We start from the raw sequence: 115,343 nt of genomic DNA, 5'->3' as shown, positions 1-115,343 counted from the left end.
CCCTCGGGAACGGTGAAATCGATCCCGTCGAGCGCGACGTTCTTGCCGTACCGAAGTACGAGGTCCTCTACTTCTATAGCGTTCGCCATTGCCCTATCCCCGTTTCTCTACTGGTCGGTGTAAGGACTCGAGAACACGTAGAGATTAACCGGTCTTGATCGGACCGGGCGTCCACAGACCCGAACGCTTGACCTCTTCGGCTGTGATCTGCGCCGCCTGCGCCGACTCGTCGTACGGGATGTACTGCTCGATCGACCCCCAGTCGCGGTCCCAATCGCCGGACAGATACGACGGGATGGTGCGGGCGGAGGCGACGATGTCGATCCACCCGAGCGGCCCACCACCGAAGTGGTCCTGCCACGCGTTGGTGATGACGGCACCGCTGCGGTCCGGCAGCACCCGGTACTGCGGGACTTCGGCAACCCCGACGCGGTGATCGAACGGACGCTGGCAGGGGAAGTTGAAGCCGACCTCCCAGTCCAGCAGAACCGGAGCGTCACGGCCGACGACCTCGTTCAACGTCTGGGTACGCGGAACTCGCGGCGGGGTGATCGCCAACCACTGGTCGGAATCTCGATCGGTGTCGGCAAGCACGAGCCGAATCGTGTTGGCACCGGCCGGAATCTGATTCATGGGCACGCGCAGGTTGCGCCACGACGGCGTCGGGCCGATGTCGATGGGTGTCACGCGTCCCTGCGCCCGGCCGTCGACTCCGTACTCGAGTTCGAGGCTCTGCCCGTAGGTGACGATGCCGTCGGAGTTCACCGAGCGGATGCGTCCGGCAGCGGCGATCGAGATCAGGTCGCCGGGATCGGCAGGCAGTGCGTACCACCCGGTCGTCAGCGTGGCGGGGGCATCGGACCCGAACGAACCGAGCACCGGCACAGTGGCCGGATCGAGGCCGAACGGCAGTGCGCTGCCGCCGGTTCCGGCACCGGTGGTCGACGTCGGCTGCTGCTGCTCTCCCGTGTCGACGGTGTTCGAGGTGCCCGACGCCGAGGATTCCTTGTCTGCGGTGAGGTCGCCCGCCACACCATCGGGGGTGAACCCGTCGTTCTCTGCGCCGAGTGCGGCGAACGCGTCCCCGCTGACCGGTTGCAGCACATCGGCATTGGGCTTCGTCTCGAGCAACACGTCGTTCGCAAGACCGCACGTGTCACCGGTCAGCGCCGAGAGATTCGATTTCGCGACCGAGTACGACGGCCATTGCGCCACAGCGCCCTTGGCCATCGACGCGACAGCCACCAGCACCATCAGAGCGGCCCCGACAGCGATCGGCGGCACCGACCACCATCGCGCCATCGGTTTGTCGGTGAGCACATAGGGCGCGCGGAGGTGGAACCAGACGGCGGCGAGCAACAGCAGCAGGGTCAGGCCGAGGAACATGGTCGAGATGCCGAGACCGGCAACGAGGATCGGCTTGTCCCAGAATGGAACTCCCCACGCGGAGACGTACCAGTAGCCGTTGGTTCCGGTGAACGCGACGGCCAGCAGAAACGAGACCGACGCGGCGAACAGGAGTCGGTTGCGCCGCGATCGCAGTACCGCCGCACCGGTCGCCACGGCTGCCAGTACCGCAACCGATGCGGCGAGTCCGGCGAAGACACCGAAGTGGTGGGTCCACTTGGTGGGGGTGATCATCATCAGGGCCATCGCCCCGACGGTGATGCCGACGATGCGCCGTGCCGGACCCGTTGCGGTGCCCGGGATCTTGCCGCCCTTGCGCAGCATGGCGACGACCACCGCGATCAGCGAGACGATCATCACGAACACTCCGAAGCGGCGCGCGAGCGAGCCGTCGATGTCCATGTTCATCAGCCACTGGTAGCGCAGGTACTCGTCGAACCAGGCCTGGCTCGGCCCGGCGGCATTGTGCACCCGCTGCATCTCGAGCATGCCGGCCACGGTCTGGTTGCCGAATGCGAACACCAGCACCACCGTGCCCGACGCGATCAGCGGGGCGAGCAGCGTCAGCGCGCCCAGTGCTGTATTGCGCGGTGTTCTACAGCCCAAGTCCCGTGCTCGTGCGACGACGATCTGCACCACCGGCCGAGCCCCGGCGATCAGCGGTGCGAAGCAGATGAATCCTGAGGGTCCGCACGTGACTGTCAACGCAGCGATCAGAATCGCCGCGGCTGCGGGCAGCAACCTGCGGGTCGCGATCGAGCGCTCCACCGAGCACCACGTCAGCAACACTCCGAGCGCCACGAACGGCTCCGGGCGCAGGCCGTTGTTGTACGGCAGCCAGAACGCGAGCATCACCAGGCCGCCGGTCCACAGCGCGGTCTTCGACGCGCGAGCGGCCGCCCCGAACCTCGGGATCACCTCGCGACTGATGACGAGCCACACCACGACGGCGCAGATCAGCGTCGGCAGGCGCATCCAGACACTGGCCGTCGAGACGTGCGAGAGGAGGGTGAACATGTCGTACAGCGGTGTGCCGAACGGTGTCTCGGGCACACCGAAGTACCGGAAGTAGTTGGCCATGTACCCGGCGTGATCGGCCGTGCGCGCCATTCCCAACTGGTAACCGTCGTCGGAGGTGTTCGCGCCGATCAGATGCCACACCAACAGCGTCCCGATCACCACCGCATCGGCAGCGCCGAACGTCCACCAGCGACGCGGGAGGAACCGTCGGGCACGTCGGCCGTCGGACAGGTCGAGGCGGTGCAGTGCCACCAGCGAGATGCCCGTGGCGAGTACACCGACGATCATCGCGAACCACTTCAGCGCGCTCGGGGTCGACGAGAATCGACTGTCGAGCTGCGCTGTCAGCGTGAGGCCGTCGACGGTGCCTCGAAGATCGCTGAAGACTCCGACCAGCTGCGGTCGGACATCGCCCTCGCGCGTGACGGTCTCCGCACCGCTCAGCCCGACGGTGGTCGCCGTGCCGTTCGAGGTGATCGTCAACGCGCAGTCGGACAGTTCCGAGATCGGCTTCTCGAAGAGGACGGAATCACGCAACGTCACCTTCAGTTGCGATGCCTCTGCGCCCGTCACCTCACCGCCCGTCACCTCGGCAACGAGACCGTAGCGATAGGCGTCGGGCGATCCCTTGGGCGAGGTGGACAGCAACAGCCCGCCGTCGGGCAATCGATTCGCGGCAGCACACGGAACCGTCGCATCGACACCGATCGGGGTGTAGCCGACGAGCGGAGCTTCGACACTGCCGATCGTGTCCGACTGCGGCCACGTCAGGGAAGACTGCTGCTGCTCGATCGGCAACAGCGGTATCGCGATCGTCAGCAGAATTCCCAGGACAGCGGAGACGATCGCGACGAGCCGAGCCATACAAATATCCCCCACAGATGTCCTGGTACAAGTCGCTGATCAAGGTACCAGTCGAGTCCGAGCGGGCCTGGCGACACGAATCCGGTTCGGACCACCGTCGCTGTGGCACACTCTGACGGTGATCAGCCCGATGGCGGTGCATGTCGAAGGCACCGGCGCCGGCCGCATCACCGCGCGAATAACGACCCCATCGGGCATCGAGACACGAGTGACGACGGAGTCGAATTATCCGCTGGACCATTCCGCCACCCCCTGGCTTCCGCCGCTCCTGACAGCCGGGATGCGCAAGGGTTGGGATATCGCTTTCGATGGCCCCGTGGATTCGACCGCACTTCGAGGTGCGTCCGGAGCTCAGAAGATCTTCCTCGACTGGTACCCGAAGCGTTTTCGAGAAGTATCGATTTCGGCCGAACCCGCCCGCGTCGTGACCGGCGCGACGGGAGTGGGTTGTTTTTTCAGCGGGGGCGTCGACAGCTTCTACTCGGCGATCACCGAATCGGACCGCATCACTCACCTGATCTTCGTGCACGGTTTCGATATCGATATCGACGACGAGAGCCTGGCGGCCAGAGCCCTGGCCGGAGCCCGCGAGTCGGCGGCGGAGTTGGGCACGCCGTTGATCGAGGTGAAGACCACGATGAGGTCGGCCTTCGGCAACCGACTGCCTCTGGACTGGGGATACGACTTTCACGGCTCCGCGTTGGCGCACGTCGGTTTGGCGTTGTCGCAACACCTGAGCACCGTCATCATCCCGTCCTCGAACTGCCTCGAGGAACTGGCTCCGTGGGGCTCTCATCCTGACCTCGACCCGTTGTGGTCGAGTGGCACAGTCGTGTTCGAGCACCATGAGCTCGAGCTGCACCGTCTGGGCAAGATTCGTCGTATCGGCGAGAACCGGACCGCGATGAACCATTTGCGGGTCTGTTGGGAGAACCTCGACGGGGCCTTCAATTGCGGCAGGTGTGCCAAATGCGTTCGCACCCAGATCGGGCTGGCGGCCGCAAGGGCACAGTGCGCGACTTTTCCCGAATTCATCGATGTGCGCGCTGTTCGTCGAATGAATATGAGGAGCCGCGATCGCGGCTACCTGAAAACTGCGCTCGCCGCGCTGCAGGAGTCCGGCATCACCGACGCAGATCTGCGGCGGGCCGTGAACACAGCGATTCGACGAAGTTATTGGACACCGGCAGTCTTCTACATGCGCGTTGCAGGTTCACGTGTCAGCCAGGTGATCCGTCTACGTCTGCGGCGTTGAATCGGTTGTGTCGACCAGCAGGTCAGTTCTCCACGTGCACGGCGTACCCGGCCGCGCCCAAGGCATCGAGCACCGAACCGCGGTGGTCGGGTCCGCGGGTCTCGACGGTCAACATCACATCGACCTCCTCGAGGCCGAGACGTCCGCCGGTACGAGAGTGGACCACGTCGACCACACTGGCCCCGGCGTCGCGCACCACCCCGAGTACCCCGGTGAGTCCGCCCGGCTTGTCCGAAATGGTCACGCGTACAGCGAGATAACGTCCGCCCGCTCGGAGACCGTGGGTGATGACGTGGGTGAGCAGCAGCGGGTCGATGTTCCCGCCGGAGAGGATGGCGCACACCGAGCCGGTCAATCCGAGTTCGTCCGCGGAATGCGTCATCAGCGCCGCCACCGCCGCTGCCCCCGCCGGTTCCACGATCAGCTTCGCGCGCTCGATGCACAGCACCAACGCCCGCGACAGCGCATCCTCGCTGACGGTCACCACGTCGTCGACCCATCCCTGCACGTGATCGAACGGCACCGATCCGGGCAGCCCGATAGCGATGCCGTCGGCCATCGTCGACATCGATGTCAACGCGATCGGATGCCCTGCCTTCAGCGACGCCGGCCACGCGGCAGCGCCCTCGGCCTGCACGCCGACGATCCTGATATCGGGCTTGGTCAGCTTGACCGCCGCGGCGACACCGGCCAACAGTCCACCGCCGCCGGTGGGAATCACGATGGTGCCGACGTCCGGCATCTGCTGCAGCAGTTCGGTACCCAACGTCGCCTGCCCCGCGACGATGTCGAGGTGGTCGAACGGGTGAATGAGAGTGGCACCGGTGCGTTCGGCGAATTCCCTGGCCGACTTCAGCGCCTCGTCCACCGTGTTGCCCACCAGATGAACCGTCGCGCCGTAGGCCTTGGTGGCGACGAGCTTGGGAAGCGACACTCCCACCGGCATGAAGACCGTCGAGTCGATCCCCACCTGCGACGCCGCCCACGCGACACCCTGAGCGTGATTGCCTGCGCTGGCCGCCACGACCCCGAGAGCCCGTTCCTCGGCGTCGAGCCGGGCGATGCGGTTGTACGCCCCGCGCGGCTTGAACGATCCGGTGCGCTGCAGGTTCTCGCACTTGAGCCGCACCTCGTGGCCGGTCAGGTCCGACAGGATTCGCGAGGCCACCACAGGGGTCCGGCGCATGACCGGCTCCAGCAGCTCCTCGGCCGACGCAATATCCGACGCGGTCACCCGCACAATTTCCGACACGGTCGCAGTATGCCAGGAACAATTACTCTCGTGACGTCATCCGCCGCCGGTCGTCACTACAGTTGTGGAGCGCGTGCCGCACCACAGCGAGCCGCGACCGGCGCAAAGGATTCTCGGTGATGACGCAGGCTGGATCCGACGAGGTCGACAGCGACCGCGAGATGCGTGGCAGCGTCGAGATCAAGGATCGGGCCATGTCACGCACCGCCATCGCGGCGGCACTGAAGGATCCTCGGGTCACGCGCACCACGGGCGGCTTCTCGCGACTGACCGGTCGAGAACTCCCCCGCGCGGACGTCACCCTCGGCGAGGACACGATTGCCGTCAACCTCTACATCGGTGTGACCTGGCCGTCGCAGATCACCGAGGTGACCGAGTCCGTACACGCCACCGTCGAGGCCGCGTTGGCGACGATGACGGGGCTGCACGTGCATCGGGTGAACGTCCTGGTATCGGACACCACACTGGACACCGGCTACTCGTCCACCTCGAATACCGAAGCATCGCAGGTCATCCCACCTCGTCCACCCACCGCCGGGCCTGCCGCGATGCCGGTGGCACTGATGTTCGGGTTCGCACTCCTCGGTGTGGCCTTCGTCGCCGGCAGGGAATTCCTGATCGCACGCGGCCACCTCGGCGGTAGCCCGTGGATCGCCGACGCTGTGTCCTGGACAGCCCGATTGCACTGGCAGAGTTGGATGATCGCCGCCGCAATCGGTGCAGCCGTCGTCGGACTGCTCCTCGTGTTCATCGGGGTCAAGCCGCGAACGAAGACGCATTCCGGCCTGGGTGAATCGGCGTCGACCGTCTGGGCCACGCCGACCGACATAGCTCGATTGTGCAGTGCTGCAGCGCAGTCCACGCGCGGAGTCGCGGACGCACACACCGTCGTCACGCGCAGGAAGATCGAGGTGCAAGTCGCGCGTGACGGGGCCGTCGATGCCGAGCACGTCGACGCAGCCGTGCGGGAGGCACTCGCTCCGACACTGTCGGTTGCTGCGGGCGGACGGCGACTGACGGTGACGCAGTCGGTGGCAGCTCCGACGAGGGTGTCGTGATGAAGACGTTCGTCGCCGGGGTCGATCGACTCCTCGCGATCGTGGCCGGGGTGGGGTTGATCGCGGGAGGTAGCTTCGCGCTTGCCTGGCACTACGACGTTCCGTGGGCACGAGAGATGCTGTCTCGCTTCGATCGTGCGCGAATCGCCGCCCTACCGGAACAGGGCTGGTGGGTGCCGACGATGGCCGTGGTTGTCTGTATCGCAGTTGTCATGGCACTGCTCCTGTTGATCGGCAACTTCTCTCCGCGCACGACCGGAACGGCAAGCGTCATCGAGGAGCCCCATTTCTCGGCGCACGTGGACCTGAGCGCCATCGCCTCGGGGGTCGCCGCGGAGTTGGCCGAGTTCCCCGGTGTTCGACGCGCCCGCGGTACGGCGATCGACGATCGAGGACTGCCCACCGTCGCTGTGTCGGTTTATGCTGCAGCAGATTTCGATGTGGTCGCATTCACCGCCCGGGCCGAATCACGTGCCGCATTCGTGGCCGAATCACTCGCCGGTACACACGTCGCCACCCGAATTCAATTGCACGTGGACAAACGGCGGTAGCAGTCCCCGGCGGTACGGTAGAGCCATGACGGCATCGACGCGCAGTAGGTTCGAAAGATGGTCCGGCGGCATGCCCCTCGCGGTGCCCGTTGCATTCGGAGCGGTACTGGTAGTTGCCGCCTTCGCCTCGAAACTCGGCGGCAGTTCGGTCTACTTCTACGCCCCACTGGTGTTCGTCGCGACCGGGGCGATGATCTGGCTCAAAGCGCGACAGAACCGCGATCGAAGCTCCCTCGTCCACGCAGCTGTGGGGTCGGCACTGCTGGTCGGATCCGGCACCGTTGTCGCGGTCTGCGGACTGGCAGGAGGCCTGCTGTGGGACTCACCCACGTTCTGGGCGTCCATAGCCGTGGCCGCTGCAATCGCGGCACCGATCAGCGCCGGCATCAGTCCGTTCTCGTCGCCCGAGAATTAGTGCCGCTGCCCCTCCCTGTTCGGATCAATGCGGCTTTGTTGCACTCAGAGTGACTGAAATCCACATTGATCCGAACAGGTTGATGTCCTTCGTACGTGCAGCCCTCGGCACTTACAACCGCGGGTCCACCGGCTCGGATTCCAGTGCCAGGACGGCGAACACCGCCTGGTGGATGCGATACAGCGGCTCACCGCGCACCGAACGATCCAGCGCTTCCATTCCCAGTGCGTATTCGCGTAGGGCCATCGACTGCTTGTGTCCCACGTTTCGGTTACGCAGTGCAGTCAGTCGATCCGGGTCGGTGTAGTCGGCACCGTAGATCAGCCGCAGGTACTCTCGGCCGCGAACCTTCATGCCGGGCTGCATCTTTCCGCACGGAGCATTCGCCGCAGGCTTGACGACCATGCCCTCGCCGCCCTGCGCCGTCAACTCCTCCCACCACTTCTCGCCTGCCGCAACCGAATCCGGCGTCGACAGATCGACCTCGATTCGACGGGTGGTGGCGAACACCTCGGGAGCTGCTGCCACCAGTCGATCGGCAACGTCGAGGTGCCACGTGTGCGGACGATCCGCATACGTTTCGACGCTGGACGCCAGCACCTGAAACGGCGCAATCCGAACCCCGTCGAGTCCGTCCGTAGGCCAGATGTACCGCCGATAGGCGGCGGTGAACTCGCCCAGGTTGCCCTGCCGAACGGTGTTCCGTTCCAGCAACTCCTGCACATCCAAACCGCGCGATCCGGCCGATGCCAGCACCGCCGCCTCGGCCCCGAGATTCGCCCGAGACACCGCAGCGACCGCGGCGTACTCGGTCTTGATCAGGCCCTCCGCTTTGGCAGACCACGGCATCAGTTCGCAGTCGAGAATCAGCCAGCTCGAGGCCAATTCGTCCCACACACCGGCCTTCTCGATCGCGTCGGACACCCCGGTGATCAGCTCGCCGGTGAGCGACTCGTCGAACACCGGACGCCCCGTCCGCGTGTACGCGGTGCCGAGCACTCCCTCCGGCGCATCGAACTTCTCCCGAGCGGTGTCTGCATCTCGACACACCACCACGACCACCCGCGAGCCCATGTGCTTCTCCTCGCAGATCACCGTCGACGCACCGAGCGCGCGATACGCGTCGAATGCCTCCCTCGGATACTCGAGATATCCCTCGCGCTGCGATGTTCCACTCGGAGCCATCGTCGGCGGCAGATAGTGCAGCCACTGCGGAGCGAGTGCGAACCGACTCATCACTTCCAGTGCTCCCGCGGCATTCTCCGGCCGAACCGATACCCGCCCACGCAGCGACGTCTCGACCCCCGTCGGGCCGATCACGTCGGACAGATCGAGCGACGCTGCATCCCGCGTGAACGCGCCCATCGGGCGGGCAGGCTCGTACCAGACCTTCTCGGCCGGCACCGACACCACCTCGCGCTCCGGATAGCGCAGCGCCGTCAACTTCCCGCCGAAGACGCATCCCGTGTCGAGGCACGCAGTGTTGTTCTCCCACTCCACTTCCGGCACCGGCGTGTGCCCGTAGAGCACCGTCGCCGAGCCCCGATAGTCCTGCGCCCACGGATACCGCACCGGCAGGCCGAATTCGTCGGTCTCGCCGGTGGTGTCTCCGTACAGAGCAAAGCTTCGAACCCTGCCCGACGCCCGGTTGTGGTACTTCTCGACAAGGCCGGCGTGCGCGACGACGAGCCTTCCGCCGTCGAGCACGAGGTGCGCGACGAGGCCGTCGCAGAATTCGAGCACGTCCCGTCGGAACTGTTCCGGCTCGGCGGCGAGCTGTTCGAGGGTCTCGGCGAGACCGTGCGAAGTAGTCACCTTCCGGCCCCGCAGTGCCTTGACGAGCTTGTTCTCGTGGTTGCCCGGGACTGCCAATGCCGCACCGGCACCGACCATTCCCATCACGAGCCGCAGGACTCCCACCGAGTCCGGTCCGCGATCGACGTAATCACCGACGAACACCGCGGTACGACCGGGCGGCGGCGTTGCGCCGACCGCTCTACCGGCCTCGTCCCGCTCCACCGTGTAATCCAATGCTGTGAGCAAGCTTTCGAGCTCGTCGAGACACCCGTGGATATCGCCGATGACGTCGAACGGTCCCGTGAGCTCGCGGCGATCACTGCGCAGCGGGGTACGAACGAACGTCGCCGACTCCACCGCCTCCACACCGTCGAGTACGTGGACCGAGCGAAAACCTTCCTTGGACAGCCCCCGCATCGAGCGTTGCAACTGGGACTGCTGGCGGCGCAGCACGTCTCGGCCGAACGTCCTGTCGGAGCGTTCGGCGTTGCGCTGTGCGCACACGGCTTCCGGCACATCGAGTACGACGGCGACCGGGAGTACATCGTGTTCACGAGCCAGCGCGATCAGTGCTTTACGCGCGGCCGGTTGGACGTTCGTCGCATCGACGACAGTGAGCAAGCCGGCCCGCAACCTGGTTGCGACGAGAAACTCCAGCAGCGCGAACGCGTCCTTGGTCGCACTTTGCAGATTGGGATCGTTGCTCACCATGCCACGGCAGGCATCACTCGAGACCGTCTCGTACGGACCGAAGTGCTGCGCGGCGAACGACGACTTGCCGGAGCCGCTGATGCCGACGAGTACGACGAGGGACAGATCCGGAATGTCGAAGGTACTCATGGCGACTGCTCCTCTCGGGTGAATACTGCGATCTGGGTCGGGGTGCCGTGCATGTCGTCGACAGGGCCGATGCGGTCGAAACGAACCGAGTAGGCGTGGCCGTCGGCCACCGATGACGCCCACTGCTCGAACTGCGCGCGGGTGAACTCGAATCGGTGGTCGACGTGACGGAAGGTTCCTGGTTCGAGGCCGGGATACAGCACGTTGTACTCGGAGTTGGGTGTGGTGACGAGAACCGTTCGCGGACGTGCCTCGCGAAACACCGAACGCACCAATGCCGGAAGCCGGTCGAGGTCGACGTGTTCGATGACCTCCATGAGCACCATCGCGTCGAATCCTTGCAACCGAACGTCGCGGTACGTGGCCGACGACTGGACCAGCTCGATCCGAGCGCGCTGCCGATCGGGCATGTCGTCCACACGCAGCCTGCGCTGAGCCTTGGCAAGTGCACGATCACTCACATCGGCGCCGACAATCCGCTCGAAGTCGTTGTCTGCGAACAGCTCTCGCAGCAGTCGACCCTCACCGCAACCGAGGTCGATCACCGACTTCGCGCCGACCCCTGTCAGTGCCGCCAGTACGGCACGCACCCGTTGCTCGGCCAACGTGGGATCTCTCGGAGTGGCACCCTCTTCGGGCGCATCCGGGACGAGTCGGTCGAGCGCCGAGGCTACGAGTTCGCGACGGTGCGCCAGGTAGCGCGACGCGATCAACGAAGACTCCGGGTGATCGCCCAGCCAATCCCCTGCTGCTCGAACGAGTTTGTCGGCCTCGTCCTCGCCCACCCAATAGTGCTTCCCGTCGTCGAGCACGGGGAGAAGGACATACAGGTGCCGCAGCGCGGCCGACAGCGTGAAGGTTCCGGTCAAGACCAGATCGATGTACTCGGAGTTGCCCCAGTCGGGTCGAGTCGGGTCCAACGCGATGGCCGTCGCGTCGACATTCCACCCCAACGGACCGAACATCCGGGACGCGAGATCAGCGGCACCACGCGATGGTGCCGCCGGCAAAGCAATGGTCAGATCGATTGCAGCGGAAACCAATTCAGGACTTCCGGTGCACACGCCGGCGAGCGTCTGCTTGAACAGTCGCGACAGAGCCACTGCCAGTCCGGACGCGGCACCGTCGTTCAGCAGGACTGCGACGGTGGTGCGCTGGGCCGAGACTTCCGGATACAGCACTGTGGTGGTGCCCATGGGCAGGTTCCAGCTCTGCACGCGATCGGGGTGCTTGTGCAACAAATACCCGATATCGGAGGCATCCGGGAAATCGGTTGTGGCATTTGCAGTCACGGTCAGTAGCACCGCTGCGACGTTACGGGACAGCCGCGCCCGATGCGTCCCATTTTTCGGGGCCCTCGGGCCGCGTCAATGGACCACTGCATACGTCTGACCGCTGCAAGGGTCCATTCACCCACTGTGGGGTGGCCACCTCGGGCCGCGTCAATGGACCATTGCATACGTCCGAGCGGTGCAATAATCCATTGACGATCAGGGGAAGGGCGCACGCAAAAGCGGCACCCACCCGAAGGTGAGTGCCGCTCGAGTCGTGCTGGGTGGACCTAGATCACTTGACGATCTTCGTGACGCGACCGGCTCCGACGGTACGACCGCCCTCACGGATTGCGAAACGGAGGCCGACATCCATGGCGACCGGCTGGATCAGCGTGACGGACATCTCGGTGTTGTCACCGGGCATGACCATCTCGGTGCCCTCGGGAAGGGTCACAACGCCCGTAACGTCCGTGGTACGGAAGTAGAACTGCGGGCGGTAGTTGTTGAAGAACGGCGTGTGGCGGCCGCCCTCGTCCTTGGACAGGATGTAAGCGTTGCCCTCGAACTCCGTGTGGGGAGTCGTGGTGCCCGGCTTGATGATGACCTGTCCACGCTCGACGTCTTCGCGCTTGATGCCACGAACGAGGAGGCCGACGTTGTCGCCTGCCTGACCCGAATCGAGCAGCTTGCGGAACATTTCGATTCCGGTGACGGTGGTCTTGGTCGAGCCGGGGCGGATGCCGACGATCTCGACCTCTTCGTTGACGTTGACCGAGCCGCGCTCGATACGTCCGGTGACCACGGTGCCACGGCCGGTGATGGTGAAGACGTCCTCGACGGGCATGAGGAACGGCTTGTCGGTCTCACGGACGGGATCCGGGACGGAATCGTCGACAGCCTGCATGAGCTCCAGGACAGACGCGCCCCACTTCTCGTCACCCTCGAGTGCCTTGAGAGCGGAGACCTTGATGACCGGTGCGTCCTCGTCGAACTCCTGCGAAGCGAGGAGCTCGCGGACCTCCATCTCGACGAGCTCGATGATCTCGTCGTCGTCGACCATGTCGGCCTTGTTCAGTGCGACCAGGATGTACGGCACGCCGACCTGGCGAGCGAGCAGCACGTGCTCGCGGGTCTGCGGCATCGGGCCGTCGGTTGCTGCCACGACCAGGATTGCGCCGTCCATCTGTGCCGCGCCGGTGATCATGTTCTTGATGTAGTCGGCGTGACCCGGTGCATCGACGTGCGCGTAGTGGCGCTTCTCGGTCTGGTACTCGACGTGGGAGATGTTGATCGTGATACCACGAGCCTTCTCCTCCGGAGCCTTGTCGATCTGATCGAAAGCCGATGCCTCGTTCAGGTCCGGGAACTTGTCGTGCAGAACCTTGGTGATTGCAGCCGTCAGCGTCGTCTTACCGTGGTCAACGTGACCGATGGTGCCGATGTTGACGTGCGGCTTCGTCCGATCGAACTTCGCCTTCGCCACTGTGTGTCCTCCTGGACTGATCTGTGCGTACCCCTGCGGGGCAAGCACGCGTATGTGTTGTTTCTTATTACAGGTCGAGCGTGGTCCAGCAAACGAAGAGAATTACTCTCCGTTCACCTTCGCGATGATTTCCTTCGCGACGTTCGCGGGAACTTCTGCGTACGAATCGAAGACCATGGAGTAGTTTGCGCGGCCCTGCGTCTTCGACCGAAGGTCTCCGATGTAGCCGAACATCTCCGACAGCGGAACCAGTGCCTTGACGATACGGGCACCGCTGCGTTCCTCCATGGCCTGAATCTGACCACGGCGGGAGTTCAGGTCGCCGATGACCTCACCCATGTAATCCTCGGGCGTGATGACCTCGACGGCCATGACGGGTTCGAGAATGACGGGGCTGGCCTTGCGGGCGGCTTCCTTGAACGCTTGTGAGCCGGCGACCTTGAAGGCCATTTCCGACGAGTCGACGTCGTGGTACGCACCGTCGAGCAGTGTGACCTTGACGTTGACCAGGGGGTATCCGGCGAGAACACCGTACTGCATGGCGTCCTGAGCACCTGCGTCGACCGAGGGGATGTACTCCCTGGGCACACGACCACCGGAGACCTTGTTCTCGAACTCGTAGGTCGCACCGTCTTCGCCCTCGAAAGGCTCGAGCTTGATGATGACCTTCGCGAACTGGCCGGAGCCACCGGTCTGCTTCTTGTGGGTGTAGTCGTGCTTCTCGACCGTCTTGCGGATGGTCTCGCGGTACGCGACCTGCGGCTTGCCGACGTTGGCCTCGACCTTGAACTCGCGACGCATACGGTCGACGAGGATGTCGAGGTGCAGCTCGCCCATGCCGCCGATGACGGTCTGGCCGGTGTCCTCGTCCAGCTTCACCGAGAAGGTGGGATCCTCTTCGGCGAGCTTCTGGATTGCTGTTCCCAGCTTCTCCTGGTCGGACTTGGTCTTCGGCTCGATCGAGACCTGGATGACCGGGTCCGGGAAGCTCATGGACTCGAGGATGATCTGGTTCTGCGGATCGCAGAGCGTGTCACCCGTCGTGGTGTCCTTGAGGCCGATGACGGCGTAGATGTGACCGGCAGATGCGGTCGCGATCGCGTTTTCCTTGTTGGAGTGCATCTGAAAGAGCTTGCCCAGACGCTCCTTCTTGCCCTTGGTCGAGTTGATGACCTGAGCGCCGGAGTCGACCTTGCCCGAGTACACCCGGACGTAGGTCAGCTTGCCGAAGAAGGGGTGAGTCGCGATCTTGAACGCGAGAGCTGCGAACGGCTCGTCTGCGGACGGCTTGCGAGTGATCTCCTTCTCCTCGTCGCCGACGGCGTGTCCGATGGTCTCGGCAACGTCGAGGGGAGACGGGAGGTAGTCGATGACCGCGTCGAGCATGGGCTGAACGCCCTTGTTCTTGAACGCGGATCCACACAGGATCGGGTACAGCTCGCTGTTGACCGTCATCTTGCGGATGGCAGCCTTGATCTCCTCGATCGTGAGCTCTTCGCCGCCGAAGTGCTTCTCCAGAAGCGCTTCGTCGGACTCGGCCACGGTCTCGAGCAGCATTTCGCGGTACTCGTCTGCGCGCTCCTTGAGATGTTCCGGGATCTCCTGGATCTCGTACTTCTCACCGAGCTTGGTCTCGCCACTCCACACGAGAGCCTTCATCTGCACGAGGTCGATGACGCCCTCGAAGTCGTTCTCAGCGCCGATGGGCAGCTGGATGACCAGCGGCTTGGCACCGAGACGATCGATGATGGTCTGCACGGTGTAGTAGAAGTCCGCGCCGAGCTTGTCCATCTTGTTGACGAAGCAGATACGCGGCACGTCGTACTTGTCGGCCTGACGCCACACCTGCTCGGACTGCGGCTCGACACCTTCTTTGCCGTCGAACACTGCGACAGCACCGTCGAGGACGCGGAGCGAACGCTCCACCTCGACGGTGAAGTCGACGTGACCGGGGGTGTCGATGATGTTGATCTGGTTGTCGTTCCAGAAGCACGTCGTGGCAGCAGAGGTGATCGTGATGCCACGCTCCTGCTCCTGCTCCATCCAGTCCATGGTGGCTGCGCCATCGTGAACTTCACCGATCTTGTACGAGATACCGGTGTAGAAGAGGATGCGTTCGGTAGTGGTGGTCTTGCCGGCATCGATGTGGGCCATGATGCCGATGTTGCGGACCTTGAGTAGGTCGGTCAGCACGTCCTGTGCCACGAGTTAACCCGCCTTGGTGTTGGAAGAGGTATTGCCTGAGCTGATCAACGCTCCGGCGGTATCGGATAGTTCCGAATACCGCCCGAGCGAGGAGATCACCAGCGGTAGTGAGCGAACGCCTTGTTGGCTTCGGCCATCTTGTGAGTGTCCTCACGACGCTTCACAGCGGCACCGAGGCCGTTGCTGGCGTCGAGCAACTCGTTGGCCAGACGCTCGACCATGGTCTTCTCGCGACGAGCGCGCGAGAACGTGACCAGCCAGCGCAGTGCCAGCGTGGTGGAGCGGCCGGGACGAACCTCGACGGGCACCTGGTAGGTGGCACCACCGACGCGACGGCTGCGAACCTCGAGGGCCGGCTTGACGTTGTCGAGTGCACGCTTGAGCGTGACGACGGGGTCGGTGCCGGTCTTCTCGCGAGCCTGCTCGAGCGCCTGGTAGACGATGCGCTCTGCGGTCGACTTCTTGCCGTCGAGGAGAATCTTGTTGACGAGCTGCGTGACCAACGGCGATCCGTAGACCGGGTCGTTGATCAGCGGCCGCTTGGGTGCTGGGCCCTTGCGTGGCATATCAGCTCTTCTCCTTCTTGGCTCCGTAGCGGCTGCGAGCCTGCTTGCGGTTCTTGACACCCTGGGTGTCGAGCGAGCCGCGGATGATCTTGTAACGCACACCCGGGAGGTCCTTCACACGACCGCCGCGAACGAGCACCATCGAGTGCTCCTGCAGGTTGTGACCCTCACCGGGGATGTATGCAGTGACCTCGACCGAGGAGGTCAGACGAACACGCGCGACCTTACGGAGAGCGGAGTTCGGCTTCTTGGGGGTGGTGGTGTACACGCGAGTGCACACGCCACGGCGCTGTGGACTGCCCTTGAGGGCAGCGGTCTTCAGTTTCGCGACCTTGTCGGTGCGTCCCTTACGGACCAGCTGGTTGATCGTTGGCATAAACCGGCTTTCTTCGTGTCGATGAACAGGGATCTAGCAGTTGGAGCAAGAGAACACTGCTCCTCACCCGGTACCGCTGCTGCTCCGGTACTACTTCTGCGGGTCTCTTGCACCCCGCGGTCGGGTGTGTCGCATACCCCCACACGTCCAGCCGGTTGCGCGCTCTTCGAGCGAACGTGCGCACGGCTGTACCTCGCATAGGCACACAAACGGTCCGGCCAGGCCGGACACGACCCATAACGATACCCGGCGGCGTCACCTCGGGTCAAAACACCCCTCGTGTGGATACGCGGGCTATCGACTGAGGTTCAGCGTGAGATCGGCGAGCTTCGCCGCGGCCTGGCATGGATCGGGATGAGCGGCGTCCGGCTGGTACTGCACCCACCACCCGAAGATGCCGTCCCGATCCGCACCGGCCGAGACTCCACACGACGCGGAGTCATCGGGACGCTGAGCCTGGATTGCCTTGCGGCCCTGCACTGTTGTGTCGGTGACGGTGTACATCATCTTCTCGTCGGCGGCCCGCTCGGCCGCCAGAGTGCCGGACTCGAACCAGTTGAACGTGACCTTCACCGTGCCCGCCGAGCCGACGAGATCCCACCGGCAGATGGCCCCGAAGAAGCCACGTTCGATGGCGTCGGCGCCGGTGGTCTCGGCGATCTGGTCATCGGAGACCGCATCGCACTCGGTCAACAACTCGGTGAATTCTTGGCCACCGGATCCACCGAAGCTCGCCGGTCGCGCGGTTCCCTCGACGGTCTGGGCGCATCCGGCGACGAGCAACAGGGTCGACGCCGCCGCGATCACTCGTCTGCGCGTCATTGCTTGCGCTCCACAGCCAGCGTCGCGAGCTCGTTTCCGACATCGCACGGCGGGCGCGCCGCAGGTTCGAATGAGTACGTGATCGACCAGTGGAAGAAGTCGTCGCCGAACTGCACGCCGATCTCGCACAGCGCACCCATCTCGGCCTCGAAGCCGGGGTTGCCGTCGATCTCGATGTCTTTCGCCGGACGGCCGATCAGCTCGGAACCGGCGCGTTCGCGTCCGATGGGGCTGCCGCGGTACCAGGAGAAGCTGACGCCGGGCCCGCCGAACCCCGTGGTCTCCCACTGGCAACCGACGGAATTACGGGTGATCTGCGCGAACGGGCCTGCACCGAACGCGGACTGCACCTCGGCGTCGGTGATCGATCCGCATTCGCCGAAGAAGGGGCCGGGCTCGTATGCCGCGGTGGTCGGGGCAGTGTCCTCCGGTGCCGCAGCGTCCTCCTCCGCACCGCCGCAGCCGGCGATGAGTACAGCTGTTGCCGACACGACCATCGCGAATCGTCTCGTCATCTGCAGGGGCTCACGTCTACGGGGGCTCACATCTACGGGGCCGAGAATCCGCCGACGCCGGGAATGGCGAACAGAATGCCGTAGGCGACGACGTGTGCGGTGAACAGGACCGGGCCGCTGCCGGTATCGGCGACGACCGGCCCCGAGGGCTCGAACACGCCGTTCCCCTGCTGGCAGATCGGTGCGTTCACCGACCCGGTGCGTCCGTTGGCGATGTTGACGAAGTCGACCTGCAGGCTGGCGAAGTTCTGATAGGACGTGCAGATCCGCGGCTCGGCGGCGCGGCCCCAGATGTGGGTCAGTCCCGGCGTCTCGGTGCTGGCGACCTCGATCGTCCCGATCCACTGATCCGGCACGACGAGTCCGCCGACGGTGACCCCGAGGTTGGGGATCTGCAGAACGGGGACGGGAACCGGTCCGGGCGGGGGTGCAGGCGCGTTCTCGGTGGGTGCAGGGGGAGCATCGGCAGGCGGTTGGGCCTGTGCGACCGGCGCGAGGGCCATGGTGCCCACAGCCGCGAATGCCGCTGCGAGTAGACCGAATCGAGTCCGACGAGCCATACCTGTGTGTCTCCTGATCCTTTGGAAGCGAGTCGCCACACGTTACCGCGAAGCGGCGAGCTTCCGGCCCTGGACGTAGACGCCGACGATGGCGGGCTCGCGCATCGCCATCAGCAGAGCGAACAGGGTCTGGTCGCGGGCGAGCTCGGGATCGTCGGCGCGAACGCCGTGGTCGACTGCCGCCGCGAGCTGCGGCCATGCGGACGGATCGACCACGACGAAGTCGGCTTCCTTGCCCGCGTCGAAGTTGCCGATTCGGTTCTCCATGTCCAGCGCGCGGGCCCCGGCGAGTGTTCCGGTGAACAGCAATTCGGCGGGATGCAGGGACAGTCCGGCATCACAGGCCTCGGAGATGTGCACCTTGAACGCATCGGCCAGGACCTGCGGCAGCAGCCACTCGTCACCGCCGCCGAAGTCCGACCCGATGGCGATGTTCACCCCCGCGGCAACGGTTCGCAGCCACGGCATGGTGCCCGAGCCGAGGAACTGCTGCGAGGTGGGACAGTGCGCGATGGACGTGCCGGTCTCTGCCATTCGCGCGAGTTCGGCGTCCTGACAGTGCACCGCGTGGGCCAGGATGGTGCGCCGACCCAGGAAGCTCTTTCCACCGACCTGCGAGCCCGGCAGAAACTTGCCGTCGTAGGTGTCGAGGTACGTGTGCACCCCGTAGGCGTTCTTGGTGGCGTCGATCTCGCCGGTTCCCGGCCGGTTGTTCTCGTTCAGGTGTGTGTGGAAGTAGACACCTCGCGCGCGGACGGAATCGTAGAGCTCGCCGAGGTTCTTCAGCGTCTCGGTCGTCACCGAGAGCGAAAACCGCGGTACGACGGCCACGTGCAACAACGCCGTGTCGACATCGCCGGTGTCGGCTGCGTGCCACCTCTCGATCTCCTCGGACACCAGCCGGATGGCCTCGTCCTCACCGGTGATCAGGGCCCGCGCCGACGCCGGCCCGGTGGTCTGGACTCCACGTCCACTGACGATGCGCAGCCCGTGCTCGAGCGTCTCGGAGAACAGCGAGTCCTGCGCATGCGGGAACGCCGATCCGAACACCATCGCCTGCGTAGTTCCGGCCCGGATTCGCGCAGCACAGAAATCTCTGGCCGCAGCGGCAGCGAACTCGGGATCGGCGAACCGGGACTCGGACGGAAAGATGCAGGTGTTCAGCCACTCGAGGAGTTGCCCGCCGCCGTAGGAATCTCCGGCGTAGGTCTGCGGAAAGTGAATGTGCGTGTCGACGAACCCAGGCAACAGAAACCCGGGTCGATGATCCGCAATCGGCACCTGCGCGAATCGACTTGGGAGAGAGTCGAACTCGCCGCAGAACTCGACCTTCCCCTCGTCCGACACCACGAGCACACCGTCGGGAATCGACACCAACGAGGCCGACGCGTCCGTCACGGTGGGCGAGCCTGCGACGTGAAAAATATGGCCGCGGTGCACGCGTGCGGTATCGGAAGTCACCCGCCAGACTCAAGCACAGGTTGCGCTGCGGCGCAGACCGTGTGGGTCTAACGCGCTCCCGCCGGAGCGGCGGACAGCCGCGCGTTCAACGACGCATCCAATACCTCTGCCCACGAGCGCACCACCTCGGCACGTCGTCGTGCGTCGTCGGTGAGGACATCGGCCAGGCCAAGACCGCGAGCGAGGTCGAGTGTTGCCTGGACGAGCCGGTGCGTGACGGGATCGTTGTCGTCGACACCGAGGTTCTCGACGGCCATCTGGTGGGCTCGACGACCGAATCGTTCTTCGAGAGGGACGATCCGATCGCGCAACTCGGGGTCGGCCGACGCCGCAGTCCAGACCTGAAGTGCCGCTTTGAACATCGGTCCGGTGTAGTACTCGACGAGCCGCTCCACCACCAGTTTCGTCCGGCCGGGGCCCGCCGGAATCTCCTGTGCCTCGCGGCGAGCGCTGTCCATCCGAGTGTCGAACATGTACTCGAGCGCTCCGGTGATCAGGTCCTCACGCGTCGGGAAATGATGCTGGGTCGCGCCGCGGGAGACGCCGGCACGTTCGGCGACCACGCCGACCGTCGTGGCAACCCAGCCCTGCTCCGCGAGTGAATCGATCGTCGCCTCGAGCAGTCGCTGACGCGTCACCCTGCTGCGGTCCTGCTTGGGTTCGCGCGCCATCACCATCGCCATACTCCCTACTACCGACCTACTTCTCGACGACCCAGGACGGGGGCCTCTTCTCCAGAAAGGACATCATCCCCTCTCGGGCCTCGTCGGACGTAAACAACCTGGCCGATTGCTCGGCGACGGCCGTCCCGCGCTCGTCCATCTCGCGCCGGATCGCGGCCGTGGTGAGGCGCTTCGACTCGGCCAGGCCCTGCGGCGAACACTTCCGAAACATGATCATGTAGTCGGCCACCGCGGCCGCGGGAACGGCGTCGGCCACAGTGACCAGACCGATCGCCTCGGCCGTGGCACCGTCGAACGTCTCCCCGGTCAGGAAGTAGCGACTCGCCGCGCGGGAGGTCAGCCGCGGCAGCACGGCCACCGAGATGACCGATGCGGCCAGGCCCAGCCGAACCTCAGTCAACGCGAACGAACTCTCGGGTCCGGCGATCGCGACATCGCAGGCCGCGACGAGCCCCATCCCGCCTGCCCGCACATGTCCGTCGATGTGCACGACGACGGGTTTCGGGGTGTCGATGATCAACCGCATCAAGTCGAGCATCTGCCGGGTGCGCAGTTCCGGTGATGCGCCTGCTTCTCGCAGGTCGGCTCCGGCACAGAACGTGGTGCCGGTGTGGCCGAGCACGATCGTTCTGACGTCATCGTCGAGCGCCGCAGCGATGAGGCCCGCTGTCAGCTCCTCGACCAACACCGAGGACAGCGCGTTCCGGTTCTGCGGCGAATCCAACGTCAAATATGCTGTGCCGTTGCCCGACTCGGCCAGAACGGCCATCAGTAGCTTCTCGGCAGTCCGAGTGAGTGCTGGCTCACGAAGTTCAGGATCATCTCTCGACTCACCGGCGCGACGCGGGCGATGCGGGCGGCCCCGAGCATCGCAGCCAAGCCGTACTCACTGCTCAGGCCTGCACCACCGTGGGTCTGGATCGCCTGATCCAGCGCCTTGATACTGGCCTCGGCCGCAGCGTATTTCGCCATGTTCGCCGCCTCGGCAGCGCCGAAGTCGTCGCCGGAGTCGTAGAGCACCGCGGCCTTCTGCATCATCAGCTTGGCGAGTTCGAGTTCGATCTTGCACTGCGCCAAGGGATGCGCGAGACCCTGATGCGCTCCGATCGGCGTCTTCCAGACGGTGCGCTCGTTGGCGTACTTCACCGCTGCGTCGATGGCGTAGCGACCCATCCCGACTGCCATTGCGGCACCGAGAATGCGCTCGGGGTTCAGTCCCGCGAACAGCTGCATCAGGGCGGCGTCGGCCTCACCGACGAGCGCCTCGGCGGGGAGCCTGACGTCGTCGAGGAACAGCACGAACTGGTGATCGGGCTCGACGATGTCCATCTGCATCTGCGTCTTCTGCAGACCCGGAGCGTCCGTGGGCACGATGAACAGGGCAGGCTTGAGCTTGCCGGTCTTGGAATCCTCGGTGCGCGCAACGATCAACACGGCGTCGGCCTGGTCGACACCGGAGATGTAGATCTTGTTGCCCTTCAAGATCCATTCGTCACCGTCACGACGCGCCGTGGTGGTGATCTGGTGAGAGTTCGATCCGGCGTCGGGTTCGGTGATGCCGAAGACCATGATCTTGGACCCGTCGGCGAGAGCGGTGAGCCACTCCTGCTTCTGATCGGCCGTACCGTACTTGCCGATGATGGTGCCGCAGATGGCCGGGCTGACGACGACGAGCAGCAGACCGGCACCGTGCGCGGCCAACTCCTCCTGCACGAGCGCGAGTTCGTAGATGCCTGCGCCACCGCCGCCGTACTCCTCGGGCAGGTTGACGCCGAGGAAGCCGAGCTTGCCCGCCTCGTTCCACAGTTCGGTCAGCGGCTCACCCTTGCGCGCCTTCGGCAGCACGTAGTCGATGTAGTTGTAGCGCTTGCCCAGTGACGAGACTGCGTTGCGCAGTCCCTTCTGCTCTTCGGTCTCGATGAAACTCATGATTGCTCCGCTCCTTCTGATACCACGGCCAGAACTGCACCGACTTCGACTTGCTGACCTTCCACTACGTTCAATTCGGTGAGCACACCATCGGCAGGCGCGGTCACCGTGTGCTCCATCTTCATCGCCTCGAGCCACAGGATCGGCTGACCGGCGGTGACGGTATCGCCCTGCGCAGCAGCGATTCTGATGACACTGCCCGGCATCGGTGCGAGCAACGAACCAGCCGCGACCTCCTCGGTGGGGTCGGTGAACCGCGGGGCCTTGATCAACCTGACCGGCCCGAACGCGGAATCGACGAAGACGTCCGACCCGTAGCTGCTCACCTCGAAGATGCGACGGATTCCGTTGTCGTCGAGAGTCACCCGCGTCGGGGTGTGCTCTATCAGTTCGACGCCACCGAGTTCGACACCCTCCACCGAGGAGGTGAGTCCGCTGCGTCCGATCGAATATTCGACGGTGATGTCGTTGTATGTCTTGCGTTGCGGTTGCGACCGGAGATTGCGCCAGCCACCGGGCAATCCCCGGTTCACCCGCGCCTGCGCGGTGTTGTTCGCTGCGTCGGCCAAAGCAGCTGCGAGAGCCGACAGTTTCTGGGCGCGGCCGTGTGCGATCGGCTGAGCCAGGACATCGAGCCCGTGCGTGTCGAAGAACGCCGTGTCGGTATCCCCGGCCAGGAACGCCGGATGCCGCAGGGTGTTGACCAGTAGATCGCGGTTGGTCTTCAGTCCGTGAACGGTGGCCTTGTGCAACGCTTTCGCCAGCAGACTCGCGGCCTGATCCCGCGTCGGCGCGAACGAGATGACCTTCGCGAGCATCGGGTCGTAGTGAGTTCCCACCACACTGCCGGTCTCGACGCCTGAATCGACCCTGATTCCAGCCTTCGCGAGAACCTCGAACTGCGCACCGGGGATCTCGAATCGGTGCACGGCACCGCTCTGTGGCTGCCAGTCCTGGGCCGGATCCTCTGCGTAGAGGCGAACTTCGATGGAGTGTCCACGCGTCTTCGGCTGCTCGGCGGGCAACCGCTCCCCCGCGGCGACCCTGATCTGCAATGCCACCAGGTCGAGTCCCGTCGTGCACTCGGTGACCGGGTGCTCCACCTGCAGACGAGTGTTCATCTCGAGGAAGAAGAAGTTGCCCTTCTCGTCGGCGAGGAATTCGACGGTGCCCGCACCCTCGTAGCCGATGGCCTCGGTGGCCAGTGTCGCCGCATGGAAGAGCTTCTCGCGCATGCCGTCGATACGTTCGACGAGCGGGGACGGCGCCTCCTCGACGACCTTCTGATGCCTGCGTTGGATCGAGCACTCGCGCTCGCCCACCGTCCACACCGTACCGAATCTGTCTGCCATGACCTGCACTTCGATGTGTCGACCGGTCTCGATGTACCGCTCGACGAACACCGTTCCGTCGCCGAACGCCGAGAGCGCTTCGCGCCCAGCTGCTTCGAGCTCCGAATCCAGGTTCTCGAGGTTACGGACGATGCGCATGCCGCGCCCGCCGCCGCCCGCGGAGGCCTTGATCAGCACCGGAAGCTCGTTCTCGGTGACCGACTCGGGATCGAGCTGGGTCAGCACCGGCACCCCGGCGCCGGCCATCATCTTCTTGGACTCGACCTTCGAGCCCATCAGTTCGATGGCCTTGACGGGCGGCCCGATCCAGGTCAGGCCGGCGTTCTGCACCTGCTGAGCGAAATCGGCGTTCTCGGAGAGGAATCCGTATCCCGGATGCACGGCGTCGGCTCCGGCGGCCGCAGCTGCGGCGATGACGAGCTCGCCGCGCAGGTACGTCTCGGCCGAACTGTTGCCGGGTAGCCGCACTGCCTGGTCGGCCTCACGCACGTGCGGGGAGTTCGCGTCGGCGTCGGAGAACACCGCGACCGTGTCGATGCCTTCGGAGCGGCAGGTGGTGAAGACGCGTCGGGCGATTTCGCCGCGGTTGGCTACGAGAATGCTGCTGACAGGAGCGGAGCCTGCGTAGTGACCAGATAACACAGTCATGGCGTCACATCCGGAAGACACCGAAGTTGGCGGTGCCTTCGATCGGGGCGGTGGCGATGGCCGACAGGCACATTCCCACCACCGTGCGGGTATCACGGGGGTCGATGACGCCGTCGTCGTACAGGCGTCCAGAGAGGAACATCGGCATCGACTCGGCCTCGATCTGGCCTTCGATCATCGCGCGCATTCCGGCATCGGCTTCGGCATCGAAGGCTTGTCCGCGAGCTTCGGCGGCGGCGCGTCCGACGATGGAGATGACACCGGCGAGCTGCGCGCCGCCCATGACGGCGGATTTGCTGGACGGCCAGGCGAAGAGGAATCGCGGATCGAATGCGCGTCCGCACATGCCGTAGTGACCGGCTCCGTAGGACGCTCCGAGCAGAATGGAGATGTGCGGCACCGTGGAGTTGGACACGGCGTTGATCATCATCGAACCGTGCTTGATCATCCCGCCCTCCTCGTATTCCTTGCCGACCATGTAGCCGGTGGTGTTGTGCAGGAACAGAAGTGGGGTGTTCGACCGATTGGCGAGCTGGATGAATTGCGTCGCCTTCTGCGATTCCTCGCTGAAGAGCACACCGCGGGCGTTGGCCAGAATGCCGATCGGATATCCGTGCAGCTCGGCCCATCCGGTGACGAGCGATCCGCCGTACATGGGCTTGAACTCGTCGAAATCGGACCCGTCGACGATGCGGGCGATGACCTCGCGTGGGTCGAACGGGATCTTCAGATCGGTGGGGACGATGCCGAGCAGATCCTCGGGGTCGGCCAGTGGCTCGATGACCTCGACGCGAGGCTCGGGGCCCTTCTTCTTCCAGTTGAGCCGGGAGACGATACTGCGTCCGATCCGGATGGCGTCCTGCTCGTCGACGGCGAAGTAGTCTGCGAGACCGGACTTTCGGGCGTGCATCTCGGCCCCGCCGAGGGACTCGTCGTCGGAGTCCTCGCCGGTGGCCATCTTGACCAGTGGTGGGCCGGCGAGGAAGACCTTGGAACGTTCCTTGACCATGACGACGTGATCGGACATGCCGGGGATGTACGCGCCACCGGCGGTGGAGTTACCGAACACCAGGGCGATCGTGGGGATGCCCGCCGCCGAGAGCTGCGTCAGATCACGGAACATGCGACCGCCGGGGATGAACACCTCCTTCTGGGTCGGTAGATCGGCTCCACCGGATTCGACCAGGGAGATGACCGGAAGCCGGTTCTGCGTGGCGATGTCGTTGCCGCGGAACCCTTTCTTCAGCGTCCACGGGTTACTGGCTCCGCCGCGAACCGTGGGATCGTTGGCCACGATGAGGCATTCGACGCCGCACACGACGCCGATACCCATGACGGTGCTGGCCCCGACGGGAAAGTCGCTGCCCCAGGCCGCGAGTGGGCACAGTTCCAGAAATGCCGAGTCCTCGTCGATCAGCAACTCGATGCGTTCACGGGCGAGAAGCTTGCCACGCTTCTTGTGTCGCTCGACGTATTTCTGACCGCCACCGAGCAGAGCCTTCGAGTGCTCGGCGTCGATCTCGCCGAGTTTGGTGTTCATCGCCTTGACGCTTCCGGTGTACTGCTCCGAGGTGGTGTCGAGGGTGGACTTCAGCACGCTCATGCCTGGTACCCCAATCGTTTCGCTGCCAGTCCGGTGAGGATTTCGGTGGTGCCGCCGCCGATGCCGAGGATGCGCATATCGCGGTACTGCCTCTCGACCTCGCTCTCGCGCATGTAGCCGAGCCCGCCGAAGAGTTGCACCGCCTGATTGGCGACCCACTCTCCGGATTCGACGGCGGTGTTCTTCGCGAAGCAGACCTCGGCGATGAAGTCGTGCTTCTCCTGCATGGATCTCTCGACGAGGGATCGCGTGTAGACCCTCGCGATGTCGATCTTGCGAGCCATTTCGGTGACGGTGTTCTGTACGGATTGCCGTGCGATGAGCGGCTTTCCGAAGGTCTCGCGATCGCGGACCCACTGCAGAGTGAGATCGAGGCACCGCTGCGCGCTGGCGTAGGCCTGAGCGGCGAGGGCAATGCGCTCGGTGAGAAATGCCTGCGCGATCTGCGCGAAGCCGCTGTTCTCGGCACCGACGAGGTTGGCGACGGGGACGCGGGCGTCGACGAACGACAGCTCCGCGGTGTCCGATGCGCGCCAACCCATCTTGTCGAGCTTGCTCGTCACCTCGAACCCGGGTGTGCCCTTCTCGATGACGAGCAGGGAAACACCGCCTGCGCCTTCGCCTCCGGTGCGGACCGCAGTGACGACGAAGTCTGCTCGGCACCCCGAGGTGATGTACGTCTTGGATCCGTTGACGACGTAGTGGTCGCCGTCCCTGACCGCCTTCGTCCTGAGGTGGCCGACGTCGGAACCGCCACCCGGCTCGGTGATCGCCAGCGAGCCGATCTTCTCCCCCGCCAACGTGGGCTCGACCCACTTCTCGATCTGCTGCCGATCTCCGGCCGCAATCAAGTGCGGCAACGCAATTCCGCAGGTGAACAGAGATGCGAACAAGCCACCCGACGCGCCGGCCTGATGCATCTCCTCGCAGATCACGACCGCGTCGGCAAGATCACCGCCGCTGCCACCGACCTCCTCGGGAAAGCCGGCTCCGAGCAAACCGAGAGCCGCCGCCTTCTTGTGCAGATCACGAGGAATCTCGCCGTCGGCTTCCCACTGATTCATGTGCGGTGCAATGTCGTGTTCGACGAAGCTGCGTACGGTCTTTCGAAGCTGCTGACGCTCCGGCGTCGTCCATGTACTCATACGAGTTCTCCCTTGTACGCGAGTGTTTCCGGGATGTCGATGTGCCGCGACCGCAGCCACTCACCGAGCCCCTTGGCCTGTGGATCGAATCTGGCCTGCGAAGCAACGCCCTGGCCGAGGATGCCCTCGATGACGAAGTTCACGGCCCGCAGATTGGGCAGAACGTGCCGGGTGACGGTGAGGCGGCCGGCCTCGGGCAGCATCTGCTTGAGAGTCTCGACCGTCAATGCGTGTACCAGCCAGGCGAATTCGTCGTCGGTGCGGACCCAGACCCCCACGTTGGCGTTGCCGCCCTTGTCGCCGCTTCGGGCCGCGGTGATGGTTCCGAGTGGAAGCCTGATGGTCGCTTCGGCTGCTCTCGGTGCCGGCAGCGCTGGTTCTTCCACGGGCTCCAGTACCTGAGTCTGCTGCGACGGAGCTACGGCAGTTTCGGTCCCGTCGGCCAGGTGCGCGACGTGCGGTACCTCGGCTGCGTCGACGAATCCTGCCGTGAACACTCCGTACGGCGCACCGTTTCCGGGTGGCGCGGTCACCGAGAATCCGGGATAGCTGGCCAGTGCCAGTTCGATTGCTACCGCCGAGAACGTGCGTCCGACGACGTCGGGGTTCGCGTCGCGGACAACGCACCGCAGCAGAGCACTGGCCGTCTCCTCGGTCGCGGCGTCGGGCTTGTCGGTGCGTACCAGGGTCCAGTCCAGTTCGGTCGGCCGCGCAGTGAGCCAGGACTCGAATTGTCTCTGCGCCAGTTCGGCTTTGGCCTCGATGTCGAGCCCGGTGAGCACCATCGTGAATTCGTTGCGGAACCCGCCGAGCGAGTTGAGCGAGACCTTGTAGGTGGGCGGCGGAGCTTCGCCGGTCACGCCGGTGATGGACACCCGATCACTGGACTCCTGCGACAGGATCGCCGAGTCGATCCTCGCGGTGACGTCCGGGTTCGCGTAACGCCCGCCGGTGATTTCGTACAGCAGCTGAGCGGTCACGGTGCCGACGCTCACGGCACCGCCGGTGCCCTCGTGCTTGGTGATGACGGACGAACCGTCGGACTCGATCTCGGCGATGGGGAATCCGGGACGAGACATGTCTGCGATTTCGGTGAAGAAAGAGTAGTTGCCACCCGTCGCCTGCGTTCCGCATTCGATGACATGTCCGGCGATCACAGCCCCGGCCAACGCGTCGTAATCGGTTGGAGTCCAACCGAAATGGGCCGCTGCAGGCCCGACGATGACACTGGCGTCGGTGACGCGACCGGTGACCACGACGTCTGCCCCGGAGTTCAGGCAGTCCACGATGCCCCATGCGCCGAGGTAGGCATTTGCGGTCAGCGGGTTACCCAGGCCGAGTTCGGCCGCTCGGCCGAGGAGGTCGTCGCCGTCGACGTAGGCGATCTTCGCGCCGGAGTCCAGCTTCTCCAATGCCTCGGCCAGGCCTCGGGGATTGAGTCCGCCTGCGTTGGCGACGATCTTGACACCCTTGTCCAGTGCCAACCCCAGGCAATCCTCGGCCTGCCGCAGAAAGGTCTTGGCGTAGCCACGGGTCGCGTCCTTCATACGATCACGGCCGAGAATGAGCATCGTCAGCTCGGCCAGGTAATCGCCCGTGACGTAATCGAGTTCGCCGCCCTCGAGCATCTCGCGCATCGCAGACAGCCGGTCTCCGTAGAAGCCGGAGCAATTGCCGATTCGTACGGTCATGCTTGCTCTCGTCCTGACTGTGTCCGTCCGACCCCGGGAGGGCCTGCGAAGGCTTGGGCGATGGTGAGCCAGTGCGCGGCGTCGGTTCCCTCGGCATGGATACCGAGGTCGTCGCGGTGAGCGCGCTGGGTGACGAGAAGGCAGAAGTCGAGCGCCGGACCACTCACACGTTGGGCGGCGTTCTCGTGGCCCCAGGTCCAGAGCTCCCCCGACGGCGCGGTGAGCTCGACGCGAAACGGTTCGGTGGGCGGAGCCTGCTGGTTGACCGCGTAGGCGAAATCCCTTGTGCGGACGCCGATGTGCGCGACACCGCGGATTCGGTCGGTGGGAACGCGGGTGACGCCCACGGCGTCGGCGACATCCTGACCGTGGGCCCAGGTCTCCATAAGACGCGCTGTGGCCATGGACGCCGCACTCATCGGGGGTCCGAACCAGTCGATCTTGGTCCCCGACGGCACCTGCATCAGCGCGTCAGTCATGGCGGTGCGTCGGGTTCGCCATTCACTCAGGAGGTTCGGGTTGCGAGATTCTTCCTCGGCGGCCTCGTCGACGAAGCCGGTGGGGTTCTCCCATGCCTTCTTCAGAGTGAGAGCGAACTCCTCCTTGGCCTCGATATCGCCGGATGCGCCGGACGTGGTCCGCTCCGCGACGTGATCGGTCCAGGAAAGATGCGCGATCTGGTGTGCGACGTTCCAGCCCGCGGCCGGTGTCGGTGCCGCCCATCGCTCCGGGGTCAACTCGGCCACGAGTGCATCGAGGTCGTTGCCCTCGGCGCGGAGGTCGTCGACGAGAAGGTCGAGGTCTGCCATGAGCCCAGCTTCACAGGAGGTCCTGAAAAAAGCAAGCACGCTTGCTTGTTAATTCGTAACCTTGTGTTCGCTTGCCGTCTCTACGGTGACGAGCGTGAGAATGTCGAGACTCGTGGCCGTCACCGTTACCCTCGCCGTCATGGCCGCCGGATGCTCTTCCACGGACTCCGCCACGGATGCACCGTCGAGCATCCGGGTGGCGACGTTCAATGCCAGCCTCAATCGGCCCGCGGCCGGGCAGCTGGTGACCGATCTTTCCGGCGAGAACGCGCAGGCGCGCGCGGTCGCCGATGTGATCGCCGCGAACTCACCGGATGTGTTGCTGGTCAACGAATTCGACTATTCGGGCCAGGATGCGGTGGCTCTGTTCAACGACAATTACCTCGATGGGCAGTATCCGTACTCCTTCACTGCGCCGGTGAATACGGGTGTCGATTCTGGACTCGACCTGGACCGAGACGGCGAACTCGGCGGACCGGGCGATGCCTGGGGGTTCGGTCAGTTCCCAGGTCAGTACGGGATGGTCGTGTACTCGAAGTTTCCGATCGCGACCGATTCGGTACGCACGTTCCAGAATTTTCTGTGGAAGGACATGCCGGATTCGCTGTTGCCACGCGACTACTACGGTGACGTGTCCGACCAGCTTCGACTGTCCAGCAAATCGCATTGGGACGTGCCGATCGATGTGAACGGCAAGACGCTGCACGTGCTTGCGTCGCACCCCACTCCCCCGTCCTTCGACGGACCCGAGGACCGCAACGGCAAGCGCAACCACGACGAGATCAGGCTCAGTGCCGACTACATCTCGGGTGCGGACTACCTCTACGACGACAACGGTGTGCGCGGCGGACTCGAGGACGGAGCGTCGTTCGTCATGCTGGGCGATCAGAACAGCGATCCGGTCGACGGAGATTCGGTTGCCGGTGCCATCGCGCAGGTCCTGGACCTTCCGCGGGTTCAGGATCCTGCACCCAAGTCGACCGAACATGGCACGGACACAGCAGATTTCACTGACCCGACGCCGGGCGATCTGCGCGTGGACTACGTGTTGCCCTCGGACGATCTGACCGTGCTCGATTCGCAGGTCTACTGGCCGAATCAGCCCGAGCATCCCTCGGACCACCGACTGGTGTGGGCCGACCTCGAAATATGATGTGTGCGTGACCGATCTACCGATTGTCGAATTCGCGTACCCCGGCCCCCTGAGGGACGCCCTGGTCGCGGCCGTTCTTTCCGGCGAGAAGACCAGCACAGCAAGCCTGTTGGCGCAGTATGCCGACGAGGAGCTGCCGAAGGTCGGCGAACGCGGCGTGGTGGTGGATTCGGCGGGTGTCGTGGTCGGAGTCATCGAGACCACGGGTGTCGATATCGTTGCGCTACGTGACGTTTCACTGCAACACGCGCTCGACGAGGGTGAGGGCTACGCCGACGTCGCGCAGTGGCGGGCCGGGCACGAAAAATTCTGGCATTCGACCGAGGTCCGCCAGGAACTGGGCGATCCACACTCCACCGTGAACGACGACACCCAGGTGGTGCTGGAGCGGTTCATACTCGTGTGAACTCACTGCCAGCTGACCGACTCGGGATGGATGCGGGACGGATGCCATGCGCGTTGGCATTGGCGTCGGGAATCCGTAGGGCGCTCACCGCAAGGGCGGGGTAGTTCTCGTTTCATGTCCACCATCGCGTGCCCTGACGCGGCGTCAGGGTCAATACATCGTGTCGGTGGGTAGGTGTATAGGCGCTTGCACGTCGATTCCGTTTCGCCGCAATACTATTGGTGTTGACGGACGCCCCCTGCCCCGGTACCATCGAACACACGTTCTACTCTTGTTGGACCATCTGCCGGGGGGGCGATGACACAGTGACCACATCGATGCGCAGTCGGTTCGCGGCCTATCTCGGGCCACAATCGAAGCCGTACATCGACAGCGCAGTGCTGGGCGAGATCCGCGACGTCGCGATTCTGGAGAATCAGGCGTGCGCTCGCAAGGTCGCTCTGGCCGCCACCATCTGGGACACGTGCATTCATCAGAACGTGCTCGTCGGTGATGTCATTCATGACGCGGGCAACTATGCGGCTTCCGAAATTGCGCACGTTCTGGGTTGCTCGAAGACCGTTGCGAACACATATGCCGAGGTCGGAATGGACCTTCGGCTTCGGCTTCCTGCCATCGCGGCCGCGTTCGAGGCCGGCGAACTCGATCTGCCTCGCGTCCGCGCGATATACCGCTGCACCCACAATCTGACGCAGGACGCGGCGACGGCCGTCCAAGGGGAGGTTCTGCACGCTGCCCGACGTCTGTCACCGGGTCCGCTGGCGACGGAAATCTGGTCGATCATGTACCGCATCGCGCCCGAGCAGGCTGCCGCTCTACGCAGGGACTTGGAACGGCACACCAACGTCACATACACCGACAAAGATGTGCTGTCGACGCTGAAGGCCGATCTCACCGCAGCCGACGCCGCAGCTGCCTGGCAACTCATCAACGAGATGGCCGCCACCGTCTGTCGACGAGATTCGCGTAGCCGAGGACAGAAACGCGCAGCCGCGTATGTTGCTCTGCTGCATCAGGAGTCGTCGATGTCATGCATGTGCGAACCCGATGACGACAATCCGTGCACGGCCGATACCGCACGCCCAGATCGGCGTGCGCCGCTGACGGTGATCACGGTCGACCTCGCTACGCTCGCCGGTCTGCTGTCCAATCCTGCTCACGTGTCCGGGCACGGCACCATCGATGCCGAGTACGCCCGGGAACTTGCCGACAACGCGCATTGGCAGATCCTCCTCACCGAAGCCCGCAATCTGGCGGAGAAGTTCGGTTACGGCGAAGACCTGGAATCACTCATCGACCTCGACCTCAACACCGAGAACGACCTCGCGCCAGAGAATGGCGCAGACACCGATGACAAGGGTGCCGAAAGCAGGGCCGACAGCGGCAGCAGTAGGACGAACCACCGCGGATCGAGAGGTGACCAGAAGAAGTCCAGAGGATCGAAGGTACGTAAGACGAGAAACAGCAGGTCCGAGGGCAGTAGCTCCGAGGGCAGCAGGTCGCATGTGGTGTTTCATCCTCTGGGGCGCGGTCGCTGTCGCGTCGGCGGTTCTGTACCTCGGCCCCCGACGTCCGCACAACCACCGCGAAGCACCTGTGTCGCCACGCCGTATCGCGGTGCCTACACCTTCGTGGCCGAACTCGAAGCGGCCATCACCGTAGATCCCGCTCTCGGGCTCGCGCTCCATCCGGACGGGCACGGCGGTCTCGTGCAGCCGCCACCCGGAGCGCTCGCCTATCGGCCCACTACTGCACTTGCAGAACGTATTCGATATCGCGATCGCACCTGCCGACATCCGGGCTGCGACGTCCCGGCCCAGCAGTGCGAGATCGACCACATCGTCCCGTACTTCCATCACAACCCGTCGACGGGAGGCTGGACCATCGACACCAACCTGCACTGCCTGTGCCGCTACCACCACAGCCTCAAGACCATGGGCCTGTGGACTCCTGTCATGCTTGCCGATGGTGTCGAGTTCTGGATCTCGAACGCCGGCACCACCGCAGTCACCGTTCCCGGCACGACGCAACTCGCGGACTTCAGCCACCTGCCGAAGATCCACCCGAAACCGAGAGGGACAGAGCTTCAGCGCGATTCGTCGACTCCGAGGCCGGCGGAACCACAACCGACCCCGATACCCGCCTCGGCACCCGAGGACGAGCCACCGCCCTTCTGACCCGACCGGGGAGCGCACACAGATGTTCCACCGCAGTCGAAGTGTCTGCGGCGGAACAACTGTGCCTGTTCGATCCGCGGGCGTCAGCCTGCGTAGGTACTCAGGTCGTACACGGTCGCGCCGCCGACCGTGGTGGCCGTGAAGTTCGCCTCGACCCATTCCTGGATCTGTGAGGACGTGCTCGTGGAATCGCCGCCCATGCCCCCACCACCCATACCGCCACCCGACACGTAATACGCCACTTCGTGGTTGGAGACGTATTGGATGAACTCGTCGAGCGAAGGCGCAGGATCACCGCTCCAACCGCCGATTGCCATCACCGCCGTATCGGAGGCCAACTCGTACCCCGCGGCCGACTGCGAACCGTTCACCGCAGCAGACCACCGAGTGGTCGTGGACTCGAGCAGAGTAGTCAACTCCTCGTTGGACTGATCCCCGCCACCGCCACCGCCGGCGGTGGAATCACCGGCCGCGTCACCGGCCGCGGCAGCAGTGCCGAAGCCGGCCGGAACACTGGCCGCGTCGGTAGCCGAGCCAGCAGCAGCCGTGCCATCTGCCGCCGTACCGTCTGCCGCTGCCCCGTCTGCCGCTGCCCCGTCCGGTGCTGCGCCACTGGGCATATCACCGCTGGGCATATCACCGCTGGGCATTCCACCGCCTCGCGTGCCGCCACCGCCGCCGCCACCCATTCCGCCGTCGGCGACCGCACCGGTCGGGCCTGCGGTGGGGATGGATCCACTGTGCGCGTTGGTCGTCGTGGCAATGGCATACGACGCACCGCCGCCCAGTCCTGCGACCGCTCCGAGGATCAGCGCAACCGCTGCGAGCTTCTTGTATCGCCCGGCCAGCAAGATCAGCACCGCAGCAACGACGGTTCCAACCAACAGGATCCATTTCAACGCCGGCAGCCAGTCCGCGTTACGGTGCAACAGCACCCAACTCCAGGTCCCGGCCGCGATCATCATCGACGCCATACCGGCTCTGCCCCAGATGGAATCGCGTCTAAGCCACAACGCGTAGCCGCCGGTACCGATCATGCCTGCGATAGCCGGAGCCAGCGCTACGGTGTAGTACGGGTGGATGGTTCCGGACATGTAGCTGAAGATCAGCGCCGTCACCAGGAACCAGCCACCCCACAGAATCAACGACGCACGCAGCAGATCGGTGCGCGGCGCTCGGCCACGTGCAATCAACCCGAAGACCAACGCCACCAGCGCAGCCGGGATGAGCCACGAGATCTGAATTCCCATCTCGCTGCCGAACAATCGATCCAGACCGGTAGACCCACCGAAGCTCGATCCCGCTGCGCCGGAGTTCATCCCACCGCCGCCGCCACCGCCGCCACCAACGCCGCCACCGCTGTTGCCGAATATGCGACCCAGTCCGTTGTAACCCAACACCAGATCCATCACGGTGTTGTCGGTGGAGCCGCCGATGTACGGTCGAGCGCTCTCGGGCCACAACTGAACCGTCACCACCCACCAACCGGCTGCCGCGACCAACGCCGCGAAGGCCCCGATCAGGTGCAGCAGCCTGAACCGTAACTGCGCTTGTCCCGCAACGAGATACGTCAAACCGAACGCCGGCAGCACCAGCAGTCCCTGCAGCATCTTCGTCAGGAACGCGAACCCGAGCGCCACACCGGCCAATGCCAGCCACATCGCGGCCCGTCGTCCGGCTGATGTCTGCAGAGACCGCACGACGAAGTAACCGCCGAGCGTCATGAGGAGAACCAGCAGCGCGTCGGGGTTGTCGAAGTCGAACATCAAAGCGGCCGCCGGAACCGACGCAAGCGTGAAGCCCGCCAACAGGCCGGCGGTGGGATTCGCGACTCGTTTGACCGCGGCGTACACCGTGGCCACCGAGGCGACGCCCATCAACGCCTGCGGAAGAAGCAGACTGAAGCTGGAGAACCCGAAGAGGCGGGCCGAAAGCCCCATCACCCACAGCGAGGCCGGCGGCTTGTCCACGGTGATGAAGTTCTCGGAGTCGAGCGAACCGAAGAACCATGCCGTCCAGTCCTTTGAACCGGCCTGCACCGCAGCTGCGTAGAAGGTGTTCGCGTAACCACTTGCCGTCAGATTCCACAGATACAGCGTCGCTGTGGCCGCGAGAAGAACCAGCAGCCCGAGCAGGCGGCGGCGGCGATACCACCACCGGTCCTGCCAGGACGCCTGGCGCGCGTGCGACGGAGGCATCGCAGCCGGTCGGTCGAGTTGGGCAGTCATCGCAGATCCTGTTCGTAGAAGTTGTCGACTACGAGAATGTGCGATGGACCGTCGGCCGGGCTGGGAGCAGCCTGCGAAGTTGCTGTGAGCGCCGGTGCGTCACGCCCGCCGAATCGGAGCGAAAGTCTGCGCTGCGTCCCGAGTGAAGTCGATCAGGATCTCGTTGCACAGCACAGGCTTCTCGACCAGTAGCCCATGGGACGTGCCCGGCACGATCGACAGTTCGGCCAGCATCTCGGGCGTCAGCGCAGCGCAACCAGCAGGGCCACCACACAGCCGTTACTACACAGCCGTCGCTGCACCCCGCCAGCTTCGTGGGTCCGCCGATCACCTGCTGTACGAACGCAGTGGTGTCGGTGGCCATGTCCGCGAACGTCAGTTCTGTGGACAACCCGGGCCACTCGACATCGGGCGTGCCACGTCCGCACCGGACCGAGCTGTACCCAGTTCCCAGAACTCAGGCATCAGCATTCACAGGATCAAAGCAGACCCGTACCCGCCTCGTTCGCCTTCTCTTCGTCTCGTTCCTGCTGCGCAGCGGCCAGACCCGACATCGTCCGCAGCGGCACCTCCTTCAGGAAGAGCACCAGCACGAATCCGAGGACCATCAGGATCGACACGGCCAGGAACACGTAGTCCATGGCGTCGGAGAACCCGATGCGGAACGGCTCGGCGAGAGCTGGTCCGAGCTTCTGGATGAACGAGCTGTCCTGTAGTGCACTGCCTGCGACGGAGGCGTCACCCGAGGCGATTGCCTGGGCGAAACCGGATTCGAGCGGATCAGAACTGGTTGCGGCGCTTTGTACTGCCTGCTGGAACGCCGGGGTCGAACTCGCGGCAACCAACGCGTCACCCGTCTTCGGGGTCAGTTGGGTGAACAGCATCGACAGGAAGACGGCAACACCCACCGTCGCACCGATCTGGCGGAAGAACGTTGCGGCAGAGGTGGATACACCCATGTCCTTGGGCGGCATCGCATTCTGGATCGCCAGGGTCAGCGGCTGCATCATCGAACCGAGCCCGAGGCCGAACACACCCATGACGACCATCGTCTGCCACAGCGGTGTATCGGCGTGCACGTAGTGGAAGACGAACATCGCGATGGCCATCAATGCTGTACCGACGATCGGAAATATCTTGTAACGCCCCGTCTTCGAGATCATGCGACCCGAGACGATCGACGCGACCATCAGGGCCCCGACGAGGGGCAGAGTCTGGTAGCCGGCCAGCGTCGGCGAGGATCCCTTGACCACCTGCAGATACTGCGGCAGCAGCGAGATGCCGCCGAACATCGCCGCACCGGCGATGACGCTGACAGCAATACACAACGAGAACAGCGGGTTTCGGAAGAATCGCATCGGGATCAGGGCGTCGTCGCCCATCTTGATCTCGGCGAGTACGAACGCGATGACACCGACGATGCCGATTCCGAAGCACATCAGGGCTCGCGGCGAGCTCCATCCCCACACGCGACCCTGCTCAGCGATGATGAGCAGCGGCACCAGGCCGACGCTGAGAAGCACTGCGCCCCACCAGTCGACGCGTGCCTCGCGGCGGTACACCGGCAGATTCAGCACTCGCCACACCACCACGAGCGCGATGATGCCGAGCGGGACGTTGATGTAGAAGACCCAACGCCAGCCGGTGATTCCGAGGATCGACGACTGCCCGGCGAGCAGTCCACCGACGACCGGCCCGAGCACGCTGGACGTGCCGAACACGGCCAGGAAGTAGCCCTGGTACTTGGCACGTTCGCGCGGCGGCACGATATCGCCGATGATGGCCAGCGCCATCGACATCAGACCGCCCGCACCCAGACCTTGGATGGCGCGGAAAGCGGCGAGCTCGTACATCGACGTCGCGATGCCGCACAGCATCGATCCGACGACGAAGATCGAGATGGCCGTCATGAAGAACGGCTTGCGCCCGTACAGGTCGGACAGCTTGCCGTACAACGGCGTCGAGACCGTCGAGGTGATGAGGTACGCCGTCGTCACCCAGGCCAGAACCGAGAACCCGTTGAGGTCGTCGGCGATGGTCCGGACGGACGTCGAGACGATGGTCTGGTCGAGGGCCGCGAGGAACATGCCCATCATCAGGCCCGACAGGATCGTCATGATCTCGCGATGCGAATACTCGCCGGTCGCGGGCTTCACTTCAGGCTCGGTTACCATCTTTTGGATTCACCTTTACATAGCATTTACTTGTGTCCTACAACGATATTCGGGACACCAGCATGCGCGCAGAACGCCGTCTGTGCAACGAAATATCGCAGGTGGTTTATTTGCGGCGAATCCGGTCCCGCACCTCACGCATCGTGTGCGGGTGAATACCCTCGGCAGCGAGCACCCTCCGAGTCTTGCGCCGCGTCAACAGAACCCCGGTGATCGCGACGACCCACACCGGGAACTGAGCGAGCAACGCCACCCGGAAACCGTCGAACGTGTACCCGCCCATCGCGTCGAGAATCCATCCGATCGCTGCGATCACCAACAGCGAAGCCAGAAAGCCGCCGATGTTCACCATCCCCTGCGCCGTCCCCAGATTGGCGCTCGGATTGAACGTGCGGGCGTAATCGAACCCGATCACCGAACCCGGGCCACCCACCGAGATCACCACGACGAGGAGCACCAGCAACCACAGCGGCGCAGGCCCGGGCAGCGCCAACACGATCGCCCACATCGTCGCGTTGCTGACCATGATTGCCAGGACCAGCCACGACCGTCGCATCGGGTAGCGCCCGGTGAGAAGACCCACCACGATGCCCGACGCCACCGCGGCCAGCACCGAGACCGTCAGCAACGCTCCGGCCGTCGACGCCGACAGGCCCTGCGCAGACGTCAGATACGGCACACCCCAGAGCAAGGCGAACACCGTGATCGAGAACTGGGTGCCCATGTGCGAGAAGAAGCCGAGCCGGGTGCCGGGTCGTCGCCACACCTCCGCGATGGAGGCGAGGGTCTGTCGCAGCGTGGTCCGCTCGAACACGGGGGCAGCTCCGTCGTCGGGGCGATCCCTGACGAGCGCGAGAACCAGTACGAGTGCAAGGAGCCCGAGCGCCGCTGCGCTGCCGAACGCGAACGTCCAACCGGGTCCGTTCAACAGAATCAGGAACGGGACCGCCGAGAGCACCTGGCCGAGCTGGCCGAGCAGACCGGTCAGCTGCGAGACGATCGGTACTCGCCGCGGCGTGAACCAGCGCGGCACCAACCGCAGCACCGAGATGAAGGTGAGTGCATCACCCACACCGACGAACGCCCGCGCAGCTACCGCGATGGGGAGCGATTCCGTGAGCGCCAGCGTGATCTGAGCCGTTGCCATGATCAGTGCGCCCGCGGCGATCATCTTCCGCGAACCGATGCGATCCAGCAGCACCCCGGCGGGGATCTGCATCCCCGCGTAGACGACGACCTGCAGCACCACGAACGACGACAGCAGCGACGGAGACACCGAGAACCGATCGGCCGCACTCAGGCCGGCGACGCCGAAGGACGTCCGATGCAGCACGCCGATGATGTAAGCGAAGACACCGATGCCCCACACCACCCAGACTGTCTTGCCAGTACTCACCGGACGATTGTGTCAACCACGCTGTGAAATGATCGACTCAGTCCTTCTTCGAGGCGCAGAAGTTCGTAGAGCAAGAGAGTGAGTGACGCGATGGCCAAGCAGGTGTTGGTGCTCAACGGTCCGAATCTGAACATGCTCGGAACCAGGCAGCCCGAGGTGTACGGCCACGCCACCCTCGCCGACGTCGTCACCCTGTGCGAGAAGACCGCCGCCGAGCACGGACTCACCGTCAAGGCCGAGCAGTCCAACCACGAGGGACAGATCATCGACTGGATTCACCAGGCCCGCGGGGTGGCGTCGGGCATCGTCATCAACCCGGGCGGGTTGACGCATACGTCCGTGGCGCTGCGCGACGCACTCGTCATCCCGGAGGTGCCGATCATCGAGGTGCACATTTCCAACGTGCACGCCCGCGAGGAGTTTCGGCACCACTCCTTCGTCTCCCCCATCGCGAGCGGCGTCATCGCCGGACTCGGGATCGACGGATACCGATTCGCCATCCAGCGCCTCGCTGCCCTCATCTGACACAGCTCTCGTCTGACACTGCTCTTATCTGACACAGCTCTCAACTCACACAGCTCTCATCCGACGCTCAGGATCGACTGCCTAAACTGGTCGCCGTGAACACGAGCAAGAACGTCTCCAAAGACATCAAGGCCATGCAGAACGGCGACAAGAATCGCCGGACTCTCGTTCAGGTCGTCGTCGCAGTCGTTCTGATCGCGCTCGTGGCGGCGATTGCCCTCTTCATCGTCAACAAGGATTCGACGTCGGGCGATGCATCTCCCGCCGCAGGCTCCGGCGCATCGACCGGGGCCCAGCTCACCCCCACGTCATTGACGGACGACGGTGCCATCCGCTTCGGCAACCCCGACGCCACCACCGTCATCAGCGTCGTCGAGGACTTCCAGTGCCCGGCGTGCAAGAACTTCGAGTCCATCAGCGGATCGACGTTGCAGCAGCTGGCCGACGCAGGCAATGTCGCCGTCGACTACCGCCCCATCTCCATTCTGGACCGGTTCTCGAACGGGACCATGTACTCGACCCGCGCGGCCGGTGCCTCGATCTGCGTCGCCGAGAACGATCGCGACAACTGGATGAACTGGCACACCGCCATGTTCGAGCAGCAGCCGGCCGAGGGCGGTACCGGACTGACCGACGACGAGCTCGTCGCCATCGCCGCCTCCGCAGGTGCCGACTCCCCCGCCATCGCGTCGTGCATCACCGACGGCAGCTACACCGATTGGGTCACCACCCAGACACAGTCGGTCCTCGGCGAAGGCATCAACGGAACACCGAACGTGCGCGTCAACGGCACCGACATCGCCAACCCGACGCCCGAGAACATCCTCGCCGCCGCCTCAGCCGGTAACTGAGCAGCCGGTAGCTGACCATGCGGACCCGAGCAGGCGCTGGCGCCTTCACCGTTCTCAGCGCTCTCGGGTTGCTGGCTGCGCTGACGCTGACGATCGAGAGATTCAAACTGCTCGAGGACGCGTCCTACGTCCCGTCGTGCAGCCTGAATCCGGTGCTGTCGTGCGGGTCGGTGATGGTGACGAAACAGGCTGCGCTGTTCGGCTTTCCGAACCCCATCCTCGGCATCGTCGCGTTCTCCATCGCTCTCGTCGCCGGGGTGCTCTGGCTCGGCCGCGTGGAACTACCGCACTGGTTCTGGCTCGGACTGAGCGCGGGCCTGCTGCTCGGCGAAGTCTTCGTGCACTGGCTGATCTTCGAGAGCCTGTACGAGATCAATGCCCTGTGCCCCTACTGCATGGTGGTGTGGGCAGTGACGATGCCGTTGTTCGTACTGGCTCTGAGCCGATTGGTCGACTGTGGCACGAACAACGGCGGCACCGTCGGCCGTCTCTTCCTCGAATGGCGCTGGACGCTGCTCGCGGTGTGGTACGCAATCGTCGTCGCGCTCATCGGAATCCGTTTCTCGGACTACTGGGCATCCTTGTTCTGAAAATACTGCTCTGACAACCCTGGCACTCCTTTTGCGAATCTCATGAGTCGGACGTCTGCACCGTGCATGATGGGTGCAGCACCCGAGTGAGCCTGATCACAGCTACTGGCTCGGGGAAGATCGTTCGAGTAGCAGGAGTCGATACATGGCAGGCGATCCATTCGCAGTCATCGTTGCCGTCATCGTGTCCGCCGCCGGTGTTGTCGCCGGAACCGACGCCCCGGCTCCGATTCCCGATCAGGCGGTGCAGGATCAGGCGGCAGAAATTGCCGCCACCGCCGAGGATCAGGCGAAGACAATGAGCGATCAGTGGACCGAACTCCTGGGCACTCTGCCCGAACCGGCGGCCGACATCGCCGACCGCACCCTCTCCGACGCCGCCGAAGGCTTGCACACCGCCGCCGAACCGATGCTCCCCGATCTGCCGACGGTGGAAGACATCGACGCAGTCGACACAGAGGCAGCCGACACAGAGGCAGCCGACGCAGGGGCAGCCGGGGTTTCTGTTGTACCGACCGACCCGGCGGCTGCTGCGGCCGCCCTGCCCGCCGCACTGTCGACCATGTCCACTGCCGGTTCCCCCTCTGCGCCACTGCCGTTCAGTGTGTTCTCGTCGAATGCGGTGTCCACCACTGCGGCCGCACTCGGTGCCGGTGCCGTTCAATTCGCCGGCCGTACGTACACCGCTGCCGATATCGCCACCCAGACCGCGTTCATGGCGTCGGCCGAGGCCATTCGGCGCGCGTTGTTCCCCGGTCAACCCGCCACGTTCACCGGCATCAATGTGGGCCCGATCGGTTTGGGCGCGGTAGGAGCCATCACCGCATTCGTGCCGTGGTTGCAGAAGGCAGGCAACATCTGCGGCGGCGTCAAGGCGACGACCATCGCAGCACTGTATGCCGCCGAGAACGGCTTTCGGCACGGCCCCACAGCTCCGGTCTCGAGCACCGGCGCGCAAGGGCCGGGGCAGTTCATGCCCGGCACATGGGCGACGTACGGCAAGGACTACGACGGCAACGGCGTCACCGACGTCAACAGCATCGGTGATTCGGTGATGGCGTCGGGCACACTGCTGTGCGATATCTACGGACAGGTCGACGGTTGGAAGCGGGAAGGCAAGGTGTCCGGTGACACCCTGGATCTGACCCTGGCCGGATACAACGCAGGCGCGGGAGCGGTACTGCGATCGGGCGGAATGCCTGCGGGCACATTCGATTACGAGACGCAGACCAAGCCGTACGTGTCTCGGATCCGAGCTACCGAAGCGCAGTTCGCCGCCATCCTCACCCCGTTCGCCGGACTCGACCTCACCGGAATCGGCGGCCGATCGGTGCAGTTGGCGATGGACTACCTGGGACTGCCGTACGTATGGGGCGGCGGAAACATCAACGGACCGTCCGGCGGCGGATTCGACTGCTCGGGCCTGACGTCGTACGCCCTCTTCAAGGCCTCGGGTGGAAAGGTGACCCTGCCCCGAACCTCGGAAACTCAGTGGAACGTGGGCACCGAGATCCCGATGGAGCTCGCGCAACCAGGCGATCTGCTGTTCGGAAACTTCGGACCGGCCGGGCCGGGTCACGTGTCGATCTACATGGGCAACGGGCAGATGGTGCATGCACCCCAACGCGGCGACGTCGTTCGAGTAGCACCGGTGTTCGACGGTATGCGCGCCCGTCACATCGTCTAGCGGTGCACATTCGGCGTGTCCGCGTACAGTGCGGTCGTGACCAATGCACGCGTGGAACCGGCCGGCTTCGACGACGAACTGGCACCGGAGCCGCCGCCGGGTGAGGGCTTCGAGAACAACTGGCCGGTGCGGACGGGCGACATCGATCCGAACAACCGACTGCGGTTCGACGGCGTTGCCCGCTACCTGCAGGACATCGGTACCGACAACCTCGACGCCACGCCGCTGGGCAAGACCGATCCGATGTGGATCGTGCGGCGCACCGTCATCGACGTCTTCGAGCCGATCCACTTTCCGGACCGAGTGCACATGCGGCGTTGGTGTTCGTCGATGTCGACGCGGTGGTCGAACATGCGCGTGGCACTGACGACCCCGAAGGGTGGTCGCATCGAAACCGAGGGCTTCTGGATCAACATCAGCAAGGACACCGGAATGCCGACCCGCATCAGCGACGGCGCACTGGAAATGCTGGCCCGAACCACCGATCAACACCGGTTGCGATGGAAGGCATGGCTGACCGAGCCGGTGCCGGCCGAATCGCACGCGGACGTGCAGTTCCCTTTGCGCGCAACCGATATCGACCCCTTCAACCACCTCAACAATGCGGCCTACTGGCATGCGATCGAGGAGTTGTTGGTCGACGTACCCGCGCTGGCCGCGTCGCCGCACCGCGCCGTGATCGAGTACCTGAGCCCGGTGCTGGCAGGCGAACGCGTGGCTCTGCGCCACCGCTACGACGGCGGGGCGTTGACCGTCTGGTTCGTCGTCACCGGAGCATCGGGCGAGCCGACGGTCCGCACCGTGGCCAAGGTTGCACCCAAGGCTTGACGGTCGAGCTTCCCGCGTGGTGTGCGGGGCAGAGAATCCACGACGGCGATCACCACCGGCAGGCTCGGACCCGGCAGCACGGTGCGTAGGTGGCGGCGGATCCGCGCCACCGATATCGGATCGGTCTGCGCAACAACAACTCCGGCCGCGGGCTCCTCACCGGTTCGATCGTGGGGCAACCCGACCACCCCGGCCTCGAGCACACCGGGAACTGCGAGCAGGGCCGCCTCGATCGGAGTCAGCTCCACGGTGAGACCGGCCCGGACGATCGTCTCGCTGCCGCGGCCGTACAAGGTCAGTCGCCCCTCTTCGACACTGCCGCGATCGCCGACCGTCATCCACCCGTCGCCGTCCGGCCCTCCGGTCAGAAATTCGCTCTCGCCCGCGCGGCCGAGATAGCCGTCGAACAGCATGTCGCTGCGGACGTGGAGCAGCTCGTCCCTGATCTCGACCTCGACCCCGTCGAACAGCTGTCCACTGACCTCTGTGCCATTGCATTCGCTTCGGTCGTAGGAGACGAAACTGAGCTCGGACGCCCCGTAGAAGTGCGTCAGCACTGCATTCGGCAGTACCGCTGCCAGCGCGGACCTACCCGACTCCGCCCACCGCGCCGCAGACGAGAGCACCTCACGGACACTCACCGATCGCACTCCCGAGCGAACGATGTCCCAGGCAATGGTCGGGACCGAATACAGATGGGTCGCAGCATCTTCGAGAGCTGCGGTCGGCTCCCGCAGGTCGACCGTCGCCCCGCGGGTGAGCCCATGCACTGCGCCGTAGAGAAAGTGCGTGTGATCGAGAGTGCCGGGTGCGGACACCCGATCGCCGGGACCGAGATCGAACAGTGCATCGGAGCGGTCGAGCGTCGCTGCCCACGACGCTTGATTGCGCACGAACAACTTGGGCGGGCCGGTGGTTCCGGAGGTGACGCCCACGAGCAACTCGGAGTTCGGTGTGGGTGTGTGGATGGCGGCGAGCGGGTCGGCAGCCATGTCCTCGGGTGCGAACACGTCGACTGCGCCCCAACCATGCAACCTCGCATGCTGACGCGGATGCGCGGCAATCAGCGAGGGCTTGCACACCGCCATGACATCGGCGAATTCCTGGGCCAACAAATGTCGATGCAGCAGAACGACACTCACCCCGGCATGCATCGCCGCGACGACGACCACCAATGACCCGATATCCGACGTCGGCAGTACCGCGATGCGACGCTTCCCTGCCACTGCGGTCGCCGCGCATGTCACCCGATCCCAGAATTCCCGGTAGGTGATCTCCCCGGTCGCGTCGACGACGGCTGCCTCGGGACGGTCGGAATGCCGCGCTATGCGGGCGGCAAGAAGCTCACTCGTCATCATCCACACCGTCATCGTCAACACCGTCGTCATCCACACCGCGCGCGACGAGGGCATCACCCATCGCGTCGGCGGTCCGGAGAGCACGCACCAGGACCGGCGTTGCCAGTGCCGTCATCGACCACTGCAGTCCGCGTGCTTTACGGGCCTGCGACACCTCCTGCACGATGGACGCGAGCAGCGGGATGCATCGAATGGCCAAGGCCAAGAGCAATCCGATGCGATCCGGGTCGACGCCCAAGCGTCGGATGGGACCGAGTGCCCGAGTGACGGTATCGAGCATGTCGGTCACCCGGGTGGTGAGGGTGACGAGAGCCGCCAGAGCAACGGAGATCACCAGCACCCCACACACCACAACGGCGCGCTGCCAGGTAGTGATGATCACCTGGAATACGCCGATGATCAGCAGCATCCACAGCACCGGACGTAGTTGCGCCAGTGCAACTTTCGCCGGAATGCGGGCCACCGCGAACAATGCCGCGACCAGCAGCGCCACCACACCCACTTCGAGCGGAGTGCGCGCGAAGATCACCGTCGCCAGGATCGCGAAGATGAGCGCCAGCAGCTTCGTTCCCGGACTCATCCGGTGCAGCAGCGAGGTGCCGGGCCGGTAGAGACCGATCATCCGATCAGCTCCCGATAGGCCGGGACGGCGGCAGCGGGGGTGCCGTCGAACGCGATGCGGCCGTCGTCGATGACGATGACGCGCTCGAAGCTGTCCAGCAGTGCCAGTTGGTGGGTCACGACGATGACTTGCTGGTCCATGGAATCCAGAGCCTGCGCGACGACGCGTCCGTTGCGCAGATCGAGCAGCGTCGTCGGTTCGTCCGCAACGACCACCTCCGGTCGTCGGATGAGGACGGCACCGATCGCCAGCAGTTGTTTCTGTCCACCCGAGAGCAGGTGCGCCGGATGGTCGCGGTGCTGATCGAGACGGAAGCGGACGAGAATCTCCTCGACCCGCTCGGCCACCTCGGTCTTGCTCAAACCGGACCTGCGGAGCGAGAACGCGAGATCCTCTGCGACAGTAGGCATCACGATCTGCGAATCGGGATCGGTGAACACGAAGCCGACCTTCTTGCGAACCTGCGCGCCCTTCTTCGCGGCGTCGACGCCGTCGACCGTGACGCGGCCGGTATCGGGCTTGATCAGACCGTTGATCATCCGCGCGAGCGTCGACTTGCCCGAACCGTTGGAGCCGATGATGCCGATTCGTCGCTCGTCGAACTCGAGGTCGATACTGTGCAGCACCTGACGTTCCCCGAACGAGTGCGAAATGTTCTCGAACTTGACTGTGCTCATGTAATCCCGCTCATGTTGCTCGCTCCACCAGCATCGCTACTCCTTGCCCGCCGCCGATGGCGCAGGCCGCGAGGCCCAGTGCCGGGCCCCCGGGTTGCAGCATTCGAGAGGCCAACCGTACCAGGAGAATTGCGCCCGATGCTCCCCACGGGTGCCCCATCGCGATAGCTCCACCCTCCGGACAGATGCGGTCTTCGTCGAGACCCAATTCATCCGAGACCGCGAGCACGACCGACGCGAACGCCTCGGTGATTTCGACGGTGTCGATGTCGGCGAGGCTCACCCCGGTGCGGGCGAGCAGCTTCTCGATCGCCGGCACCGGACCAAGCCCGGGAAGAGCCGGGTCGGACCCTGCGACCGCACTGCCGAGGATGCGCAACGCCGGCATCCCGGCTGCCCGCTCGGCCGTGGTAACGGCCAGAACCGCTGCGCCGTCGGATATTCCGCACGAGTTGCCCGCGGTGACGGTGCCGTCGGAGGTGAAGGTGGGTCGCAGTCTGCCGAGTCGCTGGGCGGTCATGTTGGGCCGGATGCGCTCATCGGTTGCGACATCGTTCACAGTGACGATCTCGGCCGAGAAATCGTAGGCCGCCGCGCGCGCGAACGACCGTGCAGCGTAGGCATCTTGGCGTTCGCGCCCGATACCGCAGATTCGCGCGAGGTCGTCCGCTGCCACACCCATGTCCGGGTCCTCGAAGCCGTGCGGAGCGAACGGCGCTCGGGTGTAGCGGACGGGCTCTTCGCCGTCGACCGGCGGCCAGAATCGCCACGGGCTGGTGCTGGCAGACTCGACGCCGCCGGCCAGTATCAGCGTCTCGTCACCGCTGCGGATGCGCGACGCGGCCTGCGCCACGGCGTCGAGCCCGGATCCGCACTGCCGATCGACGGTGACTCCGGGAACGCCGACACCGAGGCCCGCGAGCAGCGACGAGACCCGCGCGACGTCACCGCCGGGACCGAGACAGTTGCCGAGGATCACGTCGTCGATCGGGATGTCCAGTGAGCTGAGTTCTGCTGCAACAGCTTTCAGCACCGGTGCGGCAAGATTCGGGGCGGTGACATCGGCAAAGCCATGCCCGGCGATACCGATTGCCGTGCGTTTCGCGGCGACAATGACGGGGGTGATCACAGGAGCGACGTTCACTGCAGGGCCCTCCGCGCGATCTTGCCGTTGGAGGTACGGGGCAACTGCTGAACCACGGTCCATCGTCGCGGCAGCGCTTCCTTCGTCATGACCGCGCGAGCGTCGGCTCGGATGATGTCGAGGTCGCGGCTCCCGTCGAGTTCGATGACGGCAGAGACTGTTTCGCCGAGGATCGTGTGCGGGGTTCCGATCACCGCTGCTGCTCGGACGCCGTCGAGTGCGGTCAGGATGTTCTCCACGTCCTCGGCGATCACGGTGGTTCCGCCCACGTTGATCGCTGCATCCCCGCGGCCGTGGACGAGGAGTTCGGCGCCGTTCAGTTCGGCCAGATCACCGATGCCGAACCAACCGCGCGCACCGAGTGCAGCGTACGGCGACCGAACGAACAGGTACCCGCCCTCGGTGCGTGCGTCGACGTCCCGGAGCAGTCTCAGTGACGAGTGTTCGCCCACGACCTTCGCCGCCACCAGCGACAGCTCTGCCGAGCCGTAGTATTCGACCAGCCTGATCTCCTGCGCCGAGATCGTCTGCGCGGCAGCGTCATCGAGACCGGCTCCGGCAGCGACGGCAACCCGCACATGAGGCATCCGGCCGACGACATCACGGAGTACCGCAGGCACCGCGTGGACAGCAGTGGCCTGCGCAGGATCGTCGGTGACGCATGCCCCCAGCCACAGTGCGTGCACCGCCGCGAACAGGTTCATCGTGGCGTGCAGCGGTCCGGTGATCAGCACGGTGTCGGTCGGTCGGATACCGGAGATGTCGGTGAACTCGGGGAAGCTGTCGACCCACGACGCGGCGGTGCGAGCGAGCGGTTTCGGGCGGCCGGTGGAGCCCGAGGTCGCCACCAGTAGGAACGCGTCGGGATCGGTGTGCATAGGACGCTCGGGACGGGCAGCCGGGTCCTCCACTCGGACCGCGCTGCCCTGGCGCGCTGCGGCGAACACGCACATCAAGGCCTCGGGCAGATCGAGCGCTGATGCGTCGTGCACCGGGAGGTGAGGCCACTGCTCGACGGCTGCGTCGAGTTCGGCGTAGGTGAGTGTGCGACCCGCCCGGGCGATGGCGATGGCGGTGTCGTTGGCGGTGCTGTTGTCGCGACCTCGACCTCCCAGCGTGAGAGTCACGCCTTGATCAGGCCCGGGTACGCGCGGTGGACACTCTTGGCGACGACGGTGGCGACGACGACCTTCGCGATGTCGCCGGGCAGGTACAGCCCGTTGGAGGTAATCGCGGCCAAAACTCCGACGTCGGTACGCAGGACCAGTCCGACGGTGCCGAAAACATAGATGACGAGGATGCCGCCGATCGCATTGATCAGCAGGCCGAGCGCAATCGAGTACTTCGGCAGGATGCGCGCAGTGAGTAGGCCGATCAGGAACGCTGCTGCGATCCAGCCGATCAGGTAGCCGACGGTGGGGCCTGCCATGGCCTGAAGACCGGTACGCCCGCCCGCCAGCAGCGGCAGACCGATCATCGTCAGCGCGAGAAACACCAGGACCGCGGCCGTGCCTTTGCGGGCACCGAGGATCGCGCCGCACAGGATGATGCCGAGGGTCTGCAGGGTGATGGGGACGCCCGAGAACCCGACCGTGATCGATCCCGGCAGGCCGAGCGCGGCGATGAGTGCTGCGAACACTGCAATCTGCGCCATGTCGCGGGCGGAGACGTTCATTCGCCCGACCTTACGGCTCGGCTGGCGAGTACTGCTGTCGACATCTGACACGGGTGACTCCTCGAGGAGTGGGGCGGCGAACTGCCCCAGAGACTTGAACGGCGTTCAAGGTAGCAGGCCAGCGGCCTGTGCCACACCGGCACGGGTGTTTGTTCAGAAGGGCGGAGGGTCGTATCGGGTGCGGTCGTATCGAACGCGTGCATGGACGACGCGACCGTGTTCGAGGTAGGCCCGCCGCTTCTCCGCCAACTTCTTTCGGTCGATATCCGTTGTCGCAGAGCGACAGTAGTCGATCGTCGGCGGTGCACACCCGCCGTATTCGAGCTCCCAGCGGGTGGGTTCGAGCAGGCTCGCTCCCGGCCTGGACGAGCCCCTTCGGCGTCGGCGGGATGCGCGGGGAGTCGCGATCGACAACTCCGGCACCGCGACTCTGCGCAGACCGAGGGAGTTCGACCACAGAATCGCGCCGCCAGCGAGCATCACCGCCGACCACGCCTTCGAGGTCTTCGCCTGATGATGGAACACGCACACCGGCTGAAGATTGGTCACGATCGTCCAGCCGCCCCGCTCGGGATCGTCGTGATCGAACGGAACCAGATGATCGATCTGACACCGGGCCGACGGCACGTCGCAATTCGGGAACGTACACGTGCGATACGCAGCCCGAACGAACGCGGCGACGCGGGCACCGGGCCGATACGTCACCGCCGACTGCGACGGAGCGGACTCGCCGCCATGACCGTCGGGAAAGATGCCGCGAGCACGCTCGGGCCGTTCGGCAATCCATGCAAGCCACCGTGCGACGAGCCCGTCGCGGACAGACTCCTCCCCCAGCACCGAAACTGCGGGTGGGCGGCAGTGGGCATCTGCGAGGCGCACGGACGGAAGCTCGGCGGCTCCGCGCACCCGACCCATGCCGACAACCCGACGCAACAGCGACAACGAGACCGTCGAGAACGGTACGACCGAACTCGACAGCAAACCCGACCCATCGCCACCGAGGGAGGCGGCACGGCCGGGGTCGGGATCACCGGTCGACTGCCCGCCGCCGGCGTGCGAACGACCGTCGGGGCGTTTCTTGGCCGTGCCGTCGATGCCGCCCGTGGTGCCAGCGCTGCCGCCGCCGTTGGGAGGACCACCATCGTCCGGACCACCGCCATCCGGGCCGTCGCCGTTCGATCCGTCGTCGCCCGAGTTTCTCTGTTCGGGCTTCAGCATCTCGACCAGCTCGGTCAGTAGGGCCTGCCACTTCGCGTCCGTGGCGACGATGCGCGCCACTTCGGGGTCGATGGGCGTGCCGTCGGCCAGGGTCGCGGGCTCCGAGGACAGTCCCAGCAGCGTCTCGACCGCCACCACGATCTGGAGGAGATGCCCGCGCCGAGGAGGAATATCGTCGGCAGCGCCGGCCACCGGGCAGTCGTCGCCGCGATCGCACTGACACGCCAGTGAATGCTCGCCGTGCAGCAACGCCATCAGACCCGCTGCCCGCAGCGTGCCCGTCGATCGTGGGTCACCCTTGCAGACCGTCCCGACGATCTCGACGATGAGCGCATCCACCTCTGCCGCTTCGAGATCGGTGATCTTCGCGATGAGCGACGCGATCCCGCCCGGACCGGTGCGGTGGATCCGCACGCCGACCTCCTCGGACTTCGCGGTCTCGCGGGCAGCTGCGGCACCGACCGGATCGGCCTTCATCCACAGCCGCCAGATCCGGTTCCGCAACGCCTGCGGACGCATTCGGCCGCCCGCGGCACAGACCTCGTACTCGATCTCCGCGATCGCCTCGTCACCGGCGCGATGCAATACCGAGGTGATCGTGACCACCGTCGACCAGTCGAAGCTGCCGGTCACAAAACGCAAGGCAGTCAACGGCATTCGATGCAGACGCTCCGCGACATCGTGCACCACGGACGCATCACGACGCGTTCCGGTCATCGTCACGGCCAGATCGCACAGGGCACCGCGGACGGTCTCACCCGGCTCCCCACCGGAGGCTTCGGCTGCCTCGAGGCGCATCTCGAGCACATCGCAGTACGCGAGCACAGTCGCCGCCCGAGCAAGGTTCTCGTTGACACGGTTCAGCGCGATGACGTCGAGAAACCCCGCAATGCAGTCATCGACCGGCGGCGTCTGCGCCACTCCCCACCCACCGGTATCGAACATGTATTCGATAGTACGAGACGGGTCCGACAAAAAATCCCGACGAACAATTCGAGCCGTATCGGTATAAATACAACAATGGCCGGCTACATGATCCGCGACATCCGCCCGGGCGACGAGGAACAGCTCGGTACAGCGCACGTGGCGATCTGGAAGGCGACGTACGCGGGAATGATGAACAGCGCCAAGCTCGATGCGATACGCCCTCGCGACCGCATCGAACGATGGGAGCAGATCATCGCCCGCCGCGACGAGGAATCGGGCCGCGGTGTGCGGACCCGGTGCGCCGTCGACACCAGAGATTCACGCATCGTCGGGTTCGCCACCGGCGGCCCACCACGCGACGACAATCCGCCGGCGTCGACCGAACTGTGGTCACTGAACGTTGTGCCCGAGCACCACGGCACCGGCGTCGCAACAGAACTCATGACCACCGTGATCGACAAGGAGGCATCCACATACCTGTGGGTGGCAGCGGCCAACGATCGTGCGGTTGCGTTCTACCGCAAGCATCGATTCGAGCTGGACGGCAACGAGAAGTTCGACCCGATCTGGGAGTGCCTCGAAGCCCGAATGGTCAGGGCTTGACGGGCGGTTCTCGTCTGGACTCGTCGGGATCGAGTTTCTCGGGGTTCAGGACCACCTCGGCCACCATCGGACTCGTCTCGACGGTCGCATCGCCGTACCGAACCGCCACCGTGTTCGGCAGAAACGCCTCCAGCGCACGCGGAGTGAGCCACCACAGCAGCGCCGAGAACAGGATCAGAATGTTGACCCACTGCAGAACGGTCGCCGCATTATCTGACGGGATGACGCGATCCAACACCTGGATATTCATCACCAGTGCGTGGATGGCGATCAACACCCACAGCCGCCGGTAGCGGTAGAACACCCAGACCGCCGCGGCACCCCAGCACAGCGCCCACAGAAATCCGCCTCCGCCGAAGTACATGTAGAGAAGGCCTCGCATCGTGGCCGACAACGCCATGATCGCCCAGATGGGGAGCCGGCCCACGAGCAGCAACACCGGTAGCGCCACCAGAATCGGCTCCTCGCGTAGACCCACGGCGAGAGCAGAAACCACTGCGAGCCAATCGGATTCGACCGAGGCCGGAACCGAGAAGCTGAAGCGGACGACGTCCATGCGAGACAACACGAGTAGCGAAGCAGACGCGGCACCGATCGCGGCGCACCAGGTGAGTGCGGCCTCGCGCGCGGTGCCTCTGCGGGTCGGCCACACGGCAGGCAGCCTCCGACGTCGAGCGAAGTACACGGTGGCGATTGCCACGGCACCCACCGCCACCTGCGCCGCGCCGAAAGCGAGATCAGCCAACTGATCCCCCATCGAGAGAGTCGGTGCCGGGGCGTCGGGCTCGCGGAAGCGCCACAGCGCACCCATCAGGCCGACCGAGTAGACGACAACCCACCCGGCCACCAGACCTACCACCATCACGGCGGTACCGGCAGCGGTCAGACCACGCCGAGGCGAGCGAGTAGTGAGCCCCGCGTCGACACCGGTCGTCACCAGGTCACCACCATTCCGCTCGATACAGATCGCCGAACAGCTTGTTTATCACGCCTGGGCCGAGAATTCAGTACCGTCCCGGCGATACGGAACCGGCGGTGCCACTCACGGCCGAGTGTCACGCTCGGATGCATCGCTCGAATTCGTCGTACCGACGATGTCGTCCCGCAGTTCCGCGAGCAGCCCCTTCTTCGGAGTGCCGCGACGCGAGTCCCATACGTCCACCATCGCGAGCACCACCAGAACACAGCCGATCGGGCCGCCCTGGAACCACAACACCTCCAGGTCCCAGAAGAACAACGCCAATACAGCGCCGACGACAATCATGAAGATACTGCGCGCATCTCGTGCTTTCATCGCTTCCCTTTCATCGATTCGGACCACAATCAGGTCAGACCAGGTTCAGTTCGATTGCCGCATCCGCGGCCAGTAGTGCGCCCACCACGAGCAACACCGTTGCCGACACGCCCCCACTCCAGCGATCCACGCGCCGGAGCAGAGTTGGCGTGATCGACGAAACACGTTCCTGTGCAAAAACTCTGGCGACGAGCAGAACGAGAGCGGGTGAGAGCGTCACGAGCACGTACGCCGCGAGCAGCAGCGACGAGACCCCCCATCCCAGTCCGGCATCACCTACCTCGTCGATCGCTGCCGAGTAGGGCAGCATCGTCGCCACCTCCACCGCGCCCACAGCGACAGCGAGCAGGAGCACCCCGCGAACGCCGCCCGCGGGGCGCGTCCACCACGCACTGCTCGGGACTCGCCGCCGACGGTCGCAGACCAGGCCCATGACCAGAACCGCAAGACCCACCGCCAACCGAATCCACGCGTCGCCAGGAATCGCCACGCTCAGGCCATCGGCGGCCGCCCACACGACGATGCCAACCCCGAGGTAGAGCAGTCCCAGCACGCCCAGATGCAGCAGCACGACACGCGCCCGGAACGACGGCCGCAGCATCATCCACAGCGGAACCGCAAGAGTCCCGACGCCGATGCTGTCCACCAGCGCGAGCCCGGTCAGCTGAATTAGCACAGCTGTACCGTAACAGGATTTCAGCACAGTTGTGTGAAAAAGATTTTCGCGTGCTAGAACAGACCGATGCCGAAGATCGTCGACCACGACGCACGCCGGGCGGAGATCGTCGCCGCCGTGTGGCGCGTCATCGAACGAGCAGGAATGGACGGGGCGACGGTACGCAGCGTCGCCGCCGAAGCCGGCGTCTCCCCTGGATCACTGCGGTACTACTTCTCCGACCAAGGAGAACTTGTCCTCTTCGCGGCCGAGGCCATGACGCAACGCGTCGTACATCGGTTGGAGGCGCATCCGAGCGGCGGTGACGGCCTCGCTCGCGCGATCCGCGTCCTCGAGGAGTTGCTGCCCCTCGACGAAGACCGCCGCGCAGAGGCGTCGGTGTGGCTGGAAGCGATCGTGCGAGCCAGATTCGACGAGCGACTCGCCGCTCTCAAGACGGCCGGATGGTTCGGTAGCCGGTACCTGTGCCGGCTCGCGTGGGCGCACCTGCACGATCTCGATCGACCGAACTCTCCCGCATTCACATTCGACAGCGGTGCGGACGAACATGCAGCGGCCGAACTCCATACCTACATCGACGGGCTGACGCTGCAGGCAGTGACGTATCCCGAGCAACTCGCGGCCGACGAGGTGCGTCGGTTGTTGCGCACTTACCTGGAGCCGCGGTCCTGAGCCGAGTCGACGGGGAATCTTCGGCCGTAGTACCACCCGATCACCGCTACGACAGAACCGGCGACGGCGATGGCCCCCAACACCGATCCGAATCCTGACGCATCCACGACGAGTCCGACGACCAGGGGTGCCACGAGAAATCCGATCCGGGAGACCAGCGACACGATCGAGATGGCCGCTGCCGACGACACACCGGGAAGCCGCCCGGCCAGGCTGAAGACGATGGGAAACAGTGGGCTCGCGCCCAGGCCAGCAACCGCGAACGCTCCGATGACCAGGATCGGTAGATCCGCGGCCAGAACCGACAGGCCCAGGATGACGAGGAAGGCCACCGCCACCAGTGACGCGCCTCCGGTCAGCACCGTCGACGGCCCGAACCGATCGACGATCCGGTCTCCGACCAACCGGCCGATCAACATCGCGGCCGAGAACGCAACGAACGCCATACCGGCCGCACCCGGGCCCGCACCCTCCTCGGTCGTCATGTAGACAGCGCTCCACGACTGCGGAAAGTCCTCCATGAGCCCGGCGAGCAGAACCACGGCACCGAGCAGGGCGAACGCAGCCGTGGGTCGCCCGAAAGCAGGCCCCACTGCTCGGTCTTCGTGATCCTCGCGCGCCACCGATGTCGGACCCACCAGACCTCGTCCGACGGCAGCGAGAGCGAGCATCAGCACCGCCGCGACGACGCCGAAGTGCGCTGCCACCGGCATCCGGATACCGGCCGCGGCCGCGCCGGTCACTCCCCCGACCACGGCACCGACGCTCCAGGCGGCATGGAAGCTGCTGAGCAGGGACTTGCCCGCGCGTTCCTCGACGAGCACGCCCTGCGCGTTCATGGAGATGTCCATCACCGCGTCTGCCCCGCCGAGCAGCACCAGCGCCGCCAACAGCGTCCACCACGACACGGCCACGGCGGGCAGCACGAAGGCCGCACACAACGCCAGCCCCGAGGCGAGGATCGCCCACCGACTGCCGAAGCGTCGAACCAACGCAGCCGCGACGGGCGCGGCCACCAGCCCGCCGAGGCCGATCCCGGTCAACGCCATGCCGAGGGTCGCGACGTCGATCGACAGCGAGTCCTGGATCTCCGGAATGCGCGGAGCCCAGTTCGCGAACACCGCTCCGTTGACGAAGAAGACGACCAGAACGGACAGCCGGGCACTAGTCATATCGCTGCGAGCCTATCGTTCGCGGGCCGGCCGGATCCGTTACTCGAGGTAACGTCGATGGGATGCATGTGTCCGACCGCCTCACCGACCACGTTCCCCAGCGCTGGCTCGAGCCCCTCGTCAAGCACGCCGAGGCCCTCAAGTTCCTTATCGTCGGAGCGATCACCTTCGTCGTCACCGTCGTGCTGTTCTTCGGCCTGAAGTGGACGATCCTGCAGGACAAGCCCGTGACGGCGAACGTTCTGGCCGTGCTGATCGCGACGATCGTGTCGTACATCCTCAACCGAGAATGGTCGTTCACTGCGCGCGGCGGACGACGTCGTCACCACGAGGCAGCACTCTTCTTCGCCGTTGCCGGAACCGGCCTGGCAATCAACCAGCTACCGCTGTGGGTGTCGAGTTATATGCTGGATCTGCGGTCGCCGAACGTGTCCTTCCTCACCGAGAACATCGCCGACTTCGTCAGCGGTTCCATCATCGGCACGTTGCTGGCAACTGCATTCCGATGGTGGGCAATGCGCAAGTTCGTCTTCCCGGAACCGGTCGACGTTCTCCCCGATCCCGTCGCCCTGACCGTTTACGGTGGACGGCATGGCGACCACTAGGACCCTCGTGCTGATGCGGCACGGCAAATCCGGCTACCCCGACGGAGTACCGGATCACGAACGACCCCTGGCCGCACGTGGCCAGCGCGAGGCTGCACTCGCCGGAGCCTGGATCACCGAGCACGTCGGGAATGTCGACGCAGTGCTGTGTTCGACGGCTCTGCGTACCCGCGAAACTCTGGCCGCCACCGGTCTGGACGGTGCCCCCACCCGCTTCGAGCGAGACATCTACGGCGGATCGGCCGACGAGATCATCGACGAGATCCGGCTCGCAGACACGTACTTCGACGACGTGGACGTGTCCACGTTGCTGGTCGTCGGACACGAACCGGGAATCCCGTGGACCGCACTCGAACTGGCCGCCGATGACGACACCGACCTGGCCCGCGAAGTGCGACACCGCTTCCCCACCTCGGCAATCGCAGTACTGACCACCGAGGCGTCCTGGGCGGCACTGGCCGCAGGCTCGGCAACCATCACCGAGTTCTGCATCCCCCGCGCCGAGGGGTAGTCAGTGATCGCTAGTCAGCGGTTCCTGAGGGAGAGGTAGCCGGCCCCGCCTGCTGCGATCAGCAGAATCAACGCGGCGGGGAACCCGAGCAGCCACCACACCACTACCAGCACCACCAAGGCGGGCGCGGCGGCGATCAGGGCAATGCCGGGATTCTCGCGAACCGTCTCCAACGCGGACTGTGCGTGCACTCTGTCGATCTTCTTGCCTGCCATCGTCGACTCCCGGGTTTCGTATGTCCTGTATACGTGATTCCACAGTAGCGCGACCGGCTACGACTTTCGGTGGAGCGCAGCGTCGTACCTTCGGCCGAACCACCAGGTACGACGCCTCCGCGGGGGTACCGCGGAGGCGTCCAGTGCGGTGAGATCGAGTCCATGAACAATCCGATTCTGCTCACGATCGCAATCTGCGAGGTCGGCTTCTGGGTACTCGTGATCGGTGGTCTGTGCCTGCGCTATCTGGCACGCATGCGACGCGCCAGCACGATCACGCTCGCCCTGCTCCCGGTCCTCGACATCGTTTTGATCGCAGCCGTGGCGCTCGATCTGCACCGGGGCGGAGACGTCGAATTCGCGCATCGCCTCGCCGGCATCTACCTCGGCTGGACCGTCGTGTTCGCGCACTCGACGGTGGCCTGGCTCGACGTGCGCTTCGCACACCGATTCGCCGGTGGACCCGCACCGGTCAAGCCCCCGAAGACCGGTCCGCAGGCCTACCGCAACGAGATCCGGGGATTCGTGAAGTGGCTGGTCGCCGCCGCTATCGCACTCGTGATCACCTACGCATTGGCCTACACCGTGGCAGACTCGGAGCAGGCAGCAGCACTGAAGACCGTGATCCAGCCGCTCGGCGTCATCACGTTCTTCTGGTTCGTCACCGGACCGCTGTGGGTAGTGGGCAAGAAGAACTCGAGCTCGAAAGATGCAGCAGGAGAACGGAGTCGACTCTGATGCTGGGTGGTCCCCGAGTGCTGAGCCTTCGACGACTGCTGCGCACATGTCGCCCGTCCTGGCGGCCGCGCAATCCCGTGGTGCTGCCGATCGAGATGCTCTTGGCCACGCTGGTCTACGCCGGGTTCCAACTCTCGACCGGGATGGTCGGTGACACCGGAGACGAACTCGTCGACAGCCCCGAGCTGATCGCGGTGAGTGTCGTTGCCCTGCTGGCGATGACCGCGGTGACGTGCGTTCGCCGATCCTTTCCGGTCACGGCGTACCTGGCGGTGGTGGCGATCAGCGTCGCGTTGATCCTTGTCCTGCCGGACCGGACTCTCGGGTTCACCCCGCTGTACTGGTTTGCCATCGCCACCTTGGCAATTCGGGTGACAGGGCCACGCCTGTTCGCCCCCATCGCCGTCGGGCTGATCCTCGAAATCGCGGTCAGCGTCGACACCCGTCTGTCCTACCCGGATGCCGCGGCCGGCCCCGGTGGCACGATCGGCGTGGTCGCCGAGCAAATAGTGAACCTCGCCATCAACTACACGGTGCTCATCGCACTGGGCAAGTACATCGCACGCGGACGGGCGCAGGAACTCGAGAGCCAGGCCGCCCTCGGCCGAGCCGAAATCGAACACCGGCAACGGCTGGACACGGCCCTGGACAACGAACGAAAAGCCATGGCACGCGAACTGCACGACGTCGCGGCTCACCACCTGACCGGCATGCTGATCCAAGCCAAGGCGTCGAAGACGCTCATCACGAGCAACCCCGAGCACGCACGCGAACTACTCACCGGCGCAATCGAACACGGCCAGCGCACCCTCGACAGCCTGCGCCAGATCGTCGGTATCCTCCGTCCCGGCGCAGACATGACCTACAGCCTCAACACCGGCTTCGACACAGACACTGCGCCGCAACCGATGATCTCCGATATCGCCGAGCTGATCGAACAGTCACGAATCTCGTTCGCATCCATCGACGTCGACGTCTCCGGCGATGGCGACAGGATTGGTGGCACCGACAGCGCGGTGCAGTTGACGTGCTATCGCGTCGTTCAGGAATCTCTGTCCAATGCCCGACGCCACGCGCCGAATTGCGCAGTACGCGTGCAGGTGGTCGATCGATCCTCGGCCATCGAGGTGACCGTCACCAACACGATCACCTCGGGCAGCTCCGAACTGCACGAGTCCGCGGGTCAGGGATTCGGCATTCCGGGAATGCGGGAGCGAGCCGCACTACTCGGCGGCACCCTCGATGCCGGATTGTCCGATGACCGAACGACGTGGACCGTGCGCGCTCGACTGCCCATCGGCGGAATGATCTCGCAGCCCGTCGAGCTGTTCGCATGATGGAGTCACACGCATGATCACCGTACTCATCGCGGACGATCAACCGGTGGTTCGGCAGGGATTCGAACTGTTCTTGGCCGGCCATCCCGACATCCGGGTCGTCGGGCACGCGAGCTCGGGAAGGCATGCCGTGCAGCAGGTGTCGGCATTGCGACCGGACGTCGTACTGATGGACATCAGGATGCCGAACGGCGACGGCCTGACCGCCACGCGCGAGATACTGGCGCAGTTCGACAGCGTTCGCGTCATCGTCGTCACCACCTTCGACCTCGACGAGTACGTGTTCGCAGCTCTCGACAGTGGAGCGTCCGGCTTCCTGCTCAAGGACACCGATCCCGACGAACTAGCCGACGCGGTGGTCACCGTCGCCGGCGGCGGCGCGGCGCTCTCCCCTCGATTGACCCCACGCCTGATGACCGAGTTCGCCCGCCGTGGTGCGGCGACCCGACCCACTTCCGTTGCACCGCAACACGACCTGAGTCTGCGCGAAATGGACGTGGTACAACTGTTGACGCAGGGCCTGGGCAACAACGAGATCGCCCGCTCACTGCAGCTCGAACAGAGCACGGTCAAAACTCACGTCAGCAACATCTGCCGCAAGCTCGACGTCAACACCCGAGTTCACGTGGTGATCTGGGCCTACCGCAACGGTATTGCGACCTAGGCCGCTCTACGCTCGTCTTCGTCCGAGGTCTCGCTGGTGACCTCGGCCCGCCGTGTGGTTGTGGCGGCGGAGTGGTCGGTGTACTGAAAGTGCGGTCGCTTGTCGCCGATGTACGAGGTCATCCACGACACCACCGCAACGTATCGGTTCCGGAAGCCGACCAGGTACATCAGATGCACCGCGAGCCACATGAGCCACGCGATCGGACCCGACATGTCGACCTTGCCGAACAGCCGCGCCACAGCGCTGAATCGGCCGACGATCGACATGCTGCCCTTGTCGGTGTACTCGAACGGCGTTCCCGCGTCGACCTTTCCGATGATCGTCTTCGCAACGTGCCTGCCCTGCTGCATCGCCACCGGCGACTGACCGGGGAGCTTGTTCAACGACGTCACGTCGCCGATTGCGTAGATGTCCTTCGCCGAGCCGACCGTCAGGTCATTGTGTACGAGAAGCCTTCCGGCACGGTCGGTCTCGCACCCGGTGCGCTCGGCGATCGTGGCCGCCAGATCACTGGCCTGCACTCCCGCCGACCAGATGACCGTCTTGGCGGCAAAGGTCCGTGAGGTCTCGGTGTCCACGTCCTGCACCGTCACGACGTCGTCGGCGATATCGGTGACCATGGCCCCGGTGACGACGTCGACGCCCGACTTCTCGAGCTTCGTTCGGGCGTACGCGCTGAGCTTGCCACCGAACGCGGGCAGCACTTCCTTGACTCCGTCGACGAGGGTCACCGTGACGTCGTCGGGTTCGATGTCCGGGAACGACCCGGCGAAGTAACGGTGCGCGAGGTCCCTGATCTGACCTGCCAGCTCCACACCCGTCGCGCCTGCACCGACGACGACGAAGCTCAACAACTCCTTGCGAGCGGCCGGATCGGTCGTCATGTGCGCGGTCTCGTAGCAGCTCAGAATCTGCTCACGGAGCGCGATCGCGTCGTCGACGGTCTTGAGCGCGAACGTGCGGTCCTTGAATTCGTCGCGACCGAAATACGCCTGCGTGGCACCCGTGGCGACGACGAGCCGACCGAAGCCGATGGTGTGACTCTGCCCGGCACCGATGTAGGTCACCCGATGAGCCTCGGGATCGACGTCGACGACGCGTCCCAGACGGACGTCGGCGGAGTCGTACTGCGCGAGGATGCGCCTGATCGGAGGGGCGATCTCGCCCGTCGAGAGCATTCCGGTGGCGGCCTGGTAGAGCAGCGGCTGAAAGAGGTGTTCGGTGGTGCTGGAGATCAGCGAGAACGTCACACCGGCCTTGCCCAGAGACTTGGCGGCAGCCAATGCTCCGAATCCCGATCCCACGATGACGACGTCGTACGTTTGCACAGCACTTTCCTTTTCGGCTCGAGTCTTTCCCTCTACGAAGAACTACCTCCATGAAACTCCGACCGCGATGCGCTATCAACGCGGAAGTTGAAATAGCATCTATGAGTAGAACTCATGGTTCAATGGCGGCATGGAACTGCGGCAGCTGAAGTACTTCCTCGCGGTCGGGGAGGAACTGAACTTCTCTCGCGCTGCCGAACGCTGCTACGTCTCGCAATCGGCGATCAGCCTGCAGATCTCCAAGCTGGAACGAGAAATCGGTGAGCCCCTGTTCGAGCGGACCTCCCGTACCGTCCGATTGACCGTTGTCGGAGCACAATTGGTCTCCATCGCCCGGCACATGGTGGAGCTCGAGCAGGCCGCCCTGGCACTGACGACCCGAAGGCGAAATCAGCTGCGCCTGACCGGAAACATGACGTTCGCAGCAAACGCCATCTCCGCCATCGTCGCGGTCCGCGAGCGTCATCCCGACGCGGAGATCGACTTCGTCCTGAAACGATTCGCAGAACAGATCGAAGCGGTGACGTCCGGCGACTGCCAGGTGGCGCTGATCCGCGGCAGCGTCGAACGCTCCGGTCTGCACGTGACCGAGCTGTGGACCGAGGACCTCGTCGTCGTCCTCCCCGAGGGCCATCCTCTGGCGAGTGAGAACAACCCGAGCCTGAGCCAGCTCGCCGGCTACCCCCTGCTACTCCCCAAACGGAGCGAGCAAATCCTGCTGCACCGGGTGATCGAACGCGAGATGAAACGCAGCGGCCTGCCGCTGAGCTTCGGCCCACCCGTGGCGTCCGATCACACCGCCAGCGCCGAACTCCTCAAGAACCCACAATGCTGGTCCATCCTGTACGCCAGCACCGCCGACAGCACCCCCAAAACCGGCCTGGTCTTCCGCACCGAGGCCGACCGCAGGCTGCGGCTACCGGTATCGGCCGTGGTCGACGCGACCGTGCCCGCCACCGACATTCAGCGCGACCTCGTGGCGGCCCTGGCGGCGACAGCACCGGTTCAACCCGCCACTCCTGCGAGCTGAGCGAACGCGGCATCGGCCCCGAACAATTCGGCGCGATCGTACGTCGACGTCGAGGCCATGATCTCGTTCGCGCCGGTGCGCTCGGCCACCTCCTCCAGCCGCGGACGGACCTGCCCGGCCGTGCCCAGGATGCTCGACGCCAACGACGCCTCGATTCGGTTCCGCGTCTGCGGCGTCCACTGCGATTCATCGATCGCCGACACAGGTTCCAGAGCCGGGAACTCACCCTCGCGCCTGGACCTGGCCATCGCCCACGCCTCCGGGACGGCGAGCCTGCGGGCATCGGCGGCATCCGCTGCGATGGTCACGTCGAGCGAGATGATCACATACGGTTCGGGATTCGAGGGTGTGGGCCGAAAGTGCTTGCGATAGAGCGCCAATGGATCGTCACGCTGCAATACCGGTCCACCGACGACGACCGGGAGCCCGGCGCGAGCGGCAACCTCGAGACCCGCTCCGGTCGCGAGGACGAACACCGGCGGAGACGGAACAGCCGGCCGGGCGGTCACCGGGCCCGAACCGTCGAGATACGAACGTAATTCGGCGATGTCGGCCTCGAACGTGTCGGCGTGCTCACTGCGCAATGCTGCCCGGACCGGATCGGTGAACCCGAGGGAGCGGCCGACACCCAGATCGATCCGGCCGGGAAAGAGGGACTCCAACATCAGGAACTGCTCAGCCACGATCAGCGGCTGATGGTTGGGCAGCATCACCCCGCCGGATCCGACGCGAATGCGCGAGGTGCGCGACGCCACTGCCGCGGCGAGAACCGCCGGCGCGCCCGACGCGATGCCGGGAACGCCGTGGTGCTCGGCCACCCAGAACCGATGCAACCCGATCTTCTCGGCATGCACTGCTCGTTCGACGGTATGCCGCAGCGCAGACCCGTCGTCGAAACTGGTTCGCGTGCGGGATCTGTCGAGCAGTGAAAGGAACACGAGTATTCCAACCGACGAGGCGTCGGGCATATTTCTCGAACTGTTCGTTCGACGCGGACCGAAGATGTCCGCAATGGCCGTCAGTATTGCGTCATGAACCTCACCATGAAGATCGAACTCGTCACCCTGGCCGTCACCGATGTGGACCGCGCCAAGAACTTCTACGTCTCGATCGGCTTCAACGCCGATCATGACGCTCGCCCCTGGGACGGCATTCGCTACGTCCAGCTCACTCCCCCGGGCTCGGCGTGCTCCATCGCGATCGGCGAGGGCATCACCGACGCCGAGCCGGGCAAGGGAGCCGGGATTCTGATGGTCGTGGACAACGTCCAGGAGGCCTACGAGCACCTCACGTCGGCGGGTTTGACCATCGATCCGCCCAAGGACGAGGGCTGGGGCACGTTCGTGTACTTCGCCGACCCCGACGGCAACACGTGGTCGGTGCAGCAATTGCCCGCGCAGTCCTGATCAATGCAACCCTGATCGGTGCAGTCCTGATCGATGCAGCCAGAGCCTATTGCCGGAGCTGCAGCCGAGCCAGGATGCCGCGGTGGTCGGAGCCGGGAATCGTCACGGCCTCGACCGATCGGACCGCCAGGTCCGCCACCAGAACATGGTCGATGGCGATGACGGGTGGGTACCAGGTATGCGCCGGATACGTCCTGAGCATCCCGGCGCCGGTCGCCACCGCCGCATCGACGAACCGGCCGCCATGCAGGTCCCGATACCGCCGATGATCCTGCGTCGCGTTGAAGTCGCCCGCCACCACCACAGGACCGTCGTCGACGGGGATCTTGGCCAGTAGTTGACGCAACAGTCCGAGCTCGCGAACCCACTCCGACGGCTCCCGTGGCCACGGCGGCACGGGATGAACCGCAAACACCAGCGGCCGCCCTGGCATCTCCACCCGTGCAGAGAGCATCTCGGTGACGAAACCGTCGTGCCTGCGCTCGTCGACGAGCGGAAAGCGACTGTAGATACCGGACCCGTCACCGCCGGGAGCTGCACTGACGTAGGCATGCGGCAGCAGCTCGGCCAGTCTGCCGCGAAGCCCCGCGTCGGCCTCCGGCGTCAGTTCCACCAGGGTGAGGACGTCGGGCCGATGCTGCTCGACCAGCGCTACCACTGCGTCGAGATCGGCCTGTCCCAGCCAGATGTTGGCGTGCAAGACCGTCAGAGTCGGTCCGGTCGATTCAGATGTAGAGGTCTTGCTGCCGCGGTGCCTGTGCAAGGGAATCTGCGTTGCGGCGGCGCCCATCAATACAGCCGCGCCAGCCACGAGCCCCCGCCAACCGAACGCCACGGCCGCGAGAGCAGTGCCGGGCACCGCGGCGAGCATGAGGACATGTGCCAAAGCACCGGCAACGAGCATCGGTTGCGATCGGGCGTCGAGATGATGCGCCGCGACGCCGAGAGCGGCCGCGACGAGCAGCAAGACAGCCACCGGAGCCCACACCATAAGCGAAGTCTGACAGGCAAACCTGAGGCCCAGCTGGGAAGCATCCCCAATTCCGACCGAACTGTTCGCTTTCTCGCCGCAAACACGACAGAATCGACAACGCTGTCCGTGAGTCAAGTAGGGGGACTTTCCGTGAACCGAAGGCAACTGCTGCGGTTGGCCGCTGCCGGAATGCTCGGCGCTGCCGCCGCTCCGGTCCTGAACTCGGCTGGAATGCCGGGCTCCGCCACAGCAGGCGCGCTGCCGATCGGTGCCGAACGAATCCGATCACTGGTCCCCGAACTGTTCGCCGATCCTCCGCGCCCACCGGACCACTCGCCCGTCCTCGTCATCGGCTCCGGATTCGGTGCCAGCGCCGCCGCCCTTCGCATGGCGCAGGCCGGCACCCAGGTCACCGTCCTCGAACGCGGACTGCGCTGGCCACGTGACCCGTGGCGCGAGATCTTCACCGCCGACATGACCGCCGACGGACGCGGACTCTGGCAACAGAGCTCGTTCACCAACATCACCGGAATGCCCGTCGGACCGGTCGACATGTTCGGCGGCGTACTCGACACCACCCGCTACGAGAACCTCTCGGTCTGGCGCGGCGCGGCCGTCGGCGGCGGCTCGATCGTCTACACCGGCGTCACCATCGCCCCCGACAAGAAGTTCTTCGACCTCTCCTTCGGCGGACGACTGAACTACGACGAGATGGCCGCCACCTGGTACCCCAAGGCCCGCTCGATGCTCCGGCCGTCGGCGATGCCCGAGGACGTCTACAACAGCCCGAACTTCGCACACTCGCGCACCTGGGACGACCACGCCCGGCGGGCAGGCTTCACTCCCCAGGCAGTGGACGGCAACTGGAACTGGAACGTCGTCCGCGACGAAATCGGCGGCCGCTCGCGGCCATCCGCGACCGTCGGCGCGAGCACCTTCGGCAACTCCAACGGTGCCAAGCACGACCTGACGCAGAACTACATCCCGCAGGCCGAGGCCACCGGCCGCGCGACGGTGTGTCACAGCCACCGCGTCGCGGCGATCGGCACCGAATCCGGCGGCCGCTACCGCGTCGAGATTCAACGCCTCGACCCGTTCGGCAACGTCGTCGAGACACGCACGGTCACCTGCGACACGCTCGTCCTCGGAGCCGGGTCCATCGGCACCACCGAGCTACTGATGCGCGCCCGCACCACCGGAGCGCTGTCGAACCTCAACGAATTCGTCGGCACCGGCTGGGGCACCAACGGCGACGCGTCGATGACCCGCTCCCTCGGGCCGATGTCCGCCGGACCGCAGGGTGCGCCTTGCGCGTCGCGCATCGTCGACGACTCAGGACTGCCACTGACCGTCGAGAACTGGTACGTACCTGGCGTTCCCGTCAATCTCGGCTTCCTCGGCTCACTCGGCATGACCATCGATCCACTGCGCGGGAACTTCGGATTCGATTCAGCCACAGACACATTGACGCTGAACTGGCCGAAGGGTGGCAGCCGAGACACCGTCGAGGCCCTACGCGCAGTGCAGAATCGGATGGCCCAGGCCGGCGGCACCATCGTCGCGGCCGAGCCGTTCACCCGCGACGTCGACGACACCTTCACCGCCCACCCCCTCGGCGGCGCGGTACTGGGCGACGTCACCGACGGCTACGGCCGCGTGAAGGGCCACCCCGGGCTCTACGTCGTCGACGGTGCGCTGATTCCGGGCAGCACCGGAGCCGCCAACCCGTCGCTGACCATCACCGCACTGGCCGAACGCAACGTCGCGCAGATCATCGCCGACGGGCGCTAGCCCAGCTGAATCTCGGGACGGCCTTCGGGGACGGTGACGGTCGCTGCGGTTCGCGCCGAGGCCCCCCGCGTCGAGACCCGATCCAGAACCCTGACCTCCGAACGCCATTCGGTGTTCGTCAGCGTGCTACGGAGATAGCCGCGCCGAGCGTTGCCGTACTTGACGTGCGGTGAGGCTTCGGCGATCGCCGCACCGGCGGTGTCGACATCGGCACCGTCCTTGCCCGACGCGATCGAGGTGGTCGCGATCTCCACACCTTGGATCGGCGACGCCTGATCCTGGTAATCGCGGCGTAGTTCGGAGACGATCGTGCGATGAATGTCGCCGACGATCGACGCGACGTTCTTCGTGCCACGATCGCTGGCCCCGTCCAGAATTCGGTGCCGAGACGCCTCGTACCCGCTCCACGGATCCATCCCGACCTTGCGATCGCTGCCGAGCCCACGTGCCAAGTCCGAGATGACCGTCTGGTGCGCCAAGAAGTTCCACGTCGACGGTGATGCGAAACCGTCGAGTATCCACTTCTCCTGCGCCGCACCGGTGATCGTGCGCGACGGATCTGCCGTCTCGGCGTCCTGCGCATGCTCGCCGTCCCCGTGCGCCTGATCGCTGCGGTACTGGCGCGTGTCCAGCACCGAGAAGTCCACCAGATCGCCGAACGAGAACCGGCGATAGACCGTCATGTCCGGTCCGACGGGCTTCAGATTCGCACGAACCGGAGTGTTCTCCCACCACGCCTTGAACGCATCAGCTCTGCGCAACAGGAACTCTCGCGGATCGTCGTCATCCTGGCTGATCTGCGACGCCCAGTTGTTGTCCACCTCGTGATCGTCGAACGTCGAGACGAAGGGTGCCGACGAATGCGCGGCAGCGAGGTTCTCGTCCGCCTTGTACATCGCATATCGGTCTCGATAGTCGCTGAGCACCATGGTTTCTCGAGCCGCCGACTCTGTGCGCGGCTCGCCCTGCCTGGCACCTTCGTCCTTGATCGCGTACTCGTAGATGTAATCGCCCAGAAAGAACACCACATCGAGATTCGACGCCGCCAAGTCCTGGTACGCACCGAAGAACCCGTCCTCCCATTTCTGGCACGACGCCCACGCGAAATCGAGCCTGCTCAGCGGCCGCCCCACTGCCGGTGCAGTCTTGGTGCGGCCCACCGGACTGGCATGCGGTCCGACGAGGAACCGATAGAAGTATTCGCGAGCGGGCTCCAGACCTCGGACGTCGACGTGAATGGACCAGCCGTCGAACTCGGTGGCGAGCTCGACCCCCTCGCGGGTGATGTTCGCGAATCGCTCGTCCGCCGCGATCTGCCACCGCACCGGCACGACGCCAGGAGTCATTCCGCCCAGTGGCGCAAAGGGATCGGTGGCGAGTCTGGTCCACAACACCACCGAGTCGGGCAGTGGGTCGCCGGACGCCACGCCCAGGCGGAACGGGTAGTCGGGAGTCACCACGGACTGTGCGTGCGCCGTGGTGCCCGCTAGTTCCGGAGTGAACGCCAGCGCCCCCACCAGCGCACTCCACGTCAGGAACTGTCGACGCGTGGCCCCCGCCCGCATGGAGATGTCCTGCCCGAACCGTATCTCGTTACCCCGTCTCACCATCCTTCGAGGCTTTCGCGCCCGGGCGAACTGTGCCCGTCATCGATCGAACGGGGACATGAACACGAAGTTTTCATTCGATTGAGGACCGACATCGTCCGCGATCCCGGCCACACTCGAGCGCATGACGAACATCGACCGCACAGGCTCGCAGATCGACCACCTCAACATCGGCGTCGCCGATCTCACCGCCAGCGCCGAGTTCTACGGTGCTGCACTGAAACCGCTGGGGATCAGCGAAATCATGCGGGTACCGCACACCCCCGAGGCGAACCAGCTCGCAATGATCGCGTTCGGTTGGGCGCAGGTGAAGCCGTTCTTCTGGATAGTCGACGCCCCGGGTTCGGCCATCGGACCGCACACCCATCTCGCCTTCAGCGCCCCGGATCGCGCCACCGTCGATGCCTTCCACGCGGCAGCACTCCTGGCAGGAGCGATCGAGCTCCGGCCGCCGGGACTGCAGCCGGAATACCACGCCACGTACTACGGATCATTCGTTCGCGACCTCAACGGCATCGACCTCGAGGCCGTCTGCCATCACGAATGATTCGACGAACGCGACCTCACTCGGTCAGCTACTGCCGAACATCGGAGGCAGGGTGGGAATCGGCGGGACAGGATACGCAGCAACATTCATCACGACGGTGCCGTCGCAGTAGCCGCCGTAGATCGTGGTCGTCCACACGCCCTTCAAGCTGCCGTCGGGTTGCGGGGTGTAGTAGGCAACCGAGTGCGCATCGTTGTATTCCTTGGGATTTCCTGCGCCCTTCCAGCAGTCCCACACCCAGTCATAGGTGTGCACCCAACTCGTTCCGTCCCAGATGTAGTCGATCGGGCGGTTCTGGAGAGACTCGTTTGCCGGTGGTGGCCCGGCGACGACGGAGGCAACGCAGTCTCCGTCGGTGCAGTCGGTGGCGAAGGTGTAGACGTTGGAGAAATCCGGTTCCGGCTGCGACGCCGCTGCGCTCGTGCCGGTCTTGCTCGCCGCGAATCGCATCAGCGAATAGTCGCCGGACCACGACGGGTCATCACCGGGTGCCGCACCGACCGGGAGGGCGCCCGCGAAAATCCACGCCATGACCATCGCAAGCACGAGCACAGTCTTTCGCATGGGGCAACGATAACGGGCGAAGCGTCCCACCGACCCCCAGACGACGATATTCTCAGACCGGTTGGGTTTGTTTCAGATCAGCCGTGCCCCCGGGGCGAACCAGCTCGCCATGATCACCCGTTGTCACGCGAGGTGAAGGTTGTCATTGCGGCCGGGGCAGTGTCCCGTTGGTCCGCACGTGGTCGCGCAGGCGTGTGAGGATCGACTCCAGAATGGGGATCTCCTCGGGTACGAGCCCGTCGAAAAACAATCGACGCACTACATCGACATGACCCGCCGCGGCCCCGTCCAGAGCCGCCTTGCCTGCACCGGTGAGAACGGCATCCGTGGCGCGCCCGTCGGTGGACGAGACCGCGCGATCGGTGAGCCCCCGTGCGCACATCCGAGCGAGGTGATGTGAGGCCCTGCTGCGCTCCCAGCCGATCTCGGCTGCCAGGTCGGTCACCCGGCGACGGCCGTCGGGACTGTCCGCCAGCGCAACGAGCACCGAGTAGTCGGCCAGGGAGAGACCGTGGTCCTCGGTCAGCTGCCGGTTCATCTCGAACGTCATCTGCAGTGACAAACCCATGTAGGCGCGCCAGGCCGACTCCTGAGCTGGCGTCAGCCACGGGCTGCCTTCGAGGTAATTAGGTGACATGTCACGTACTTTCTGAGATGCTGAAGACCGGGGCGTTGCCGCACTGGACCCCGACCACCAACCTTAGGGGCCCACCATGGACAGCACTTCTCACGCCGAGTTGGTACGTCGCAACGTAGTCGAGGTGTTCAACACCGCCGACGCCGACCGACGACGCGAGCTGATCGAAGCCATGTACCACCCGGACGCGGTGTTCTACGACGCCGAGAACACCGCGACCGGACGCGACGCCGTCATCGATGCGATCACCGCACTGCTCGCGGACTCCGCCGGCCTGTCTTTCTCCGTCACCGTCGAACCCGCCGTGCTGGGTGACGTCGCCCGTATCTCCTGGGCACTCTCGCCGCCCGATGCCCCAGCCGTCGTCACCGGCCAGGACTTCGCCGTCGTCAAGGACGGCACGATCACCGAGTTCTGCGACGGTGAACATGGCCACGCCGATGTTCACGATGGTGCTTGACGTTTGGTTGGTCATACCGGTAACGACTCGAGGCGCATCGAAAACTCACCGCGCACCTCGGATACGACAAAGCCCCGCACCGACCGAAGTCGATGCGGGGCTTTGACTGCAGGCTCTGTCGTCGTGAGTGGAAATTCGTAGTGGACTACGAAGTTCCGCGCACGTGCGACGGAGTCGCTCTAGCGGTATTCGTTGGAGAAACCGTAGTCGTCGAGCGGCACTGCAGCGCCGGTTCCCTGGCCGAAGCCGTCCGGGCTGTAGTACTGATCGTCGTACGACGGCACCGCGTATGCCGCGGCACGTGCCTCTTCGGTCGGCTGCACCGTGATGTTCCGGTACCGGTTGATGCCGGTACCAGCCGGGATGAGCTTACCGATGATGACGTTCTCCTTGAGACCTATGAGCTTGTCGCTACGGCAGTTGATCGCCGCATCGGTGAGCACACGAGTGGTCTCCTGGAAGGACGCTGCCGACAGCCACGAGTCGGTGGCCAGCGACGCCTTGGTGATACCCATCAGGACCGGACGTCCGGCTGCGGGCTCGCCACCCTCGGAGACGACGCGACGGTTGCTCGACTCGAATTCGCTGCGCTCGGTGAGTGAACCGGGCAGGAATTCGGTGGAGCCGCTGTCGATGATCGTCACGCGACGGAGCATCTGGCGCACGATGGTCTCGATGTGCTTGTCGTGAATCGACACACCCTGCGACCGGTACACCTCCTGGACCTCGTTGACGAGGTGGATCTGCACCTGACGGGGACCCATCACACGCAGAACCTCGTGCGGATCGGCAGCACCTTCCATGAGCTGCTGGCCGACCTCGACGTGGTCACCGTCCGCCAAGAGGCGCTCGGTGCCGTCATCGTGCTTGAAGACACGCAGACGCTGACGCTTGGAGAGCTTGTCGTAGACAACCTCTTCGCCGCCGTCGTCCGGGACGATGGTGATCTTGTAGAAACGATCGCCGTCCTCGAGCTGAATGCGTCCCGACACGTCCGCGATCGGAGCCTTGCCCTTCGGCACACGTGCCTCGAACAGCTCCTGCACGCGAGGCAGACCACCGGTGATGTCATCTCCGGCGACACCACCCTGGTGGAAGGTACGCATGGTCAGCTGGGTTCCGGGCTCACCGATGGACTGTGCGGCAACGATACCGACGGCCTCACCGATGTCGACCAGCTTGCCGGTGGCCATCGAGCGGCCGTAGCAGGTGGCGCAGACGCCGGTTCCCGTGGTGCAGGTGAGCACCGAGCGAACCTTGACCGACGTGATGCCCGCAGCGAGCAGCGCGTCGATGGCCGGGTCACCGAGATCGTGTCCGCGAGCGACGATGACCGTGCCGTTCTCGTCGACAGCGTCGTTCGCCAAGGTGCGGGCGTACGTGCTGGTCTCGACGTGAGCGTCGCGGATCATCTTGCCGTCGGCCGTCTTCTCGGCGATCGTCGTGACGATGCCGCGCTCGGTGCCACAGTCGGTTTCCCGAACGATGACATCCTGCGAGACGTCGACCAGACGACGCGTCAGGTAGCCCGAGTCGGCGGTACGAAGCGCCGTGTCGGCCAGACCCTTACGAGCACCGTGCGTGTTGATGAAGTACTCGAGGACCGTCAGGCCTTCCTTGAAGGAAGACTTGATCGGACGCGGGATGAACTCACCCTTCGGGTTCGTCACCAAGCCCTTCATGCCGGCGAGCGAGCGAACCTGAGTCATGTTTCCGGCTGCGCCGGACTTCACGATCATCGGGATCGGGTTGTCGTCGGGGAAGTGCGCCTCCATGGCCTTACCGACCTGCTCGGTCGCGTCCTGCCAGATCTTGACCAGTGCGGAGTTGCGCTCGACCTTGTCGAGTGCGCCACGCTGGTACTTCTTCTCGATCTGATCGGCCTGAGCCTCGAAGGTCTCCATGATCTGCGGCTTCTCCGGCGGCACGAGCACGTCGGAGATCGAGATGGTGACACCCGAACGCGTGGCCCAGTAGAAGCCGGCGTCCTTGAGCTTGTCGACGGTCTGCGCGACGACGATCATCGGGTAACGCTCGGCGAGATCGTTGATGATGGTCGACTGACGCTTCTTCGGCATCTGCTCGTTGACGAACGGGTAGTCCGCCGGGAGCAGCTCGTTGAAGATGACGCGTCCCAGAGTGGTCTGCGCGGTCCACGCATCGCCACGAGTCCAGCCGTTGGGGAACAGCTCGTTCTCGATGTCGCGCGGGGGACGCTGGATCGTCAGACGAACACGGATCTGCGACTGCACCGTGAGCGATCCACGGTCGACGGCCATCTGTGCCTCGGCCGGGGAGGAGTACGCCCCGAACTCGGCGTGATCGGTCTTGGCGTCGGCACGCTCGCCGACAGCACCGGCGTCGAGACGCGTCAGGTGGTACAGACCCGTCACCATGTCCAGACGCGGCATGGCGAGCGGACGACCCGATGCCGGCGAGAGGATGTTGTTCGAGGACAGCATCAGCACGCGTGCCTCGGCCTGAGCCTCGGCGGACAGCGGGAGGTGGACAGCCATCTGGTCACCGTCGAAGTCGGCGTTGAACGCCTCACACACGAGCGGGTGCAGCTGGATGGCCTTGCCCTCGACGAGCTGCGGCTCGAACGCCTGGATGCCCAACCGGTGCAGGGTGGGTGCACGGTTCAGCAGCACGGGGTGCTCGGCGATGACCTCTTCGAGAACGTCCCACACCTGCGGACGCTGACGCTCGACCATGCGCTTGGCCGACTTGATGTTCTGCGCGTGGTTCAGATCCACCAGACGCTTCATCACGAACGGCTTGAACAGCTCGAGAGCCATCAGCTTCGGCAGACCACACTGGTGCAGCTTGAGCTGCGGTCCGACGACGATGACCGAACGGCCCGAGTAGTCGACGCGCTTGCCGAGGAGGTTCTGACGGAAACGACCCTGCTTGCCCTTGAGCAAGTCGGACAGCGACTTGAGCGGACGGTTACCCGGTCCGGTGACCGGACGTCCACGACGGCCGTTGTCGAACAGGGCGTCGACCGACTCCTGCAGCATCCGCTTCTCGTTGTTGACGATGATCTCGGGAGCACCGAGATCGATCAGACGCTTGAGGCGGTTGTTGCGGTTGATGACGCGGCGGTACAGGTCGTTGAGGTCGGACGTCGCGAAACGTCCACCGTCGAGCTGCACCATCGGACGAAGCTCCGGCGGGATGACCGGCACAGCGTCGAGAACCATGCCCATCGGTGAGTTACGGCCGTTCTGGAAGGCAGCGACGACCTTCAGACGCTTGAGCGCGCGCAGCTTCTTCTGACCCTTGCCACTGCGGATGGTCTCGCGAAGAGACTCCGCCTCGGCGTCGATGTCGAAGGTCTGCATGAGCTTCTGGATCGACTCGGCACCCATGGCACCGGTGAAGTACTCGCCGTACCGGTCGATGAGCTCGCGGTAGATGAGCTCGTCGACGATGAGCTGCTTGGGAGCAAGCTTGGTGAACGTGGTCCAGATCTCTTCGAGACGATCGAGCTCACGCTGCGCGCGGTCACGGAGCTGACGCATCTCGCGCTCGCCGCCGTCCTTGACCTTGCGGCGCACGTCGGACTTGGCACCCTCGGCTTCGAGTTCGGCGATATCGGCTTCGAGCTTCTGGGCCCGAGCCTCCAGATCGGCATCGCGCTGATCTGCGACGGCCTTCTTCTCGACCTCCATCTCGGCCTCGAGCGTCGACTGCTCGTTGTGACGGAGCTCGTCGTCGACCGTGGTGATGACGTAGGCAGCGAAGTAGATGATCTTCTCGAGATCCTTCGGAGCCAGGTCGAGCAGGTAGCCCAGACGCGACGGCACACCCTTGAAGTACCAGATGTGCGTGACGGGAGCCGCCAGTTCGATGTGGCCCATGCGCTCACGACGCACCTTGGCGCGAGTGACCTCGACGCCACAACGCTCACAGATGATGCCCTTGAAGCGGACGCGCTTGTACTTGCCGCAGTAGCACTCCCAGTCCCGAGTGGGGCCGAAGATCTTCTCGCAGAAGAGGCCGTCCTTCTCGGGCTTGAGCGTGCGGTAGTTGATGGTCTCCGGCTTCTTGACCTCGCCGTAGGACCACTGACGGATGTCGTCCGCAGTGGCAAGGCCAATGCGAAGTTCATCGAAGAAGTTGACGTCGAGCACGTAACTTCCTTTCCCCGTTATGGGTGTTGTGATACCGAATCAAAAACAAGAAATATCGCCCGGTGGGCCTGCATCGCTGCAGGCCCACCGGACCACAGAACTACTGTGCGAGGTCGTCGACCGTGGCAGCTTCGTTGCGGGAGAGGTTGATTCCCAGGTTGGCTGCGGCACGCTCGAGGTCTTCGTCGTCACCGTCGGCCATCGTGATGGCAGCGCCGTCCGAGGACAGCACCTCCACGTTGAGGCACAGCGACTGGAGCTCCTTGAGGAGCACCTTGAAGGACTCGGGGATACCGGGCTCAGGGATGTTCTCGCCCTTGACGATCGCTTCGTACACCTTCACGCGGCCGACAACGTCGTCCGACTTGATGGTGAGAAGCTCCTGCAGCGTGTATGCGGCACCGTATGCCTGCATGGCCCAGCACTCCATCTCACCGAAGCGCTGACCACCGAACTGCGCCTTACCACCGAGGGGCTGCTGCGTGATCATCGAGTACGGCCCGGTCGAACGAGCGTGGATCTTGTCGTCGACCAAGTGGTGCAGCTTGATGATGTACATGTAGCCCACCGACACCGGGTACGGGAACGGCTCGCCGGAGCGGCCGTCGAACAACGTGGCCTTTCCGTCGGATCCGACCATCTGCTCGCCGTCGCGGTTGGGAATCGTGCTCTCCAGCAGGCCGGCGAGCTGATTCTCCTTGGCACCGTCGAACACCGGGGTGGCGATGTTGCTGTCGGCCGGAGCCGCCAACATCTCCTCGGGCAGACGCTCGGCCCAATCGGGCTTCGTGCCGTCCGCGGCGATCTGGACGTTCCAACCGGTCTTGCCGATCCAACCCAGGTGGGTTTCGAGGACCTGACCGATGTTCATACGACGCGGAACACCGTGGGTGTTGAGGATGATGTCGATCGGGGTGCCGTCGGGCAGGAACGGCATGTCCTCCTGCGGGAGGATCTTGCCGATGACGCCCTTGTTGCCGTGACGGCCGGCGAGCTTGTCGCCGTCCTGGATCTTGCGCTTCTGAGCCACGTAGACGCGGACCAGCTCGTTGACGCCGGGAGGCAGATCGTCGTCGTCGTCGCGCGAGAAGACGCGGATGCCGATGACCTTTCCGTTCTCGCCGTGCGGAACCTTGAGCGAGGTGTCGCGAACTTCGCGAGCCTTCTCACCGAAGATGGCGCGCAGCAGGCGCTCTTCGGGGGTCAGCTCGGTCTCGCCCTTCGGCGTGACCTTTCCGACCAGCACGTCGCCGTCACGAACCTCGGCACCGATACGGATGATGCCGCGCTCGTCGAGGTCCGCGAGGACCTCGTCGGAGACGTTCGGGATGTCGCGAGTGATCTCTTCGGCACCGAGCTTGGTGTCGCGAGCATCGATCTCGTGCTCCTCGATGTGAATCGAGGTGAGAACGTCCTCTTCCACGAGGCGCTGCGACAGGATGATCGCGTCCTCGTAGTTGTGGCCCTCCCACGGCATGATCGCCAGCAGCAGGTTCTTGCCGAGTGCCATCTCACCGTTCTCGGTGCAGGGGCCGTCGGCGAGGACCTGGCCGGTCTCGACGCGCTGTCCCTCGTCCACGATCGGACGCTGGTTGGCGCAGGTGCCCTGGTTGGAGCGCGCGAACTTGCGCATCCGGTAGGTCTTACGGGTTCCGTCGTCGGCCATGACCGTGACGTAGTCCGCGGAGACCTCTTCGACGACACCGGTCTTCTCGGTGATGACGACGTCACCGGCGTCGACAGCTGCACGCAGCTCCATGCCGGTTCCGACGATCGGCGACTCGCTGCGAACCAGCGGGACGGCCTGACGCTGCATGTTCGCGCCCATCAGGGCACGGTTGGCATCGTCGTGCTCGAGGAACGGAATCATCGCGGTTGCGACGGAGACCATCTGGCGCGGCGAGACATCCATGTAGTCGATGTCGTCGGACGAGACGAACTCGACCTCGCCACCCTTACGACGGACGAGAATCTTGTCCTCGATGAAGCGACCCGAATCGTCGACCGGAGAGTTCGCCTGCGCGAGCGTGTGGCGATCCTCCTCGTCGGCGGTCAGGTAATCGACATCGTCGGTGACCTTGCCGTCGACGACCTTGCGGTACGGGGTCTCGATGAACCCGAACGGGTTGACGCGTGCGTACACCGAGAGCGATCCGATCAGGCCGATGTTCGGGCCTTCCGGGGTCTCGATGGGGCACATGCGGCCGTAGTGCGACGGGTGAACGTCGCGGACCTCGAGGCCGGCGCGCTCACGAGAGAGACCGCCGGGTCCCAGTGCCGACAGGCGACGCTTGTGCGTCAGACCCGACAGCGGGTTGTTCTGGTCCATGAACTGCGAGAGCTGGGACGTTCCGAAGAACTCCTTTATCGCAGCGACGACGGGACGGATGTTGATCAGGGTCTGCGGCGTGATCGCCTCGACGTCCTGAGTCGTCATACGTTCGCGCACGACGCGCTCCATGCGGGACAGGCCCACGCGGATCTGGTTCTGGATGAGCTCGCCGACGGTACGCAGACGACGGTTGCCGAAGTGGTCGATGTCGTCGACCTCGACCGGAACCTCGACGCCGTCGGGTGCGGTCATCGAGGTCTCACCTGCGTGCAGACGCACCAGGTACTCGATGGTCGCGACGATGTCTTCCTCGGTGAGGGTCGACGCCACGATGGGCTGACCCATGTTGAGGCCGAGCTTCTTGTTGATCTTGTAGCGACCCACGCGAGCGAGGTCGTAGCGCTTGTCCTTGAAGAACAGGTTCTCCAGCAGGGTCTGCGCCGACTCCTTGGTCGGCGGCTCGCCCGGACGCAGCTTGCGGTAGATGTCGAGGAGTGCCTCGTCGGTACCGGCGGTGTTGTCCTTCTCCAGCGTGGCCATGAGGATCTCGGAGAAGCCGAAGCGCTCCGTGATCTGCTCGGTGGACCAACCGAGAGCCTTGAGCAGCACCGTGACGGGCTGGCGACGCTTGCGGTCGATACGGACACCGACGGTGTCGCGCTTGTCCACGTCGAACTCGAGCCATGCGCCGCGACCGGGGATCACCTTGACGCTGTGCAGGTCCTTCTCGGTGGTCTTGTCGATCGAATGATCGAAGTAGACGCCCGGAGAACGCACCAGCTGCGACACCACGACACGCTCGGTGCCGTTGATGATGAAGGTGCCCTTGTCGGTCATCATCGGGAAATCACCCATGAAGACCGTCTGGCTCTTGATCTCGCCGGTGTTGTTGTTGATGAACTCGGCCGTGACGAACAACGGAGCCGCGTACGTCATGTCCTTGTCCTTGCACTCATCGGTCGAGGCCTTGACCTCGTCGAATCGTGGATCGGAGAAGGAGAGAGACATCGAGCCCGAGAAGTCCTCGATCGGAGAGAGCTCGGTCAGGATGTCCTCGAGTCCACCGGCGACACTGCTGTCTCCGCGGGCGGCGGCACGGTCACGCCAACTCTGCGCACCTACCAGCCATTCGAACGAATCCGTCTGTACATCGAGGAGACCGGGTACCTCCAACGGCTCGCGAATGTTCGCGAACGAAACCCTCCTCGGGGCTCCCGGTGTTCCGACAACTGCCTTGGTCTGGCTAGAGACTGCCAAGATGCGTCCTTCCAGCACCTCACGCGGGTCGCTCGTGCAGTGCGACCGCCGCTGTATCTGTTTGCTATATGTGGGGCGAATTTCGGCTGGTGCAACCAGACCGAATCCCCATCACAGCGGCCCGAAAACGTGCTTTCGGGTAACAGCGATCGAGAGGTGGACAGGAGGCAGCCAGCGCAACGTCCAAAGGTACCCCAAATGTGCGCACAGCGCAACGGGGGCATCAAAAGTAGCACCCGGGGTCCATTCGTGCGCTGACTCGGCGAAAGCGTGTCGCCTGCCGAACGCCCGATGCCGCTGGGGGTGCTCCTGACGACAAGAGTGAACCGTGCCGCCCCCTTCGTCAAGAGGTTCGGCCCGATCCGTTTTCGGTGAGACGGGTTTTTCGATGGACCCGTCCGGTCGGGGACGGGGGCACCGACGCCCCCGCCCCCTGCCGTCTACCGGTTGCTCTCGCGCCACCGCGTGGCCTCGGCGAGCGCGAACCCGTGAACATCCGCCAACTCGCCCAACCGCTCGACGCTGTCGCCGTCGAGGGTGGTGCCGATGCTGCGCAGTCCGAACTCACCCGACAATGCGATCAGCATCGTCTCGGCCATGCAGGCATACGTCAGCCCCGGAGCCAACCCGTAGGTCAACCCGAAATCCGAACCCGACGGCACCCGCACGATGCCGCCGTCGAACACCGTCACGTCGGGCCGCTCACTGCGCACGTCCCGGCCGATGTTCGGCGGCTGCGCCACATCGCAGACGATGGCGCCCTCCATCAGATCCGTCGGATCGATCAGCGCATGCGGTGCCGACGTCGCAGCGATGACGATCAACGAATCATGCACCGCAGCAACAGGATCGGTGAAGAACTCGACGTGCCGCGACCTGATGAGATCGTCCAGATCGCCGTCGACCGCGTGCGCGGCATCGGCCAGATCTCCCGAACCGGCACCGGCCCGAGCGCTCGACACCATCTCCTGCGCGGCCGCCCACAGCTTGGGCGCGATGACCGAACTCTCCCCCTGCCTACCGACCAGCACGATGCTGCCGACCTCGCCGGCCAACTGCTTGCCGATGGTTCGCCCGATCGCCCCGGCGGCACCGAGAATCGTCACCCGAGCCCGCGCGACATCGATACCGCGTTCACGGCACACGCGTCGAACAGCCCGCAGACTCGCCGCAGCGGTGAACGTGTTGCCGGTGGTGATCGGTCGCGTCGTCGCGCCGAGGCCCAACCCGTTCCCGGTGATCACCGACGAATAGCCGCCCAACCCGACAACAGTCGCACCGCGCGAGATCGCCAGCTCGACGGCCCCGCCCACCACTGCAAGCGCACGCTCGGTCGGCAGATGCAGCAACTGCTCGGAGGTGTACGGCAGCCCGATCAGATCGCCGTGCGCCGTCGCCTCCCCACCTCCGGCGACCCGGCCACTGCCGATGACGAACGACGCCGGTTCGAGCTCGGACGTCGACGCCGCGAACCGCTCGAGCAGATCCTGCCGCTCGCCGTGATCGAACACCTCGAGTGCCGGATCGAACGCCGCGAAGAACCCGAGATCGAGAGGATGCGCGATGAACGCGAAGCGTCGATCCGTCGGCCGCACAGCAATATCGGGCGTCCGACCCGGGCGCAACGCCGCGAGTGCCGGCGGAGTGGCGACGGTGGGACGGCCCAGCAGATGCCCGAACAATCCGTCCATGTCCCCCACCGCCGCATAGCCCAATGCCCGATCCATTGCTGCGACCAGACGCGAGCACTGCACCGCCGAGACCGTCAGCGGTGGTTCGATCCGAATCACCCTGTTACCGAACAGAGTCGGAGCCACTCGGATCCCCTCGACGTTGAGCAGATACGAGCAGATCAGCACGGCCAGATTGTGTTGATCGGCAATCGATCCCAGCAACGACTGGCGCCCGACGAAGTTCACGTCCGCGGTGAGTTCCATGCCCAGCAACAGTCCGCGACCGCGCACCTCGGTGACCACCGACGGATACTTCTCGGCCAGCGCGCTCAGATCGTTCTTCAACTGCCTCCCGACAACGGCCACATTCTCCACCACCGCGCAGTCGTCCCGAGTCAACTCGTCGAGAACCGCGATACCCACCCGTGCAGCCAACGCGTTCCCCGCGAAGGTCGACGTGTGGCGCAGCGCGAAACTCTCGTTCACCAGCCTCGGCGCACACAACACCGCACCCACCGGCACGATGCCGCCACCGAGCGCCTTGGCGACGGTCAGAATGTCCGGCACCACACCCTCGTGCTCCGACGCGAACATCCTGCCGGTCCGGCCGAGCCCGGTCTGCACCTCGTCGAGAGCCATCAGCACGCCGTGCCGATCACAGATCTCCCGCACGCGGCGCAGGTAACCGTCGGGCGGACACACCACTCCGCCCTCACCCTGAATCGGCTCCACCAGAAACACTGCGTAGTGCCCGGGTGCCGCCGCCAGGGCCGCGTCGAGCGCCTCCGAATCACCGAACTCGATGTGGTCGAATCCCTCGACGGGAGCACCGAAACCGCTCTGATACTTGATGTTTCCCGTCGCAGACAGAGCGCCGAGAGTCTTGCCGTGAAAACTGTTCCCGGTCGTCAGTACACCCAGCCGGCCGGTGTGCGCTCGCGCGATCTTGAGCGCCACCTCGGTCGCCTCGGTACCACTGTTGACGAACGTCGTTCGCGTCAATCCGTCGGGTGCGATGCGCCCCAACCGATCTGCCAGTTCACCAGCCGCGCTCAGCACCGAAGGCTGCACGAAAATCGCCTCCCCGCTGCAGCGAACGTCGTTGACCGCCTGCCAGATCGGCGTCGGACCGTGCCCGAACGGAAGGGCACCGTACGCCCCCGCGAAGTCGAGATAGCGACGACCCGAGGCGTCGAACAGGACTGTCCCGTCGCCCCGGACGTACTCGCGATCCAGATTCAGCGCAGACAACAGCCGATACAGTTCAGGATTGACGTGCTCGGCAAAGCCCGATCGACCGGACCTGGATTCCAGCACGGAAAAATCGATAGTTGTGTCAGTCATGACCAGCATGCTCCGTTTTCATCGGATCCACCCCTGGCTGTCGAGCTGAAAATGGTTGTCCCGAACAACCAGGGCCCGTCCCAAGCCAGGACGCAATCGCGATGGTAACTCGGTGGCAAGCCGGTCACAGATGTCCGAAAAGCAGACGAAAAAGCCCCGTCCGAGCAGGGCTTCTGCGTCGAACGGGGCCGGATCGAGTGCTGGTCGGGCTACTACTGATCGTCGATGGCCGACAGCTTCCAGGCGCCGTCGACCTTCTCCATGTTCACCGTCAACGGGCCCTCGGCACTGCCCGAGGCGACACCGTTCTGGGTGGCACTGATGTTCACATTGGCGATCAGTTCCGCCATGCCGTCCTCCAGCCGCGAGACTCCGATATCGGTGACCATGGCTTCGGTCCCCGTATCCGTCTGCACCACAGCAGATTTGGTGGTGTCGGCGGTGGAGTTGAACTCGTCGAGCATCGACTGATTGAGCACCGCACGGGCGGCATCGAAATCGGCATCGATCGTGGCGGCCTTGTACGTGTACAGCGTCTGCAGCGCATCGGTCGCGGCCGAGGTGACTTCCTGAGTCGCCGCGGAATCCACCCAGGCCGCATTGTCGATCGTGGCGAAGGGCTTGAACGCGGCAACGGCAGCGAACGCGCCGAGCACGACGGCGATGACCGCAACGATGATCACATGCTTGTAGCCGATCCCCGACGCCGACGCGGCGGACGAGTCGGTCGACGCGGAGTCGGCAGCAGGCTTCGCCGCAGCGGGTTCCTCGACAGCGGTCTTGTCGAGCACAGGCTTGTCGAGCGCAGGCTTCGCGGTTGCGGGCTTCTCCGCAGCAGGCTTGTCGGCAACAGGCTTGTCCGCCACAGGCTCGGTGGGCGGCGTCGTGGTGATCGTCGGCGTCTCGGTCGCAGCGGACCCCTCGGCACCGGTCGAATCCGTGTCGGAGCCGGCAGCAGTCGGCTTCCCGGTGCCGGCCACCTTGCGGCGAACTTTGCTGGTGGTGGTGGGTGGAACGATCTTGCGACGCTGGGGAGGCACTACAGAACTCCTTCGAAACTCACTTCGGTACAGACGGAAAACACCACTGCCGGGTATCTCAGTTGCCGCCGGTGTCCGGCTGGGGAGCCGGCGTCGCTTCCGCACTGGGGTCGGCCGCATTCGGATCGACCGCGTTCGGGTCGGCGGGGCCGCCCGGTTCGGTCGGGACGACGGGGTTGGTGTTCGGGTTGTCGAGCGAGATCCGCGAACCGATGGGATCGACCTTGTTGGCCTTCCACACCCCGTCGACCTCTTCCATGGCCAGACGCATCGTCAGCTTGCTTCGCTCGACGCGATCGGGCCAGGTGGTGGTTGTCGCGATGACCACCAGAGCGGTGGCAGTGTTCTCGTCCGTGCTCAGCTCCGTCAGCGTGCCGTGCAGCACCTCGGCCTCGCTCTTGGCACCGGACTGACGAACCTGATCGGTGATGCCCGAACGCGTCTGCTCGAGGTCGTTGAGCATCAGGTCGCCGGTGATGGACGACTTCATGTTGTCGAACGACTGATCGATAGCGGCCGCGTCGACCGTGTTGAGGTTGACGGCGGCCTGCTGAGCTCCGGTGAGCGCCGCGTCCCTGGTGTCCGCAGTGGGCTTCTGGCTCAGTAGCGCGCTGCCCCAGCCGTACCCGAAGAACACTGCCGCTGCGAGAGCGGCAACGGCTATCACCGTGACGACGGCAAACAGGATTTTCGCGGTCTTGTTGCGCCCTGGAGTCGCTGGGGACTCCAGGGCTTCGGTGCTCGAGTTCACACTTTCCACCCTACTACTCGGTAATATCCGGCCGAACCACTCTCGACCCGACGATAGTGCTGAGCAGCAGTTCCACCGATTCCACTACTTCGGCGTGACGCCGATCAGCGGTGCCAACTGGGTGGCGATGGGGTTGAGGTTGAGCTTCTCCGGATCGACCTTGGGCTTGAGGTCCCACGGCTGCGGCACGTCCGGATCGGCGAACACGATGCGGTTCGCGCTACGTACACCCGTCACACTGCCCTGCGGTGTAGCGCAGTTCGCGTCGAGGTTCAGGGGGTAGTTCTCCCGAGTCGGATCGAAGTTCGGGTTCTTCCGCTTCTCCTCGTCGAGGATCGCCTGGCTGCCCTCGTAGCCCACCGTGCAGGGCGGCGGGTTGTTGACCTCGAGCAGCAGACCCTGATGGATCGTGCCGTCGCCCGGAACGATAGTGGAGATGCCGGCACCGAGGGCAGGCAGGAACGTCAGGAACGGACGAAGCGCGACGTACCGCGGTTGGGCCTGAGCCGCAACCAGCGCAAGGTTGTTGATATCGGTGGTCAGCGCCGGACCGGCATCGGTGATGAGCCCTCCGAGCTGATCGCCCGCCGCGGTACCGGTATCGATCAGGCGGCGGATGTCGGGATCGCTGGACTTCAACTGAGCCGTCACCTCATCCAAGCTGGTGCTGAACTCACGAATCAGATCCGACTGCTCGGACTGAGTGTCGAGCACCGGCACCGCGTCGCGTACCAGCGCAAGCGTCTGCGGCAGCGCCTCGTTGCCTGCCTCGGAGATGTTCCCGAGCGAATCGACGAGAGACGCAAGATCTGAGCCCTTACCGTCGAATGCAACACCGAGCTCGTTGACGACCCGCGTGAGCGTGTCGAGAGGCACCGACCGGACCAGCGTGTTCGTGTTGGCGAGAACGTCCTCCACCGGCACTGGCGTGGTGGTGTCGGCCTGCGCGATCTGCGAACCGTCGACCAGGAACGGGCCCTGATCGGTCTCGGGCTGCAAGTCGACGTACTGCTCACCGATCGCAGACCGGTTGGCCACGACGGCCTTGGTGCCGGCCGGGATGTCGGGCCCACCGTTGTCGAGCATGAGCGCGACCCGGACGCCGTCCTGCGTCAGTTCCAGATCTCCGACGGTTCCCACCGGAACACCTCGGTAGGTGACCTCGGCGTTGGAGAAGATGCCACCGGAATCGGCGAGGTTCAGATCGACCTGGTACTGCCCGAAGCCCAGCATGTTGTCCAGCCGCACGTACTTGCCGCCGACGTAGATCAACCCAAGGACGGCGACCACGACGAACGCGACCAACTGAAAGCGAACCAGTTTCGATCTCACTGTCCAACTCCGAATCGCTCGAGCAGATCGTTCAACGGTGCCAACGGATCGAACGGCGCGGGCGCGGCGGCTGCGGCTGCCTGCTCGTTCGCAGGTGCACCCGGGCCGGGAACCGGTGACGGGATGATCGGCGGCAACGGCAGCAGTGAGATCGTCGGCCAACCCGGCCGAGGTCCGTTTCCGTTGTAGTACGGATTCGACGGGTCGACCACCGGCAGCGTGTTGCCGTACTTGGGCTGGACGTAGACCGGATCGCCTTCACCGACGCCGAAGTTGCGCAGGGCAGTTCCGATCGACAGGTCGAGTGAGAGGAACAGGTTGGCGGAGTTGCCCTCGATGATCTTCTCGGTGCCGTCGGCGAAGGGCAGCGTGGGAATAACCGATAGCGAAGTCACCACGTCGTCCGCCGAATCGGCCAGGGCCTGGAGCGTCGGGCGCAGGGCCCGCAGGTCCGCGATCAGATCGTCCTTGGAACGGTCGATGACGTCGGTGCCGACGGCTCCGAGACGGTCGAGCGCTCCGAGCATCTCGGTCAGCTGCGGACGCTGCTGCTCGAGAACCTCGGTGGCGATCGGCAGGTCCTTCAGCACTGCGTCGATCTTGTCGGTCTGCGTGTTGACGCGGCCGCTGAGAGTGTCGAGACCATCGATGGCGCGGGTGATGTCGTCACGCTGCTGGTTGAGGCCGTCGATCAACGTGTTCGCCTGCTGCAGAAGCTCTTTGGTCTTGCCTTCGCGGCCGTCGAAGGCCGTGCTCAGTTCCTTGATGATCGGCGAGAGCTGCCCGACGCCGCCACCGTTGAGCAGCAGCGAGAGCGCACCGAGTACCTGCTCGATGTCGGTCGCGTGGCGGGTGCGATCGAGCGGGATGGTGGCGCCGTCCTGCAGCCGCGCTGCTGCCTCGTCACCGGGAGGTGCCGAAAGCTGCACGAACTTCTCACCGAGCAGGTTCGTCTGCTGCACCGATGCGATCGCATTGGCAGGCAGGTCCACCTCCGAGTTCAGGATGACGTCGACATCGGCCGTCCACCCCTCGTTCGGGACGGAGATCGACGCGACTCGCCCTACTGCCACACCGTCGACCTTGACGGTCGACTGCGGGACGAGGTCGAGCACGTCGTCGAACTGCACCGTCAGGTTGAACGGGTTGTCACCGACATCGGCACCGCCGGGAAGCGGTACGGCGTAGATGCCGGCCGACGAGCACGCTCCGGCCGACAGCGCGACCACACAGACGCCCGCTCCGACTACCAAGGAACGCTTCACACGAGCTCGATTCCGTTTCACAGAGGTTCTCACTGTCCCCCACCTCCGATGTACGACTGCTCCAGTCCGGGCATCGAGCTGTTTCCGAGCCTCGGCGAGACGACGCCCGGAACGGTGCCCGGCACGGACACGTTCTGCTCGATGTCGTTGGTGAGAACACCGAACGGCAGCACGATCCGGTTCTGGTCGGCGATCGGTGCCTGGATCATGGTGGTGATGTTGGCGCACTGATCGATGATCGGCTGAATCTGCGCACCGAGGGCCTCGAAGCGCGGATCACCGGGAACCAGCTTGCCGAGATCGAGGAGCCGACAGACGGTGCCGAGCGGATCCTGGGTCTCGTCCTGGAGATTGGCGCGCGAGGCGAGCGTGCCGGACTCGGCGTCGTAGGCGTTCACCAGGTTGCTGATGGCCAACGGCAACAACGTGAGCGTTTGCACCAGCTGCTCGCGATTGTCGGCGAGCGTCTGAGTCGGAACCACGAGACCGTTTGCGGCATCGGTCAGTTCGGTCCGGTTGTCCGCGACGAACGTCGCCACGTCGCCGAGCGAGACAGACAGCTGTTGAAGCGCCGCTCCCAGGTCCTCCCGCTGGCCCGACAGGAAACCGGTCAGATCGGCCAACTGAGTGTTGAAGTTGCGTACCTGCTGATCGTTGACGGCCAAGGCACTGACGAAGGTCTGCAGGTTCTTGATCGTGTCGAAGACGTCGGTGCGCGAGTCGCTCAACGTCCGGCCGGCGGCCGAAAGCTGTGTGATGCTGTCGCCCAATGCTTCACCATTGCCGTCGAGATTCGCCGCACCGGTGTTGACGAGGTCGGTGAGTGCGCCGTCCTTGTTCGCACCGTCAGGACCGAGGGCGGTCGACAGGTCGTTGATGGACTTGTACAGCTCGTCGACCTCGACGGGTGTGGCGGTGCGGTCGCGACCGATCGTCGTGCCGTCGGCCATGGTGTCGCCGCCGGTGTAGACGGGCGAGAGCTGGACGTAGCGATCGGCGACGAGCGACGGGCTGACCTGCACGGCCTTGGCGTCGGTCGGGATGTCCACCCCGCGGTCGACGCGAAGGACGACCTCGACGTCGTCACCGAGTGGCGTGACGGACTCGACCGTACCGACCTTGACGCCCAGCACCCGTACCTCGGAGCCGGAGTAGATGCCGATCGACTTGTCGAAGTACGCGGTGATCTTGGTCGTGCCGGCCCTGGTGAACAACCACCAGCCGGCGACGGCCAGGACCAGCGCCACGATCACGACGACGGCGATCAGAGCGAGCTTGTTCTTGTTTTTCGGTGCTGCCTGCGTGTCAGTCATCAGTTCCCCGCCAACGTGTCGAGCGAGGGCTGGCGGTAGCCAGGTATCAACGGAACTCCGGGAGGTGTGATGTTGGCCAGCACGATATCGAGCCATCGACCGTTGCCGGTCACGTTCGTGTACAGCCGAATGAACGGTTCGTACAGCTTCAGCGCACGGTCGAGGTTGTCGTTGTTGCGCTGCAGGATGTCGATGACGCCGTTGAGCTGCTGCAACATCGGGTTGATGGTCGCCTCGTTGTCGCGAACCAGACCGGTCAGCTCCTGCGACACTCGCTGAGTGCCGGTGAGCAGCTGTGCAATGGCCTGCTGTCGATTGTTGAGCTCTTCGAGCAGCGGGCCGGCGTCGGTGATCAGCTTGTTGAACTCCTCGTTGCGGTCGGCCAGCACCTTCGACGTCTCACCGGTGGCCTCGAACAGTTTCTTGAGCTCCTCGTCGCGGCTGGCCACGGTCTGTGACAACCGGGTGACGCCGTCGAGCGAGGCACGGATGTTCGCAGGTGTCTCGGAAAACGCCTCGGACAAGGTCCGCATACTGGTTGCGAGCTGATCGGTGTCGATGTCGTTGATGGTCGACGCCGCATCGGAGAACGCGTCGATGACGTCGTACGGAGACGTGGTGCGCTCGAGCGGGATCGGGTCCTTGGGGCTCAGTGTCTCCGGTCCGCTCGGGTCGAGCGCCAGATACTTCTGTCCCAGCAGGGTCTTGATCGCGATGGCGGCCCGTGACTCGTTGCCGACCCAGGCGTCCTTCACCGTGAAGTCCACGAGCACCCGGTCGCCTTCGAGACGAACGTCGGTCACCTTGCCCACCTTGACGCCGGCGATGCGAACCTCGTTGGAGGGCTTGAGGCCTGCGGCCTCGCTGAACTCGGCGGTGTACACCGAACCAGCACCGATGATCGGGAGCCGGTCGAGAAAGAAGACCGACATCGTGGCCAGCAGGATGATCGCGATGCCCAGTGCACCGATGGTGGCCGGACTACGACGAGATTTCATTGTTTGATCCCCCCAGCTTTGCAACGCTCTGCCGAGTTCGTGTACAGCGGCTGGTTGACGGTCGGAAGCCCGGTCGGCAGATTCAGGTTCGGCGAGTAACCCGGTCCGGCGACTATGTCGATACCGCACAGGTAGAACGTGAACCAAGATCCCTGCTGGGCCGTGCGAATGAGCTTGTCGAGTTTGACGGGCAGAATGCCGAGGACTTTGTCCACGTCGTCGCTTCGGCGGTTGATGGTCTCGGACAGCGTGTTCAACGCGGTCACCGATCCCTGGATCGACGGCCGAGTCGGCTCGAGCAGGTCTGCGGTGGCGTTCGTCAGACCGGCCAGCGAGGTGACGGCGGAGCCGACCACGTCACGGTCGGCCGACAGGCCCGAGACGAGCTGCTGCGTGTTGACGATCAAGCTGTCGAGCTGACCGTCGTTCTGGTTGACCGTCGCCAGCACGTTGTTGAGGTTGGTGATGACCTGGCCGATGACCTGATCCTTGTCGGCGACGGTGTTCGTCAGGGTCGCCGTGTTGGTGACCAGTTCGTTGATGGTGCCCGACTCCCCCTGGAACACCTGAATGATCTGGTAGGACAGCTTGTTGACGTCGTCGGAGCTGAGCGTGGTGAACAGCGGCCGGAAGCCGTCGAACAGCGTGGTCAGATTCACCGCAGGCTTGGTCCGCTCCAACGGAATGGTGGCACCTTCGGTGATCTTCTGGCCCTGGTCCCCCGAGCCCTGCTCGATGGCGATGTAGCGCTGGCCCACCAGGTTCCTGAACCGGATGGTCGCCGTCGAGCTGGCCGGGAGCCACTCGCGACTGCTCAGTGTGAAGTCCACTTTCGCTTCGCGCTCGTTGGCAATCTCGATTTTGTCGACCTGGCCGACGCGAACGCCCGCGATCCGAATCTCGTCGCCCTCGTTGAGTGAGGTGACGTCGGTGAACACCGCGGAGAACTTGGTGCCGCCGCCGCCACTGGAATTGGCGATGGTGAAGGCAAGAGTGGCCGTAGCAATGATCGTGATCACGGCGAACACGACCAACTTGATGATCGGCGCGAGAAGGCCTCTCATGGCACGGTCACCTCCACTCCTCTCAGTGCCGGTGCGCCGATAGCGGCTGCCCACGACGGAATACTTTCTGGTGCAACACCACTCGCCTGTCCGTAGATCACGGCGAGAGTGTCACGCTCGAAGTCCGAGCCCTCGTAGCTCGCCGGCTGCGCGGATGCGGAGACGGCGGGAACGATGGAGCTCTGAGCCGACTTCGGTGGTCCCTGTCCTTCGATCACCTGCGGGCCCGGGTTGCGGGTCGGCACCTGGTAGGAACCGTCGTTGATCGAGCCTCCCGGATACTGCGGGAAGAACTCGCCCGGTGCTGCAGGCTCGAAGCACGTGGCTCCGCGATCGTCGAACAAGCGCGGCTCGTCCTGGTTCGGCAAGTAACGGCCCTTCGGGTTGACGAACGATGCAGACACGTTGATGCCGGGGTACTCGTCGCCCTCGCCGAGAACGACCGCGCCGCGCCTGGCACCTTCGGCGAACTGGCTGAACGTGCAGCCGAACGTCGGGGAGAACTCGGCAAGCAGCTCGAGCGCTTCACGAGAGTTCGCGGCCAATCCGATCAGGTTCTCGGAGTTGGTCTGCAGGAAGTCCGCGGTTGTGTAGGACGCCGAGGTCAGCGAGCCGTACAGCGTTTCGAGGCTGGACTGCCGCTCGACCACGGTGTTGCCCGTCGTCCGCAGGTTGTCCAGCGCCGAGATCAACTCGGGCGCAGCGTCTGCATAGGTCTGCGAGAAGTCGGCGAGCCCGACCAGGGTCTGCTGGATGTTCGGCAACTCCGTGTTCAGACCCGACACGATGTTGGTCAGATTGTCGATCGTCGTCCCGAGCTGCTCGCCGCGCCCGCTGAGGCCCTGCGCCAACGATCCGAGGGTGTTCGCCAGATCCTGCGGCGGAATCGCCTGCAGCAGTGGAAGCAAGCCGTCGAGCAATTGCCCGACCTCGATGGCGTTCCCACTGGTGTCCTGCTGAAGGACCGTGCCCTCGGTGATCGGCGACGCAGAGTCGTTCTCGGGCACGATCAGCGCGACGTAGCGCTCACCGAACAGTGTCTTGGGAAGCAACCGCGCCGTCGCGTTGGACGGAATCAATGGAGCCTTGTCCGGGTCGATGGCGAGCCGAGAGGTGACCACACCGTCGACGGTGGACGCCGAGCGCACCTCGCCGACGATCATTCCGCGCACCTTGACATCCGCGTTCATCGGCAGAGCGTTTCCGACCGAGTCGGTTTCGAGGCTGACGTTCACCACCGACTTGAACGTCTTGTTGTAGGACGTGATGCTCCATCCCAAGAACAGGATGAGCACCAGAAAGAACGCCAAACCGAGCAGTACTCGCTTCAATCGCGACGGCGAGTCGATCATCCCGCAACCCTCACTGTGGTGGTCGTGCCCCAGATGGCGAGGCTCAAGAAGAAGTCCAGCACCGCGATCGTGACGATCGCGGTACGAACGGCACGGCCTACGGCCACACCGACGCCGGCAGGTCCGCCGGAGGCGTGGTAGCCGTAATAGCAGTGGATCATGATCAGAACGAAGGCGAATATCAGCACCTTCAGGAACGAATACAGCACGTCTTCCGGAGGTAGGAAGAGGTTGAAGTAGTGGTCGTAGGACCCCGTGGACTGCCCGTTGAAGATGGTGCTGATCCCTCGGGACGCGACGTAAGACGCCAGCAGTCCGACGATGTAGAGCGGGATGACGGCCACGAAGCCGGCGATCATGCGGGTGGTCACCAGGAACGGCACGCTGGGTACTGCCATCACCTCGAGCGCATCGATCTCCTCCGAGATCCGCATGGCACCGAGCTGGGCCGTGAAGCCACAGCCGACGGTGGCCGACAATGCCAGTCCTGCGACGATCGGCGCGATTTCACGGGTGTTGACGTACGCGGACAGGAAGCCGGTGAGCACGGAGCTACCGAGCTGCTCAAGTGCGGCGTAGCCCTGCAGGCCGACGACGATGCCGGTGAAGCCGGACATCATCACGATCACTCCGATGGTTCCGCCGATGACGGCGAGCGCACCGCTGCCGAAGGTGACCTCCGCCAGCAGGCGGAGCACCTCCTTCTTGTAGTGCACCGCGGTCTTGGGAATCCACCCGATGGCCCGCAGGTAGAACGACATCTGCTCGCCTGCACGATCGAGCACGTTGAGCGGGGCATTGCCGACGCGCTTGACGCGCATCAGCGTGCGGTCACCGCGACCTCTTGCGATCGTCATCGCGGTTACGCTCCCTTCGCTGGGACGACCTGGAGATACACCAGGGTCAGGATGAGGTTGGCGAAGAAAAGCAGCAGGAACGTGATGACAACCGTCTGGTTCACTGCCTCCCCGACGCCCTTGGGTCCAGGATTGGGATTGAGCCCCTTGTAGGAGGCGATGATGCCCGCGATGAGTCCGAAGATCGCCGCTTTGGCTTCTGCGACATAGAGATCCGGGAGCTGCGCCAGCGCCCCGAAGGATGCCAGGTACGCACCGGGGGTACCGCCCTGGAGGATCACGTTGAAGAAGTAACCGCCGGCGATGCCGACGACCGAGACCAGACCGTTGAGCAACAGTGCGACGAGGATCATCGCGAGCACTCGCGGAACGACGAGGCGATGCACCGGGTCGATGCCCAGCACCCGCATGGCGTCGATCTCCTCGCGAATGGTGCGCGAGCCGAGGTCGGCGGTGACAGCAGAGCCGGCGGCACCGGCCACCAGCAGCGCGGTCACGATCGGACTGCCCTGCTGAATGACCGCGAGCACGCTGGCCGCGCCGGTGAACGACTCGGCGCCGAGCTGCTTGATGAGCGATCCGGTCTGCAGCGACACGACCGCGCCGAACGGAATCGCGACGAGCGCCGTCGGCAGAATCGTGACGCTGGCGATGAACCAGGCCTGCTCGATGAATTCACGGAACTGGAACGGCCTACGGAAGGTGTTCCGAACCACCTCGACGAACAGTTCGACGATATTGCCGGCTTGAGCCAGAGCGGCGTTCGCCGGAGCGAACGCGGACTTCTTCGATCCCCCCATGTCTGCTATTGACCCCGACCCTGTGTCGGAGCTTGGTAGCCCGGCTGGTCATGACCTTGGCCGCTGTAACCCTGCTGGTCGTAGCCCTGCTGGCCGTAGCCCTGCTGGTCGTAACCCTGCTGGCCATAGCCCTGCTGGTCGTAGCCCTGCTGGTCGTAGCCCTGCTGGTCGTAGCCCTGCTGGTCGTAGCCCTGCTGCTGATCCGCGTACGCGGGGTACCGCTGACCGGGGTCGGTGGTGTCGAGGCTTTCCTGGATCGCGACCTGAGCACTGTGCGGCAGCGTGTGCATGATCTGGCGGACGCGTTCCTGCCTGCGTCCGACGGCTTGGCGCACCGGAGTACCCGGGGTGGCCTTCATCTGCGGGACGATGCCTTCGACGTCGTCGACGCCACCGGCGTGGTGCCCGGCGTCGACCATGGCCTGCTCCTGCGCCATCTGCGCCTCGTCCTTCTCCTCCGACATGCCGATCGGACCGATCATCGTTCCGTTGAGGAACTGCTTGACCACCGGCTCGTCGCTCGTCAACAACACCTCACGCGGGCCGAACATGACCAGCTGGCGACGGAAGAGCATGCCGATGTTGTCGGGCACCGTCCGAGCGAGGTTGATGTTGTGCGACACGATCAGGATCGTGGCGTCGATCTCGGCGTTGATGTCGATCAGGGTCTGCGAAATGTAGGTGGTACGAACGGGATCGAGGCCGGAGTCCGGCTCGTCGACCAGGATGATCTCGGGATCGAGAACCAGAGCGCGGGCGAGTCCGGCGCGCTTGCGCATACCGCCGGAGATCTCGCCGGGCAGCTTGTCCTCGGCACCGAGCAGACCCGTCAGTTCCAGCTTCTCCATGACGATCTTGCGGATGTCGGACTCGGACTTCTTCGTGTGCTCGCGGAGCGGGAACGCGACATTGTCGTAGAGGTTCATCGAGCCGAACAGTGCGCCGTCCTGGAACAGCACACCGAAGAGCTTGCGGATCTCGTAGAGCTCACGTGAGGAGCACTGCAGGATGTCGGTTCCGTCGATGAAGATCTTGCCCTGCTCGGGCCGGAGGAGGCCGATCAGCGACTTCAGGAAGACCGACTTACCGGTTCCGGACGGACCGAGGAGGGCACTGACTTCACCCTTCGGCAGGGTCAACGTCACGTCCTGCCAGATCTTCTGTACACCGAAAGACTTGGTCAATCCCTCGACCGAAACCTCGACTCCCACGCTGACCTCCACAATTCGTACACATCGACCCAGATGTGGGTTGCGTCACTGTAACCCATGCACGTGTCCGCTCCGACACAGGAGCTTACCGCCCAGTAAGAACTTCCCCGAGTCAGGCTGTAGAGCTTGCATCAGTGTGGCTCATCTCACGCGGCACGGTCGCCGACTCGCCAGAACTGTGACAAGTCCCTGCGCTACAAATCTGTGACACGCCACAAACAATGACGGCCGAAACCCTTCGGAACGCTTCGGACTTCGGCGAGGTCGAGTAAACAGTGGCGCGGAGCGAGTGTCACGCGATCCGGCGGAGTCCGTGATCGATCACAACGACGAGTCAACCGGGGCCACCGGAAACACAGAAAAGGGACCGTCCCCACCGAAGTGGGAACGGTCCCTCGACTCGCTCTCGATTTCAGAGCGTGAAGTACGACTGCAACGAAGCGGTCTTACTTGACGGAGATCTTTGCGCCGGCAGCTTCCAGCTTCTCCTTGGCAGCCTCGGCTGCATCCTTGGCGACCTTCTCCAGGATTGCCTTCGGAGCGCTCTCGACGAGGTCCTTGGCTTCCTTCAGGCCGAGGCCGGAGACGACCTCACGGACGACCTTGATGACCTGGATCTTCTTGTCGCCGGCCGACTCGAGGACGACGTCGAACTCGTCCTGCTCCTCGGCAGCCTCAGCCGGAGCACCGGCTGCGCCTGCTGCTGCAACTGCGACGGGAGCGGCTGCGGTGACCTCGAAGGTCTCCTCGAATGCCTTCACGAACTCGCTGAGCTCGAGGAGGGTGAGCTCCTTGAACTGGTCGAGCAATTCTTCGGTGCTGAGCTTCGCCATGGTGGCGGGTCCTTCCTGTAAGTACCTGGTCGCTGATCCGCGACTGGTGTTCGGTGATGGTGTGGAGCTGAGCTGTTCGCCGATACCAGCGGATCAGCTTTCGGCGGGAGCTTCCGCCGGTGCTTCTGCTTCTGCAGGCGCCTCGGCTGCGGCGGGTGCGCCGGCAGCCTTCTTCTCCTGCAACGCGAACGCCAAACGCGCGAACTGCGATGCGGGAGCGTTGAACAGGCCTGCAGCCTTCGACAAGTTGCCCTTCATGGCGCCGGCGAGCTTGGCCAACAGGATTTCGCGCGACTCGAGGTCTGCGATCTTGTTGATCTCGTCCACGGACAGCGTTGCGCCGTCCATGTAGCCGCCCTTGACGATCAAGGCCTTGTTGTCCTTCGCGAAGGCCTTGATGGCCTTCGCAGCGTCGACCGGCTCGCCCTTGATGAATGCAATGGCGGTCGGTCCGACGAACAAGTCGTCGAGGCCGGTGATGCCGGCCTCGGCTGCTGCGCGCTTGACCAGGGTGTTCTTGGCGACGGAGTACGTGGCACCTTCGCCGAGCGCACGCCGGAGCTGAGTCAGACCGGACACCGACAGGCCACGGTATTCCGTGACGACGGCAGCCGTCGAACCCTTGAACTGTTCGGTGATCTCCGATACTGCTGAGACCTTTTCGGGCTTTGCCATACTTCGCCTCCTCTCGTGGGAAGTTGTGTCGATCGCGAGAGGGCCGGAAAACGACGAACGCCCCGGCGCAAGAAGCACACGGGGCGTGAACGAGCGGGCAGCCACGAGGACTGCATACAGGTTCCCTACCTCGTTCTCCTGCGTGGGCCGTCCGACGCGATCTCGGACCTTCAACCGCGCAACTCCCGGAAGTGAATCCTTCGAGAAGGCGGTGACCAACGGTCTTGGGTAGAACTTGATTGGGCGGTCAGGGCACCAGTGCGAGCACTCGTGATCCGAACCGTAGACCAGGCTACAACACGTTCGGTGTCAACTCCAAAACGTTCAGCTATCGCACCGTCATATGCGCACCCCGTAGAGAACCAGGTTGCGCTCGTAGCTGCCCACGGCTGCATCGAAGTCACCCGAACAGGTGATGAGCCGGATCTCGTCGGCAGGCACCGCCCCGAATACGAGCGCCGTCGGAAACTCGGCTTTCCCGTAGTCACCGATCTCGTCGATGCGGTACTCGGCTCGACCACCCGCCTCGTCCTCGACCGAGACGACATCGCCGGTTCCGAGTTCCGACAGACGATCGAACACCGCGGGACCGGTCGTCGAGTCGACGTGCCCGGCTATCACCGTCGGACTTCCGATCGCGCCGGGTCGGCCACCTCCGGTGAACCACCCGACGTCGTCGTAGTCGGTGGGCACCTGCATCTCCCCCGATTCGGTGAGACCCAGGCCGATCAACGGCTCGTCGAGACCGATGTCCACCGCGCTCACCCGAGTCGGGGCCGGTCCCACCGAGTCCACGGCAGGCGCAGTCGGGGCAGCGCCCGACGACGGCGGCGAGGACACGGGGGCGGCCGGTACCGGTGGCGATGGCGGTGGCGATGGCGGTGGCGATGGCGGTGGCGAGGAACAGCCCACCACCACCGCCGCGGCCGCAGCCGCGATCAGAACCGAATATCTCAGCTCCGCACCTCGCGTCGAGCCGCGAACGTCACGCCCGCGACGACCATCGCACCCAGAGCCACCGCGCCGACGACGGGCAGCACCGAGCTCGACGCCGAATCGGACGCTGCGATCGCCGACCCACCGCCACCGGTCGCAACGGACCCGACCGGAATCTGGGTGAGCTGGCCGCGCACCGCTCCCGCCGCGAAGTCGACGGTGTGGGTGTCGGCGGCGAAGGCCGCGGGATCGGCTTCGATCTGATCGAGGGTGAATCCGGTACCGCTGTCGGCGGTGGCGCCGGCCGGAGTGAGGCCGGTGGTGAACGGTCCCTGCATGCAGCCGCTGCTGGTACGCGGGCCGTCGCCGATGGGGGTGGGGTTCGGGAATGCCAGACGCGGAGGTCCTGCTGCGCCCGCCGCCGCCTGGTGAAGGTGCGTGGCGGTCTTGGCCGGGCTCATGTAGTCGCCGGTCACGCCCTCGAGCGCAATGTCGTAGCAGACGATGTCGAGGTCGGAGTTGATGCGCAGCGTGAAGGTACCCATCGCGCCGGGCTGCCCCGGAGTGGCGACGCCCTCACCGTTGAGCACCTGGTCGGGAGTGGCCATGGCCGTGAATGCGCTGGTGAAGGAATCCGGTTCGGCGACAGGCGTATCGGCACCGGCCGGGGCAGCGGCGAACAGCATCAGGGCCGCGGTACCACCGACGAGCACTGTGGCGGTGGATCGGATCGACATTGCCGGGCGTGGGATCGAGCGTCTGGTCATCTCGTGTGCCTTCCGTGGGAGTATCGGGCAAGCGAGCCCGTGCAAGGTGTACGGGCGCCGATGCCAGAATGTTCAAAGCTCGGTAAAGAAAGATTTTTCGCCCTCGACATGAACGTCCGAGGGTCAACCGACGTATCCACTGTCATGAGTATCGGGAGCGTGATCGAACTGGACTTCGACGTCGCTGCCGCGTACGACGAGCACGCGTCGGCCATGCTCGGGTTCGCCGTCAACGCTCTCCGCGACAGAACTCTGGCCGAGGATTGCGTTCAGGAGACCTTCTTTCGGGCATGGCGAGCGCGGTCCCGATTCGAACCGAGGCGCGGGTCGCTGCGAACGTGGCTGTTCGCCATCGAACGCAACGTGATCGTCGATGTTCAGCGGTCGCTGACGAGGATGCCGATGCCGGCCTCGGACCGGATCGAGGACATCGATCGGGGGTCGGGCGGGGTCACGCGCGACACCAGCCCCGATGTCGACGAGCGGCTCCGCATCATCGCCGCGCTTGCCCTGCTCTCCCCCGAGCATCGGCAGGTCGTCGTCGCAGTGCACTTGGGCGGCAGCACCTACGCGGAGCTGTCGGAATCGACCGGGGTTGCCGTACGCACACTGCGCACCCGAACCTTCTACGCACTGCGAGCCCTACGAGACCACCTCGACGGAAAGGAGGAAACATGAGCGCATCACCCGATCGCCGAGCCGAGTTGATCGCCGCTGCCGTCGGTGACGATCTCGACGACGCCGAAACCTCCGAACTGCGCGAGCTAGCTGCGGCGGATGCCACGATCGACACCGAGATCGCCGAATTGCGCGCGCTGACCGAGACTCTCGGGAGCCGCGGTCCGACCGAGCCCTGGCTCGAACCTCCGACGTCGCCCGACCTACGCGAGCGAATCCTCGTCGCGACGGGCCACTCCCAGCGACAGCAGTTCGGAACACGGCAGTTCGGAACACAGCGCTTGGGAATGCAGCGTTTCGGAATGCAGCGCCGATCAGCAGGACTGGCCGCTGCGGCCGCGATTGTGGGGGTGGTGGTCGGCAGTGGGGTCGTGCTCGGAGTCGACGCCTACCGCCAGCCCACGAATCCACCCACCGCGATCACCGGTCCCCCCGGAACCCTCGGCGCGTACGAGGAGGTCGCGTTCACGACGAGTGCGCCGAGCGTCGACGTAGAAGGAGGTCTGGTTGCCCACACGTGGGGCACCGAGACCGTCCTGGAGATGGATGGCATCTCCGATCGTGGACCGTACGAGGTGGTTCTCGTCGACCGGTCGGGTGTCGAACGCCCGTCCGGCACGTTCCTCGGTAGTGATATCACCATCGAGTGCCGGATGAACGCCGCGGTGCTGCGCCAGGACGTGACCGACATCGAGATCCGCACGTCCGGCGGTGCCGTCCTGGCCCGCGCTCAGCTGCCGACGGCCTCGTAGCGCCCGGAGCCGGTGACGGCTTTCCTTCGGTCCGAGCCGGGCCACCAGTTGCGCTCGCCGAAGAGCTTCATCATCGCCGGCACCATCATCATGCGCACCAGCACCGCGTCGAACAGCACGGCGATCGCGAGAGCGAAGCCGAACTGTTTGAGCTCGAGCACGTCGGCGGTGAGGAAGCTGGCGAACACGGCGACCATGATCGCGGCGGCGGCCGTGATCGGCCTGGCGGTGTGCTCGATGCCGTCGACGACGGCCACGTCGTTGCTCGCTCCCCGCAGGAACACCTCACGAATGCGGCCGATGAGGAACACCTCGTAGTCCATCGACAGGCCGAAGACCACGGCGAACACCGTCACCGGTAGATACACCTGGATGTAGCCCGGGCTCTCGAAGCCGAGAATGCTCGACCCCCAACCCCATTGGAAGACGGCGACGGTCGCACCCAACGCTGCCCCGGTGACCAGCAGGTTCATGGCGACAGCCTTGAGCGGAATCACCACGCTGCGGAAGACGACGGCCAAGTAGAAGAGCGAGAAGGCCAGGACCGCGGCAACGACCCAGGCGAACTTGCCCGAGATCTCGTCGGAGGCGTCGACCACCAGTGCGGTGGTGCCACCCACGGAGACGTTCGTGCCGTCCGTGTCACCGGCGACAAGTGCCTGGGCACGAAGGGATCCGACGAGATCGGCGGCCTCCGTCGAGTCGATCGGCACCGAAGGAACCACGATCAGCAACGACCGCCCGCCCTCCGGCTGAGCCAAGGCATAGGCGACGCGATCGTCGCCGCGCACGGAGTCGGCGAACGCGTTGACGGTGGCCATCTGCTGCGGTCCCAGCGGACTGTCGTCTTCACCCGTGAACACGATGGTGATGGGAGAAATGGTCCCGGGCGCGAACTTCTCGGTCAGGACCGTGTTGGCCCGTCCGGACGGTTCCGCGCTCAGTGCCTCGGCACCGAGATCGACGCCGTACGAGATGGAACCGATGGGAATCAAGCAGACGATGAGGACCGCGGCCGACGCGGCCGTGTAACGCCACGGGCGCTCGATGACGTGCTGCGCCCAGCGCGACCACCACGTGGGTACGGCGGCGTCGTGCTCGTCGACGGAAGGAGGTTGGAATCTGCGCGGCAGTGACCAGGCACCGATGCGCGTTCCCAGTACCGCGAGAATCGCCGGCAGCAGGGTCCACGCGACCACGACGACGGTGGCGATGGTGAGTGCGACGACCAACGAGATGCTGCGTACCGCGGGAACGTCGACGATGGCGAGAGCTCCGAGTGCGATCAACACGACCAGACCGGAGATGACGATGGTGTGCCCGGCAGTGCCCATAGCCGCCCCCACCGCGCGCTCCGTCCGGTCGGGATCTTCCGGGGGTCCGGCTCGCCCGATCTCCTCCCGGAATCGACTGACGATGAAGAGTGCGTAGTCGATTCCCAGACCCAGACCGAACATCGCAGCCACGGTGGTGACGAGAACGTCGAACGTCATCACGTTGGACAACAGCGCGAACATTCCGAACGCCGCCAGCACGCCGATTCCGGTGGAAACCAACGGCACGATGCCCGCGACCACGGACCCCAGCGCCAGAACCAGGACCACGAAGGCGATGGGAAGACCGATGCTTTCGGCCCGCACGGCGTCCTCGGATTCGACGCGGGTGAGATCGACCGTCATCGGGGAATACCCCGTCACCGCCACCTCGACGCCGTCGCCCGACGCCGCGCCGATCATCTCCTGCACGCGTTCGGCAACCGCGATCCGATCGCTGGCCTCTCCGCCGATACCGACGAACGCCAACGCCGATGTCCCGTCCTCGGAGATCGTGGGGACGAAGCCTGCGGTCTCGTAGGGGTCGACGACCCGCAGCACGTCCGGGGACTGCCGCAGCTGACCGACGACCTCCCCCACTCGCTCAGCGAACGCCGGGTCCGATGTGTTCACCGATTCGGAGGTGAACGTGACGACGAGTTGTTCGGAGCCGAACGACTGGAAGTGACGCTCGATCAGGTCGTCGGCCCGGCTCGACTCGGTGCCCGGCACCGAGAAGTTTGCCCCGACCAGCGAATTCTGCAGCGCCGGGTACAGAACCGCCGATCCCACCGCCAGCAGCGTCCAGATCGCCAGCACCACCCAGCGACGACGCGCGACGAGTCGACCCCACCGGTCGCCGATGTTTCCCCTGGCCACCTGCGGGTCGATTCGCGAGATCGTGTCGGTCATCTACGTCAACTCCCGGCTGAAGATGCGGTACGTGCGGTGCGGCGGGAGTTTCGTCCGGGACAGGACCGAGCCCTTCATCCACGGACTGTCGTCGAGCACGGGAGCCGCTTCGACACGAGTGAACCCGAGATCGCGCATGCGCACCGACATCTCCATGATCAGCAAGGAGGACACGGCTCGATCGGGGCAATCGGGATCGACGAACAGCATGTCCACCCGCACGCCGTCGATGACCTCCGTACGACCCGGACGCTTGACGTGCCACAGCGTCAACAGGTCTCGCGCCCAGCGAGACTTCAGGTGCGACGCCTTGGCGGCGGCCTGATTGACGTCCGGGATTCCCATCAGGAAGCCGACGGGCTTGCCGTCGAGTTCGGCCAGCAGGGTGAGCCGGCGGTCGATGACCGGAAGCATCATCTTCAGCAACTCGAACAGTTCCGTGTAGGACAGCGGCGAGAAGCCCCAGAAGTTCACGAACGTCTTGTTGTAGAGGTCCCGCACGATGCGCGCGTCGCGACGCAGCGTCCGGTACTTCATCGACCGAAACGTCACCTCGGATCGCGCCTTGATCTTCTCGAAGATCTGCATGTGCCGCGCGTATTTGGGGTCGTTGTAGATGATGCACGGGTCGTCGAAGAGGTAGCTGTAGAAGTCCTTGACCGCCATCAGACCCCACTTCTCGAAGTGGGCCGCGTAGTAGAGCGGATTGTGCGGCATCCCCACCAGCGGCAGTGCCGGGATCTCGTCGACGACGATGCCTGCGCTGTAGAACATCGACGGCCCGAACGGCCCGGATACAGTCGCGAGCCCACGCGCCGAAAGCCACTGCGCCGCAGCGTCGAGCAGCGCCTTCGCGACGTCGTGATCGTCGACGGCCTCGTAGAAGCCGAAGAAGCCGATCGACTCCCCCGTGTACTCGGTGAACGACAGAGCGTGGATGGCCACGACCCGACCGACGGCAATTCCGTTCTCGCGCGCCAGGAATGCTTTCGTGATGCGGGTGGCGGCGACCGAGGACGGCGGTGCGATGAGGACTCGACGCAGGTCCATCGATTCGTCGGGAAGGCGGTACGGATCGCCCTGGTAGACCAGGTCCGAGACGGCCTCGAATTCGCGCCAGCCGGCTTTGCCGTCGACCTCTTCGATCGTGATCATCGTTCCTCTTCGCTCTGTTGACTGCCGTCGACGAGGATCGGCGAACGGGCCACCGTCGTCTCCCCGGCGAACACGTAATTGCCTGGCCGGACGGTGATCTCGTCGACGAGTGCGTCCGGCACGAACACGTCGCACTGAGAACCGAAGCGGATCATTCCGTACTGTTCGCCGCGTTCGACGGTGTCACCGACGGCGACGTGCGCGACGATGCGGTCGACCCAGAGATCGGCAATCTGCGTCACCGTGACAACGGCACCGGACTCGTGCTCGATCGAGATGGTGAGCCGCTCGTTGGTGAGCAGATAGTCGCAGCCCTCGTCGTAGGGAGTGCGTCGGGTCAACAGGTTCGCGCCGACCCTGGCCATCGACTTGTTGAACGGTGCGGCGGACCGGTGGCGACGCATACCGACGGTGCCCGACACCGGAATTCGATTGCGGTGCACCGAGTATTCGGACATGTAGATGCCGATCAGGTAACCACTGTCGGTCGAGCTGACTCCTGCGATCTCGTCGAGGACGATCGTCCGCCCCTTCTTGACGGCGAACGCGGTACTGCCCGCCTCCACGCGTTTGACGTACGTGACGAACCCGTCGGCCGGGGCGAGCACCGCCCGCGGATCGGCAGGCGGTACTCGGTGCGGATCGCGGAAGAAGAACCGAGTCCGCCAGTACACGAACAACGCGAACGGAGCTGCCAGCACCGCACCGAGGCCGACTGCCCACCGAACCCACGACATCAGCTGTGCCGCTGTTCGTCGACGCTCTCCGACCAGGTCACGAAGGCATCGGCTGCCCGATTCCGCAGCGAGCCGGGCAGCAGCCCGATCAGCCCGCACACCACGTAGAAGCCCAGCGAGAGAACGCCGTTGGTCACCTCGCGGCCGATGGGTACGTCCCGTAGGCGCACCGAGGTGGGCTCGAATCCGTCCGCCACGTCAGTTGACGGCGGCGGGGGTGAGCGTCTTGAGCTGTGCCTTGTCGAAGTAGAGCTCGAAGAGTCGGCGGTGATCGCACCAGGAGATGTCGTGGTCGACGGGCAGTATCGCCTCGGGCTTGTGCACCAGACGCATGAGCTGATCGATGTTGTCGGCCAGCATCGTCTCGGCGAATCGAGGAGAGATGCGCGCACTGACGCGCTCCTTGAATTCCTCCCAGCTCACCAGATCGAGCCCGAGGAGGTCGGCGTAGAGATCGTGACCGTAGCCGGTGGGATTGCTCGGCAGGAGCCTCGTCAGAGGATGGCTGCGCAACGCGTTGCTCGCCATGACGTCGCACATCACGTCGACCGGGACGTAGTTCATTCCCGGACCGTCCCAGATGGCACCGGCAGCTATAGCCAGTTCGATGATGCGCCAGAAGCTGTAGACCCGTCCCGGATCGCGGCCGAGGTCGGTGCTGCCCAGGATGTAGGGAGCCTCGCACAGGGTGACCGAGTAGGTGTCCGACATCGACAGCCATCCGAGCAGCGTCGCGTTGACCCACTTCATCTGCGCGTACCCGGAGTACCACCACGAATCGGGACGACGGAAGTCTTCGGGCTTCTGATAGAGGTGGGCACCGATACTGCCCACGTACGTCAGGTGCTTGTGCGTTGAGGTGATGCTGAATTCGAGGATGCGCAGCACGCTGACGAACCAGTCGTCGCGCAGCTCGGCGTAGCTCTCGGTGTAGTCGGTGGAACTGGCGCAGTTGAAGATCTGCCCCACTCCGGCAGCCAGGTCGTAGTAGGCGGCCTTGTCGAGACCGAACCGGAACTTCGTCGGCGTGCCCTCGACGATGCGGATCTTGTCGGCATCCACCGCGATCTCGTACTGATCGAAGGTGCGCTGCAGACGCTCGAGAGCCGTTTCCTCCTCGGTGGAACGAACCATCGCGTAGACGACCTCGACGGCGGAATCACGAGTGAGACGGCCGATCAGGTGAGCACCGAGAAATCCGTTGGCCCCTAACACGAGCGCAGTGTCGGTGCGCGGTGCTGCCATGTCTGCCACGCGGCGGCGTGTGTCCTCGTCGATGAACGGACGCAGCGCCGTCGGATCACCGTTGCTCAGCGCGACGACGTCCGCATACTTCCCGGCAAAGCGAAGCCCCGGGCATTCGCTGGTGATCAGTGCATCTGCGTGCGGCCAGATCGGACGCAATGATCCGTCTCCGAACAGTGCTTCTACGTGCATTTGCGCTCCCCTGCAACGGTCGGTGTCCCACATCACTCGGACGGGCAGACGTTAGCAATGACGCGGGCCCATAACCGGTCGACCAGAAAAGTCTGGGAACCCCCACAGCGGCGCTCAACCGGCGTTGAGAGTGTTCCCAATCGAAGTAGGCAAATCGCCCCGTGCCGGTAGGTGCAATCACCAGTGATTTCCGTTCCACGAGACAAACGAGGCCCTTCGACGGTCTAATCGTTTCTCATGACGGCAGTACACCCACACCCCCTTCTGCAACCCGTACGCGATCCGAGCGGCGGCGACGCAGCGGCGGCATGGGCGACCATCGTGCGCGAGCAACCGCACTACCCGCGGGTGTCCGTCACGGCGAACGTGCGCATTCCGATGAGCGACGGAACTGCATTGCGCGCATACGTCTTTCGCCCCGCGGACGCGTCGGGACGCGCGGTGGAGGGCACGTTTCCCACCGTCCTGAACCTCACGCCGTACAACAAGCTGCTGATCAAGGGCATCGACACCGTCCTCGAGACCCCGGTCCTCGGCCGTGCGATCAGAGCGCTCTCGTCCGCGTTCGACCTGACCGGAACCAGATTCGACGGCATCACCGAGATCACCCGAGTGGTGGCGGGCGGGGCGGCCGACCTGCTCTCGGTCAACCGTCATCTCGTGCGCAGCGGGTACGTGCAGATGATCGTCGACGTCCGCGGCACCGGCAGTTCCTCGGGCACCTGGGACGTGCTGGGCCCCCGAGAACAGCTCGACTCGCTCGAGGTGATCGAGTGGGCCCGACGCAGGCAGTGGTGCAACGGCAGGATCGGGATGGCCGGAATCTCGTACTCCGCCATCAACGCCCTGCAGGCCGCAGCCAAGCAGCCTGCCGGCCTCGACGCGGTGTTCGCGGTCGAAGGGTCGGTGGACATCGTGCGCGAGATCTTCGCCACCGGAGGTGCCACCTCGGCGTTCATTCCGCTGTGGCTCGCGGCCGTCAACGGGCTCAAATGGGCGCCTGCGGTCGGCGGAATCGACACGCTCGCCTGGCTCCGCGATCGCGCTCGATCCCCGGCGACAAATCTGCTCGATCTGGCCAAAGGCTTTGTCACAGGTAGAGATCCGCGAATCTACGACAACGAGTACTACGACACCATCGATGCCGTCATCGAAGACATCTCGGCACCGACATTTCTGTACGGCTGCTGGCACGACATCTTCGGCGGCTCCGCACCGGACATCTACAATCGGCTCGCTCTCGAACGCGGATTCAAGCAGCTGCTCGTCGGCGACGGATACCACGGCAACCCGGGAATCGGCTTCGGCGAACCGGGCTTCCCGCCTCGCCTGGACGTGCTCGAACGGGCCTGGTTCGACAAGTGGCTGCGCGACGTGGACAACGGAATCGAGAACTACGGTCCCGTCACCCTGCGTCAGCAGGGTGGCAATTGGACTGCGCACGGGCGCTTTCCAGCTCCCATGGCGCAGCCCCGCAGGCTCTACCTGTCGGCAGCGGTATCGGGCACCGCGCCCCATGCCGTCGCCGACGGCAGTCTCACCGGCGAACCGGCCGAGAAGTCCGACGCCCTGACGGTTCGCCCGTCGCTGCGAGCCGTCGTATCTCGCGACACCACACAGGTTCTCGCCGGCGTGACGGCAGTCCTGGGCGGCGGCTTCACCTACGACAATCGATTCGCCGAGGGCGCCGCAGTCACCTTCACCACTGCGCCCGCCGAGTCGGACACCGTGCTGTCCGGCCCCATGAACCTGCATCTGCGCGTCGTCTGCCATGCGCCGGAAGCATTGTGGGCCATCATGATCTGCGATGTCGCTCCGGACGGGCGATCCACTGTGCTCAGCAACGGGGCACTGCTCGCCTCACGCCGAGCCGTCGACGACGAGCGATCACTGTTCGCCCCCAACGGCGATTACACCCGTCCGTACCATCCACTCACCGAGGCAGCGCTGCTCCCGGTGCCCGTGGGGGAACCCATCGCTCTCGACATCGACATCCTCACCACCGAGGCAGTCATCGCATCCGGCCACAGCCTGCGCGTGAGCGTATTCGCCACCGACACACCGCGGTTCATCCCGATCCTGCCGGATCTGGTGCGTACGCGTCTGCGTAGGCAGGACATCGACATCGACCCGCAGAACCCGAGTTACCTGGTGGTTCCGGTACTCGGTGAGCCCGGCTGGTAGGAACGAGAACATGAGAATCGAACAAGGTGTCGCGCCGACGAACTCCGTCGAGATCGCGTACGAGGACATGGGATCGATCGACGATCCCGCAGTGTTGCTCATCATGGGCCTGTCCGCGCAATTGACGTTGTGGCCCATGGACTTCTGCACCCGCCTCGTCGACGCCGGCTACCGGGTGATCCGGATCGACAATCGCGATATCGGGTTGTCCACCAAGATGACCGGGCAGAGAGTGCGAGGTTCCCAGATTCTTCGCCTGATCCGGCACGAGTTCGGGATGTCCTCGGACGTGCCGTACACGATCACGGACATGGCGGCCGACGCCGTCGGCGTGCTCGACCATCTCGACGTCGACTCGGTGCACGTCGTCGGTGCCTCCATGGGCGGAATGATCACCCAGGTCTTCGCCGGACGCTATCCCGAACGAACGAAGTCGGTCGGCATCCTCTTCTCGAGCACCAACGAGCCGTTTCTGCCGCCGCCCGACCCACGCGCGCTGCTGCCACTTATCGGCGGCGTCGGGAAGGACGCCACCAGGGACGAGATCATCGCGCACTCGGCCAAGACGCTCGCCGCGATCGGTTCCCCCGGTTACCGAACACCGATCGAAGCGCAACTGGAGATCGCGCAGGTGATGTACGAGCGGAACTACAACCCGTCCGGTGTCGTCCGGCAGATGGCTGCGATCACCGGCACCGGCAGTCTGCGGCCCTACGCGAAGAAGATCACCGCACCCACCACGGTCATCCACGGCACCGCCGACAAACTGGTGCGGCCGTCGTGCGGGAAGGCCATCGCCCGCGCCGTCCCCGACGCCGAGCTGACTCTGATCGACGGTATGGCCCACGACCTGCCCGCCGCACTGCTCGACCGCATCGCCGGCATCATCCTGGCGAACTTCGCGCGGGCGCGGGCTGCGTAGGCGACACGGACCCCGTCACGCAACGAAGGCCGGCACCCGATGTTTCGGTGCCGGCCTTCGCAGTGGTGCTGAGCTGATTTACGCGTTCGCGTCGTCCTCGAGGAGGTTGCGCGTGCGGTTCGGATCGACCTGGACGCCGGGTCCGGTGGTGGTCGAGACGGTGACCTTCTTGACGTAACGGCCCTTGGCCGACGAAGGCTTCGCACGCAGGATCTCGTCCAGCGCTGCGCCGTAGTTCTCCACCAGCTTGGTCTCGTCGAACGAGGCCTTGCCGATGACGAAGTGCAGGTTGGCCTGCTTGTCGACGCGGAAGTTGATCTTGCCGCCCTTGATGTCGTTGACGGCCTTGGTCACATCGTTGGTGACCGTGCCCGTCTTCGGGTTCGGCATCAGGCCACGCGGTCCGAGGACACGGGCGATACGGCCGACCTTGGCCATCTGATCCGGGGTGGCGATCGCTGCGTCGAAGTCCAGGAATCCGCCCTGGATACGCTCGATCAGATCTTCTGCACCGACGACGTCGGCTCCTGCTGCCTCGGCCTCTGCAGCCTTCTCACCAGCGGCGAAAACAATAACCCGAGCGGTCTTGCCGGTGCCGTGGGGAAGGTTGACGGTGCCGCGCACCATCTGATCGGCCTTGCGAGGGTCGACGCCGAGACGCACTGCGACCTCGACGGTGGGGTCGAACTTGCTCGACGCGGTCTCCTTGGCCAGCTTCGCGGCTTCGAGAGGCGAGTAGAGGTTGTCCTGGTCGATCTTTGCGGCCTGCTCGAGGTAGGCCTTGCTGCGCTTTGCCATGTCTTACTGTCCTTCGTTCGAGTTCAGTGTGGTTGACGAGCCTGGCCGGCTCTCCCACGTGTGATGCTTGAGGGGCTGAGAATCAGCCTTCGACCGTGATGCCCATCGAGCGAGCAGTGCCGGCGATGATCTTCGCGGCCTGATCGATGTCGTTGGCGTTGAGGTCTTCGGCCTTGGTCTTGGCGATCTCGCGCACCTGATCCATGGTCACCTTGGCGACCTTGGTCTTGTGCGGCTCGCCGGAGCCCTTCGCCACGCCTGCGGCCTTGAGCAGCAGCTTGGCAGCGGGAGGAGTCTTCAGCTTGAAGTCGAACGTGCGGTCTTCGTAGACCGAGATCTCGACCGGCACGACGTTGCCGCGCTGCGACTCGGTCGCGGCGTTGTAGGCCTTGCAGAACTCCATGATGTTGACGCCGTGCTGGCCCAGTGCGGGGCCGACGGGCGGTGCCGGGTTGGCGGCTCCGGCCTGGATCTGAAGCTTGATGATCCCGGCTAGCTTCTTCTTCTTCGGGGGCATTTCTTTTTCCTTGTATTCGCTCGGGTTTCTTGCGGTTGCTACTGCAAGTCTGTGTGGTCGGCTTCTAGATCTTGGAGACCTGGGTGAAGCCGAGCTCGACCGGTGTTTCACGGCCGAAGATCGATACCAGCACCTTGAGCTTCTGCTGCTCTGCGTTGACCTCGCTGATGCTGGCGGGGAGGGTGGCGAACGGGCCGTCCATGACGGTGACCGACTCGCCGACCTCGAAGTCGACCTCGATGGTCGGCTTCGACGTGGTGTCGCCGCCCTGGTCGGCTGCGCCTGCGGTCGCTTTCGCGTCCTTCTTGGCACCTTCCTGCGGCATGAGGAACTTGACGACCTCGTTGATGGTCAACGGTGACGGCCGCGAGGTGGCACCGACGAAGCCGGTGACGCCGGGGGTGTTGCGGACAGCTCCCCAGGACTCGTCGTTGAGTTCCATGCGGACGAGGATGTAGCCGGGCAGAACCTTGCGGTTGACCTGCTTGCGCTGGCCGTTCTTGATCTCGGTGACCTCTTCGGTGGGAACCTCCACCTGGAAGATGTAGTCACCGACGTCGAGGTTCTGCACGCGGGTCTCGAGGTTTGCCTTGACCTTGTTCTCGTATCCGGCGTACGAGTGGATGACGTACCAGTCACCGGGAGCGCGGCGCAGAGCCGCCTTCATCTCGGCGACGGGATCCTCGGGCTCGGCTGTCACATCTACGTCGGCAGTCTCGCCGTCTTCGGCGGGGACGTCCTCACCGGCGGCAGCGGCAACGTCGGCCTTGATGGCTTCGTCGGTCTCGCGGTCCTGAGCGGCCTGCTCCGCTTCGAGGCCCTGCTTGGTCGCCTCGACATCGGCGTCGAATGCGGCCACTTCGGTGGCGTCGTTGTGCGGCGTGCTCACGTCAGCACCCTTTCTCTAGTTTCCTGCTCGGTTCGATCGTCGATAAGTCACGCAGCTGCGATCGGTCAGCCGAACAGCCAGCCGACGCCCTGAATGAAGAGCACGTCGAGGCCACTGATGTACGCGACCATGAACGTCAGGAAGACGAGCACGACGGTGGTGTAGGTGACCATCTGCTTCTTGTTCGGCCAGATGACCTTGCGAAGCTCGGCGACGACCTCACGGAAGAACTGCAACAGACGCAGGAACACGTTCGGCCGCTTGTCGGCTTTGACGTTGCCCGATCGGGTCCTACCGGTCTTGGCCTTCGCGGGCGCGGTGGATGCGGCCGGAGCCTTGGACATCGACACGCCCGCAGCACTACCGCGGGACCTGCTGGTCGATCGCTTACCGGTGGGAACCACGGCGTCTGCAGCGGATTCACCGGCAGTGGTGTCAGCATCGGAAGGACGGCCCTCGGAGCCAGGTGCGACGTCGCCTGAAGCCGAAGAGTTCTCGAACTCCTCCGATCGACCGTCGCGCTTACCGCGCTCCTCGCTCACGTCGTTCCTCTCAGTTGCTGACACCTTGGGCAGGGGCGACAGGACTTGAACCTGCAACCTACGGTTTTGGAGACCGTTGCTCTACCAATTGAGCTACGCCCCTTCGGCCGAAACTTCTCGGCCGCTCTGGTGTCCATCCGGCTCATACACACGGCCCACACAACCTCGGGAAGAGGACGCGGGCAGCGCAGAGCGCCGAATTACCCCAGAAATCTCAGTGTACTGCACACCCTTCGGAACAGATAAATCCCGTCGTCCCGGCCGTGAACGACCTCGACCGGATCGACCATGCTCAGGCCAAGCGCACCGTTGCGGTGGCTCGCCCGAAAATCTTCTTGCCGGCGGACTTCGCGACGATGGCGACAGTCGCGGTTCGCTCATCGGCGTCCATAGACTTGATCTTGCCGGCGAACTCCACCGACGCCGGGGAGTCGGCCGGGACGAAGACCGCACTGGTGAAGCGCACGTTGTACTCGGTGACCGCACCCGGGTCGCCGAGCCACGAGGTGACGAAGCCGGCACCGAGGCCCATCGTGAGCATTCCGTGAGCGATGACGTCGTCCAATCCGGCCAGCTCGACGACTTCGTCGCTCCAGTGGATCGGGTTGGGATCGCCGGACACGCCTGCGTAGTTCACCAGGTCGCCTCGGGTCAGGGACACGATTCGCTCAGGCAGCTCCTCGCCGACCGATACGTCGTCGAATTCACGAAGCGCCATGCCGGATCACTTCCTTCACCGCATGGGCGATGTTCTCGTCGATCTCCCCGCCGGTACGCGCCACAATGGTCGTCCAGGTGGTTTGAACGAGGTCGCCGTTCTGATCGGTGATGATGTTCTTGGTGGTCATGATGTCGCTGCCGCTCATCTGCCGGAACGACTCTAGATACACGTCGCAGAAGATTCGATCGCCGACCTGGATCGGGCGATGAAATTCCAGTCTTTGATCGGTCTGGAGAATCTGACTCGGGTCGTATCCCGTGATGAACTCTTGCAACATCCGGGTCTGCGACATGATTCCGAGCAGGGAAATGAAGGTCAAGGGCGCGAGGAGACCGTCGTAACCGAGGCCCTTCGCTGCGTCCTCGTCGTGATGCGCGGGATGAAAATCTTGGACGGCACGCGCATATTCACGAACCTTCTCACGGCCGACCTCGTAGAAGTCGTCGACGCGAAAATGAGAACCGACCATGGACGCCGCGTGTGCGGACGCATCCATGGCCGGAACGTCGTGTGGAGCTTGTGACACTGTGGAGACCTTTTCTACCCTGGACGCAAGAACCGTTAGGGAAGAAAATGCGACCTAACGCCGGGCGCCGATGAGAGATCGGAACTGCGAACCAGCGAGCCGTGCGGACTAGCGAGATTCGCGGTGAGCCCGATGCGTGCCGCAGTTGGAGCAGAACTTCTTCAGCTCGATGCGGTCGGGATCGTTCCGACGGTTCTTCTTGGTGATGTAGTTGCGGTGCTTGCAAACCTCGCAGGCCAAGGTGATCTTGGGCCGCACATCGGTGGAGGAGGCCACTGGACGCCTACTTTCGGGTAAATCTGATCAGGGTCAATCAGGACTGTTCATGGGTGCTACGGGTCGTGCTTGCCTACTGTGTAGCGGTGACCGGACTTGAACCGGCGACGCAACGATTATGAGTCGTTTGCTCTACCAACTGAGCTACACCGCCTCAGGTGCTCATCGTCCACCATCCCACGTGGGGAAGGCGACGTCGAGCCATCCAATCCAGCGAGCCCCCTAACGGAATCGAACCGTTGACCTTTTCCTTACCATGGAAACGCTCTACCGACTGAGCTAAGGGGGCGAACAACGACGCATGTTGCCGTGCGCTGAAGCCTTCAAGAGGTTACACATTCGGAGCGCCGACTACCAAATTGCGTGGTCAGCGAGCCGTTCATGTCCCTCTTCACATGGAAACCCCAGCGAGAAAAATCCTCGCCGGGGTTCCAGGTGTGGCAGATGTAGGATTCGAACCTACGTAGGCATAAGCCGACGGATTTACAGTCCGCTCCCATTGGCCGCTCGGGCAATCTGCCGTGATGCGATCGAAGCCCGTACTGCTCTTCGGCGCGGTGAGAAGAATACAACGAACGTCCCCCCGGAACGCAAACCGGGTGGATACGGTCGGTGGCGGGCCGATAAAGTCCCTGCGGGATGTGGACCGAAACCACCGCCAAATCAAATTTTCGATTCGACTGGAGAGTGTGAGAAGTGGCTGATTCGTCCTTCGACGTAGTGAGCAAGGTCGACCGACAGGAAGTGGACAACGCTGTCGGACAGGCCGCGAAGGAGCTGGCGACCCGCTTCGACTTCCGTGGATCCGACACCAGCATCGAATGGTCCGGCAGCGGCGAGTCCGAGACCATCGTCATCACCTCCGAATCCGAGGAGAAGGTCAAGGCCGCTCTCGATGTGTTCAAGGAGAAGCTGATCCGACGGGACGTCTCCCTCAAGGCCTTCGAGACCAACGATCCGGCCGCGTCCGGCAAGGTCTACAAGGTCACCGGCAAGCTCGTGCAGGGCATCACGACCGAGAACGCCAAGAAGATCTCCAAGAAGATCCGCGACGACGGCCCCAAGGGCGTCAAGGCACAGATTCAGGGCGACGAACTGCGCGTGAGCAGCAAGAAGCGTGACGATCTGCAAGCCATCCAGCAGCTGCTCAAGAACGAGGACTTCGGCATCGCACTGCAGTTCGTCAATTACCGCTAGAGCGGCTTCGCCGCACGTGCATGGAACTTCGTAGCAGGCTACGAAGTTCCACTCACATGCCGCAGGCTCCTGTCAGTCGGGCCGGTGGCCGGCCATCCGCTCGAGTCGCTCGATGCGGTCGGCCATTGGCGGGTGGGTGGCGAACAGTCGACCTGCCGTGTCGCCGATGCGGAACGGGTTGGCGATCATCAGATGCGACTCGGCGGCCAATCGCGGCTCGGGCGGCAGCGGTGCCAATTGCACTCCCCGCTCGAGTTTGCGAAGCGCCGACGCGAGGGCCAGCGGATCGCCGGTGAGCTCGGCTCCCGATTGATCTGCCTGGTACTCCCGCGAACGAGAGACCGCCAGCCGAACCAGGGTGGCCGCAATGGGCCCCAGCAGCGACACCAGGAGCAGCGCGATCGGGTTAGGGCCTCCGTTGCCGCGTCCGCCGAAGATGTTGGCGAAGAAGGCCAGGTTGGCCAGGCCCGAAATGACAGCAGCCATCGCCCCGGCCACCGACGAGATCAGAATGTCGCGGTTGTAGACGTGCGAGAGTTCGTGACCGAGCACTGCTCGTAGTTCGCGCTCGTCGAGGATGCGCAGGATGCCCTCGGTGCAGCACACCGCAGCGTTGCGCGGATTGCGTCCGGTGGCGAACGCGTTGGGGTTGTTGGTGGGACTGACGTACAGCGCAGGCATCGGCTGATGAGCGGCCGTCGCCAACTCGCGAACGATCCGATACATCGCCGGCTGCTCGAGCTCGGTCACCGGCACGGCATGCATCGATCGCAACGCCATCTTCGCGCTGTTGAAGTACGCGTAACCGTTGACGCCGACGGCCAGGACGATCGAGCCGATCAGAATCGTCGCATTACCGAACAGTGAGCCGATGAAAACGATGAGCGCCGACATCCCGACCAGCAGGCCGAAAGTCTTCGCGCCGTTCGCGTAACCGTTCATGTCTCGAATGCCTCCTCGTACCGGGTGTTGCTACCCGATTCAACGAAAGCACCCCGACCGGCAGTTCCCTGCCTGGAGTCCGAGCCGACTACCCGACGCGTTCGACGGTGTAATTCACCAACCGTCCGAGTGCATCGTTGGCCGGCCCCTGCGGCAGCAGTGCGAGTTCTGCGTGTGCCCGAGCGGCATATTCGCCGAGTGTCTTCTTGGCCGAGACCATTCCGGGTGAACGCTGCAGCAGTTCCAGGGCCTCGGTGACCAGGGCGTCCTCGGTGACCGGACCGGCGAGGATCTCGCGCAGTCGATCACCGTCGGAACCTTCCTCGCGCAGCGCGAAGAGCACCGGCAGAGTGTGTACGCCCTCCCGCAGGTCGGTACCGGGAGTCTTGCCGGACTGCTCGGTGGCCGAGGAGATGTCGATGATGTCGTCGGAGATCTGGAAGGCGGTACCGACAGCGTCACCGAGGCGCTCGAGGCGTCCCACATGCTCGGCATCGCCGCCGCTGAACGTTCCGCCGAAGCGTCCGCACGAGGCGATGAGCGAACCGGTCTTCTCCCATACGACCTTCAAATAGTGCGCGACGGGATCGTCGGTGCTCTTGGCTCCGATGGTTTCGCGCATCTGACCGGTCACGAGTTCGGCGAAGGTTTCGGCGATGATGCGGACGGCGTCGGGCCCGAGCGTGGACACCAGACGAGACGCGTGCGCGAACAGGTAGTCGCCCGCGAGGATCGCCACACTGTTGCCCCAGCGTGAGTTCGCACTCTCGGCGCCTCGACGCATCGACGCTTCGTCCATGACGTCGTCGTGATAGAGCGTCGCCAGATGAACCAGTTCGACGACCGTGGCCGCGGTGACGATCGCGGGATCGGTCGGCGACGGTCCCAGTTGACCCGTGAGCACGGTGAACAGGGGCCGGAATCGCTTTCCACCGGCCTTGGCCAGGTGCAGCGCGGCCTCGGTGAGAAACTCCTCACCGTCGGAGAGTTCGCTGATCATCAGTTCTTCGACGCGTGCGAGGCCGTCGGCGACGGATCGCGCGAGCTCCGGGTCACCCAGGTCGACTCCGGCAACGACCGTTGCTACGGCAGCGTCGTCTGTACTCACGATGTTGGTCCCTGTCCTGTCGTCGACATGCCGGCGGCAGCGGCTTCAGCGCCGCTGCTCGCCTTCTACCGTAGTGAACCTAGCGTGCACACCGGTGGGACGGTGTCACCGACCACAGGTGACACTTCACTCACCGAGGTTGCCGGAGATGACTTCCAGCGTCGGTCAGTGCTGCCATCAGACCTTCGAGCAGGATCACGTGCGGAATTCTGCTGGTGACCGCGAGTTCGCGCTGGAAGCTGAGGTGACGCATGCCCACCACGCGTTCGCACGGCGTTGACGGGAGGCCCTCGACGCACCCGTTCGTAGAAATCGGGATACTGGAACACGTGAGCACTTCCCACCCCGCCCCACCCACCGCGACCGACGTTCTGGTCGTGGGTGCGGGCCCCGCAGGATCGTCCGCTGCGGCATGGGCCGCGAGATCCGGCCGCGACGTCGTCCTGGCCGACGCGGCAGTCTTCCCCCGCGACAAGACGTGCGGTGACGGGTTGACGCCACGCGCCGTCGCCGAGCTCGATCAGCTGGGCCTCGGCGAGTGGGTGCGCGGCAAAGCGCGCAACCGAGGACTGCGACTGAGCGGATTCGGGCAGGAACTGGAACTCGAGTGGCCGAGCAGATCGCTGCCGACCATCGGAAGTGCAGTTCCCAGAACTGAATTGGACGACAGGATTCGCGTCGCCGCAGTCGAATCCGGGGCCGTGATGGCCGAGGGAGCCAAGGCTGTCTCCGTCACCCGCGACGGCAATTCGGTCCGCTCGGTGACCCTCCAGACCGCCACCGGAGAACACGAGATCTCCTGCCGCACACTGATCGTCGCCGATGGTGTCCGTTCCACTCTGGGCAAGCAACTCGGGCGGCAATGGCATCGCGACACTGCATTCGGCGTCGCTGCTCGCGCCTACATCGACTCGGGCCGCAGCAACGACGAGTGGATCAGCTCGCACCTCGAATTGCGTGACGCCGCAGGCACTCTGCAGCCCGGCTACGGCTGGGTCTTCCCGCTGGGCGACGGAACCATCAACATCGGCGTCGGCACCTTGGCCACCGCCAAGAGGCCTGCACCCGGAGCGCTGCGTCCCCTACTCGACCTCTACACCCGCCAGCGCCGCGACGAATGGGACCTCAGCGGTGAGTTGCGATCGGTGGCGTCGGCGCTGCTGCCGATGGGTGGTGCGGTCTCGGGAATCGCGGGCACAAACTGGGCCATCATCGGTGACGCTGCGGCCTGCGTGAACCCACTCAACGGCGAGGGCATCGACTACGGACTCGAAGGCGGCCGCATGGTCGTCGACCTGCTCGATGACCCCGACCTCACCGACGCCTGGCCCAGCCTGCTCCGCGAGCACTACGGGCAGTCCTTCTCCATCGCTCGACGCCTCGCTGGACTGCTCACGGTGCCGAGATTCCTGCCCGCAGCGGGACCGGTGGGTATGCGCTCGCGGGCACTGATGAAAGTCGCCGTCCGCTGCATGGGCAACCTCATCACCGAGGCAGACAGCGATCTCGTCGCGCGTACCTGGCGGGCATCGGGAACCGGCTCGCTGAAAATCGATTCCCGGCCGCCGTTTTCGTGAACCGTGCTAGGGCCGAATTGCTTTGTGCAGCGCCACGATTCCGCCGGTGAGGTTGCGCCACTGCACGTCGGTCCAGCCGGCGTCGGCGATCCGCTGCGCTAATTGTTCCTGTGTCGGCCAGGCGCGGATGGACTCGGCGAGGTAGACGTACGCGTCGGGGTTACTGCTCACGGC

107 protein-coding genes and 4 tRNA genes (2 of these 111 running past the window's edge) are annotated in these 115,343 nt (G+C 64.7%); 30 read left to right on the top strand and 81 right to left on the bottom strand.

The genetic code is table 11. The features are described 5' to 3' along the window. Positions 1-89, bottom strand: the start of a protein-coding gene (locus R4P57_RS09490) for an ATP-binding cassette domain-containing protein (protein WP_317802582.1). It extends 880 nt beyond the left edge of the window; the window shows 89 of its 969 coding nt (coding positions 1-89); its start codon is at positions 87-89; the stop codon falls past the left edge of the window. Positions 90-144: 55 nt separating this feature from the next. Next, positions 145-3,291, bottom strand: coding sequence for an arabinosyltransferase domain-containing protein (locus R4P57_RS09485; RefSeq protein ID WP_317802581.1), 3,147 nt, complete (start codon positions 3,289-3,291; stop codon positions 145-147). A gap of 118 nt (positions 3,292-3,409) precedes the next feature. On the opposite strand from R4P57_RS09485, the gene R4P57_RS09480 reads away from it, so the two are divergent. After that, the gene (locus R4P57_RS09480) at positions 3,410-4,546 is read left to right on the top strand and encodes a hypothetical protein (protein ID WP_317802580.1); all 1,137 of its coding nucleotides are present in this window, start codon (positions 3,410-3,412) and stop codon (positions 4,544-4,546) included. A 22-nt stretch (positions 4,547-4,568) separates the two neighbouring features. Here the strand turns inward: R4P57_RS09480 and ilvA are convergent, their stop codons facing one another. Then, positions 4,569-5,732, bottom strand: a complete 1,164-nt coding sequence (ilvA, locus tag R4P57_RS09475; protein ID WP_317802800.1) for a threonine ammonia-lyase — start codon at positions 5,730-5,732, stop codon at positions 4,569-4,571. Between the two features lie 185 nt (positions 5,733-5,917). On the opposite strand from ilvA, the gene R4P57_RS09470 reads away from it, so the two are divergent. Genes R4P57_RS09470 through R4P57_RS09460 form a run of 3 tightly spaced genes read left to right on the top strand, consistent with a single transcriptional unit; the run spans position 5,918 to position 7,822 of the window. Beyond that, positions 5,918-6,856 carry an Asp23/Gls24 family envelope stress response protein gene (locus R4P57_RS09470; RefSeq protein WP_317802579.1) on the top strand — a complete coding sequence of 313 codons (939 nt, stop codon included), beginning with the start codon at positions 5,918-5,920 and terminating at the stop codon, positions 6,854-6,856. Next, positions 6,856-7,407 carry a hypothetical protein gene (locus R4P57_RS09465; RefSeq protein ID WP_317802578.1) on the top strand — a complete coding sequence of 184 codons (552 nt, stop codon included), beginning with the start codon at positions 6,856-6,858 and terminating at the stop codon, positions 7,405-7,407. The genes R4P57_RS09470 and R4P57_RS09465 overlap by 1 nt, the downstream gene beginning before the upstream one ends. Before the next feature lie 25 nt (positions 7,408-7,432). Beyond that, positions 7,433-7,822, top strand: coding sequence for a hypothetical protein (locus R4P57_RS09460; RefSeq protein ID WP_317802577.1), 390 nt, complete (start codon positions 7,433-7,435; stop codon positions 7,820-7,822). A 111-nt stretch (positions 7,823-7,933) separates the two neighbouring features. On the opposite strand, the gene R4P57_RS09455 is transcribed toward R4P57_RS09460, so the two are convergent. The 18 genes from R4P57_RS09455 to R4P57_RS09370 all read right to left on the bottom strand — a co-directional run bounded on the left by R4P57_RS09455 (position 7,934) and on the right by R4P57_RS09370 (position 29,581). Then, positions 7,934-10,459: a polynucleotide kinase-phosphatase gene (locus R4P57_RS09455; RefSeq protein WP_317802576.1), complete on the bottom strand. Its 2,526-nt coding sequence runs from the start codon at positions 10,457-10,459 to the stop codon at positions 7,934-7,936. Next, positions 10,456-11,751 carry a 3' terminal RNA ribose 2'-O-methyltransferase Hen1 gene (locus tag R4P57_RS09450; RefSeq protein ID WP_317802575.1) on the bottom strand — a complete coding sequence of 432 codons (1,296 nt, stop codon included), beginning with the start codon at positions 11,749-11,751 and terminating at the stop codon, positions 10,456-10,458. Before R4P57_RS09450 ends, R4P57_RS09455 begins: the two co-directional genes overlap by 4 nt. Positions 11,752-12,025: 274 nt before the next feature. Next, a complete protein-coding gene (tuf, locus tag R4P57_RS09445; protein WP_317802574.1) occupies positions 12,026-13,216 on the bottom strand; it encodes an elongation factor Tu in 1,191 nt (396 codons plus the stop codon). A 102-nt stretch (positions 13,217-13,318) separates the two neighbouring features. After that, complete coding sequence (fusA, locus tag R4P57_RS09440) at positions 13,319-15,421, bottom strand: elongation factor G (protein WP_317802573.1); 2,103 nt, start codon at positions 15,419-15,421, stop codon at positions 13,319-13,321. Positions 15,422-15,516: 95 nt separating this feature from the next. After that, on the bottom strand, positions 15,517-15,987 hold the full coding sequence (rpsG, locus tag R4P57_RS09435; RefSeq protein WP_003941856.1) for a 30S ribosomal protein S7: 471 nt from the start codon (positions 15,985-15,987) through the stop codon (positions 15,517-15,519). A 1-nt stretch (position 15,988) separates the two neighbouring features. Beyond that, positions 15,989-16,363, bottom strand: coding sequence for a 30S ribosomal protein S12 (rpsL, locus tag R4P57_RS09430; RefSeq protein ID WP_008714048.1), 375 nt, complete (start codon positions 16,361-16,363; stop codon positions 15,989-15,991). Positions 16,364-16,657: 294 nt separating this feature from the next. Beyond that, on the bottom strand, positions 16,658-17,185 hold the full coding sequence (locus R4P57_RS09425; protein WP_317802572.1) for a DUF3558 domain-containing protein: 528 nt from the start codon (positions 17,183-17,185) through the stop codon (positions 16,658-16,660). Continuing rightward, entirely contained in the window at positions 17,182-17,700 is a 519-nt protein-coding gene (locus tag R4P57_RS09420) for a DUF3558 domain-containing protein (protein WP_317802571.1), read from the bottom strand. Before R4P57_RS09420 ends, R4P57_RS09425 begins: the two co-directional genes overlap by 4 nt. Positions 17,701-17,732: 32 nt before the next feature. Then, on the bottom strand, positions 17,733-18,260 hold the full coding sequence (locus R4P57_RS09415; RefSeq protein ID WP_317802570.1) for a hypothetical protein: 528 nt from the start codon (positions 18,258-18,260) through the stop codon (positions 17,733-17,735). Positions 18,261-18,302: 42 nt separating this feature from the next. Then, entirely contained in the window at positions 18,303-19,721 is a 1,419-nt protein-coding gene (locus R4P57_RS09410; protein WP_317802569.1) for a guanine deaminase, read from the bottom strand. 47 nt (positions 19,722-19,768) lie between these two features. Continuing rightward, the gene (locus R4P57_RS09405; protein WP_121873594.1) at positions 19,769-20,392 is read right to left on the bottom strand and encodes a TetR/AcrR family transcriptional regulator; all 624 of its coding nucleotides are present in this window, start codon (positions 20,390-20,392) and stop codon (positions 19,769-19,771) included. Positions 20,393-20,420: 28 nt separating this feature from the next. Continuing rightward, a complete protein-coding gene (locus R4P57_RS09400; RefSeq protein WP_317802568.1) occupies positions 20,421-21,173 on the bottom strand; it encodes an enoyl-CoA hydratase family protein in 753 nt (250 codons plus the stop codon). Beyond that, entirely contained in the window at positions 21,173-22,333 is a 1,161-nt protein-coding gene (locus tag R4P57_RS09395; protein ID WP_317802567.1) for an acyl-CoA dehydrogenase family protein, read from the bottom strand. The genes R4P57_RS09400 and R4P57_RS09395 overlap by 1 nt, the downstream gene beginning before the upstream one ends. Next, on the bottom strand, positions 22,330-24,333 hold the full coding sequence (locus tag R4P57_RS09390; RefSeq protein ID WP_317802566.1) for an acetyl/propionyl/methylcrotonyl-CoA carboxylase subunit alpha: 2,004 nt from the start codon (positions 24,331-24,333) through the stop codon (positions 22,330-22,332). Before R4P57_RS09390 ends, R4P57_RS09395 begins: the two co-directional genes overlap by 4 nt. Positions 24,334-24,337: 4 nt before the next feature. Continuing rightward, positions 24,338-25,936, bottom strand: a complete 1,599-nt coding sequence (locus R4P57_RS09385; RefSeq protein WP_317802565.1) for an acyl-CoA carboxylase subunit beta — start codon at positions 25,934-25,936, stop codon at positions 24,338-24,340. Further along, positions 25,933-27,081, bottom strand: coding sequence for an acyl-CoA dehydrogenase family protein (locus R4P57_RS09380; RefSeq protein ID WP_317802564.1), 1,149 nt, complete (start codon positions 27,079-27,081; stop codon positions 25,933-25,935). The genes R4P57_RS09385 and R4P57_RS09380 overlap by 4 nt, the downstream gene beginning before the upstream one ends. Continuing rightward, the gene (locus R4P57_RS09375) at positions 27,078-28,772 is read right to left on the bottom strand and encodes an acyclic terpene utilization AtuA family protein (protein WP_317802563.1); all 1,695 of its coding nucleotides are present in this window, start codon (positions 28,770-28,772) and stop codon (positions 27,078-27,080) included. The genes R4P57_RS09380 and R4P57_RS09375 overlap by 4 nt, the downstream gene beginning before the upstream one ends. Then, entirely contained in the window at positions 28,769-29,581 is an 813-nt protein-coding gene (locus R4P57_RS09370) for a TIGR03084 family metal-binding protein (RefSeq protein WP_317802562.1), read from the bottom strand. The genes R4P57_RS09375 and R4P57_RS09370 overlap by 4 nt, the downstream gene beginning before the upstream one ends. A gap of 100 nt (positions 29,582-29,681) precedes the next feature. On the opposite strand from R4P57_RS09370, the gene R4P57_RS09365 reads away from it, so the two are divergent. From R4P57_RS09365 to R4P57_RS09355, 3 genes are all read left to right on the top strand, one after another. Beyond that, positions 29,682-30,734, top strand: coding sequence for an endonuclease/exonuclease/phosphatase family protein (locus tag R4P57_RS09365; protein ID WP_317802799.1), 1,053 nt, complete (start codon positions 29,682-29,684; stop codon positions 30,732-30,734). A gap of 7 nt (positions 30,735-30,741) precedes the next feature. Beyond that, a complete protein-coding gene (locus R4P57_RS09360) occupies positions 30,742-31,140 on the top strand; it encodes an ASCH domain-containing protein (protein WP_317802561.1) in 399 nt (132 codons plus the stop codon). Positions 31,141-31,445: 305 nt separating this feature from the next. After that, positions 31,446-33,317, top strand: a complete 1,872-nt coding sequence (locus R4P57_RS09355; protein ID WP_317802560.1) for an HNH endonuclease signature motif containing protein — start codon at positions 31,446-31,448, stop codon at positions 33,315-33,317. 83 nt (positions 33,318-33,400) lie between these two features. Here R4P57_RS09355 and R4P57_RS09350 read toward each other — a convergent pair whose 3' ends face one another. The 4 genes from R4P57_RS09350 to R4P57_RS09335 form a co-directional block, all read right to left on the bottom strand. Further along, positions 33,401-35,545 (bottom strand): ArnT family glycosyltransferase, encoded by a 2,145-nt coding sequence (locus R4P57_RS09350; protein WP_317802559.1) that lies wholly within the window; start codon positions 35,543-35,545, stop codon positions 33,401-33,403. A gap of 99 nt (positions 35,546-35,644) precedes the next feature. Beyond that, on the bottom strand, positions 35,645-35,779 hold the full coding sequence (locus R4P57_RS09345) for a hypothetical protein (RefSeq protein WP_317802558.1): 135 nt from the start codon (positions 35,777-35,779) through the stop codon (positions 35,645-35,647). Positions 35,780-36,024: 245 nt separating this feature from the next. Further along, positions 36,025-37,719, bottom strand: a complete 1,695-nt coding sequence (locus R4P57_RS09340) for an MDR family MFS transporter (protein ID WP_317802557.1) — start codon at positions 37,717-37,719, stop codon at positions 36,025-36,027. A gap of 106 nt (positions 37,720-37,825) precedes the next feature. Beyond that, complete coding sequence (locus R4P57_RS09335; protein ID WP_317802556.1) at positions 37,826-39,115, bottom strand: MFS transporter; 1,290 nt, start codon at positions 39,113-39,115, stop codon at positions 37,826-37,828. 90 nt (positions 39,116-39,205) lie between these two features. On the opposite strand from R4P57_RS09335, the gene aroQ reads away from it, so the two are divergent. The 5 genes from aroQ to R4P57_RS09310 all read left to right on the top strand — a co-directional run bounded on the left by aroQ (position 39,206) and on the right by R4P57_RS09310 (position 43,596). Beyond that, complete coding sequence (gene aroQ, locus R4P57_RS09330; protein ID WP_317802798.1) at positions 39,206-39,640, top strand: type II 3-dehydroquinate dehydratase; 435 nt, start codon at positions 39,206-39,208, stop codon at positions 39,638-39,640. A gap of 95 nt (positions 39,641-39,735) precedes the next feature. After that, complete coding sequence (locus tag R4P57_RS09325) at positions 39,736-40,491, top strand: DsbA family protein (protein ID WP_317802555.1); 756 nt, start codon at positions 39,736-39,738, stop codon at positions 40,489-40,491. A gap of 17 nt (positions 40,492-40,508) precedes the next feature. Beyond that, complete coding sequence (locus tag R4P57_RS09320) at positions 40,509-41,081, top strand: vitamin K epoxide reductase family protein (protein WP_317802554.1); 573 nt, start codon at positions 40,509-40,511, stop codon at positions 41,079-41,081. Positions 41,082-41,226: 145 nt separating this feature from the next. Then, positions 41,227-42,768 carry an NlpC/P60 family protein gene (locus R4P57_RS09315; RefSeq protein WP_317802553.1) on the top strand — a complete coding sequence of 514 codons (1,542 nt, stop codon included), beginning with the start codon at positions 41,227-41,229 and terminating at the stop codon, positions 42,766-42,768. A gap of 36 nt (positions 42,769-42,804) precedes the next feature. Continuing rightward, positions 42,805-43,596 (top strand): acyl-[acyl-carrier-protein] thioesterase, encoded by a 792-nt coding sequence (locus tag R4P57_RS09310; protein ID WP_411742337.1) that lies wholly within the window; start codon positions 42,805-42,807, stop codon positions 43,594-43,596. Here the strand turns inward: R4P57_RS09310 and R4P57_RS09305 are convergent. From R4P57_RS09305 to R4P57_RS09275, 7 genes are all read right to left on the bottom strand, one after another. Then, entirely contained in the window at positions 43,500-45,008 is a 1,509-nt protein-coding gene (locus tag R4P57_RS09305) for an AMP-binding protein (protein ID WP_411742336.1), read from the bottom strand. The two genes, R4P57_RS09310 and R4P57_RS09305, sit on opposite strands and share 97 nt — an antisense overlap. Next, complete coding sequence (locus R4P57_RS09300; protein ID WP_317802552.1) at positions 44,941-45,576, bottom strand: energy-coupling factor transporter transmembrane protein EcfT; 636 nt, start codon at positions 45,574-45,576, stop codon at positions 44,941-44,943. The genes R4P57_RS09305 and R4P57_RS09300 overlap by 68 nt, the downstream gene beginning before the upstream one ends. Continuing rightward, positions 45,573-46,253, bottom strand: coding sequence for an ABC transporter ATP-binding protein (locus tag R4P57_RS09295; RefSeq protein ID WP_317802551.1), 681 nt, complete (start codon positions 46,251-46,253; stop codon positions 45,573-45,575). Before R4P57_RS09295 ends, R4P57_RS09300 begins: the two co-directional genes overlap by 4 nt. 10 nt (positions 46,254-46,263) lie before the next feature. Beyond that, positions 46,264-47,397: a thiolase family protein gene (locus R4P57_RS09290; protein WP_317802550.1), complete on the bottom strand. Its 1,134-nt coding sequence runs from the start codon at positions 47,395-47,397 to the stop codon at positions 46,264-46,266. After that, complete coding sequence (locus tag R4P57_RS09285) at positions 47,394-48,467, bottom strand: AMP-binding protein (RefSeq protein WP_317802795.1); 1,074 nt, start codon at positions 48,465-48,467, stop codon at positions 47,394-47,396. The genes R4P57_RS09290 and R4P57_RS09285 overlap by 4 nt, the downstream gene beginning before the upstream one ends. A 53-nt stretch (positions 48,468-48,520) precedes the next feature. Further along, positions 48,521-49,072 (bottom strand): biotin transporter BioY, encoded by a 552-nt coding sequence (locus R4P57_RS09280; protein WP_317802549.1) that lies wholly within the window; start codon positions 49,070-49,072, stop codon positions 48,521-48,523. A 153-nt stretch (positions 49,073-49,225) separates the two neighbouring features. After that, positions 49,226-51,235 carry an HNH endonuclease gene (locus tag R4P57_RS09275; RefSeq protein ID WP_317802548.1) on the bottom strand — a complete coding sequence of 670 codons (2,010 nt, stop codon included), beginning with the start codon at positions 51,233-51,235 and terminating at the stop codon, positions 49,226-49,228. Positions 51,236-51,310: 75 nt separating this feature from the next. Between R4P57_RS09275 and R4P57_RS09270 the strand changes: the two genes are divergently transcribed. Next, on the top strand, positions 51,311-51,820 hold the full coding sequence (locus tag R4P57_RS09270; RefSeq protein WP_317802547.1) for a GNAT family N-acetyltransferase: 510 nt from the start codon (positions 51,311-51,313) through the stop codon (positions 51,818-51,820). Here R4P57_RS09270 and R4P57_RS09265 read toward each other — a convergent pair. The 3 genes from R4P57_RS09265 to R4P57_RS09255 all read right to left on the bottom strand — a co-directional run bounded on the left by R4P57_RS09265 (position 51,810) and on the right by R4P57_RS09255 (position 53,790). Then, positions 51,810-52,757 carry a CPBP family intramembrane glutamic endopeptidase gene (locus tag R4P57_RS09265; protein ID WP_317802546.1) on the bottom strand — a complete coding sequence of 316 codons (948 nt, stop codon included), beginning with the start codon at positions 52,755-52,757 and terminating at the stop codon, positions 51,810-51,812. The genes R4P57_RS09270 and R4P57_RS09265 overlap by 11 nt on opposite strands. 105 nt (positions 52,758-52,862) lie before the next feature. Beyond that, entirely contained in the window at positions 52,863-53,114 is a 252-nt protein-coding gene (locus R4P57_RS09260; protein ID WP_317802545.1) for a hypothetical protein, read from the bottom strand. A 34-nt stretch (positions 53,115-53,148) separates the two neighbouring features. Then, entirely contained in the window at positions 53,149-53,790 is a 642-nt protein-coding gene (locus R4P57_RS09255) for a GAP family protein (RefSeq protein WP_317802544.1), read from the bottom strand. 66 nt (positions 53,791-53,856) lie between these two features. On the opposite strand from R4P57_RS09255, the gene R4P57_RS09250 reads away from it, so the two are divergent. Continuing rightward, a complete protein-coding gene (locus R4P57_RS09250) occupies positions 53,857-54,462 on the top strand; it encodes a TetR/AcrR family transcriptional regulator (RefSeq protein WP_317802543.1) in 606 nt (201 codons plus the stop codon). Here the strand turns inward: R4P57_RS09250 and R4P57_RS09245 are convergent. After that, positions 54,441-55,634 (bottom strand): MFS transporter, encoded by a 1,194-nt coding sequence (locus tag R4P57_RS09245; protein ID WP_317802542.1) that lies wholly within the window; start codon positions 55,632-55,634, stop codon positions 54,441-54,443. The genes R4P57_RS09250 and R4P57_RS09245 overlap by 22 nt on opposite strands. 62 nt (positions 55,635-55,696) lie before the next feature. On the opposite strand from R4P57_RS09245, the gene R4P57_RS09240 reads away from it, so the two are divergent. Together R4P57_RS09240 and R4P57_RS09235 are read left to right on the top strand one after the other, a co-directional pair. After that, positions 55,697-56,239 (top strand): GtrA family protein, encoded by a 543-nt coding sequence (locus tag R4P57_RS09240; protein ID WP_317802541.1) that lies wholly within the window; start codon positions 55,697-55,699, stop codon positions 56,237-56,239. Continuing rightward, the gene (locus R4P57_RS09235) at positions 56,226-56,750 is read left to right on the top strand and encodes a histidine phosphatase family protein (RefSeq protein WP_317802540.1); all 525 of its coding nucleotides are present in this window, start codon (positions 56,226-56,228) and stop codon (positions 56,748-56,750) included. Before R4P57_RS09240 ends, R4P57_RS09235 begins: the two co-directional genes overlap by 14 nt. Positions 56,751-56,764: 14 nt before the next feature. Here R4P57_RS09235 and R4P57_RS09230 read toward each other — a convergent pair whose 3' ends face one another. After that, positions 56,765-56,965: a hypothetical protein gene (locus R4P57_RS09230; RefSeq protein WP_317802539.1), complete on the bottom strand. Its 201-nt coding sequence runs from the start codon at positions 56,963-56,965 to the stop codon at positions 56,765-56,767. 162 nt (positions 56,966-57,127) lie between these two features. On the opposite strand from R4P57_RS09230, the gene R4P57_RS09225 reads away from it, so the two are divergent. Genes R4P57_RS09225 through R4P57_RS09215 form a run of 3 tightly spaced genes read left to right on the top strand, consistent with a single transcriptional unit; the run spans position 57,128 to position 59,704 of the window. Further along, complete coding sequence (locus R4P57_RS09225) at positions 57,128-57,703, top strand: hypothetical protein (protein WP_317802538.1); 576 nt, start codon at positions 57,128-57,130, stop codon at positions 57,701-57,703. Next, positions 57,703-59,040 carry a sensor histidine kinase gene (locus R4P57_RS09220; RefSeq protein WP_317802537.1) on the top strand — a complete coding sequence of 446 codons (1,338 nt, stop codon included), beginning with the start codon at positions 57,703-57,705 and terminating at the stop codon, positions 59,038-59,040. The genes R4P57_RS09225 and R4P57_RS09220 overlap by 1 nt, the downstream gene beginning before the upstream one ends. Positions 59,041-59,053: 13 nt before the next feature. Continuing rightward, positions 59,054-59,704, top strand: coding sequence for a response regulator transcription factor (locus R4P57_RS09215; RefSeq protein ID WP_317802536.1), 651 nt, complete (start codon positions 59,054-59,056; stop codon positions 59,702-59,704). On the opposite strand, the gene R4P57_RS09210 is transcribed toward R4P57_RS09215, so the two are convergent. Then, positions 59,701-61,035: an NAD(P)/FAD-dependent oxidoreductase gene (locus tag R4P57_RS09210; RefSeq protein ID WP_317802535.1), complete on the bottom strand. Its 1,335-nt coding sequence runs from the start codon at positions 61,033-61,035 to the stop codon at positions 59,701-59,703. The two genes, R4P57_RS09215 and R4P57_RS09210, sit on opposite strands and share 4 nt — an antisense overlap. Before the next feature lie 130 nt (positions 61,036-61,165). Here R4P57_RS09210 and R4P57_RS09205 point away from each other — a divergent pair, with 130 nt between their 5' ends. Further along, positions 61,166-62,065: a LysR family transcriptional regulator gene (locus R4P57_RS09205; protein ID WP_317802534.1), complete on the top strand. Its 900-nt coding sequence runs from the start codon at positions 61,166-61,168 to the stop codon at positions 62,063-62,065. On the opposite strand, the gene R4P57_RS09200 is transcribed toward R4P57_RS09205, so the two are convergent. Then, a complete protein-coding gene (locus R4P57_RS09200; protein ID WP_411742335.1) occupies positions 62,041-63,033 on the bottom strand; it encodes an MsnO8 family LLM class oxidoreductase in 993 nt (330 codons plus the stop codon). The two genes, R4P57_RS09205 and R4P57_RS09200, sit on opposite strands and share 25 nt — an antisense overlap. Positions 63,034-63,096: 63 nt before the next feature. On the opposite strand from R4P57_RS09200, the gene R4P57_RS09195 reads away from it, so the two are divergent. Next, entirely contained in the window at positions 63,097-63,471 is a 375-nt protein-coding gene (locus tag R4P57_RS09195; RefSeq protein ID WP_317802531.1) for a VOC family protein, read from the top strand. Between the two features lie 46 nt (positions 63,472-63,517). On the opposite strand, the gene R4P57_RS09190 is transcribed toward R4P57_RS09195, so the two are convergent. Further along, complete coding sequence (locus tag R4P57_RS09190) at positions 63,518-64,447, bottom strand: endonuclease/exonuclease/phosphatase family protein (protein WP_317802530.1); 930 nt, start codon at positions 64,445-64,447, stop codon at positions 63,518-63,520. A 147-nt stretch (positions 64,448-64,594) separates the two neighbouring features. On the opposite strand from R4P57_RS09190, the gene R4P57_RS09185 reads away from it, so the two are divergent. Then, a complete protein-coding gene (locus tag R4P57_RS09185) occupies positions 64,595-66,235 on the top strand; it encodes a GMC oxidoreductase (RefSeq protein ID WP_317802529.1) in 1,641 nt (546 codons plus the stop codon). Here R4P57_RS09185 and R4P57_RS09180 read toward each other — a convergent pair. Continuing rightward, positions 66,232-67,845 (bottom strand): alkaline phosphatase D family protein, encoded by a 1,614-nt coding sequence (locus R4P57_RS09180; protein WP_317802528.1) that lies wholly within the window; start codon positions 67,843-67,845, stop codon positions 66,232-66,234. The genes R4P57_RS09185 and R4P57_RS09180 overlap by 4 nt on opposite strands. A 121-nt stretch (positions 67,846-67,966) precedes the next feature. On the opposite strand from R4P57_RS09180, the gene R4P57_RS09175 reads away from it, so the two are divergent. After that, positions 67,967-68,389 (top strand): VOC family protein, encoded by a 423-nt coding sequence (locus R4P57_RS09175; RefSeq protein WP_317802527.1) that lies wholly within the window; start codon positions 67,967-67,969, stop codon positions 68,387-68,389. 24 nt (positions 68,390-68,413) lie between these two features. Here the strand turns inward: R4P57_RS09175 and R4P57_RS09170 are convergent, their stop codons facing one another. Beyond that, complete coding sequence (locus tag R4P57_RS09170) at positions 68,414-68,953, bottom strand: hypothetical protein (RefSeq protein WP_317802526.1); 540 nt, start codon at positions 68,951-68,953, stop codon at positions 68,414-68,416. Between the two features lie 142 nt (positions 68,954-69,095). Continuing rightward, positions 69,096-69,590 (bottom strand): MarR family winged helix-turn-helix transcriptional regulator, encoded by a 495-nt coding sequence (locus tag R4P57_RS09165; protein WP_317802525.1) that lies wholly within the window; start codon positions 69,588-69,590, stop codon positions 69,096-69,098. Between the two features lie 76 nt (positions 69,591-69,666). Between R4P57_RS09165 and R4P57_RS09160 the strand changes: the two genes are divergently transcribed. After that, positions 69,667-70,050: a nuclear transport factor 2 family protein gene (locus tag R4P57_RS09160; protein WP_317802524.1), complete on the top strand. Its 384-nt coding sequence runs from the start codon at positions 69,667-69,669 to the stop codon at positions 70,048-70,050. Between the two features lie 179 nt (positions 70,051-70,229). On the opposite strand, the gene R4P57_RS09155 is transcribed toward R4P57_RS09160, so the two are convergent. The 18 genes from R4P57_RS09155 to R4P57_RS09070 form a co-directional block, all read right to left on the bottom strand. Next, positions 70,230-74,186: a DNA-directed RNA polymerase subunit beta' gene (locus R4P57_RS09155; RefSeq protein WP_317802523.1), complete on the bottom strand. Its 3,957-nt coding sequence runs from the start codon at positions 74,184-74,186 to the stop codon at positions 70,230-70,232. Between the two features lie 100 nt (positions 74,187-74,286). Continuing rightward, the gene (gene rpoB, locus R4P57_RS09150; RefSeq protein WP_317802522.1) at positions 74,287-77,793 is read right to left on the bottom strand and encodes a DNA-directed RNA polymerase subunit beta; all 3,507 of its coding nucleotides are present in this window, start codon (positions 77,791-77,793) and stop codon (positions 74,287-74,289) included. A gap of 422 nt (positions 77,794-78,215) precedes the next feature. Then, positions 78,216-80,792 (bottom strand): aminotransferase class III-fold pyridoxal phosphate-dependent enzyme, encoded by a 2,577-nt coding sequence (locus R4P57_RS09145; RefSeq protein WP_317802521.1) that lies wholly within the window; start codon positions 80,790-80,792, stop codon positions 78,216-78,218. Between the two features lie 212 nt (positions 80,793-81,004). Then, positions 81,005-81,832: a hypothetical protein gene (locus R4P57_RS09140; RefSeq protein WP_317802520.1), complete on the bottom strand. Its 828-nt coding sequence runs from the start codon at positions 81,830-81,832 to the stop codon at positions 81,005-81,007. A gap of 58 nt (positions 81,833-81,890) precedes the next feature. Continuing rightward, positions 81,891-82,583: a hypothetical protein gene (locus R4P57_RS09135; RefSeq protein WP_317802519.1), complete on the bottom strand. Its 693-nt coding sequence runs from the start codon at positions 82,581-82,583 to the stop codon at positions 81,891-81,893. An 84-nt stretch (positions 82,584-82,667) separates the two neighbouring features. Further along, positions 82,668-83,915: an MCE family protein gene (locus R4P57_RS09130; protein ID WP_317802518.1), complete on the bottom strand. Its 1,248-nt coding sequence runs from the start codon at positions 83,913-83,915 to the stop codon at positions 82,668-82,670. Next, entirely contained in the window at positions 83,912-85,180 is a 1,269-nt protein-coding gene (locus R4P57_RS09125) for an MCE family protein (protein WP_317802517.1), read from the bottom strand. Before R4P57_RS09125 ends, R4P57_RS09130 begins: the two co-directional genes overlap by 4 nt. 29 nt (positions 85,181-85,209) lie before the next feature. Beyond that, the gene (locus tag R4P57_RS09120; RefSeq protein WP_317802516.1) at positions 85,210-86,493 is read right to left on the bottom strand and encodes an MCE family protein; all 1,284 of its coding nucleotides are present in this window, start codon (positions 86,491-86,493) and stop codon (positions 85,210-85,212) included. Continuing rightward, positions 86,493-87,491 carry an MCE family protein gene (locus tag R4P57_RS09115; RefSeq protein ID WP_283276993.1) on the bottom strand — a complete coding sequence of 333 codons (999 nt, stop codon included), beginning with the start codon at positions 87,489-87,491 and terminating at the stop codon, positions 86,493-86,495. Before R4P57_RS09115 ends, R4P57_RS09120 begins: the two co-directional genes overlap by 1 nt. After that, on the bottom strand, positions 87,488-88,555 hold the full coding sequence (locus R4P57_RS09110) for an MlaD family protein (protein ID WP_317802515.1): 1,068 nt from the start codon (positions 88,553-88,555) through the stop codon (positions 87,488-87,490). Before R4P57_RS09110 ends, R4P57_RS09115 begins: the two co-directional genes overlap by 4 nt. After that, positions 88,552-89,907 carry an MCE family protein gene (locus tag R4P57_RS09105; RefSeq protein WP_317802514.1) on the bottom strand — a complete coding sequence of 452 codons (1,356 nt, stop codon included), beginning with the start codon at positions 89,905-89,907 and terminating at the stop codon, positions 88,552-88,554. Before R4P57_RS09105 ends, R4P57_RS09110 begins: the two co-directional genes overlap by 4 nt. Beyond that, positions 89,904-90,764, bottom strand: a complete 861-nt coding sequence (locus R4P57_RS09100) for an MlaE family ABC transporter permease (protein WP_027498223.1) — start codon at positions 90,762-90,764, stop codon at positions 89,904-89,906. Before R4P57_RS09100 ends, R4P57_RS09105 begins: the two co-directional genes overlap by 4 nt. Positions 90,765-90,769: 5 nt before the next feature. Further along, positions 90,770-91,564 carry an MlaE family ABC transporter permease gene (locus R4P57_RS09095; RefSeq protein ID WP_283276987.1) on the bottom strand — a complete coding sequence of 265 codons (795 nt, stop codon included), beginning with the start codon at positions 91,562-91,564 and terminating at the stop codon, positions 90,770-90,772. Between the two features lie 5 nt (positions 91,565-91,569). Then, the gene (locus R4P57_RS09090; protein WP_317802513.1) at positions 91,570-92,775 is read right to left on the bottom strand and encodes an ABC transporter ATP-binding protein; all 1,206 of its coding nucleotides are present in this window, start codon (positions 92,773-92,775) and stop codon (positions 91,570-91,572) included. A 446-nt stretch (positions 92,776-93,221) separates the two neighbouring features. Then, positions 93,222-93,608 carry a 50S ribosomal protein L7/L12 gene (rplL, locus tag R4P57_RS09085; RefSeq protein WP_032380460.1) on the bottom strand — a complete coding sequence of 129 codons (387 nt, stop codon included), beginning with the start codon at positions 93,606-93,608 and terminating at the stop codon, positions 93,222-93,224. 93 nt (positions 93,609-93,701) lie between these two features. Further along, complete coding sequence (gene rplJ, locus R4P57_RS09080; protein ID WP_032380459.1) at positions 93,702-94,283, bottom strand: 50S ribosomal protein L10; 582 nt, start codon at positions 94,281-94,283, stop codon at positions 93,702-93,704. A 339-nt stretch (positions 94,284-94,622) separates the two neighbouring features. Next, the gene (locus tag R4P57_RS09075) at positions 94,623-95,123 is read right to left on the bottom strand and encodes a class F sortase (protein WP_317802512.1); all 501 of its coding nucleotides are present in this window, start codon (positions 95,121-95,123) and stop codon (positions 94,623-94,625) included. Between the two features lie 113 nt (positions 95,124-95,236). Next, positions 95,237-95,986 carry a CHRD domain-containing protein gene (locus R4P57_RS09070; protein WP_317802510.1) on the bottom strand — a complete coding sequence of 250 codons (750 nt, stop codon included), beginning with the start codon at positions 95,984-95,986 and terminating at the stop codon, positions 95,237-95,239. 144 nt (positions 95,987-96,130) lie between these two features. Here R4P57_RS09070 and R4P57_RS09065 point away from each other — a divergent pair, with 144 nt between their 5' ends. Next, positions 96,131-96,664 carry an RNA polymerase sigma factor gene (locus R4P57_RS09065; protein WP_317802509.1) on the top strand — a complete coding sequence of 178 codons (534 nt, stop codon included), beginning with the start codon at positions 96,131-96,133 and terminating at the stop codon, positions 96,662-96,664. Continuing rightward, complete coding sequence (locus R4P57_RS09060) at positions 96,661-97,416, top strand: hypothetical protein (RefSeq protein WP_317802508.1); 756 nt, start codon at positions 96,661-96,663, stop codon at positions 97,414-97,416. The genes R4P57_RS09065 and R4P57_RS09060 overlap by 4 nt, the downstream gene beginning before the upstream one ends. Here R4P57_RS09060 and R4P57_RS09055 read toward each other — a convergent pair. The 5 genes from R4P57_RS09055 to R4P57_RS09035 are packed head-to-tail and all read right to left on the bottom strand — an operon-like array spanning position 97,395 to position 102,970. Continuing rightward, positions 97,395-99,641 carry an MMPL family transporter gene (locus R4P57_RS09055; protein WP_317802507.1) on the bottom strand — a complete coding sequence of 749 codons (2,247 nt, stop codon included), beginning with the start codon at positions 99,639-99,641 and terminating at the stop codon, positions 97,395-97,397. The two genes, R4P57_RS09060 and R4P57_RS09055, sit on opposite strands and share 22 nt — an antisense overlap. Beyond that, positions 99,642-100,796, bottom strand: a complete 1,155-nt coding sequence (locus tag R4P57_RS09050; protein WP_317802506.1) for a hypothetical protein — start codon at positions 100,794-100,796, stop codon at positions 99,642-99,644. Next, a complete protein-coding gene (locus R4P57_RS09045; RefSeq protein WP_317802505.1) occupies positions 100,793-101,533 on the bottom strand; it encodes a phosphatidylserine decarboxylase in 741 nt (246 codons plus the stop codon). Before R4P57_RS09045 ends, R4P57_RS09050 begins: the two co-directional genes overlap by 4 nt. Continuing rightward, a complete protein-coding gene (locus tag R4P57_RS09040; RefSeq protein WP_283276976.1) occupies positions 101,533-101,730 on the bottom strand; it encodes a serine/threonine protein phosphatase in 198 nt (65 codons plus the stop codon). Before R4P57_RS09040 ends, R4P57_RS09045 begins: the two co-directional genes overlap by 1 nt. Position 101,731: 1 nt before the next feature. Beyond that, positions 101,732-102,970 (bottom strand): SDR family oxidoreductase, encoded by a 1,239-nt coding sequence (locus R4P57_RS09035; protein WP_317802504.1) that lies wholly within the window; start codon positions 102,968-102,970, stop codon positions 101,732-101,734. 237 nt (positions 102,971-103,207) lie between these two features. On the opposite strand from R4P57_RS09035, the gene R4P57_RS09030 reads away from it, so the two are divergent. Together R4P57_RS09030 and R4P57_RS09025 are read left to right on the top strand one after the other, a co-directional pair. Further along, on the top strand, positions 103,208-105,154 hold the full coding sequence (locus tag R4P57_RS09030) for a CocE/NonD family hydrolase (protein WP_317802503.1): 1,947 nt from the start codon (positions 103,208-103,210) through the stop codon (positions 105,152-105,154). Positions 105,155-105,164: 10 nt separating this feature from the next. Beyond that, the gene (locus tag R4P57_RS09025) at positions 105,165-106,076 is read left to right on the top strand and encodes an alpha/beta hydrolase (protein ID WP_317802502.1); all 912 of its coding nucleotides are present in this window, start codon (positions 105,165-105,167) and stop codon (positions 106,074-106,076) included. 78 nt (positions 106,077-106,154) lie between these two features. Here R4P57_RS09025 and rplA read toward each other — a convergent pair whose 3' ends face one another. The 11 genes from rplA to R4P57_RS08970 form a co-directional block, all read right to left on the bottom strand. Further along, complete coding sequence (gene rplA / locus R4P57_RS09020; RefSeq protein WP_027498276.1) at positions 106,155-106,874, bottom strand: 50S ribosomal protein L1; 720 nt, start codon at positions 106,872-106,874, stop codon at positions 106,155-106,157. Positions 106,875-106,956: 82 nt separating this feature from the next. Beyond that, positions 106,957-107,391 (bottom strand): 50S ribosomal protein L11, encoded by a 435-nt coding sequence (gene rplK, locus R4P57_RS09015; protein ID WP_075839252.1) that lies wholly within the window; start codon positions 107,389-107,391, stop codon positions 106,957-106,959. Positions 107,392-107,455: 64 nt separating this feature from the next. Beyond that, a complete protein-coding gene (gene nusG / locus R4P57_RS09010) occupies positions 107,456-108,280 on the bottom strand; it encodes a transcription termination/antitermination protein NusG (protein ID WP_317802501.1) in 825 nt (274 codons plus the stop codon). A gap of 65 nt (positions 108,281-108,345) precedes the next feature. Further along, positions 108,346-108,822 carry a preprotein translocase subunit SecE gene (gene secE, locus R4P57_RS09005; RefSeq protein WP_317802500.1) on the bottom strand — a complete coding sequence of 159 codons (477 nt, stop codon included), beginning with the start codon at positions 108,820-108,822 and terminating at the stop codon, positions 108,346-108,348. Between the two features lie 30 nt (positions 108,823-108,852). Next, positions 108,853-108,925 (bottom strand) — tRNA-Trp (locus R4P57_RS09000). 189 nt (positions 108,926-109,114) lie between these two features. Then, the gene (gene hadB / locus R4P57_RS08995; protein WP_317802499.1) at positions 109,115-109,540 is read right to left on the bottom strand and encodes a (3R)-hydroxyacyl-ACP dehydratase subunit HadB; all 426 of its coding nucleotides are present in this window, start codon (positions 109,538-109,540) and stop codon (positions 109,115-109,117) included. Continuing rightward, positions 109,527-110,039, bottom strand: a complete 513-nt coding sequence (gene hadA, locus R4P57_RS08990) for a (3R)-hydroxyacyl-ACP dehydratase subunit HadA (RefSeq protein WP_317802794.1) — start codon at positions 110,037-110,039, stop codon at positions 109,527-109,529. Before hadA ends, hadB begins: the two co-directional genes overlap by 14 nt. Before the next feature lie 138 nt (positions 110,040-110,177). Beyond that, positions 110,178-110,345 (bottom strand): 50S ribosomal protein L33, encoded by a 168-nt coding sequence (gene rpmG / locus R4P57_RS08985; RefSeq protein WP_027498281.1) that lies wholly within the window; start codon positions 110,343-110,345, stop codon positions 110,178-110,180. Positions 110,346-110,426: 81 nt separating this feature from the next. Then, positions 110,427-110,499, bottom strand: a tRNA-Met gene (locus tag R4P57_RS08980). Positions 110,500-110,561: 62 nt separating this feature from the next. Continuing rightward, positions 110,562-110,634: transfer RNA gene (locus tag R4P57_RS08975), tRNA-Thr, on the bottom strand. 149 nt (positions 110,635-110,783) lie between these two features. After that, positions 110,784-110,866 (bottom strand) — tRNA-Tyr (locus R4P57_RS08970). Positions 110,867-111,041: 175 nt separating this feature from the next. On the opposite strand from R4P57_RS08970, the gene R4P57_RS08965 reads away from it, so the two are divergent. Beyond that, positions 111,042-111,542: a YajQ family cyclic di-GMP-binding protein gene (locus tag R4P57_RS08965; protein WP_008713817.1), complete on the top strand. Its 501-nt coding sequence runs from the start codon at positions 111,042-111,044 to the stop codon at positions 111,540-111,542. A 72-nt stretch (positions 111,543-111,614) separates the two neighbouring features. On the opposite strand, the gene htpX is transcribed toward R4P57_RS08965, so the two are convergent. The 3 genes from htpX to R4P57_RS08950 all read right to left on the bottom strand — a co-directional run bounded on the left by htpX (position 111,615) and on the right by R4P57_RS08950 (position 113,845). Next, positions 111,615-112,484: a zinc metalloprotease HtpX gene (gene htpX, locus R4P57_RS08960; RefSeq protein ID WP_317802498.1), complete on the bottom strand. Its 870-nt coding sequence runs from the start codon at positions 112,482-112,484 to the stop codon at positions 111,615-111,617. A gap of 88 nt (positions 112,485-112,572) precedes the next feature. After that, positions 112,573-113,592 (bottom strand): polyprenyl synthetase family protein, encoded by a 1,020-nt coding sequence (locus R4P57_RS08955; RefSeq protein ID WP_317802497.1) that lies wholly within the window; start codon positions 113,590-113,592, stop codon positions 112,573-112,575. A gap of 130 nt (positions 113,593-113,722) precedes the next feature. After that, the gene (locus R4P57_RS08950; RefSeq protein WP_317802496.1) at positions 113,723-113,845 is read right to left on the bottom strand and encodes a hypothetical protein; all 123 of its coding nucleotides are present in this window, start codon (positions 113,843-113,845) and stop codon (positions 113,723-113,725) included. A 76-nt stretch (positions 113,846-113,921) separates the two neighbouring features. Here R4P57_RS08950 and R4P57_RS08945 point away from each other — a divergent pair, with 76 nt between their 5' ends. Beyond that, the gene (locus R4P57_RS08945; RefSeq protein WP_317802495.1) at positions 113,922-115,169 is read left to right on the top strand and encodes a geranylgeranyl reductase family protein; all 1,248 of its coding nucleotides are present in this window, start codon (positions 113,922-113,924) and stop codon (positions 115,167-115,169) included. Positions 115,170-115,175: 6 nt separating this feature from the next. Here R4P57_RS08945 and R4P57_RS08940 read toward each other — a convergent pair whose 3' ends face one another. After that, positions 115,176-115,343: the 3' end of a demethylmenaquinone methyltransferase gene (locus R4P57_RS08940; RefSeq protein ID WP_269607005.1), read on the bottom strand. The gene runs 528 nt beyond the window's last position; 168 of the gene's 696 nt are visible here — the last part of the coding sequence; its start codon lies beyond the right edge, outside the window; the stop codon is at positions 115,176-115,178.

Source organism: Rhodococcus sp. IEGM 1330, assembly GCF_033142445.1.
In the GTDB taxonomy this organism is placed as follows: Bacteria; Actinomycetota; Actinomycetes; order Mycobacteriales; family Mycobacteriaceae; genus Rhodococcoides.
Note: the sequence above shows the minus strand (reverse complement) of the source record. Positions and strands in the feature narration are given on the sequence as shown.

Excerpts from the sequence above, each read along its gene's own strand:
- R4P57_RS09485 (WP_317802581.1), bottom strand. The coding sequence starts at position 3,291 with ATGGCTCGGCTCGTCGCGATCGTCTCCGCTGTCCTGGGAATTCTGCTG.
- ilvA (WP_317802800.1), bottom strand. The coding sequence starts at position 5,732 with ATGCGCCGGACCCCTGTGGTGGCCTCGCGAATCCTGTCGGACCTGACC.
- R4P57_RS09470 (WP_317802579.1), top strand. The coding sequence starts at position 5,918 with ATGACGCAGGCTGGATCCGACGAGGTCGACAGCGACCGCGAGATGCGT.
- R4P57_RS09465 (WP_317802578.1), top strand. The coding sequence starts at position 6,856 with ATGAAGACGTTCGTCGCCGGGGTCGATCGACTCCTCGCGATCGTGGCC.
- R4P57_RS09460 (WP_317802577.1), top strand. The coding sequence starts at position 7,433 with ATGACGGCATCGACGCGCAGTAGGTTCGAAAGATGGTCCGGCGGCATG.
- R4P57_RS09455 (WP_317802576.1), bottom strand. The coding sequence starts at position 10,459 with ATGAGTACCTTCGACATTCCGGATCTGTCCCTCGTCGTACTCGTCGGC.
- rpsG (WP_003941856.1), bottom strand. The coding sequence starts at position 15,987 with ATGCCACGCAAGGGCCCAGCACCCAAGCGGCCGCTGATCAACGACCCG.
- rpsL (WP_008714048.1), bottom strand. The coding sequence starts at position 16,363 with ATGCCAACGATCAACCAGCTGGTCCGTAAGGGACGCACCGACAAGGTC.
- R4P57_RS09425 (WP_317802572.1), bottom strand. The coding sequence starts at position 17,185 with ATGACGCGCAGACGAGTGATCGCGGCGGCGTCGACCCTGTTGCTCGTC.
- R4P57_RS09420 (WP_317802571.1), bottom strand. The coding sequence starts at position 17,700 with ATGACGAGACGATTCGCGATGGTCGTGTCGGCAACAGCTGTACTCATC.
- R4P57_RS09415 (WP_317802570.1), bottom strand. The coding sequence starts at position 18,260 with ATGGCTCGTCGGACTCGATTCGGTCTACTCGCAGCGGCATTCGCGGCT.
- R4P57_RS09405 (WP_121873594.1), bottom strand. The coding sequence starts at position 20,392 with ATGGCGCGCGAACCCAAGCAGGACCGCAGCAGGGTGACGCGTCAGCGA.
- R4P57_RS09400 (WP_317802568.1), bottom strand. The coding sequence starts at position 21,173 with ATGGCCGTTCTGGCCGAGTCGGGCAACGGCACAGCATATTTGACGTTG.
- R4P57_RS09395 (WP_317802567.1), bottom strand. The coding sequence starts at position 22,333 with ATGAGTTTCATCGAGACCGAAGAGCAGAAGGGACTGCGCAACGCAGTC.
- R4P57_RS09390 (WP_317802566.1), bottom strand. The coding sequence starts at position 24,333 with ATGACTGTGTTATCTGGTCACTACGCAGGCTCCGCTCCTGTCAGCAGC.
- R4P57_RS09385 (WP_317802565.1), bottom strand. The coding sequence starts at position 25,936 with ATGAGCGTGCTGAAGTCCACCCTCGACACCACCTCGGAGCAGTACACC.
- R4P57_RS09380 (WP_317802564.1), bottom strand. The coding sequence starts at position 27,081 with ATGAGTACATGGACGACGCCGGAGCGTCAGCAGCTTCGAAAGACCGTA.
- R4P57_RS09375 (WP_317802563.1), bottom strand. The coding sequence starts at position 28,772 with ATGACCGTACGAATCGGCAATTGCTCCGGCTTCTACGGAGACCGGCTG.
- R4P57_RS09370 (WP_317802562.1), bottom strand. The coding sequence starts at position 29,581 with ATGGCAGACCTCGACCTTCTCGTCGACGACCTCCGCGCCGAGGGCAAC.
- R4P57_RS09365 (WP_317802799.1), top strand. The coding sequence starts at position 29,682 with ATGTCGAGACTCGTGGCCGTCACCGTTACCCTCGCCGTCATGGCCGCC.
- R4P57_RS09350 (WP_317802559.1), bottom strand. The coding sequence starts at position 35,545 with ATGACTGCCCAACTCGACCGACCGGCTGCGATGCCTCCGTCGCACGCG.
- R4P57_RS09345 (WP_317802558.1), bottom strand. The coding sequence starts at position 35,779 with ATGCTGGCCGAACTGTCGATCGTGCCGGGCACGTCCCATGGGCTACTG.
- R4P57_RS09340 (WP_317802557.1), bottom strand. The coding sequence starts at position 37,719 with ATGGTAACCGAGCCTGAAGTGAAGCCCGCGACCGGCGAGTATTCGCAT.
- aroQ (WP_317802798.1), top strand. The coding sequence starts at position 39,206 with ATGGCCAAGCAGGTGTTGGTGCTCAACGGTCCGAATCTGAACATGCTC.
- R4P57_RS09320 (WP_317802554.1), top strand. The coding sequence starts at position 40,509 with ATGCGGACCCGAGCAGGCGCTGGCGCCTTCACCGTTCTCAGCGCTCTC.
- R4P57_RS09315 (WP_317802553.1), top strand. The coding sequence starts at position 41,227 with ATGGCAGGCGATCCATTCGCAGTCATCGTTGCCGTCATCGTGTCCGCC.
- R4P57_RS09305 (WP_411742336.1), bottom strand. The coding sequence starts at position 45,008 with ATGCCCTCGTCGCGCGCGGTGTGGATGACGACGGTGTTGACGATGACG.
- R4P57_RS09300 (WP_317802552.1), bottom strand. The coding sequence starts at position 45,576 with ATGATCGGTCTCTACCGGCCCGGCACCTCGCTGCTGCACCGGATGAGT.
- R4P57_RS09295 (WP_317802551.1), bottom strand. The coding sequence starts at position 46,253 with ATGAGCACAGTCAAGTTCGAGAACATTTCGCACTCGTTCGGGGAACGT.
- R4P57_RS09280 (WP_317802549.1), bottom strand. The coding sequence starts at position 49,072 with ATGAACGTCTCCGCCCGCGACATGGCGCAGATTGCAGTGTTCGCAGCA.
- R4P57_RS09275 (WP_317802548.1), bottom strand. The coding sequence starts at position 51,235 with ATGTTCGATACCGGTGGGTGGGGAGTGGCGCAGACGCCGCCGGTCGAT.
- R4P57_RS09270 (WP_317802547.1), top strand. The coding sequence starts at position 51,311 with ATGGCCGGCTACATGATCCGCGACATCCGCCCGGGCGACGAGGAACAG.
- R4P57_RS09260 (WP_317802545.1), bottom strand. The coding sequence starts at position 53,114 with ATGAAAGCACGAGATGCGCGCAGTATCTTCATGATTGTCGTCGGCGCT.
- R4P57_RS09250 (WP_317802543.1), top strand. The coding sequence starts at position 53,857 with ATGCCGAAGATCGTCGACCACGACGCACGCCGGGCGGAGATCGTCGCC.
- R4P57_RS09245 (WP_317802542.1), bottom strand. The coding sequence starts at position 55,634 with ATGACTAGTGCCCGGCTGTCCGTTCTGGTCGTCTTCTTCGTCAACGGA.
- R4P57_RS09240 (WP_317802541.1), top strand. The coding sequence starts at position 55,697 with ATGCATGTGTCCGACCGCCTCACCGACCACGTTCCCCAGCGCTGGCTC.
- R4P57_RS09235 (WP_317802540.1), top strand. The coding sequence starts at position 56,226 with ATGGCGACCACTAGGACCCTCGTGCTGATGCGGCACGGCAAATCCGGC.
- R4P57_RS09230 (WP_317802539.1), bottom strand. The coding sequence starts at position 56,965 with ATGGCAGGCAAGAAGATCGACAGAGTGCACGCACAGTCCGCGTTGGAG.
- R4P57_RS09225 (WP_317802538.1), top strand. The coding sequence starts at position 57,128 with ATGAACAATCCGATTCTGCTCACGATCGCAATCTGCGAGGTCGGCTTC.
- R4P57_RS09220 (WP_317802537.1), top strand. The coding sequence starts at position 57,703 with ATGCTGGGTGGTCCCCGAGTGCTGAGCCTTCGACGACTGCTGCGCACA.
- R4P57_RS09215 (WP_317802536.1), top strand. The coding sequence starts at position 59,054 with ATGATCACCGTACTCATCGCGGACGATCAACCGGTGGTTCGGCAGGGA.
- R4P57_RS09205 (WP_317802534.1), top strand. The coding sequence starts at position 61,166 with ATGGAACTGCGGCAGCTGAAGTACTTCCTCGCGGTCGGGGAGGAACTG.
- R4P57_RS09200 (WP_411742335.1), bottom strand. The coding sequence starts at position 63,033 with ATGCCCGACGCCTCGTCGGTTGGAATACTCGTGTTCCTTTCACTGCTC.
- R4P57_RS09195 (WP_317802531.1), top strand. The coding sequence starts at position 63,097 with ATGAACCTCACCATGAAGATCGAACTCGTCACCCTGGCCGTCACCGAT.
- R4P57_RS09180 (WP_317802528.1), bottom strand. The coding sequence starts at position 67,845 with ATGGTGAGACGGGGTAACGAGATACGGTTCGGGCAGGACATCTCCATG.
- R4P57_RS09175 (WP_317802527.1), top strand. The coding sequence starts at position 67,967 with ATGACGAACATCGACCGCACAGGCTCGCAGATCGACCACCTCAACATC.
- R4P57_RS09170 (WP_317802526.1), bottom strand. The coding sequence starts at position 68,953 with ATGCGAAAGACTGTGCTCGTGCTTGCGATGGTCATGGCGTGGATTTTC.
- R4P57_RS09165 (WP_317802525.1), bottom strand. The coding sequence starts at position 69,590 with ATGTCACCTAATTACCTCGAAGGCAGCCCGTGGCTGACGCCAGCTCAG.
- R4P57_RS09160 (WP_317802524.1), top strand. The coding sequence starts at position 69,667 with ATGGACAGCACTTCTCACGCCGAGTTGGTACGTCGCAACGTAGTCGAG.
- R4P57_RS09145 (WP_317802521.1), bottom strand. The coding sequence starts at position 80,792 with ATGACTGACACAACTATCGATTTTTCCGTGCTGGAATCCAGGTCCGGT.
- R4P57_RS09120 (WP_317802516.1), bottom strand. The coding sequence starts at position 86,493 with ATGACTGACACGCAGGCAGCACCGAAAAACAAGAACAAGCTCGCTCTG.
- R4P57_RS09115 (WP_283276993.1), bottom strand. The coding sequence starts at position 87,491 with ATGAAATCTCGTCGTAGTCCGGCCACCATCGGTGCACTGGGCATCGCG.
- R4P57_RS09110 (WP_317802515.1), bottom strand. The coding sequence starts at position 88,555 with ATGAGAGGCCTTCTCGCGCCGATCATCAAGTTGGTCGTGTTCGCCGTG.
- R4P57_RS09105 (WP_317802514.1), bottom strand. The coding sequence starts at position 89,907 with ATGATCGACTCGCCGTCGCGATTGAAGCGAGTACTGCTCGGTTTGGCG.
- R4P57_RS09100 (WP_027498223.1), bottom strand. The coding sequence starts at position 90,764 with ATGACGATCGCAAGAGGTCGCGGTGACCGCACGCTGATGCGCGTCAAG.
- R4P57_RS09095 (WP_283276987.1), bottom strand. The coding sequence starts at position 91,564 with ATGGGGGGATCGAAGAAGTCCGCGTTCGCTCCGGCGAACGCCGCTCTG.
- rplL (WP_032380460.1), bottom strand. The coding sequence starts at position 93,608 with ATGGCGAAGCTCAGCACCGAAGAATTGCTCGACCAGTTCAAGGAGCTC.
- rplJ (WP_032380459.1), bottom strand. The coding sequence starts at position 94,283 with ATGGCAAAGCCCGAAAAGGTCTCAGCAGTATCGGAGATCACCGAACAG.
- R4P57_RS09070 (WP_317802510.1), bottom strand. The coding sequence starts at position 95,986 with ATGACCAGACGCTCGATCCCACGCCCGGCAATGTCGATCCGATCCACC.
- R4P57_RS09065 (WP_317802509.1), top strand. The coding sequence starts at position 96,131 with ATGAGTATCGGGAGCGTGATCGAACTGGACTTCGACGTCGCTGCCGCG.
- R4P57_RS09060 (WP_317802508.1), top strand. The coding sequence starts at position 96,661 with ATGAGCGCATCACCCGATCGCCGAGCCGAGTTGATCGCCGCTGCCGTC.
- R4P57_RS09055 (WP_317802507.1), bottom strand. The coding sequence starts at position 99,641 with ATGACCGACACGATCTCGCGAATCGACCCGCAGGTGGCCAGGGGAAAC.
- R4P57_RS09050 (WP_317802506.1), bottom strand. The coding sequence starts at position 100,796 with ATGATCACGATCGAAGAGGTCGACGGCAAAGCCGGCTGGCGCGAATTC.
- R4P57_RS09045 (WP_317802505.1), bottom strand. The coding sequence starts at position 101,533 with ATGTCGTGGGTTCGGTGGGCAGTCGGCCTCGGTGCGGTGCTGGCAGCT.
- R4P57_RS09035 (WP_317802504.1), bottom strand. The coding sequence starts at position 102,970 with ATGCACGTAGAAGCACTGTTCGGAGACGGATCATTGCGTCCGATCTGG.
- R4P57_RS09030 (WP_317802503.1), top strand. The coding sequence starts at position 103,208 with ATGACGGCAGTACACCCACACCCCCTTCTGCAACCCGTACGCGATCCG.
- R4P57_RS09025 (WP_317802502.1), top strand. The coding sequence starts at position 105,165 with ATGAGAATCGAACAAGGTGTCGCGCCGACGAACTCCGTCGAGATCGCG.
- rplA (WP_027498276.1), bottom strand. The coding sequence starts at position 106,874 with ATGGCAAAGCGCAGCAAGGCCTACCTCGAGCAGGCCGCAAAGATCGAC.
- rplK (WP_075839252.1), bottom strand. The coding sequence starts at position 107,391 with ATGCCCCCGAAGAAGAAGAAGCTAGCCGGGATCATCAAGCTTCAGATC.
- hadB (WP_317802499.1), bottom strand. The coding sequence starts at position 109,540 with ATGGCGCTTCGTGAATTCGACGACGTATCGGTCGGCGAGGAGCTGCCT.
- hadA (WP_317802794.1), bottom strand. The coding sequence starts at position 110,039 with ATGGATGCGTCCGCACACGCGGCGTCCATGGTCGGTTCTCATTTTCGC.
- htpX (WP_317802498.1), bottom strand. The coding sequence starts at position 112,484 with ATGAACGGTTACGCGAACGGCGCGAAGACTTTCGGCCTGCTGGTCGGG.
- R4P57_RS08950 (WP_317802496.1), bottom strand. The coding sequence starts at position 113,845 with ATGCGTCACCTCAGCTTCCAGCGCGAACTCGCGGTCACCAGCAGAATT.